General features: G+C 57.5%; 104 protein-coding genes and 2 pseudogenes. 57 read left to right on the forward strand and 49 right to left on the reverse strand.

Going from position 1 to position 115,343, the window contains the following annotated elements; translation table 11 throughout:
* Positions 1-790, forward strand: a 790-nt coding sequence (locus M0814_RS19775; RefSeq protein ID WP_247868522.1) for a hypothetical protein, incomplete at its 5' end; no start/stop codon positions are given.
* Between the two features lie 128 nt (positions 791-918).
* On the opposite strand, the gene M0814_RS19780 is transcribed toward M0814_RS19775, so the two are convergent.
* From M0814_RS19780 to M0814_RS19790, 3 genes are all read right to left on the reverse strand, one after another.
* Positions 919-1,278: a DUF6124 family protein gene (locus M0814_RS19780; protein ID WP_112997846.1), complete on the reverse strand. Its 360-nt coding sequence runs from the start codon at positions 1,276-1,278 to the stop codon at positions 919-921.
* A gap of 139 nt (positions 1,279-1,417) precedes the next feature.
* Complete coding sequence (locus M0814_RS19785) at positions 1,418-1,792, reverse strand: hypothetical protein (protein WP_112997847.1); 375 nt, start codon at positions 1,790-1,792, stop codon at positions 1,418-1,420.
* Positions 1,793-2,815: 1,023 nt separating this feature from the next.
* Positions 2,816-11,422 (reverse strand): retention module-containing protein, encoded by an 8,607-nt coding sequence (locus M0814_RS19790; RefSeq protein WP_112997848.1) that lies wholly within the window; start codon positions 11,420-11,422, stop codon positions 2,816-2,818.
* Between the two features lie 531 nt (positions 11,423-11,953).
* Between M0814_RS19790 and M0814_RS19795 the strand changes: the two genes are divergently transcribed.
* From M0814_RS19795 to M0814_RS19805, 3 genes are all read left to right on the forward strand, one after another.
* On the forward strand, positions 11,954-13,318 hold the full coding sequence (locus tag M0814_RS19795) for a TolC family outer membrane protein (protein ID WP_103486549.1): 1,365 nt from the start codon (positions 11,954-11,956) through the stop codon (positions 13,316-13,318).
* Positions 13,319-13,475: 157 nt separating this feature from the next.
* Positions 13,476-15,638 (forward strand): type I secretion system permease/ATPase, encoded by a 2,163-nt coding sequence (locus M0814_RS19800; protein WP_103486550.1) that lies wholly within the window; start codon positions 13,476-13,478, stop codon positions 15,636-15,638.
* A gap of 195 nt (positions 15,639-15,833) precedes the next feature.
* The gene (locus tag M0814_RS19805) at positions 15,834-17,195 is read left to right on the forward strand and encodes an HlyD family type I secretion periplasmic adaptor subunit (RefSeq protein ID WP_103486551.1); all 1,362 of its coding nucleotides are present in this window, start codon (positions 15,834-15,836) and stop codon (positions 17,193-17,195) included.
* 120 nt (positions 17,196-17,315) lie between these two features.
* Here the strand turns inward: M0814_RS19805 and M0814_RS19810 are convergent, their stop codons facing one another.
* Both M0814_RS19810 and M0814_RS19815 read right to left on the reverse strand, forming a co-directional pair.
* Positions 17,316-17,909, reverse strand: coding sequence for a DTW domain-containing protein (locus M0814_RS19810; protein ID WP_103486552.1), 594 nt, complete (start codon positions 17,907-17,909; stop codon positions 17,316-17,318).
* 5 nt (positions 17,910-17,914) lie between these two features.
* Positions 17,915-18,808: a LysR family transcriptional regulator gene (locus tag M0814_RS19815; RefSeq protein ID WP_007956593.1), complete on the reverse strand. Its 894-nt coding sequence runs from the start codon at positions 18,806-18,808 to the stop codon at positions 17,915-17,917.
* A gap of 340 nt (positions 18,809-19,148) precedes the next feature.
* Here M0814_RS19815 and speB point away from each other — a divergent pair, with 340 nt between their 5' ends.
* The 6 genes from speB to M0814_RS19845 all read left to right on the forward strand — a co-directional run bounded on the left by speB (position 19,149) and on the right by M0814_RS19845 (position 24,733).
* Positions 19,149-20,099 carry an agmatinase gene (speB, locus tag M0814_RS19820; RefSeq protein ID WP_003222717.1) on the forward strand — a complete coding sequence of 317 codons (951 nt, stop codon included), beginning with the start codon at positions 19,149-19,151 and terminating at the stop codon, positions 20,097-20,099.
* A 10-nt stretch (positions 20,100-20,109) separates the two neighbouring features.
* Positions 20,110-20,532, forward strand: a complete 423-nt coding sequence (locus M0814_RS19825) for a nuclear transport factor 2 family protein (RefSeq protein ID WP_003222716.1) — start codon at positions 20,110-20,112, stop codon at positions 20,530-20,532.
* A 55-nt stretch (positions 20,533-20,587) separates the two neighbouring features.
* A complete protein-coding gene (locus M0814_RS19830) occupies positions 20,588-22,096 on the forward strand; it encodes a cytosine permease (RefSeq protein ID WP_103486553.1) in 1,509 nt (502 codons plus the stop codon).
* Between the two features lie 154 nt (positions 22,097-22,250).
* The gene (locus tag M0814_RS19835; protein WP_003222714.1) at positions 22,251-23,630 is read left to right on the forward strand and encodes a sodium:solute symporter; all 1,380 of its coding nucleotides are present in this window, start codon (positions 22,251-22,253) and stop codon (positions 23,628-23,630) included.
* Between the two features lie 86 nt (positions 23,631-23,716).
* Positions 23,717-24,442 (forward strand): MBL fold metallo-hydrolase, encoded by a 726-nt coding sequence (locus M0814_RS19840; protein ID WP_103486554.1) that lies wholly within the window; start codon positions 23,717-23,719, stop codon positions 24,440-24,442.
* Positions 24,443-24,484: 42 nt separating this feature from the next.
* Positions 24,485-24,733: a phosphopantetheine-containing protein gene (locus M0814_RS19845; RefSeq protein WP_103486555.1), complete on the forward strand. Its 249-nt coding sequence runs from the start codon at positions 24,485-24,487 to the stop codon at positions 24,731-24,733.
* Positions 24,734-24,935: 202 nt separating this feature from the next.
* Here M0814_RS19845 and M0814_RS29105 read toward each other — a convergent pair whose 3' ends face one another.
* Both M0814_RS29105 and M0814_RS19850 read right to left on the reverse strand, forming a co-directional pair.
* Positions 24,936-25,064: a PA1414 family protein gene (locus M0814_RS29105; RefSeq protein WP_003184145.1), complete on the reverse strand. Its 129-nt coding sequence runs from the start codon at positions 25,062-25,064 to the stop codon at positions 24,936-24,938.
* 142 nt (positions 25,065-25,206) lie between these two features.
* Entirely contained in the window at positions 25,207-26,100 is an 894-nt protein-coding gene (locus M0814_RS19850) for a LysR family transcriptional regulator (protein WP_027614570.1), read from the reverse strand.
* A gap of 104 nt (positions 26,101-26,204) precedes the next feature.
* Between M0814_RS19850 and M0814_RS19855 the strand changes: the two genes are divergently transcribed.
* The gene (locus tag M0814_RS19855) at positions 26,205-27,386 is read left to right on the forward strand and encodes an MFS transporter (RefSeq protein ID WP_103486556.1); all 1,182 of its coding nucleotides are present in this window, start codon (positions 26,205-26,207) and stop codon (positions 27,384-27,386) included.
* Here the strand turns inward: M0814_RS19855 and M0814_RS19860 are convergent.
* The 3 genes from M0814_RS19860 to M0814_RS19870 form a co-directional block, all read right to left on the reverse strand.
* Positions 27,331-28,263 (reverse strand): DMT family transporter, encoded by a 933-nt coding sequence (locus M0814_RS19860; protein ID WP_103486557.1) that lies wholly within the window; start codon positions 28,261-28,263, stop codon positions 27,331-27,333. The genes M0814_RS19855 and M0814_RS19860 overlap by 56 nt on opposite strands.
* 241 nt (positions 28,264-28,504) lie before the next feature.
* Positions 28,505-28,909: a DUF2177 family protein gene (locus tag M0814_RS19865; RefSeq protein WP_103486558.1), complete on the reverse strand. Its 405-nt coding sequence runs from the start codon at positions 28,907-28,909 to the stop codon at positions 28,505-28,507.
* A gap of 45 nt (positions 28,910-28,954) precedes the next feature.
* Positions 28,955-29,791 carry a S1-like domain-containing RNA-binding protein gene (locus M0814_RS19870; RefSeq protein WP_003222709.1) on the reverse strand — a complete coding sequence of 279 codons (837 nt, stop codon included), beginning with the start codon at positions 29,789-29,791 and terminating at the stop codon, positions 28,955-28,957.
* 350 nt (positions 29,792-30,141) lie between these two features.
* On the opposite strand from M0814_RS19870, the gene M0814_RS19875 reads away from it, so the two are divergent.
* From M0814_RS19875 to M0814_RS19885, 3 genes are all read left to right on the forward strand, one after another.
* Positions 30,142-30,330 (forward strand): hypothetical protein, encoded by a 189-nt coding sequence (locus M0814_RS19875; RefSeq protein WP_016985943.1) that lies wholly within the window; start codon positions 30,142-30,144, stop codon positions 30,328-30,330.
* Positions 30,331-30,538: 208 nt separating this feature from the next.
* Positions 30,539-31,258, forward strand: a complete 720-nt coding sequence (locus M0814_RS19880) for a TorF family putative porin (protein WP_103486559.1) — start codon at positions 30,539-30,541, stop codon at positions 31,256-31,258.
* A gap of 71 nt (positions 31,259-31,329) precedes the next feature.
* A complete protein-coding gene (locus M0814_RS19885; RefSeq protein ID WP_103486560.1) occupies positions 31,330-32,199 on the forward strand; it encodes a DUF6279 family lipoprotein in 870 nt (289 codons plus the stop codon).
* Between the two features lie 114 nt (positions 32,200-32,313).
* Here M0814_RS19885 and M0814_RS19890 read toward each other — a convergent pair whose 3' ends face one another.
* Positions 32,314-32,706 (reverse strand): hypothetical protein, encoded by a 393-nt coding sequence (locus tag M0814_RS19890; protein WP_003222699.1) that lies wholly within the window; start codon positions 32,704-32,706, stop codon positions 32,314-32,316.
* 175 nt (positions 32,707-32,881) lie between these two features.
* Between M0814_RS19890 and M0814_RS19895 the strand changes: the two genes are divergently transcribed.
* A complete protein-coding gene (locus M0814_RS19895; RefSeq protein ID WP_103486561.1) occupies positions 32,882-33,616 on the forward strand; it encodes a thioredoxin family protein in 735 nt (244 codons plus the stop codon).
* An 81-nt stretch (positions 33,617-33,697) separates the two neighbouring features.
* Here M0814_RS19895 and M0814_RS19900 read toward each other — a convergent pair whose 3' ends face one another.
* Together M0814_RS19900 and M0814_RS19905 are read right to left on the reverse strand one after the other, a co-directional pair.
* The gene (locus M0814_RS19900) at positions 33,698-34,000 is read right to left on the reverse strand and encodes a hypothetical protein (RefSeq protein WP_103522422.1); all 303 of its coding nucleotides are present in this window, start codon (positions 33,998-34,000) and stop codon (positions 33,698-33,700) included.
* A 177-nt stretch (positions 34,001-34,177) separates the two neighbouring features.
* Positions 34,178-34,450 (reverse strand): hypothetical protein, encoded by a 273-nt coding sequence (locus M0814_RS19905; RefSeq protein ID WP_103484448.1) that lies wholly within the window; start codon positions 34,448-34,450, stop codon positions 34,178-34,180.
* A gap of 177 nt (positions 34,451-34,627) precedes the next feature.
* Between M0814_RS19905 and M0814_RS19910 the strand changes: the two genes are divergently transcribed.
* From M0814_RS19910 to M0814_RS19920, 3 genes are all read left to right on the forward strand, one after another.
* Complete coding sequence (locus tag M0814_RS19910; protein WP_103484447.1) at positions 34,628-34,903, forward strand: hypothetical protein; 276 nt, start codon at positions 34,628-34,630, stop codon at positions 34,901-34,903.
* A 261-nt stretch (positions 34,904-35,164) separates the two neighbouring features.
* Positions 35,165-35,749: a papain-like cysteine protease family protein gene (locus M0814_RS19915; protein ID WP_103484446.1), complete on the forward strand. Its 585-nt coding sequence runs from the start codon at positions 35,165-35,167 to the stop codon at positions 35,747-35,749.
* Positions 35,750-35,761: 12 nt separating this feature from the next.
* The gene (locus M0814_RS19920) at positions 35,762-36,361 is read left to right on the forward strand and encodes a hypothetical protein (RefSeq protein WP_103484445.1); all 600 of its coding nucleotides are present in this window, start codon (positions 35,762-35,764) and stop codon (positions 36,359-36,361) included.
* Positions 36,362-36,423: 62 nt separating this feature from the next.
* Here the strand turns inward: M0814_RS19920 and M0814_RS19925 are convergent, their stop codons facing one another.
* Complete coding sequence (locus M0814_RS19925; RefSeq protein WP_103484444.1) at positions 36,424-37,764, reverse strand: DEAD/DEAH box helicase; 1,341 nt, start codon at positions 37,762-37,764, stop codon at positions 36,424-36,426.
* Positions 37,765-37,955: 191 nt separating this feature from the next.
* Here M0814_RS19925 and M0814_RS19930 point away from each other — a divergent pair, with 191 nt between their 5' ends.
* The gene (locus tag M0814_RS19930; protein ID WP_003222682.1) at positions 37,956-39,254 is read left to right on the forward strand and encodes a mechanosensitive ion channel family protein; all 1,299 of its coding nucleotides are present in this window, start codon (positions 37,956-37,958) and stop codon (positions 39,252-39,254) included.
* Positions 39,255-39,364: 110 nt separating this feature from the next.
* Here M0814_RS19930 and M0814_RS19935 read toward each other — a convergent pair whose 3' ends face one another.
* The 3 genes from M0814_RS19935 to M0814_RS19945 form a co-directional block, all read right to left on the reverse strand.
* Positions 39,365-40,231: a carboxylate/amino acid/amine transporter gene (locus tag M0814_RS19935; RefSeq protein WP_103484443.1), complete on the reverse strand. Its 867-nt coding sequence runs from the start codon at positions 40,229-40,231 to the stop codon at positions 39,365-39,367.
* 346 nt (positions 40,232-40,577) lie between these two features.
* Entirely contained in the window at positions 40,578-41,177 is a 600-nt protein-coding gene (locus tag M0814_RS19940) for an FMN-dependent NADH-azoreductase (RefSeq protein WP_103484442.1), read from the reverse strand.
* Positions 41,178-41,409: 232 nt separating this feature from the next.
* Entirely contained in the window at positions 41,410-41,724 is a 315-nt protein-coding gene (locus M0814_RS19945) for a 3-phosphoglycerate kinase (protein ID WP_103484441.1), read from the reverse strand.
* A gap of 49 nt (positions 41,725-41,773) precedes the next feature.
* Here M0814_RS19945 and M0814_RS19950 point away from each other — a divergent pair, with 49 nt between their 5' ends.
* The 5 genes from M0814_RS19950 (at position 41,774) to aqpZ (ending at position 47,042) form a co-directional block, all read left to right on the forward strand.
* Positions 41,774-42,697 (forward strand): LysR family transcriptional regulator, encoded by a 924-nt coding sequence (locus M0814_RS19950; protein ID WP_025110609.1) that lies wholly within the window; start codon positions 41,774-41,776, stop codon positions 42,695-42,697.
* Between the two features lie 14 nt (positions 42,698-42,711).
* The gene (locus tag M0814_RS19955; protein ID WP_103484440.1) at positions 42,712-43,515 is read left to right on the forward strand and encodes an alpha/beta hydrolase; all 804 of its coding nucleotides are present in this window, start codon (positions 42,712-42,714) and stop codon (positions 43,513-43,515) included.
* Positions 43,516-43,518: 3 nt separating this feature from the next.
* Positions 43,519-44,076, forward strand: a complete 558-nt coding sequence (locus M0814_RS19960) for a peptidylprolyl isomerase (RefSeq protein ID WP_103484439.1) — start codon at positions 43,519-43,521, stop codon at positions 44,074-44,076.
* 88 nt (positions 44,077-44,164) lie between these two features.
* The gene (locus tag M0814_RS19965; protein ID WP_003222671.1) at positions 44,165-45,997 is read left to right on the forward strand and encodes an ABC transporter ATP-binding protein; all 1,833 of its coding nucleotides are present in this window, start codon (positions 44,165-44,167) and stop codon (positions 45,995-45,997) included.
* 349 nt (positions 45,998-46,346) lie between these two features.
* The gene (gene aqpZ / locus M0814_RS19970; protein ID WP_003222670.1) at positions 46,347-47,042 is read left to right on the forward strand and encodes an aquaporin Z; all 696 of its coding nucleotides are present in this window, start codon (positions 46,347-46,349) and stop codon (positions 47,040-47,042) included.
* 158 nt (positions 47,043-47,200) lie between these two features.
* On the opposite strand, the gene M0814_RS19975 is transcribed toward aqpZ, so the two are convergent.
* Positions 47,201-48,325 carry a GNAT family N-acetyltransferase gene (locus tag M0814_RS19975; RefSeq protein WP_103484438.1) on the reverse strand — a complete coding sequence of 375 codons (1,125 nt, stop codon included), beginning with the start codon at positions 48,323-48,325 and terminating at the stop codon, positions 47,201-47,203.
* A 279-nt stretch (positions 48,326-48,604) separates the two neighbouring features.
* Here M0814_RS19975 and M0814_RS19980 point away from each other — a divergent pair, with 279 nt between their 5' ends.
* Positions 48,605-49,936: a putative porin gene (locus M0814_RS19980; protein ID WP_103484437.1), complete on the forward strand. Its 1,332-nt coding sequence runs from the start codon at positions 48,605-48,607 to the stop codon at positions 49,934-49,936.
* A 202-nt stretch (positions 49,937-50,138) separates the two neighbouring features.
* Here the strand turns inward: M0814_RS19980 and M0814_RS19985 are convergent, their stop codons facing one another.
* The 5 genes from M0814_RS19985 to aceK all read right to left on the reverse strand — a co-directional run bounded on the left by M0814_RS19985 (position 50,139) and on the right by aceK (position 58,471).
* Complete coding sequence (locus tag M0814_RS19985; protein ID WP_003222664.1) at positions 50,139-50,378, reverse strand: zf-HC2 domain-containing protein; 240 nt, start codon at positions 50,376-50,378, stop codon at positions 50,139-50,141.
* The gene (locus M0814_RS19990) at positions 50,372-50,986 is read right to left on the reverse strand and encodes an RNA polymerase sigma factor (RefSeq protein WP_003222662.1); all 615 of its coding nucleotides are present in this window, start codon (positions 50,984-50,986) and stop codon (positions 50,372-50,374) included. The genes M0814_RS19985 and M0814_RS19990 overlap by 7 nt, the downstream gene beginning before the upstream one ends.
* Before the next feature lie 191 nt (positions 50,987-51,177).
* Complete coding sequence (locus M0814_RS19995; RefSeq protein ID WP_007969627.1) at positions 51,178-52,299, reverse strand: beta-ketoacyl-ACP synthase III; 1,122 nt, start codon at positions 52,297-52,299, stop codon at positions 51,178-51,180.
* A gap of 325 nt (positions 52,300-52,624) precedes the next feature.
* Complete coding sequence (hrpA, locus tag M0814_RS20000) at positions 52,625-56,536, reverse strand: ATP-dependent RNA helicase HrpA (RefSeq protein ID WP_103484436.1); 3,912 nt, start codon at positions 56,534-56,536, stop codon at positions 52,625-52,627.
* Between the two features lie 213 nt (positions 56,537-56,749).
* A complete protein-coding gene (gene aceK, locus M0814_RS20005; protein ID WP_103484435.1) occupies positions 56,750-58,471 on the reverse strand; it encodes a bifunctional isocitrate dehydrogenase kinase/phosphatase in 1,722 nt (573 codons plus the stop codon).
* A gap of 400 nt (positions 58,472-58,871) precedes the next feature.
* Between aceK and M0814_RS20010 the strand changes: the two genes are divergently transcribed.
* Both M0814_RS20010 and M0814_RS20015 read left to right on the forward strand, forming a co-directional pair.
* Complete coding sequence (locus M0814_RS20010) at positions 58,872-60,497, forward strand: methyl-accepting chemotaxis protein (protein ID WP_103484434.1); 1,626 nt, start codon at positions 58,872-58,874, stop codon at positions 60,495-60,497.
* Between the two features lie 86 nt (positions 60,498-60,583).
* On the forward strand, positions 60,584-61,492 hold the full coding sequence (locus M0814_RS20015; protein ID WP_103484433.1) for a DMT family transporter: 909 nt from the start codon (positions 60,584-60,586) through the stop codon (positions 61,490-61,492).
* 135 nt (positions 61,493-61,627) lie between these two features.
* On the opposite strand, the gene M0814_RS20020 is transcribed toward M0814_RS20015, so the two are convergent.
* Positions 61,628-62,491 (reverse strand): DMT family transporter, encoded by an 864-nt coding sequence (locus M0814_RS20020; RefSeq protein ID WP_103484432.1) that lies wholly within the window; start codon positions 62,489-62,491, stop codon positions 61,628-61,630.
* Positions 62,492-62,941: 450 nt separating this feature from the next.
* Between M0814_RS20020 and M0814_RS20025 the strand changes: the two genes are divergently transcribed.
* Together M0814_RS20025 and M0814_RS20030 are read left to right on the forward strand one after the other, a co-directional pair.
* The gene (locus tag M0814_RS20025; RefSeq protein WP_103484431.1) at positions 62,942-63,469 is read left to right on the forward strand and encodes a hypothetical protein; all 528 of its coding nucleotides are present in this window, start codon (positions 62,942-62,944) and stop codon (positions 63,467-63,469) included.
* Positions 63,470-63,504: 35 nt separating this feature from the next.
* A complete protein-coding gene (locus tag M0814_RS20030; RefSeq protein ID WP_167734099.1) occupies positions 63,505-63,663 on the forward strand; it encodes a hypothetical protein in 159 nt (52 codons plus the stop codon).
* 58 nt (positions 63,664-63,721) lie between these two features.
* Here the strand turns inward: M0814_RS20030 and M0814_RS20035 are convergent, their stop codons facing one another.
* Together M0814_RS20035 and cysK are read right to left on the reverse strand one after the other, a co-directional pair.
* Positions 63,722-64,660, reverse strand: coding sequence for an aspartyl/asparaginyl beta-hydroxylase domain-containing protein (locus M0814_RS20035; RefSeq protein WP_103484430.1), 939 nt, complete (start codon positions 64,658-64,660; stop codon positions 63,722-63,724).
* 184 nt (positions 64,661-64,844) lie between these two features.
* The gene (gene cysK / locus M0814_RS20040; RefSeq protein ID WP_003222645.1) at positions 64,845-65,819 is read right to left on the reverse strand and encodes a cysteine synthase A; all 975 of its coding nucleotides are present in this window, start codon (positions 65,817-65,819) and stop codon (positions 64,845-64,847) included.
* Positions 65,820-65,946: 127 nt separating this feature from the next.
* Here cysK and M0814_RS20045 point away from each other — a divergent pair, with 127 nt between their 5' ends.
* Positions 65,947-67,023 (forward strand): DUF748 domain-containing protein, encoded by a 1,077-nt coding sequence (locus M0814_RS20045; protein WP_003222643.1) that lies wholly within the window; start codon positions 65,947-65,949, stop codon positions 67,021-67,023.
* Here the strand turns inward: M0814_RS20045 and M0814_RS20050 are convergent.
* Positions 67,004-67,222: a DUF2442 domain-containing protein gene (locus M0814_RS20050; protein WP_247868523.1), complete on the reverse strand. Its 219-nt coding sequence runs from the start codon at positions 67,220-67,222 to the stop codon at positions 67,004-67,006. The genes M0814_RS20045 and M0814_RS20050 overlap by 20 nt on opposite strands.
* Positions 67,223-67,479: 257 nt before the next feature.
* On the opposite strand from M0814_RS20050, the gene M0814_RS20055 reads away from it, so the two are divergent.
* Complete coding sequence (locus tag M0814_RS20055; RefSeq protein ID WP_003222636.1) at positions 67,480-68,325, forward strand: MoxR family ATPase; 846 nt, start codon at positions 67,480-67,482, stop codon at positions 68,323-68,325.
* Positions 68,326-68,335: 10 nt separating this feature from the next.
* On the forward strand, positions 68,336-69,514 hold the full coding sequence (locus M0814_RS20060) for a VWA domain-containing protein (RefSeq protein ID WP_003222635.1): 1,179 nt from the start codon (positions 68,336-68,338) through the stop codon (positions 69,512-69,514).
* A 92-nt stretch (positions 69,515-69,606) separates the two neighbouring features.
* Here the strand turns inward: M0814_RS20060 and M0814_RS20065 are convergent, their stop codons facing one another.
* From M0814_RS20065 to M0814_RS20080, 4 genes are all read right to left on the reverse strand, one after another.
* The gene (locus M0814_RS20065) at positions 69,607-70,530 is read right to left on the reverse strand and encodes a biotin-dependent carboxyltransferase family protein (RefSeq protein WP_103484428.1); all 924 of its coding nucleotides are present in this window, start codon (positions 70,528-70,530) and stop codon (positions 69,607-69,609) included.
* Entirely contained in the window at positions 70,527-71,231 is a 705-nt protein-coding gene (gene pxpB, locus M0814_RS20070) for a 5-oxoprolinase subunit PxpB (RefSeq protein ID WP_103484427.1), read from the reverse strand. Before pxpB ends, M0814_RS20065 begins: the two co-directional genes overlap by 4 nt.
* Positions 71,228-71,980: a 5-oxoprolinase subunit PxpA gene (locus tag M0814_RS20075; protein WP_103484450.1), complete on the reverse strand. Its 753-nt coding sequence runs from the start codon at positions 71,978-71,980 to the stop codon at positions 71,228-71,230. The genes pxpB and M0814_RS20075 overlap by 4 nt, the downstream gene beginning before the upstream one ends.
* 63 nt (positions 71,981-72,043) lie before the next feature.
* Entirely contained in the window at positions 72,044-73,330 is a 1,287-nt protein-coding gene (locus M0814_RS20080; protein ID WP_103484426.1) for an MFS transporter, read from the reverse strand.
* A 158-nt stretch (positions 73,331-73,488) separates the two neighbouring features.
* Between M0814_RS20080 and M0814_RS20085 the strand changes: the two genes are divergently transcribed.
* Positions 73,489-74,403 (forward strand): LysR family transcriptional regulator, encoded by a 915-nt coding sequence (locus M0814_RS20085; protein WP_103484425.1) that lies wholly within the window; start codon positions 73,489-73,491, stop codon positions 74,401-74,403.
* A 152-nt stretch (positions 74,404-74,555) separates the two neighbouring features.
* Here the strand turns inward: M0814_RS20085 and M0814_RS20090 are convergent, their stop codons facing one another.
* From M0814_RS20090 to M0814_RS20100, 3 genes are read right to left on the reverse strand one after another with little or no spacing between them, the layout of a single operon-like run.
* On the reverse strand, positions 74,556-75,098 hold the full coding sequence (locus tag M0814_RS20090; RefSeq protein ID WP_103484424.1) for a DUF2937 family protein: 543 nt from the start codon (positions 75,096-75,098) through the stop codon (positions 74,556-74,558).
* A gap of 14 nt (positions 75,099-75,112) precedes the next feature.
* Complete coding sequence (locus M0814_RS20095; RefSeq protein WP_003222625.1) at positions 75,113-75,889, reverse strand: class II glutamine amidotransferase; 777 nt, start codon at positions 75,887-75,889, stop codon at positions 75,113-75,115.
* A gap of 16 nt (positions 75,890-75,905) precedes the next feature.
* The gene (locus tag M0814_RS20100) at positions 75,906-76,403 is read right to left on the reverse strand and encodes a hypothetical protein (RefSeq protein WP_007969598.1); all 498 of its coding nucleotides are present in this window, start codon (positions 76,401-76,403) and stop codon (positions 75,906-75,908) included.
* A gap of 237 nt (positions 76,404-76,640) precedes the next feature.
* Between M0814_RS20100 and M0814_RS20105 the strand changes: the two genes are divergently transcribed.
* Positions 76,641-78,695: a S9 family peptidase gene (locus M0814_RS20105; RefSeq protein ID WP_103484423.1), complete on the forward strand. Its 2,055-nt coding sequence runs from the start codon at positions 76,641-76,643 to the stop codon at positions 78,693-78,695.
* Positions 78,696-78,893: 198 nt separating this feature from the next.
* The gene (locus tag M0814_RS20110; protein WP_103484422.1) at positions 78,894-79,367 is read left to right on the forward strand and encodes a cyclic nucleotide-binding domain-containing protein; all 474 of its coding nucleotides are present in this window, start codon (positions 78,894-78,896) and stop codon (positions 79,365-79,367) included.
* Here the strand turns inward: M0814_RS20110 and M0814_RS20115 are convergent.
* Positions 79,364-79,648 (reverse strand): hypothetical protein, encoded by a 285-nt coding sequence (locus M0814_RS20115; protein WP_103484421.1) that lies wholly within the window; start codon positions 79,646-79,648, stop codon positions 79,364-79,366. The two genes, M0814_RS20110 and M0814_RS20115, sit on opposite strands and share 4 nt — an antisense overlap.
* Positions 79,649-79,728: 80 nt before the next feature.
* Between M0814_RS20115 and M0814_RS20120 the strand changes: the two genes are divergently transcribed.
* The 7 genes and pseudogenes from M0814_RS20120 (at position 79,729) to M0814_RS20150 (ending at position 86,966) form a co-directional block, all read left to right on the forward strand.
* On the forward strand, positions 79,729-80,415 hold the full coding sequence (locus M0814_RS20120) for a spermidine synthase (RefSeq protein ID WP_003222615.1): 687 nt from the start codon (positions 79,729-79,731) through the stop codon (positions 80,413-80,415).
* Between the two features lie 50 nt (positions 80,416-80,465).
* A pseudogene (locus M0814_RS20125) lies at positions 80,466-80,699 on the forward strand (YajD family HNH nuclease); the annotation flags it as partial.
* 149 nt (positions 80,700-80,848) lie between these two features.
* Positions 80,849-81,214, forward strand: coding sequence for a YajD family HNH nuclease (locus tag M0814_RS20130; protein ID WP_081794187.1), 366 nt, complete (start codon positions 80,849-80,851; stop codon positions 81,212-81,214).
* Positions 81,215-81,755: 541 nt separating this feature from the next.
* Entirely contained in the window at positions 81,756-82,118 is a 363-nt protein-coding gene (locus M0814_RS20135) for a hypothetical protein (RefSeq protein ID WP_103484420.1), read from the forward strand.
* A 259-nt stretch (positions 82,119-82,377) separates the two neighbouring features.
* Positions 82,378-84,111: an ATP-binding protein gene (locus M0814_RS20140; protein ID WP_103484419.1), complete on the forward strand. Its 1,734-nt coding sequence runs from the start codon at positions 82,378-82,380 to the stop codon at positions 84,109-84,111.
* Positions 84,101-85,519: a UvrD-helicase domain-containing protein gene (locus tag M0814_RS20145; protein ID WP_081794186.1), complete on the forward strand. Its 1,419-nt coding sequence runs from the start codon at positions 84,101-84,103 to the stop codon at positions 85,517-85,519. The genes M0814_RS20140 and M0814_RS20145 overlap by 11 nt, the downstream gene beginning before the upstream one ends.
* 454 nt (positions 85,520-85,973) lie before the next feature.
* Positions 85,974-86,966: a hypothetical protein gene (locus M0814_RS20150; protein ID WP_047598147.1), complete on the forward strand. Its 993-nt coding sequence runs from the start codon at positions 85,974-85,976 to the stop codon at positions 86,964-86,966.
* Between the two features lie 422 nt (positions 86,967-87,388).
* On the opposite strand, the gene M0814_RS20155 is transcribed toward M0814_RS20150, so the two are convergent.
* Positions 87,389-87,628, reverse strand: a complete 240-nt coding sequence (locus M0814_RS20155) for a hypothetical protein (protein WP_047598146.1) — start codon at positions 87,626-87,628, stop codon at positions 87,389-87,391.
* A 269-nt stretch (positions 87,629-87,897) separates the two neighbouring features.
* Between M0814_RS20155 and M0814_RS20160 the strand changes: the two genes are divergently transcribed.
* A complete protein-coding gene (locus M0814_RS20160) occupies positions 87,898-89,214 on the forward strand; it encodes a Shedu immune nuclease family protein (protein ID WP_218565923.1) in 1,317 nt (438 codons plus the stop codon).
* Between the two features lie 406 nt (positions 89,215-89,620).
* Positions 89,621-90,598 (forward strand): toll/interleukin-1 receptor domain-containing protein, encoded by a 978-nt coding sequence (locus M0814_RS20165; RefSeq protein WP_047598144.1) that lies wholly within the window; start codon positions 89,621-89,623, stop codon positions 90,596-90,598.
* A gap of 64 nt (positions 90,599-90,662) precedes the next feature.
* On the opposite strand, the gene M0814_RS20170 is transcribed toward M0814_RS20165, so the two are convergent.
* From M0814_RS20170 to M0814_RS20200, 7 genes are read right to left on the reverse strand one after another with little or no spacing between them, the layout of a single operon-like run.
* Positions 90,663-91,736, reverse strand: a complete 1,074-nt coding sequence (locus M0814_RS20170) for an ArsO family NAD(P)H-dependent flavin-containing monooxygenase (RefSeq protein WP_047598143.1) — start codon at positions 91,734-91,736, stop codon at positions 90,663-90,665.
* 30 nt (positions 91,737-91,766) lie between these two features.
* A complete protein-coding gene (locus M0814_RS20175; RefSeq protein ID WP_103484417.1) occupies positions 91,767-92,255 on the reverse strand; it encodes a cyclin-dependent kinase inhibitor 3 family protein in 489 nt (162 codons plus the stop codon).
* A gap of 10 nt (positions 92,256-92,265) precedes the next feature.
* Positions 92,266-92,979, reverse strand: coding sequence for an arsenical resistance protein ArsH (gene arsH / locus M0814_RS20180; RefSeq protein WP_103484416.1), 714 nt, complete (start codon positions 92,977-92,979; stop codon positions 92,266-92,268).
* A 29-nt stretch (positions 92,980-93,008) separates the two neighbouring features.
* Positions 93,009-93,479 (reverse strand): arsenate reductase ArsC, encoded by a 471-nt coding sequence (locus M0814_RS20185; RefSeq protein ID WP_103484415.1) that lies wholly within the window; start codon positions 93,477-93,479, stop codon positions 93,009-93,011.
* Between the two features lie 15 nt (positions 93,480-93,494).
* Positions 93,495-94,778, reverse strand: a complete 1,284-nt coding sequence (locus M0814_RS20190; RefSeq protein ID WP_103484414.1) for an arsenic transporter — start codon at positions 94,776-94,778, stop codon at positions 93,495-93,497.
* Between the two features lie 27 nt (positions 94,779-94,805).
* On the reverse strand, positions 94,806-95,162 hold the full coding sequence (locus tag M0814_RS20195; protein WP_047598137.1) for a metalloregulator ArsR/SmtB family transcription factor: 357 nt from the start codon (positions 95,160-95,162) through the stop codon (positions 94,806-94,808).
* The gene (locus M0814_RS20200; RefSeq protein ID WP_103484413.1) at positions 95,159-95,581 is read right to left on the reverse strand and encodes an arsenate reductase ArsC; all 423 of its coding nucleotides are present in this window, start codon (positions 95,579-95,581) and stop codon (positions 95,159-95,161) included. The genes M0814_RS20195 and M0814_RS20200 overlap by 4 nt, the downstream gene beginning before the upstream one ends.
* Before the next feature lie 217 nt (positions 95,582-95,798).
* On the opposite strand from M0814_RS20200, the gene M0814_RS20205 reads away from it, so the two are divergent.
* Positions 95,799-96,746, forward strand: a complete 948-nt coding sequence (locus M0814_RS20205) for a hypothetical protein (RefSeq protein ID WP_047598135.1) — start codon at positions 95,799-95,801, stop codon at positions 96,744-96,746.
* On the forward strand, positions 96,743-97,615 hold the full coding sequence (locus M0814_RS20210) for a hypothetical protein (RefSeq protein ID WP_047598133.1): 873 nt from the start codon (positions 96,743-96,745) through the stop codon (positions 97,613-97,615). Before M0814_RS20205 ends, M0814_RS20210 begins: the two co-directional genes overlap by 4 nt.
* Positions 97,616-97,968: 353 nt before the next feature.
* Here M0814_RS20210 and M0814_RS20215 read toward each other — a convergent pair whose 3' ends face one another.
* Positions 97,969-98,466, reverse strand: a complete 498-nt coding sequence (locus M0814_RS20215; protein WP_047598132.1) for a MarR family transcriptional regulator — start codon at positions 98,464-98,466, stop codon at positions 97,969-97,971.
* A gap of 197 nt (positions 98,467-98,663) precedes the next feature.
* Here M0814_RS20215 and arsQ point away from each other — a divergent pair, with 197 nt between their 5' ends.
* The 6 genes from arsQ (at position 98,664) to M0814_RS20245 (ending at position 104,641) form a co-directional block, all read left to right on the forward strand.
* A complete protein-coding gene (gene arsQ, locus M0814_RS20220) occupies positions 98,664-99,869 on the forward strand; it encodes an arsinothricin export permease ArsQ (protein WP_103484412.1) in 1,206 nt (401 codons plus the stop codon).
* Positions 99,870-99,941: 72 nt separating this feature from the next.
* The gene (gene arsL, locus M0814_RS20225) at positions 99,942-101,216 is read left to right on the forward strand and encodes an arsinothricin biosynthesis radical SAM protein ArsL (RefSeq protein WP_047598130.1); all 1,275 of its coding nucleotides are present in this window, start codon (positions 99,942-99,944) and stop codon (positions 101,214-101,216) included.
* A gap of 11 nt (positions 101,217-101,227) precedes the next feature.
* Positions 101,228-102,109 (forward strand): hypothetical protein, encoded by an 882-nt coding sequence (locus M0814_RS20230; protein ID WP_047598129.1) that lies wholly within the window; start codon positions 101,228-101,230, stop codon positions 102,107-102,109.
* Between the two features lie 16 nt (positions 102,110-102,125).
* Positions 102,126-103,175, forward strand: coding sequence for an arsinothricin biosynthesis methyltransferase ArsM (arsM, locus tag M0814_RS20235; protein ID WP_047598128.1), 1,050 nt, complete (start codon positions 102,126-102,128; stop codon positions 103,173-103,175).
* Positions 103,176-103,244: 69 nt separating this feature from the next.
* Positions 103,245-103,955 carry an aquaporin gene (locus M0814_RS20240; protein WP_103484411.1) on the forward strand — a complete coding sequence of 237 codons (711 nt, stop codon included), beginning with the start codon at positions 103,245-103,247 and terminating at the stop codon, positions 103,953-103,955.
* 140 nt (positions 103,956-104,095) lie between these two features.
* Positions 104,096-104,641: an arsinothricin resistance N-acetyltransferase ArsN1 family B gene (locus tag M0814_RS20245; protein ID WP_047598125.1), complete on the forward strand. Its 546-nt coding sequence runs from the start codon at positions 104,096-104,098 to the stop codon at positions 104,639-104,641.
* Positions 104,642-105,088: 447 nt separating this feature from the next.
* Here the strand turns inward: M0814_RS20245 and M0814_RS20250 are convergent, their stop codons facing one another.
* Positions 105,089-105,517: a hypothetical protein gene (locus tag M0814_RS20250; RefSeq protein ID WP_047598124.1), complete on the reverse strand. Its 429-nt coding sequence runs from the start codon at positions 105,515-105,517 to the stop codon at positions 105,089-105,091.
* A gap of 84 nt (positions 105,518-105,601) precedes the next feature.
* Between M0814_RS20250 and M0814_RS20255 the strand changes: the two genes are divergently transcribed.
* Together M0814_RS20255 and M0814_RS20260 are read left to right on the forward strand one after the other, a co-directional pair.
* Positions 105,602-105,898 carry a helix-turn-helix transcriptional regulator gene (locus M0814_RS20255; protein ID WP_047598226.1) on the forward strand — a complete coding sequence of 99 codons (297 nt, stop codon included), beginning with the start codon at positions 105,602-105,604 and terminating at the stop codon, positions 105,896-105,898.
* 94 nt (positions 105,899-105,992) lie between these two features.
* Positions 105,993-107,804, forward strand: a complete 1,812-nt coding sequence (locus M0814_RS20260) for a DUF4209 domain-containing protein (RefSeq protein WP_047598123.1) — start codon at positions 105,993-105,995, stop codon at positions 107,802-107,804.
* A 249-nt stretch (positions 107,805-108,053) separates the two neighbouring features.
* On the opposite strand, the gene M0814_RS20265 is transcribed toward M0814_RS20260, so the two are convergent.
* Genes M0814_RS20265 through M0814_RS20280 form a run of 4 tightly spaced genes read right to left on the reverse strand, consistent with a single transcriptional unit; the run spans position 108,054 to position 113,925 of the window.
* Positions 108,054-108,602, reverse strand: coding sequence for a hypothetical protein (locus M0814_RS20265; protein ID WP_146774715.1), 549 nt, complete (start codon positions 108,600-108,602; stop codon positions 108,054-108,056).
* Positions 108,577-110,610: a hypothetical protein gene (locus M0814_RS20270; protein WP_047598120.1), complete on the reverse strand. Its 2,034-nt coding sequence runs from the start codon at positions 110,608-110,610 to the stop codon at positions 108,577-108,579. Before M0814_RS20270 ends, M0814_RS20265 begins: the two co-directional genes overlap by 26 nt.
* A complete protein-coding gene (locus M0814_RS20275; protein ID WP_247868525.1) occupies positions 110,610-112,553 on the reverse strand; it encodes a hypothetical protein in 1,944 nt (647 codons plus the stop codon). Before M0814_RS20275 ends, M0814_RS20270 begins: the two co-directional genes overlap by 1 nt.
* 37 nt (positions 112,554-112,590) lie before the next feature.
* Positions 112,591-113,925, reverse strand: coding sequence for a hypothetical protein (locus tag M0814_RS20280; protein WP_146774717.1), 1,335 nt, complete (start codon positions 113,923-113,925; stop codon positions 112,591-112,593).
* 131 nt (positions 113,926-114,056) lie between these two features.
* On the opposite strand from M0814_RS20280, the pseudogene M0814_RS20285 reads away from it, so the two are divergent.
* From M0814_RS20285 to M0814_RS20295, 3 genes and pseudogenes are all read left to right on the forward strand, one after another.
* Positions 114,057-114,200: pseudogene (locus M0814_RS20285) on the forward strand (HNH nuclease family protein); the annotation flags it as partial.
* Positions 114,201-114,392: 192 nt separating this feature from the next.
* Positions 114,393-114,863 (forward strand): RNA methyltransferase, encoded by a 471-nt coding sequence (locus tag M0814_RS20290; protein WP_007911337.1) that lies wholly within the window; start codon positions 114,393-114,395, stop codon positions 114,861-114,863.
* Positions 114,864-114,945: 82 nt separating this feature from the next.
* Positions 114,946-115,323, forward strand: a complete 378-nt coding sequence (locus M0814_RS20295) for a DUF2892 domain-containing protein (RefSeq protein WP_103484410.1) — start codon at positions 114,946-114,948, stop codon at positions 115,321-115,323.
* Positions 115,324-115,343 lie beyond the last annotated feature (20 nt).

Genomic DNA, 115,343 nt, shown 5'->3' on the forward strand with positions numbered 1-115,343 from the left:
TATTGGCGAGCCTCAATCATCCAAGTTGCCGTGTGCCACTATCCAGGAAGCAAAAGGCGACCAGTTGAATCCGGACGACGTTACAACCGGCGCGACCGTTGTCATCGGCGCCTCGGCTAAACTCAAAACGGATGATGAAGTCGTGGTCACCGTTGAGATAGAAGGCGCCGCCCCCACTCTTCTTCCTTCTTATCTGGTGAAGCTTGAGGAAGAAGACCACGAACTGTCCTCGATCAAGGTGCCTCACAGTGTGATCAATGCCGCAGAAGGCAAGAGCATCGTGTTGACTTATACCGTCAAGCGAAAGGCTGGTGGCACGGATGGGCCGTCTGCTCCAAGCATTTACGATGTACGCAGGATAACTAGCCCGGTGCCTGATTTTGAAGGCTTTGATACTGCTCCGCTGGGTGAACTTCAGATTGGAGTTCCCTTGGTTCTTCCAACCATGATTATCAACAAGAGGGCGGGAAGTGTCTCAATAAGGGATACGGCACAGCCAAATATAAACATCCAGGGTAAATATATTTTCTTTGCGTCCGGTTCAAACTTCAGCATTGACTTACTGAAACCCATAAAGATATTTCGTTTTACAGCCGTGATTGGCAATGGATTGAGAATTGAATACTACGACGGAGCAACACTGCTGGAAAACAAGACTTACTCATACAATACAAACCCCTCGTTTGTTTATTCAGTACCACCCGACAGAGCCCTTACACGGCTACTGGTTTATGGCATGAGCACTAGCTATCTTGACAATATATTCTTTGATTTAGCGCTACCCCTTTAAATGAGCCAACTGCCGCAGGCCGCGATTTTTTGATTTTTTTGTCAAAGACAGGGCCAAAGATCGCAGCCTGCGGCAACTCCCGCCTAGAGGCCTTCGCCCGCTCGCGATTGGGCCAGAACTGCTGGCGCCTATTCCTTGGGCACCACGTTGTCCAGCGCCTGATTCACCGCCAACTCCCCCAGCATCACCACTTGGGCAATGCCCAGCGCGGTATTGCGGCTCGGCCCCTCCAGCATCCCGGCGAAGTCACCGAGCATGACCGTGGCCGAGGCCAGGGATTCGCAGGCGTTGGCCAGCAGGGATTCGGTGTCGGTTTGCGGGTTGACCATGAACATGCTGCTGGGGCTGTAAGGCGTCGCCATGATGTGCGCGGGCGCGAGGTAGTGATCGAGGGCGCGTTCGGCGGCTTCGTGGAGTTTTCGGGAGTTGAGGGTTTCGTAGGGTGACACCGGGTCTGTGGCCGGCGGATTGGGTGGGGTTTCGGGCATCAGCGGGAACTCCGATCGAGGTACTTTGAAAGGATTACTCACTGTAGGAGCTGCCGAAGGCTGCGATCTTTTGATGTTGGTTTTAAAAGCAAGATCAAAAGATCGCAGCCTTCGGCAGCTCCTACAGGGGGCCGCGTGATTAGTTCGGGATGCGGCGGCCGTCCAGCACTCGGTTGACCATCAGTTCACTGAGCATGATCACCTGATGCAGCATCAGCATGGCCCGGCGCTGTGGGTTGTCGACGACGTCGCCGATGTCGCGGGCCATGTCACTGGCGGCGGCTAATGATTCGCAGGCTTCGACGAGCAAGGTTTCTTCGTCCACGGTGGGGTCGATGAGGAAGATTCTGCTTGATTTGCCTGACGGTACTGAGGGGATGGAGATCTTCAGTGCGCCGGGGTTGAGGTAGAAGTTGATGGCGCGGTCGGTTGCCGCTTTTATCTTCTGTGGGTCGAGGGCCGGGTCGTATGGGATCGGGTCGACGTCCGGGGGGTTGGGTGTGGCTTTGAACATGGATGAAACTCCGTATCGAGAATAGGAGCCATCACCCTCGCTACCAAACGATGGGTGGCGGCCATGCGCGGGTTGGTAGACCGGTCGATACGGAACCCGGCGCTCACGAATGAGCCCCACGCATGTCCACCATATAAAGCTGAGCCGCAAAAGAGAGGCTGCATAAGGTGACGCCATACGACCGTACCGAAATGGGCTACCAAACCCGATCACTGTTTTCCAGTGACAGGGAAACGATAAGCCCGACGCATAGCCGTGTAAGCCGGCGGATTCTGGCGTACGCGTAGGTAACGGCGCAAGGCGTTGTAGCCGTTATGGCGTAACGGTTCGTGTACTTTAAACGTGGTTGCGGGGTGCGTTTATGTGCGGGGTCTGCTCTGTTGTTTTGATGTTGTCTGGCAGGCCGCTTTCGCGAGCAAGCCCGCTCCCACAGTTGGATTGAGTGCATTCAGTTGGGGATTGGTCGGCTCGTAGGCCGCCATCGCCAGCAGGCTGGCTCCCACAATTTGATCGAGTGCATTCAGTCAGGGATTGGTCGGCTCATAGGCCGCCATCGCCAGCAGTCTGGCTCCCACAATTGGATTGAGTGCATTCAGTTGGGGATTGGTCGGCTCGTAGGCCGCCATCGCTGGCAAGCCAGCTCCCACAATTTGATCGAAAGCATTCCGTCAGGGATTGGTCGGCTCATAGGCCGCCATCGCCAGCAGGCTGGCTCCCACAATTGGAATGAGTGCATTCAGTTGGGGATTGGTCGGCTCGTAGGCCGCCATCGCTGGCAAGCCAGCTCCCACAATTTGACCGAGAGTATTCAGTCAGGGATTGGTCGACTGGTAGGCCGCTTTCGCGAGCAGGCTCGCTCCCACGGGGGAGCTTTGTTGTTCACAAAATGGTGAGCAGCATGAATCCAATGTGGGAGCGAGCCTGCTCGCGAAGGCTGACTCACTGGCAACACCGTTCTCCAGACAGAAAAAACCCGCCGTCCCGACTGATCGGAACGGCGGGTTTTGTCGTTTCAGGCCTTGATCACACCGTGTCCACTTTCAGCGAATGATCATTGAGCATGCCGCTGATGATCGTCGCCGTGTCGTGTCCGCTGGCGATCACCCCGCCCGCCCCCGGCGTTACACCGTAGTGGCTGGCGAGGTTGACGCCGGCCAGGTCGATGGTCTGGTTCGGCGTCGCGCCGGCGATGGCACTGACATTGATGCTGGTCAGCACCGACGCGCCGCTGCCGGTGACGGTGAAGTGCAGGTAGTCGTCGAGCGATGCGGTGGTGCCGTTTTCACCTTGCAGCAGTTGCGACAGGTCGAGCTTGTCGGTGCCGGGTGTGAAGTCGGTGATGGTGTCGTGGCCACTGTTGCCCTTGAGGTACTGGAAGGTGTCGGCTCCCGGCCCGCCGGTCAGGGTGTTGTTGCCCATACCGCCGATCAGCAGGTCATCGCCACCGCCACCGTTGAGGATGTCGTTGCCCAGACCGCCGTTGATCACGTTGTTATTGTTGTCACCGGTGAGGGTGTCATTGAAGTTCGAACCGATGAGATTTTCGACGTTGGTAATGGTGTCGATGCCGGCGCCGATGGTGTTTTGCGGCACGAGCAGGCTCAGGTTGACCGTGACCCCGGCCGTCGCATGCGCATAGCTCACGGTGTCGATGCCGGTACCGCCATCAAGGATGTCGTTGCCCGGGCCGCTGTAGAGCAAGTCGTTGCCGGCGCCGCCGTGCATTTCGTTGTTGCCTGAACCGCCGCTGAGCACATCATTGCCGTCGCCACCGTTAAGGATGTTGTTGCCGGTGCCGGCCACCAGAATGTCATCCCCCGACGTACCGGTGAGCGTATGACCGTCCTGATAAGTGATGCTGACGTTGGCCGTGTCGCTGCCGCCATGGTTGTCGTTGGCGGTGTAGGTGCCGTTGAAGTCTGGCGTCACGTCGTGGGCGCCGGCGTAGTTGACCGTCATGGTCAGTTGGTAATTTTCCGCCGCCGTCGGGTTGCTGCCGCTGGTGTTGCTGATGTTGGTGACGTGAATCTGGTAGGTGCCGTCGGCGCTGGCGGTGATGGTGCCGCCGTCGGCGATGCTGACGAACGCGCCACCGTTGACCGAGTACTCCATGGTGACGTGGCCGGCCGCCAGGTTGTGATCCAGGTTCAGCGTTTCGCCCTGTTTCAGTTTGACGGTGATCAGGTCTTCATCGTTGGCATTGGCGGTGGTCACCGCACCGAGGTAACCGCTGACCACCAGCACGGCGGTCATCGCTGCGGTGTTGGCGGCGAACGCAGCGCGTACGTCGGCCAGGTTCTGGTTGGCAGAGGTGTTGCCGGTGCCGGCGAAGTTGATCGCGCCGGTGCCGGTGAAGTCCGCACCCTTGGCCGCCCAACCGGTGTTGAAGGTGGTTGGCGATGCAGTCAGCGGATCGCCGTCCGGGTCGCTGTCGTTGGCCAGCAACAACTCGCCCGGCACCGTGACCGTGCTCGACAGCACGTTGGTGATGACATGGTCGTCGACCGCCACGGGTGGCGAGTTGGGGATCACTTTCACGGTCAGCGTCGAGCTGGCGAGGTCGCCGTCGTTGTCGCTGAGGGTGAAACCGATGTTCTCGGTGATCACGGTGGTCGTGGTTTTCTGTGAGATGTAGGTGTAATCGCCAGTGTCGAGGTTGATCTGCAGCGTGCCGCTGTTGTTGGTGGCGATGCTCAGGGTGTTGGTCGTGGTGTCGAAGGTGCCGTGGTTGGTGCCACCGCTCGCGACCAACGAACCTTGGCCGCCGTTGGCTTTCGGGTCATAGGTGTACGTGGTGCCATCGACCACTATGGATTTGATGAAACCACCATCGGCGCCGAAGGTGCCCGTGTCACCCAGCAGAGAGCCGGTGACCGGCGCGCCAACTACGGTGCCCGACAACACCGAGTTGAGCTGATTGAGGTCGGTGACCACCACCGCATTGGTGTCGGTGTGGCTGATGCCGTCATAGGCCAATGGATCGAGGTTGGCGTTGCTCACGCCGCTGCCCAGGCCGATGGCGTAGTTCTTGATGTTGTTGGCATCGAGGAAGGCTTTGAGTGCGGTCTCGTCGGCGCTGCCGATTTCCTGGCCGGCGGTGGGTTTACCGTCGGAGAAGAAGTAACCGATGTTCTGCGCACCGTCCTGTTTGCCGGCGGTGTTGAACGCGGTCTGCATGGCCGCCACGGCGGCGTCGTAGTTGGTGCCGCCGCCGGCGGTGAGGCCGGCCAGCAGGGTTTTGGCGGTGGCCACATCGACCCACACCGAGGTGCGGTCAGTGGCGCTGCTGCTGAAGGTCACCAGCTGCACTTTCACATCGCCGAGGTCGTCATATTTGTCGAGCAAGGCGCTGATCGCCTGTTTGGCCAACGCCAGCCGTGACAGGCCCGGCACGCCGGACGCGTCGGCCATGCTGCCGGAAATGTCGAGGACGATGAGGATGTTGGAGTCGATCTCTACCGCCGCTACCGAGCGATCCGACGGCACGGCTTTGGGCACGTCATCGACGATGTTGACCACGATGGTGCTGGTGGTGCTGTTGCCCAGCGCATCGGTGGCTTTGTAGGTGAAACTTTCGCTGAGGGTGTTGGCCCCATCGTTGGCGCTTGGCGTGGTTTTCGGTGCCGAAGTCAGGGTGTAGGTGTACGTGCCGTCAGCGTTGAGCTGGATCTGCCCGTACTGGCCAGTCGAACTGCCGACCAACGTGTACGTGATCGCGCCACTGCCACCGGTGACCGCACCAACCAGTGTGCCGGTGGCGGTTTCGCCGGTGCTGGTCGGGTCGCTGCCGGTGACCGTGCCGGGGGCCAGGTCCTGGCCATCCTTGGTCAGGTCGAGGGCTTTTTCGTAGACCGTGACGTCCTGATCCACCGAGGCCACCAGTTTGCTGTCGGCAACGTTGATGGTGATGGTGGTGGTGCTTTCGTCACCGTCGCCATCGCGGATGGTGTAGGTGAACGTATCGGTGGCGCCCGGTGGGCTCACCGAGTTCGGGTTGCTGTGGTAAACGGCGTTGCCCGCCGCGTCCAGGGTCAGGTAGCCGTAGGTGCCATTGATGTTGCTGTTGAGGCCGCCGATCGCCGAGCTCGCGGTGTTGCTGCCGGCACGCACGCCCACCACAGCCCCACCCGCCGCTGCGCCGTCGGCACCGGTGACGTCGTTACCGAGCACGCTGATGTTGACCGTGCCGCCCTCCGTCATCGAGCCGGTATCGGCTTTGGCGGTCGGCAAGTCGTCGATGATGTTGACATTGATCTGCCCGGACGCCGTGCTGCCGTCGCCATCGGTGGCGACCACGTTGAAATTCTCGGTGAGGCTGTTGGCGCCGTTGCCGGTCGGGTGTGCGTCGTTATGCACCAGGGTATAGCTGTAGGTCACGACACCCGTGGTCGGGTTATAGCCGGAGATGGTCAGCGTACTGCCCAGCGGCGTGGTGATCGATTGCGGGAAACCTGCGGCCACACCATTGGTGACCACGGCAATACCGCCGACAGTCAGGGTTTGCAGACCGTCGAGCGCAGTCACGGTGAAAGTGCCGCTTTGGGTCAGTGCCGTGGCGTCCGGCGCACTGCCGTTGCCAAGGTTTTTTTCGTAGACAGTGAGTTCGCCGCCGTTGACGTCGAGACCGTTGAGGATCACCGGATCGTCGTTGTTGTGGATCTGCAGGACGAGGTTTGCGGTGCTGGTATCGCCGTCCGAATCGGTGATGGTGTAGGTGAAGGTTTCGGTGCCATTGCCGCCGCCGTGCAGGTTTTTGAAATCGGCGTCGGTTGGGTTGAGCGTGTAGGTGTAAGTACCGTCTGTGTGCAGTTCCAGGGTGCCGTAGGTTCCGGTGAAAGTACCGGCAGTCACTGGGCCGGTCGGAACACGGTCAGCACCCTGCACGTCATTGGTAAGGACGTTGCCGGTCAGCGTCAGGTTGGTTTCCGAAGCAGTGCCGGTGTTGCTGTCGTTCACTGCTTTTGGCAGGTCGTCGATGATATTCACATCGAGGGTGGCGTTGGCAGTGGTGCCGTTGTCGTCGACGACGGTGACGGCGAATTGCTCGGGCAGGTTGTTCGCACCGTTGCCGGTTGGATGGGCATCGTTGTGATCCAACGTGTAGCTGTAACTGACCACGCCGGTCGTTGCGTTGAAACCGGTGATGGTCAGCGTGCTGCCGAGCGGTGTGGTGACGGATTGCGGGAAGCCGGCCGCTACGCCGTTGGTGACCACGGCGATGCCGCCGACGGTCAGCGTCGTCACGCCATCGAGTGCGGTGATGGTGAACGTGCCGCTCTGGGTCAGCGCGTTGGCATCGGGCGCGCTACCGGTGCTGAGGTTTTTTTCGTAAACCGTCAGCTCGCCGCCGTTCACATCCAGGCCGCTGATGACCACCGGATCGTCGTTGTTGTGGATCTGCAGGACGAGGTTTGCGGTGCTGGTATCGCCGTCAGAGTCGGTGATGGTGTAGGTGAAGGTCTCCGTGCCATTGCCGCCGCCGTGCAGGTTTTTGAAGTCGGCGTCGGTGGGATTGAGCGTGTAGGTGTAAGTGCCGTCTGTGTGCAGTTCGAGCGAACCGTAAGTGCCGGTGAAGGTGCCAGCGGTGACGGGGCCGGTAGGTACGCGGTCGGCGCCTTGTACGTCGTTGGTCAGCACGTTGCCGGTCAGCGTCAGATTGGTTTCCGAAGCGGTGCCGGTGTTGGCATCGTTCACCGCTTTGGGCACGTCGTCGATCACGTTGACGTCGAGGGTCGCGTTGGCGGTGGTGCCGTTGTCGTCCACCACGGTGACGGCGAACTGCTCAGGCAAGGTATTCGCACCATTGCCGGTTGGATGGGCGTCGTTGTGGTCGAGGGTGTAGCTGTAGCTGACCACGCCGGTCGTTGCGTTGAAACCGGTGATGGTGAGCGTGCTGCCCAATGGCGTGGTGACTGATTGCGGGAAGCCTGCGGCCACGCCGTTGGTGACCACGGCGATACCACCGACGGTCAGCGTGGTGACGCCGTCCAGAGCGGTAATGGTGAAGGTGCCGCTTTGGGTCAGCGCGTTGGCGTCAGGAGCGCTGCCGGTGCTGAGGTTTTTTTCGTAAACGGTGAGTTCGCCGCCGTTTACGTCGAGGCCGGTGATAACCACGGGATCGTCGTTGTTGTGGATCTGCAGGACGAGGTTTGCGGTGCTGGTATCGCCATCGGAGTCGGTGATGGTGTAGGTGAACGTTTCAGTACCATTGCCGCCGCCGTGCAGGTTTTTGAAGTCGGCGTCGGTCGGGTTGAGCGTGTAGGTGTAGGTGCCGTCAGTGTGCAGTTCCAGGGTGCCGTAAGTGCCGTTGAAAGTCCCGGCAGTCACGGGGCCGGTGGGTACGCGGTCGGCGCCCTGCACGTCGTTAGTCAGCACATTGCCGGTCAGCGTGAGGTTGGTTTCCGAGGCGGTGCCGGTATTGCTGTCGTTCACCGCTTTCGGCAGGTCGTCGATGATGTTGACGTCGAGGGTTGCGTTGGCGGTGGTGCCGTTGTCATCGACCACGGTGACGGCGAACTGCTCGGGCAGGTTGTTCGCGCCGTTGGCGGTTGGGTGCGCGTCGTTGTGGTCGAGGGTGTAGCTGTAGCTGACAACACCGGTGGCCGCGTTGAAACCGGTGATGGTCAGCGTGCTGCCCAGCGGTGTGGTGACGGATTGCGGGAAGCCTGCGGCTACGCCATTGGTGACCACGGCAATGCCGCCGACGGTGAGCGTTGTCACGCCGTCCAAAGCGGTGATGGTGAAGGTGCCGCTTTGGGTCAGCGCGTTGGCATCAGGAGCACTACCGGTGCTTAGGTTTTTTTCGTAAACCGTCAGCTCGCCGCCGTTTACGTCGAGGCCGCTGATGACCACCGGATCGTCGTTGTTGTGGATCTGCAGGACGAGGTTTGCGGTGCTGGTATCGCCGTCGGAATCGGTGATGGTGTAGGTGAAGGTTTCGGTGCCATTGCCTCCGCCGTGCAGGTTTTTGAAGTCGGCGTCGGTTGGGTTGAGCGTGTAGGTGTAAGTGCCGTCTGTGTGCAGTTCCAGGGTGCCGTAGGTTCCGGTGAAAGTACCGGCAGTCACTGGGCCGGTCGGAACACGGTCAGCACCCTGCACGTCGTTGGTCAGGACATTTCCGGTCAGGGTCAGATTGGTTTCCGAAGCGGTGCCGGTGTTGGCATCGTTCACCGCTTTGGGCACGTCGTCGATCACGTTGACGTCGAGGGTGGCGTTGGCGGTGGTGCCGTTGTCGTCCACCACCGTGACGGCGAACTGTTCCGGCAGGTTGTTTGCGCCATTGCCGGTTGGATGGGCGTCGTTGTGGTCGAGGGTGTAGCTGTAGCTGACAACACCGGTGGCCGCGTTGAAACCAGTGATGGTCAGCGTGCTGCCCAATGGCGTGGTGACCGATTGCGGGAAGCCTGCGGCCACACCGTTGGTGACCACCGCGATGCCGCCGACAGTGAGCGTTGTCACGCCGTCCAAAGCGGTGATCGTGAAGGTGCCGCTCTGGGTCAGCGCATTGGCATCAGGAGAGCTGCCGGTACTTAGGTTTTTTTCGTAAACGGTGAGTTCGCCGCCGTTCACATCCAGGCCGCTGATGACCACCGGATCGTCGTTGTTGTGGATCTGCAGGACGAGGTTCGCAGTGCTGGTATCACCGTCCGAATCGGTGATGGTGTAGGTGAACGTTTCAGTACCATTGCCGCCGCCATGCAGGTTTTTGAAATCGGCATCGGTCGGGTTCAGCGTGTAGGTGTAAGTGCCATCGGAGTGCAGTTCAAGCGAGCCGTAAGTGCCAGTGAAGGTGCCAGCAGTGACGGGGCCGGTGGGTACACGGTCAGCACCCTGCACGTCGTTGGTCAGCACGTTGCCGGTCAGGGTCAGGTTGGTTTCCGAGGCAGTACCAGTGTTGCTGTCATCGACGGCTTTGGGCACGTCGTCAATGATGTTCGCGCTGATGGTGGTATTGGCGGTGCTGCCATTGTCGTCCGTCACCGTCACGGCAAACTGTTCGGGCAATGTGTTGGCGCCATTGCCGGTCGGGTGCGCGTCGTTGTGGTTGAGGGTGTAGCTGTAGGTGAGAACGCCGGTCGCCGCGTTGAATCCGGTGACGGTCAGCGTGCTGCCCAAAGGCGTGGTGATCGATTGCGGGAAGCCTGCGGCCACGCCATTTGTGACCACGGCGATACCGCCCACCATCAGCGTGGTGACGCCGTCCGGCGCGGTGATGGTGAGGCTGCCGTTTTGCGTCAACGCCGCTGCATCGGGCGCACTGCCGCTGCCGAGATTGGCCTCATTCACGGTCAGCACGCCGCCATTGATACCGTTATTGATCGTCACCGGATCATCGTTGTTGTGGATCTGCAGCACCAGATTCGCGGTGCTGCTGTCACCGTCGGAATCGGTGATGGTGTAGGCGAACGTTTCAGTACCGTTGCCACCACCGTGCAGGTTTTTGAAATCGGCGTCGCTGGTGTTCAGGGTGTAGGTGTAAGTGCCATCGGCGTGCAGCACCAAAGTGCCGTAGGTTCCCGTGAAAGTACCGGGGGTGACCGGCCCGCCAGCGACGCGGTCAGCACCTTGTACGTCATTGGTCAGCACGTTGCCGATCAGCGTCAGATTGGTTTCCGACGCGGTGCCGGTGTTGCTGTCATTCACCGCTCGGGGCACGTCGTCGATGATGTTGACGTCGAGCGAGCCGGTGGCGCTGTCGCCATTGCTGTCACCCGCCGTCACGGTGAAATGCTCGCTCAGGCTGTTGGCACCGCCACCGGCCGGATGGGCGTCATTGCCATTGAGGGTGTAGCTGTAGCTGACCACGCCGGTGCTCGCGTTGTAACCGGTGATGGTCAGGGTGTTGCCCAACTGGGTGGTGATCGACTGCGGAAAACCGACGGCCACGCCACCGCTGATCACGTTGATGCCGCCGATGTTCAGGCTGCTCAGACCGTCCGGGGCGCTCACGGTAAAGCTGCCGGTTTGAATCAGCGCAGCGGGGTTGGCGGCAGAGCCGTCGGGCAGATTGGCTTCGTTGACGGTCAGTTCACCGCCCGGCACCGACAGGCCACTGAGCGTCACCGGATTATTCACCGCTGGCGGCACCACTGGCGCCGGAGTGTTGTCGCCGTTGTTATCGACGATGTAGTGCCGTTCCAGGGGAAACTCGGGAATCCCGTTGAAACCGGCGGTGGGGAAACCAATTCGCGGATCGACGCGTCCGCCGACTTCCGTCAGCAACACAAAACTGTGGCCACCACCCAGTTCCCCCGGTACACCCGTTGGCGCATTCGGCCCGGCAGCAGTCGCTTCGGCGGCTTTGGTCGGGTCTTCACCGGCGGCGATGGCTTTCTGGATTTGCTCAACGTCGGTCAATTGCGCTTCGGTCGGGGTCAGCGCTTCTGGCGAATCGACATGCGGCGCCTGATTGGCCAACAACTGCCCGGTCATGGTCATGCTGCTGTCGCGACCCAGGGTCAACTCGTGGCCATTTTGCAGATGAACGGCGACGACACCTTCTGCCCCGGTGATCACTTGATCGCCGGCAAACAGGCGATCGCCCTCGACCAGGGCGCGGCGAGTGCCGTCGGTGCCCTGCGCAAAAACCTGACCAATGACTTTAGTGACGATCCCGATGAGCGTTGCCATGTGAATTTCCTCCGCTGCCGACCACCGTCGGCACTGGTTCGCGAAGCAGCCCATGGCTCAATCGGGTTGCCGGGGTGACGCTCACACCTCGGCAGTTCGTTTCGCAGGCAGCGCAAACAAGGAAACTTCAGTGCGATCAAGCACTTAAAACTCCTGATCAATGCAGCAAACCCACTAACGCTACGTAACGGTGGTGAATCACCCGAGTGACAAAAAAATGTCGCTCATCTGCCGCTACGCGTCCCTCCCCTTCAGCATTACTTCGCCGTATGTCGCAAAGTGAATGGAACTTTCCTCAAGCCTTTCCGTGCACCCTGATGCGCGGAAAACAAAGGCTTTCGTCCTGAACAATGTCCCGGATTTGTCGCAGCGCATAAGTTTTTTTTGGCATAACCCTTATGAAAATTTTTTCTTAGCTACGCTTCAGGATGTTCTTAGCTCTGTTGTTACAAGAGTGAAACGCTTAAACCTCAAAATATCGTCAAATATTTGGCGACAGTAACACACCATCAGGACCAGGGAGATGCACCCATGCGCGTTTTAACCCCCCTCTGCAGCGCGGTTTTGCTGGCCATGGCTTGCACTTCCGAAGCTCAGGCCATGAACCTGACCGACGCGATACAAAGCACCATCGCCACCCACCCTGAACTCGCCTCGCGCGTGGACGCCAAACTGTCTGCCGACGAGCAGGTGAAAGTGGCCAAGGGCGGCTTTTATCCGTCCGTGGATTTGAACGCTGCTTACGGTCGCGGCTACAGCGACAACACCAATACGCGGGCCTTGACTCCCAGCGGTCACAACACCGAAATCCTCAACTACACCCAGTCCGAATTACGCTTGCGGCAGATGCTGTTCGACGGTTTCAACACCGCCAACGAGGTCGAGCGCACCAAGGGCGTGTCCAACTCGCGCGCCTATTACGCGCAAGGCACCGCCCAGGATCTGGCCCTGCGCACCATTGAGGTCTACCTCGAAGTGCTCAAGCGCCGCGAACTGGTGACCTTGGCCAAGAACAACCTGCAAGCGCACTTGCGGGTCAACGATCAGATCGGCCTGCGCACCCAGCGCGGTATCGGCAGCACCGCAGACTCCGATCAGTCGGTCGCCCGTAAAGCGTTGGCGGAGAACAACCTCGACACCGCCGAAGTCGATCTGGCCGACGCCGAATCGAACTTCTACGCCGTGGTCGGGCGCATGCCCGATGAACTGGAAACGCCGCCCTCGACCCGCGGTGAAATCCCCACCAGCCTGCCGGAAGCCCAGCAGAGCATGGTCGAGAACAACCCGTATCTGAAATCCGCCCAGGCTGACGTGCAGTCGGCCGAGAGCCAGTACGAAGTCGCCAAGTCGCCGTTCTATCCACGTTTCGATGCAGAGGCGGCGGTGGGCGCGAACAACAACGTGCAAGGTGATGAAGGCCACGACAACGAATGGCGCGTGGGCGTGATCATGAACTACAACCTGTTCCGTGGCGGCAGCGACAAGGCCCGGCTGGCGTCCGATGCACACCAGATCAATCAGGCAATGGACATTCGCAACAACGCCCTGCGGCAGTTGAACGAGAACATCCACCTGGCGTGGAACGCCATGGTCAACGCGAAGAAACAGACCCCGACCGCCCGTGAATACGCCGAAACCACCAAGCGTGTGCGCGCGGCGTATCAGGATCAGTTCGGTCTGGGCCAACGTACCCTGCTCGACTTGCTCGACAGTGAAAACGAGCTCTACAACGCCAACCGTCGCTACACCGAAATCCGCTACACCGAGGAATATTCGATGTACCGCGTACTGGCGAACATGGGCCAGTTGCTGAGCAAGCAACGGGTGGTGCTGCCGGCCGATGCGATAGCCGCAACCGATGTGAAGAATGAAGCACGCCTGCCCGAACTGAAGTAAGTCCCACGATCCATTGTGGCGAGGGAGCTTGCTCCCGCTGGGTTGCGCAGCGACCCCAAAAACGTTCAACGATGAAGATTTTGTGAGTGCTGCGCACTCAAGCGGGAGCAAGCTCCCTCGCCACAAGGTTGGACCAGTCATTACAGGGGCGATCAATATGACCAGCATGGCCGAAGGCGGACACTCCGGGATCGATCCGCGGCTGAGCTTCGATGACCCGTTACTCGACGGTCTGTTGATCCTCTGCAAACTGCATGGCGCGACGGTGAGTCGCGCCAGTCTGAGTGCCGGGCTGCCCCTGAACAAGCAACGCCTGAGCCTGGATCTGCTGCCCCGCGCAGCGGCCCGGGCCGGTTTGCAGGCGCGCTTGTTGCGCCGCGAGCTAAAGGATATTTCTGCGCTGAATCTGCCGATCCTGTTGCTGCTCAAGGATGGGCGCACCGCCGTATTGCGGCGTTTTGGCGATGACGGCAAAGCGCTGATCCTGCCCAGCGAAGCCGATGGCGGCGAGCAATGGGTCGAGCGCGAAGAACTCGCCGAACACTACAGCGGCCAGGCCTTGTTCGCCCGTCCGCGCCACGAACTCGAAGACTTGCGCTCACCGCTGGTGCCACGGGTCCACGCCTGGTTTCGCGACACCCTCAAGCTGTCGAAATGGCTGTACAGCGATGCGATCCTCGCCAGTTTTCTGATCAACCTTTTAGGCCTGATGGTGCCGCTGTTCGTGATGCAGACCTACGACCGCGTGGTGCCGAATCAGGCCACCTCGACCCTGTGGGTATTGGCGATCGGCCTGCTGATCGGTACCGGCTTCGAGCTGGTGCTGCGGGTGGTGCGCGCGCACCTGCTGGACACCGCCGGCAAGAAAACCGATGTGATCCTTTCCGCGACTTTATTCGAGCGCATCACCGGCATGTCGATGAAAGCACGGCCGGCGACCATCGGCGGTTTCGCCCAGAGCATTCATGACTTTCAGGGCTTGCGCGAATTCCTCACCGCCGTGACCCTGACCAGCCTGATCGACCTGCCCTTCGTGGTGTTGATGCTGGTGGTGATCGGTCTGCTCGGTGGCTGGCTGGTGGTGATTCCGCTGCTGGCGTTTCCGATCACGATCATCTTCGCCATGGTGATTCAGGCGCGCCTGCGCGACACCGTGCAAAAGAGTCTGAGCCTGGGTGCGGAACGGCAGGCGCTGCTGATCGAAACCCTCGGTGGTCTGGAAACCCTCAAGGCCTGCGGCGCCGAAAGCGAGCGCCAGCACAAATGGGAAAGCACCCACGGTGCCCTCACCCGCCTCGACAGCCACGCACGCAACCTCTCGGCATTGGCCACCAACGGCACGCTGTTCATCCAACAGTTTTCCGGGATGGCGACGATTGTTGCCGGGGTCTACAGCATCATCGCCGGCAACCTCAGCGTCGGCGCGCTGGTGGCCAGCTACATGCTCGGCAGCCGCGTACTCGCGCCGCTGGGGCAGATCGCCGGGCTGATCACCCGCTACCAGCAAGCGCAACTGACCATGAAAAGCACCGACGCGCTGATGGGCCTGCCGCAGGAGCGCGACGGCAAGCAGCGGCCACTGGAACGCACGCAACTGCAAGGTGCGCTGGACGTCAGCGGCGTGACCTTTCACTACAACGGCCAGAACGCGCCGGCGCTGAGCAACGTCAGCTTCAGCATGAAACCCGGCGAGCGGATCGGCATCATCGGCCGCAGCGGCTCGGGCAAAAGCACCCTGGCGCGGCTGGTGATGGGCTTCTATGAACCCGAGGAAGGCCAGTTGCTGCTCGACGGCCTCGACCTGCGGCAACTGGATGTCGCCGACCTGCGCCAGCAGATCGGTTATGTCGCCCACGACCTGCCGCTTTTGGCCGGCAGCCTGCGCGACAACCTGACCCTCGGCGCCCGCTACATCAGCGACTCACGCATGCTCGAAGTCGCCGAGCTGACAGGCGTCACCGAACTGGCCCGCCAGCATCCACAAGGGTTCGACCGGCCAGTGGGCGAGCGCGGCCAGCTACTTTCCGGCGGCCAGCGTCAGGCCGTTTTACTCGCTCGGGCATTGCTGCTCGACCCACCGATCATGCTGCTCGACGAACCCACCAGCGCCATGGACAACAGCAGCGAAGACCTGCTGCGCCAGAAGCTCCACGGCTGGGTTCAAGGCAAAACACTGCTGCTGGTCACCCACCGCACCTCGATGCTGAGCCTGGTGGACCGGTTGCTGGTGCTGGACAACGGCCGGGTCGTCGCCGACGGCCCGAAAGAAGCGGTCATCGATGCACTGCGCAAGGGCCGCGTCGGCTCGGCGGCGGTTTAGATGCGTGCACATAATTTATGGCTCTCACAAAACCTGTGGCGAGGGGATTTATCCCCGATGGGCTGCGCAGCAGCCCCAAAGACTCTGAGGGCGCTTCGCACCCTATCGGGGATAAATCCCCTCACCACAAGTGAGTGTTCCGGGCGACGCATGGGTTGTGCGGTTTGATGTTTCTTAACTGAGGGGTATCGCCCCATGTCTGCATCTTCAGATAGCAAATCACGCGGCTACTTCAACAGTTTCGGCAAAAGCGCCGAAGCCGAGTTCATGCCGGAAACCGCTGGCGCGGCGCTGCAGGATTCGCCGCGCTGGTCGCGGATCACCGTGTGGCTCGCGGCGGCGCTGCTGATCAGTGCGCTGGTCTGGGCCAAGTTCGCCGTGCTTGAAGAAGTGACCATGGGCGAAGGCAAGGCGATTCCGTCAAGCAAGGTCCAGGTGATCCAAAACCTGGAGGGCGGGATCGTCACCGAGATTTTCGTGCGTGAAGGGCAGATGGTGAACAAGGGCGACAAGCTGTTGCGCCTGGATGACACGCGTTTCCTGTCGAACAAAGGTGAGAGCGAGGCCGACCGTTACGCCCTGACCGCGCAAGTCGAGCGCCTCTCCGCCGAAGCCGAGGGCCGTCCGTTCAAACTGTCTGACGAGGTGATCGCCAAGGCGCCACAGGTCGCCGAAGACGAGCGCGCGCTGTACGACCAACGCCAGCGCCGCCTGGCCAGCGAACAACGCACCCTCACCGAACAGCTGCGGCAGAAGACCCAGGAACTGGCGGAGTTTCGCTCCAAGCAAGGTCAGTACAGTTCCAGCCTGGCGCTATTGCAGCAAGAGATGAACATGTCGGCGCCGCTGGTCGGCACCGGTGCGGTGTCACCGGTGGAGATCCTGCGACTCAAGCGCAGCGCGGTGGAGATTCGCGGTTCGCTGAATGCGACGACCCTGGCGATTCCACGGGCGGAATCGGCAATCAACGAGATCAAGAGCAAGATCGACGAATCGGAACAGACTTTCCGTTCCGACGCCGCCAAGGACCTCAATCAGAAACGCACCGACCTGTCGAAAATCACTGCGTCGAGCATCGCCATCGACGACCGGGTCAGCCGCACCACCGTGACTTCGCCAGTACACGGGGTGATCAAGCAACTCAAAGTCAACACCATCGGCGGCGTGGTGCAACCGGGCAGCGACATGGTGGAAATCGTACCGCTGGAAGACAACCTGTTGATCGAGGCCAAGGTGCGTCCGCAAGACGTCGCGTTCCTGCACCCGGGCCAGAAGGCCATGGTCAAGTTCAGCGCTTACGACTACACGATCTACGGCGGGCTGAGCGCGAAACTCGAACTGATCGGCGCCGACACCATCACCGATGACAAGGGCAACAGCTTCTACCTGATTCAGGTGCGCACCGATAAAAACCATTTGGGCGGGGATGTGAAACCGCTGCTGATCATCCCGGGGATGGTGGCGACGGTGGACATTATTACCGGGGAGAAAAGTGTGCTGGATTACCTGCTCAAACCGGTGCTCAAAGCCCGGACTGAGGCGATGCGTGAGCGGTAGGCATTGTTGAGAGTTGCGGTGATTGATCCAACGCCTTCGCGAGCAAGCCCGCTCCACAGTTGGAATGCATTCCCCCTGTGGGAGCGGGCTTGCTCGCGAAGAGGCCCGCACCAACACCCATTATTTTGAATGATTACGCTGAAAAACCTCCTCCCCCATCGCCGCAATCTGCCCCTCGATCAACGCCTCGAACGGTTTGAGCAACGGCGCAAACGTGGTCGGCGCTTCAAGGGTTTCCAGCGCCTGCACAATCGCCTCAATCGTCGACAACGCCCCCGGCCCCGGTGCCTTGCGCAACCGATAACGCGACACCCCGCCCGCGGCCAGCGTCACCCGTGGCAACGCCGCCAGCAACGGATTGAGGTGGAGCATCTTGCGCGCCTTGCGCCAGGTGCCATCCGGCACCACCAACAGCAGCGGTTGGTCAGACTCGCGATAAGCCTGCAACGGCTGCGCATCGTCGGCGGGAAACAGCAACCGCGCCTGATACCCCGGCCGGTTGAGCAGCGCGGGTAAATCCTCGAACACCTCACCGACAATCAGCTCGGCATTGGTCAAACCCAACGCCGCCAGTCGCGCGGTATTGAGCGCGTGATTGACCTCGCTCGGATGCTGCAACAGCAACACTCGGGTGCGGCTATCGAGGCTCGGGATCAGCGGGCACAGGCAATGGGTTTGTGGGCGCAGGCAGCGCGGGCATTGGGGTCTGGACATGGTCTTTACGCCTGATTCAACTGCGCTTTGAGCAGATCACGGAAGGTCTGGATCAGCGGTTCGCGGCTGCGGCCCCGGCGCATGATCATCGAGAACGGCGCCTGATAACCGAAGGTCGCCGGCAGCAACACGCGCAAGTCGCCCTTGTCGGCCCAGGCCTGAGCGTAGTGCTCCGGCAGGTAACCGATGTAGGCACCAGAGAGCACCAGAATCAGCTGCGCTTCCATACTTTCCACGGTCGCCGCGCTGTGCTTGAAACCATGGCGCGCCAGCTCCGCCTGACTCCAGTAACCACGACCGACCATGCGCTGCTGAGTGATGACCTGCTCGGGAATCCGCCGCTCGTTGAACAGCGGGTGCCGGCTGCTGCAATACAGCCAGTGCTGTTCGCGGTACAGAGGCATGTACACCAGACCGCTCATGCGCGTGGAGAACGCACCGATGGCCAGATCGAGGCGATTGTCCTGCACACCGAGTTGCAGTTCGTAGGGGCTCATCACCGACAGGTGCAAATGCACCGCCGGGTGTTCCTGACTGTAGGCGCCGATGGCTTCGGCGAACGGCAAGGCCTTGTCGCTGACAGTGGAGTCGATCACCCCGAGATTCAGCGTGCCACGCAGTTCGCCCTTGAGCGCGGCGGCGTATTGCTCAAAGCCTTCAAGCTCGGCCAGCAGGCGCAGGGTTTCCTGATGGAACAGCTCACCCTTGCTGGTCAGGCTGAACCCACCCCGCCCGCGATGGCACAGCACCAGACCGAGCGCGGCTTCGAGCTGGCTCATGTAGGTGCTGATCGCCGAGGTCGACAGGTTGAGTTCCTGTTGCGCATTGGCGAAGCCCTGATGCCGGACCACGCTGACGAAGATGCGCAATAGTTTCAGGTCGGGTAAAGCGTTGGCCATGTCTACTCCATCACAAGAAGCATTCGGTGCGTCCGAAGAGACACAGTCCCTGTGGGAGCGGGCTTGCTCGCGAAGGCGTCGTATCAGTTGGCATCCATGTTGCTGACACACCGCATTCGCGAGCAAGCCCGCTCCCACACAGGCGTCATGTTCACCCCGGCGAACAGCGACGAGTCTATCTCCAGCCTCAGCATTAGTTTAGAAAAATCTGAACTAAGTTTTTGCCCGTAGCGATTCTTCCCCCGCACTACATTTCGCAGAATCGGCCCCACAGCGGCGTCCGAACCTGTGTTCATCGGTGCGCCGACATAAATAAAACAAAGACGATGAGGCCCTACCCGTGGACAAGATTCTTCACCAACCACTGGGCGGCAACGAAATGCCGCGCTTCGGCGGCATCGCCACCATGCTCCGACTCCCCCATGTACCGACCGCTGCCGGCCTGGACGCTGCCTTCGTTGGCGTGCCCCTGGACATCGGTACTTCGCTGCGCCCCGGCACTCGCTTCGGGCCGCGCGACATCCGCACCGAATCGGTGATGATCCGCCCGTACAACATGGCCACCGGCGCCGCGCCGTTCGACTCGCTGTCGGTCGCCGACATCGGTGACGTGGCGATCAACACCTTCAACCTGCTCGACGCCGTGCGCATCATCGAAGAAGCCTACGACAACATCCTCGAGCACAACGTGATCCCGATGACCCTGGGTGGCGACCACACCATCACCCTGCCGATCCTGCGGGCGATTCACAAGAAGCACGGCAAGGTCGGTCTGGTGCACATCGATGCCCACGCTGACGTCAACGATCACATGTTCGGCGAGAAAATCGCCCACGGCACAACCTTCCGTCGCGCCGTCGAAGAAGGTCTGCTGGACTGCGACCGCGTGGTGCAGATTGGTCTGCGCGCACAGGGCTACACCGCTGACGACTTCAACTGGAGCCGCGATCAGGGTTTCCGCGTAGTGCAGGCCGAAGAGTGCTGGCACAAGTCGCTGGCACCGCTGATGGCTGAAGTGCGCGAGAAAGTCGGCGGCGGTCCGGTGTACCTGAGCTTCGACATCGATGGTATCGACCCGGCCTGGGCGCCTGGCACCGGCACCCCGGAAATCGGGGGTCTGACGACCATTCAGGCGATTGAAATCGTTCGCGGCTGTCAGGGCCTCGACCTGATCGGCTGCGATCTGGTAGAAGTCTCGCCCGCTTACGACACCACCGGCAACACCTCGCTGCTGGCCGCCAACCTGCTGTACGAAATGCTCTGCGTACTGCCGGGCGTGGTCCACCGCTGAGGGTTCGGCCATGAACGAACGTGATCAGGTGTTGAAAGCGGCTGCCGATCTGGTGTCCGCCTTCGCTCGCAACGATCGCGAAGCTTATTTCGGCGCGTTCAGCGCCGATGCAAGTTTCGTGTTTTACACCCTCGAACAGCCGCTGCTGTCGCGCGATGCCTATCAGGCGTTGTGGGATAGCTGGCGCGCCGAGGATGGCTTCGAAGTGTTGTCGTGCACTTCGAGCAACGCTTTCGTCAGCCTGCAAGGTGACGTGGCGGTGTTTGTCCATGACGTGGCCACCGAGCTGCGCATGCAAGGGGAGCAACATTTCAGCCAGGAGCGCGAGACGATTGTTTTCAAGAAACAAGCGTCGAGCCTAGAACAACAAGGCCATTGGCTGGCCTGCCATGAACATTTGTCCGCAATGCCGGAAGGGCTGCCACCCCCTTAGCCAAAACAGGTGACGCTCACGCACGATGAGCGCGCCTTTATGATCGGAGCTGATCATGAATAACAACAACAAAGCCAACGACCAAAGCCTTACGCAAATTGAAACCCACGGGGTCGAACAGATCCCGGACCACGAACGTACCGCAGGCCCGACGGACTTGTTCCGGATGATCTTCGGTGGTTCGAACACCTTTGCCACCGCCGTGCTCGGCAGTTTCCCGGTGCTGTTCGGTCTGTCGTTTCAGGCCGGCGTCTGGGCGATTGTGGCGGGCGTGCTGCTCGGCTCGCTGATCCTCGCACCGATGGGCCTGTTCGGCCCGATCAACGGCACCAACAATGCCGTGTCCTCCGGGGCGCACTTCGGCGTGCACGGGCGGATCGTCGGTTCGTTCCTGTCGCTGTTGACCGCCATCGCGTTTTTCTCGCTCTCGGTGTGGAGTTCGGGGGATGCGTTGATCGGTGGGGCGAAACGCCTGATCGGTCTGCCGGAAACCGACCTGACCCTGGGCCTGGCCTACGGTCTGTTCGCGATTCTGGTGCTGACCGTGTGCATCTACGGCTTCCGCTTTTTGCTGTGGGTGAACAAGATCGCAGTGTGGAGCGCCAGCCTGTTGTTCCTGCTGGGCATCTTCGCCTTCGCCGGTCCTTTCGATGTGAACTACGCCGGCACGGTGAACCTCGGGCAACCGGGTTTCTGGGCGGCGTTTATCGGCGCAGCGCTGGTCGCGATGAGCAACCCGATCTCGTTCGGGGCGTTCCTCGGCGACTGGTCGCGCTACATCCCGCGTGACACCTCCAAGCAACGGATCATGGCCGCTGTGGTGCTGTCGCAGATCGCCACGTTCATCCCGTTCCTGTTCGGCCTGAGCACCGCGACCATCGTCGCGATCAAGGCGCCGGACTACATCGCGGCGAACAACTATGTCGGTGGTTTGCTGGCGGTGTCGCCGAGCTGGTTCTTCCTGCCGGTGTGCCTGATTGCGGTGATCGGCGGCATGTCCACCGGCACCACCTCGCTGTATGGCACCGGGCTGGACATGTCCAGCGTATTCCCGCGGGTGCTGTCACGAGTGAAAGCGACGCTGCTGATCGGCGTGCTGTCGATTGCCTTCATCTTCATCGGCCGCTTCGCGGCGAATCTGGTGCAGAGCGTGTCGACCTTCGCCGTGCTGATCATCACCTGCACTACCCCGTGGATGGTGATCATGATCATCGGCCTGCTGGTGCGTCGGGGCTTTTACTGCCCGGATGACCTGCAGGTGTTCACTCGCGGCGAGCAAGGCGGACGCTACTGGTTCAACCACGGCTGGAACTGGCGTGGTCTGGGCGCGTGGATCCCGAGCGCGGCGGTCGGCCTGTGCTTCGTCAACCTGCCGGGGCAGTTCGTTGGTCCGCTGGGCGAGATGGCCGGCGGCATCGACGTCAGCCTGCCGGTGACCCTGGGGCTGGCCTCGGTGGTGTACCTGACGCTGCTGAGCCTGTTCCCGGAACCGCGCGAAGTGTTCGGGCCCACGGATGCCCGTAGCCAAGGCGTAGCAAAACCTGAACTGCGTCAGGCCGCCTGACGCAAAACCCCTGTGGGAGCGGGCTTGCTCGCGAAAGCGTCGGCACATTCAACAGTGATGTGACTGACAGATCGCATTCGCGAGCAAGCCCGCTCCCACAAGGGCAAATCGAATTCAGCCTCACCATAAAAAAGACAATCGGAGACACGCCATCATGGCTTTGGATTTATTCGTCGTCCTCATCTACGCCGCCGGCATGCTTTTGCTCGGCTACTACGGCATGCGCAAGGCCAAGACCAATGAGGATTTTCTGGTCGCCGGGCGTAACCTGGGCCCAAGCCTGTACATGGGCACCATGGCCGCGACCGTGCTCGGTGGTGCGTCCACCGTCGGCACCGTGCGTCTGGGCTACGTGCACGGCATCTCCGGTTTCTGGCTGTGCGCCGCACTGGGTTGCGGCATCGTCGCGCTGAACCTGTTCCTCGCCAAACCGCTGCTGAAACTGAAGATCTACACCGTTACCCAGGTTCTGGAAAAACGCTACAACCCGATGGCCCGCTCGGCGAGCGCGGTGATCATGCTGGCCTACGCGCTGATGATCGGCGTGACCTCGATCCTGGCGATCGGCACCGTGCTGCAAGTGCTGTTCGGCCTGCCATTCTGGATCTCGGTACTGCTCGGCGGTGGCGTGGTGGTGATCTACTCGGCGATCGGCGGCATGTGGTCGCTGACCCTGACCGACATCGTCCAGTTCATCATCAAGACCGTGGGCCTGATGTTCATCCTGTTGCCGATCTGCCTGTACCGCGTCGGCGGCTGGGACGAACTGGTGCTGAAGCTGCCGGCAGCGGCGTTCAACTTCACCACCATCGGCTGGGACACGATCATCACCTACTTCATGATCTACTTCTTCGGCATCCTGATCGGTCAGGACATCTGGCAACGGGTGTTCACCGTCAAGACCGCCAAAGTCGCCCAGTACGCCGGCAGCATCGCCGGTATCTACTGCATCCTCTACGGCCTGGCCTGCGCGCTGATCGGCATGGCCGCTCACGTACTGATCCCGGATCTGGACAACGTCAACAACGCCTTCGCCGCCATCGTCAAACTGTCGCTGCCGGACGGCATTCGTGGTCTGGTGATCGCTGCCGCACTGGCGGCGATGATGTCCACCGCCAGCGCCGGCCTGCTCGCGGCGGCCACCACCCTGACTGAAGACCTGCTGCCGAAACTGCGTGGCGGTAAACAGTCGAGCCTGGCGATCAACCGCCTGTTCACCCTGCTCACCGGTGTCGTGGTGCTCGGCATCGCTCTGGTAGTGAATGACGTGATCAGCGCCCTGACCCTTGCTTACAACCTGTTGGTCGGCGGCATGCTGATTCCGCTGATCGGTGCGATCTTCTGGAAACGCGCGACCACCGCCGGCGCCATCGCCAGCATGGGCCTGGGTTTCGCCACCGCGCTGCTGTTCATGTTCAAGGACGGTCTGGATGCGAACACGCCGATCTACTACAGCCTTGCGGTAGGTCTGGTGAGTTTTGTGGTGGTCAGCCTGGTCTCCCCTCGCCCGGCGACAGTGGCGAGTGCGATCTAAGCTCTGATGTAACGACTTGATGCTTTCTTCGACGGGTGTGGCGTCGGTTGCCACACCCGTTTTTTTACGTCTGGAGAAAATGGCTTATGAAGATCGTTTCGCGCGATCAGTGGTTTGAAGTGCAGAGTTTCGGTGATGGAGTTCGGCTGATTCATGAGCCGTATATTCGACCGTTCTACCGCTGCAACCTGTGGCATGTTCAGGGCCGCGACAAAGACTTGTTGCTGGATAGCGGTTCGGGATTGGTCAGCCTGCGCGAGCAATTGCCGTGGATCACCGAACGGCCGCTGGTGGCTGTTGCCAGTCACTGCCACTTCGACCACATCGCCGGGCATCACGAATTCGCCGAACGTCTGGTGCATCGCGCCGAGGCCGACATTCTTGCCGCGCCGGATGGTGAGAATGACTTGAGCCGCGCCTTCGTCGGTGACGACATGTTCGACGCGCATCCGGACTGTCCGCTGTGCTACGCCGAATACCGGGTCAAGGCTGCACCGGCCACCGGTTTTGTCGAGGATGGCGACGTGCTGGATCTGGGCAACCGCACCCTGCAAGTGCTGCACACGCCGGGGCATTCGCCGGGTGGGATCAGCCTGTATGAGGCGGCCACCGAAACGTTATTCAGCGGCGACATCATCTACGACGGGCCGTTGATCGAAGACGCCTACCACTCCGATCTGCAGGATTACGCCACCAGCCTGCGGCGCTTGCAGGCGCTGCCGATCCGCACGGTGCATGGCGGGCATTTCGGCAGTTTTTCCGGGGGGCATTTGCGTTCGATGATTGACGAATGGTTGCGTCGACACGCTTGAGGCCTGCTGTAATCAGTCAACACAATAACGAAACTGTCTGCCATGAGAAGAGCTGCCGTGCGTGCTGCCGTGCACCGATACATTAAGCGCCTGCTGGACTCCCGCGAATTCAACGACGACACCAGCCTGGTGCAATTAGGGCTGGAGAAGGCAGATATCGAGGATCTGATCTTTCATCTGGAAGATGAGTTCGGACTGACGGCGTTCACGGCCGAAGAGGATCACATGCTCAAGACCGCGAAGACCGCGAATGACCTGAGTCGATTTTTGCTAGAGATTGGAAGGCATTGAGAGGGTTTGCCAAATACAACCATCAGGCTGAGCTCAAACCCTGTGGCGAGGGAGCTTGCTCCCGCTGGGCTGCGAAGCAGCCCCAAAACCATTCAGCCCAGTTGTGCCAGACGGACCTTGTTCAGTGACCTTACGACTGCTGCGCAGCCGAGCGGGAGCAAGCTCCCTAGCCACAACAAGCGTCACTCACATGGAGCCGTACTTACCGCCGGCGAGGCTGACGCCGGCGCTGTTCGTCATCGGTGCGGATCGGAACGGGTTGCAGAGGCGGTTCGATCAAGCCGAGGGCAACACCCAAATCGTGCAGCCAGTTCTGAATTTTCTCTTTCATCGTCATGCCCCCTTCAGGGTAGTGCTGAGCGGCCGGAATTCTGAGGCCGCTTCGCACTGATAATAGTCCTAAGTCCTACGCAATGCTCGGCCAAATCCGCAATGATCTGTTACTGAATTGAACAGAACTCGGATCGATTGGTTCACGCCGTCTGCCGGGTTTCACTGGATGCCACGGGATAGAGCGCTTGCTGCTGTTCAATCCAGGCATTGAGGTTGGCCCCGACCATGCCCTTGCGCCACATGAGCCATGTTGTCGCACTGGCAAACGGCTCGGCCAACGGGTGCACCGCGACACTTTCGCGCCCGGGCAGACTGGCCAGCATCGACTCCGACATCAGCGCCACGCCGCTGCCGGCAATCACGCAGGCCAGCATGCCCTGATAGGACTCTATCTCCATCGCCCGGCCCATCGCCGCCTGATAGTGGACAAACCACGCCTCCAGTCGCGCGCGATAGGCGCAGCCATGGCGGAAGGTGAACACCGCCCTGCCCTCGACCTCTTTGGCGCTGCGGATTGGCGGGTGATCGGCTTCGCTGATCAGCACCAGACGCTCGTCGCACAGCGGTACGCCGTCGATCCCCGCCAATTGTGGCGGGCCGTCCACCAGCGCCGCATCGAGACGCCCGGAGACCAGGCCTTCAAGCAACTCACCGCTGGGCCCGGATTGCACTTGCAGATTCACCGCCGGGTATTGCTTGTGATAGCGCGCGAGCAACGCCGGCAAATGGATTGCCGCGGTGCTGTAAAGCGTACCGAGAACAAAATCCCCCGCCGGTTGCCCGCCCATCACCGCCGCACTGGCCTGATCGCGCAGGGCGAACAGTTTGCCGGTGTAGTCCAGCAGGACTTTTCCCGCAGGCGATAACTGCAAACGCTGACGCTCGCGGACGAAAAGTTCGACACCCAATTGCTCTTCCAGCTGCTTGAGCCGGGTCGACAGGTTGGACGGCACCCGGTGCAGACGCTCGGCGGCGCGGGTGATCGAACCTTCCTCGGCCACTGCCTGAAAGATCCGCAATTGGCTGAATTCCACAACCATTCTCCATTACAGAACAAGTTACTCACTATTATTCAATTTTAAAGAAAGTCAATCGGTTCTAGCCTGACGGTCATTGCTCCTCCAAAGGAATCCCGACCATGTCGCCACTGATTCGCTTATCCGCCTGTTTCGTCGCCCTGATGATGGCCATGGGCATCGGGCGTTTCGCCCTCACCCCGCAACTGCCGCACCTGCTCAGCGAAGGCCAGGTCGACCTGACGGCCGCTGGTCTGATCGCCGCGGCCAACTACCTCGGCTATCTGCTGGGCGCGGTGGATGCGATGTTCGCGCACCGTCCGCAGCAAGTGCAGCGCCGGTTGCATGGCGGGTTGTGGCTGTGCGTGCTGCTGACCCTGGCGTCGTTCTGGGCCAACGGCTTCTGGGCGCATTTACTGCTGCGCTTTGGCACCGGGGTGGCGAGTGCCTGGGTGCTGGTGATGATCACGGCGCTGAGTCAACCACTGGCAGCGGCGGCAGGCCGGCCACGGCTCGGTGCGCTGGTGTTCGCCGGTCCGGGGCTGGGGATTTTTCTCACAGGGTTGCTGGCACTGTTCTCACATCTGTTGAACCAGACGTCTGCCACGTTGTGGCTGATCTATGCCGCCGTGGCGCTGGTGATGTTGTTGGGAATCGTGCGGATCCTGCCGCAACCGGGCGTGCACACGCCGGTCGCCACCCTCAACGTCAGCCATGCGAATCGCGGTATCCCGCGACTGGCGGCGGTGTATGCGCTGTACGGCGTGGGTTACATCATTCCGGCGACGTTCCTCTCGCAGATGGCCAACGCGCAGTTTCATGGGCAATGGCAGGCCGATCTGTTCTGGCCGTGCTTCGGCCTCGGCGCCGCCATCGGTGTGTTGCTGGTGAGTCTGCGTCGCCACGACCCGAACACCACACGGCATTGGCTGACCGCAACGCTGTGGTTGCAGGCGCTCGGGGTCTTCGCCTGTCTGTTGGGCAGCGCTTATGGCCTGGCGCTGGGGGTGGTGTTGTGCGGCATGCCGTTCCTCGCTTGCATGCAACTGGTGATGCAACGTTCGCGAGAACTGGCGCCCCACACCACGCAGCGCAACGCCGGGCTGCTGACCGCGTGCTTCGCCGTCGGCCAGCTCAGCGGCCCGTTGCTCGCGGCGCTGAGCAGCCATTTCAGCGGTGGTCTGCAACCGGCGCTGATCATTGCCGGCAGCGGTCTGCTGATTGCCGGCGGGCTGGCGCTGCAATCGGTCAGTGCTGGCCGAGGGCTTTGCGCAAACGCCGACGCACCCACTGCTCAGCGCTGACAAAGGTGATGCCGAGCAACACCAGTACCGCGCCGATGACGAAGTTAATGCTCAATTCTTCGCCAAGCAGCACCACGCCAAAGGTAACGCCGAACAGCGGCGTCATGAACGAAAACACCGCCAGATTGGCCGCCAAATAGCGTCGCAGCAGCCAGAACCAGGTCAGGTAACTGAAGAACGACACCACCAGGCCCTGGAACAACACGCTGGCCACCGCCACGGTGGTCAGGCTGACGTGAGTGATCTGGCCGCTGAACAGCGCGATCAACAGCAGGCCGACGAAGCCGACGATCAATTGATAAAACAAGGTCAAGGTCACCGGCGCTTCCGATAGCCGCGAAGCGCGCACCACCACAGTGGTCGCGCCCCAGCAGGCACCGGCAATGACCCCGAACGCATCGCCCAGCAGCATGCGCCGGTCGAGGTTGTCCCACGACACGCCACCCGCGAAAGCAATCGCGATACCGATGAAAGCGAGCAGAATCCCCAGCCATTGCAGCGGTCGCAAGCGTTCGCTGGCCAACAGGAAATGCACACCCAATGCAGTGAAAATCGGTGCGGTGTAGAGGAACACCGACATGTGCGCGGCAGTGGTCAACTGCAGGCCTTCGGCGATGAAGAAGAACTCCAGACCGAACAACGCACCGGCCAGCAGTCCGCCGCGCCAGGTGTTGCCGACCTGATCCCAGCCTCCCTTCCAGCACAGCAGCAAACCCACCAGCAACGCGGAAATCCCCGAACGCCCGGCCGCCTGCATCACCGGCGCGATGTCCGGCGCGGCCCACTTGATCATCACTTGCTGCACGCCCCAGATCAGGCACAGGCCGATCATCACCTGCAAGGCAAAACCGTCGGCATTGCGCCGCTCGACACTCACCGCAACACCTCGAACACACACAACATGGCAGCCATCCGCTGGTCAAAAATCTGTGTCGGGGATTATCAATCACTCGGGCAAAAAAAGCCGTCTGAAAAAGACTTTGTCTGCGTCAGTAACGTCAGCGGTGAATGGCCGTCGGCTGCGCCGCCATTCGCGAGCAAGCCCGCTCCCACAGTAGAACGCATTCCCCCTGTGGGAGTGGGCTTGCTCGCGAAGGCGTCGGCCCAGACAACCAGGATTACGCAGCTGACCTCACAAATCGCTTCGCAGCCAGGAAACCGACCGTGCAGGCAACAGCCGTCGCAAACGCCCCCCACGCCCAATCCATCAAACTCACCTGCACCGACCACCCGCGCAATGTCGCCCAGTTGGTCAAGTCATAAGTGCCGTACGCCACTAGCCCCAGCAAAGCACCCCGCGTCGCGGCCCACTGCAAACTGACCGCCGGCAACACCACAAACTGCACACAGCCGAAAACATACAGGCAATAAAAAACCGCTGCCGGTAACAGCAGCGGTTTTTCGAGCATCAGCGAACCGAGCAGCTCGCGGTAGGTTGGCGCCATCAATACGCCGAGCCAGATGCCATCGAGCAACAGAAACGCCACCAGTGTGGTGCCATAGGCAATCAACGCTTTTTTCATTTAACCGACCTCAAGTGAGCCCATGCAACATGGGCTACGCGAGGCTCAGGTTAGTTCAATGCGATCGGCGTGAATGACGATCTTGCCTTCCTTGTACAGCGAACCGATGGCCTTCTTGAAGTTGCCCTTGCTGACCCCGAACATGCTGCTGATCAGCGCCGGATCGCTCTTGTCGCTGATGGCCAGCGTGCCGTTGCTTTCGCGCAACTTGGCGAGGATCTTCGAACTCAGGCTGCTGGCCGCTTCCTGACCCACCGGTTGCAGGCTGAGGCTGATCTTGCCGTCGGCGCGCACTTCCTTGATGTAACCCTTCTCGCGCATGCCGGAACGCATGAACTTGAAGATTTCATTCTTGTGGATCAAGCCCCAGTGCTTGTTGTTGATGATCGCCTTGAAGCCCATGTCGGTGGCTTCAGCCACCAGCAGATCAACTTCCTGCCCGGCGCTGTAGTTGGCCGGGGTCTTGTCGAGGTAGCGATCCAGACGTGCAGTCGCGGTGATGCGGCGGGTGTGTTTGTCGAGGTAGACGTGCACCACGCAATATTCACCAGCGGTCATCTGCCGCTTCTCTTCGGAATACGGCAGCAACAGGTCCTTCGGCAGGCCCCAATCGAGGAACACGCCGATGCTGTTGATTTCAACAACTTTCAGACTGGCAAATTCGCCGACCTGAACTTTTGGTTTTTCAGTGGTAGCGATAAGTTTGTCATCGCTGTCCAGATAAATAAAAACGTTGAGCCAGTCTTCATCTTCGCTGGGAATATCTTTAGGGATATAACGGTTGGGCAAAAGAATTTCGCCGTCGGCACCGCCGTCCAGATATAAACCGAAGTTAGTGTGTTTAACCACTTGCAAACTGTTGTAACGCCCGACTAAAGCCATTTTCCAAAACCCTCATTGCGTGGCGGCATTCTACCCGGTTTTGCCGGTTTCGTTCGCTGGCTGAGCAACCCGTTCGGGAAAATCCACGGGACACCTTGATTTTCCTGGGTCTCGCACGGTCGGGCTGCCACTCGTCAGACCAGCGCAGCACCGGCCGCGCCATTTCGCGCAGGATGTTTTCACTGATGGCAAATAAATGTTCTTATTTAAAACAGTGGCTTAGGTGGATATTTCGAATAATTAATCGAGAATAATCCACCCACGCGCTCAGTTATTCCCGGGGATATTTATCAAGCAATTGTCAAGTTATTCCTGTACGATGCCTGGCCGAGTTACTTTTCTACAGGTTAATGGCCGCCATGCGTGTAAAAGCATCCACCAGCAAAGCAAAGCCAGCTCCAGCCGTTGAAACCAGCGAATCGATCAACGATCAAATCGCAGCGTTCCTCAAGTCCGGCGGCGAAATCCAGCAAATTGCCAAAGGCGTCAGCGGCCAGACGTTCGGTCCGTCCAAGCAGATCAGCCTGGGCAAGAAGTAACACCCGGTAATACACCCGTCCTGAGGCGCTTTGAGTTTCGAAGCGTCTGGACTGGCACCCGCGCAATACCCTCCATTCTGTTTAACAAATCTTTTGAAAATCGACGAACGGCCATCATTGCCGAGTATTCGCCGGTATCCTTGCACGCGTCTGGATCAAGCGTTTCAGCAGGCTCAATGCCTTGCCCTCGCTGTTCATGGAGTGACGCATGCTCAAACCCACTTCCTGTTTATTGCTGGTAGGCCTGCTGGTCTGCTCGACTGCGCACGCGCAGATTTTCCAGCGCGAGCTCGGCGACTTCGACCTAAAACTCGGCACCACGCCTAGCCGCAGCATGGCCCAAGGCCTGGTCAAGCCGGCGGCAGTCGGCTCGTTCCACGGCGGCCTCGACCTCAGCCACGACAGCGGCCTGTATGTCGGCCAGTACGCACCGAGCATGGGCCTCACACCGGGCAAGAACCTCGAAATCGACTCCTACGTCGGCTTCAAACAACCTTTCGATCAGACCCTCGGCTATGAAGTCGGGTTGATCCACTACAGTTATCCCAAAGTAGACACCCTCGACAGCCAGGAGCTGTTCGGCGGCCTGACCCTGCTCGGCAGCCGCTTCGGCGTCGCCGTGAGCAACGACCCGGACAAACAGAACAACACGCTGTTCGCCGACCTCGGCGGCAATCAGCCGTTCGGCATCGGGATCAGCATGAAATACACCACCCACCAACTGAACACGCCCGTGTCGGTGGACGGTGGTTATGTCAGCAGTTTTACCGATTGGTCGGTGAAATTTTCCCGGCCGTTCATGGGCGTCGATCTCGACCTGATCTACAGCAATTCCAACCTCAGCGGCAGCGATTGCTCGGCTTACTCCGGGCAAAACAGCGAGTGCGACGGGCTGGTCACGCTCAAGGCCGAACGCGCGTTCTATTGATCGGCTGAACTGCCGGCAGCCTCCCGCGTTCACATAAGAATCAGACGCCAGGCTCTCGCAAGGATTCGCTCATGTCTCGCTGGTTCAAACACCTCGCCACCCTGCTGATCTTCACCCTCGCCCTCGGCGCCTGCAGTCGCGTCGGCCTGGCCTACCGCAATCTCGACGTGATCATTCCATGGACGCTTGGCGACTATCTGGACATGACCAGCGAGCAAAAAGACTGGTTCAACGATCGCCTCAAGGAGCACCTGAACTGGCACTGCACCACGCAATTGCCGGGCTACCTCGACTGGCTGGATCGCTTGCAAGCGATGGTCGAAACCAATCAGGTGACAGACGCGGCACTGCAAGCGCGAACCGTAGAAGCGAAAAAAGCCATCGCCGACACCGCACGCCAGATCACGCCATCGGCCATCGAACTGCTGCAAGGGCTGGACGATAAACAGGTCGCGGAAATGAACGACGCGTTCGCCAAGGACCTGCGCAAGCGTGAAAAGGAATACGTCAAACCACCGCTAGCGCAACAGATTGCCGAACGCGCTGCGCGCATGGACAAGCGCCTCACCGATTGGCTTGGTCCGTTGAGCGTCACTCAGGAACAACGGGTGATGGCCTGGTCAACCGCGCTAGGCGAGCAGAACACCCAATGGATCGCCAACCGCGCGCACTGGCAGCAACAGTTCAGCGCGGCCGTTGCCCAGCGTAAAAGCCCGGAATTCCCACAACAGATCGAGACACTTCTGGTCAATCGCGAGCGTTTATGGACAACGGATTACCAGAAAGCCTACGCCAACACCGAAGCACAGGCGCGCTCGCTGGCGGTTGATTTGATGGCGCAGAGCACGCCGCAGCAGCGTCAGCGGTTGCTCAAGAAAATCGAAGGGGTGCGTAAAGACTTCAATGACCTGAAGTGCCTCAAGGCTGCACAAAAACCTTAATAGGATGCCAATCCAATGTGGGAGCGGGCTTGCTCGCGAATGCGGTGGGTCATTCACCATTTATGTGTCTGATACAGCGCATTCGCGAGCAAGCCCGCTCCCACAAAAGGCCTGTCAGGCAATCTGCGCCTTTGAAGCCACCTCATCAAACGTCGCCTCATCCAGCGCATCTTCCTGCTCGTCCAGCACCTGCCGCGGATGATCATTGCCGGGAATGCTGCTGTCGATCAGGCTCAGCAGGCTTGATCCGCGTGGCGTCAGAATGAAATTGCTGCCGGTACTGCCCATATGATCCGGACGCGGTTCGATAAATCCACGATCGAGCAACAAGCCTTCATATTCGCAGGCCAGTGTTTTCAGGTGATCCAGATTCTCGATCGGCTCGCCTGCACTGGCTTTCTGCGCCGCATAGTCCTCGGCATATTTTCGCGGCGCGAAACTTTCGCCTGCACTGTTCTGCACTTCATGCAGCAAGCGTTCAATCAAATCCCAGTTATAAGTCGTCATCCTGATTCAACCTCCGGTGCGCGTGATTTGGGGCGCTGTCATAGGTTGTGACCGGTGCCTGTCGCCGCCGTTCAGCCGCATTTCACGCCGCGACCGACCGGCGGTCTGTCGAATTGTTCGAGGGTTAAACGACTAGTCTGACAAAGACGGTTTCAACCCCGCAGGAGAAATCATCATGAACGTCGAGAATCATCCGGTGGTATCGCGAGAAGAATGGCTCGCTGCGCGCAAACAACATCTGGCCGAAGAAAAGGCCTTCACCAAAGAACGCGACCGCCTCAGCGCCAAACGCCGCGCGTTGCCCTGGGTCAAAGTCGACAAGGACTACCGATTTCACGGCTCACACGGCGAGCTGAAACTGGCCGACCTGTTCGGCAAACACAGTCAACTGATCGTTTACCACTTCATGTTTGCCAAGGATTGGGAGGAAGGCTGTCAGGGCTGCTCGTTTCTGTCCGACCACATCGACGGCGCCAATCTGCACCTGGCCCACCACGACATCGCAATGGTCGCGGTTTCCCACGCACCGTTTGAACAGTTCCAGGCCTTCAAGCGGCGCATGGGCTGGAAATTCGACTGGGTCTCGTCAGACGGTTCCGATTTCAACTACGACTTTGGCGTGTGTGCCCGCGCTGAAGATGTCGCTGCAGGAAAGGCTACGTACAACTACGAAAAGACTGACAGTGCCGAGGAAGAAATACCCGGCCTCAGCGTGTTTTATCGTGATGCAAAGGGCGACATTTTCCACACCTACTCAACCTATGCCCGCGGTCTGGACATGCTGGTCGGTGCCTACAACTACCTCGACCTCACGCCCAAGGGCAGGAATGAGGACGAGATCATGGAGTGGGTGCGGCATCATGATCGGTATGAAAATGAAAAAGCCTCGAGTTGCTGCCACCAGAGATAATCAGCAAATCAAAGGAAAGGAAAGGCAGCGGCCGGCAATACCGCCCGCTGCATCCTGGATGCCTGGAGTACGCATCACCGTCTAATAGTTGAATTTTGTTTTGACCTGTTCGCCTTCGCGATAAGACAGGACAAAGGACTTCCACGGCTCGCCGCGCTTGTCTGCGTTAGCCTGTAACTCGCCTACCAGACGCAGAATTTTCGCGTCATTTATGTCGGTCTCGACGTTCCAGTCCTCCACGCCGTCTTTCTCAACGCCCAGTTCCGTCTCAATGTATCCCTCCCCCAACTCCACACCGTAGCTGAATGCATCGTAGCCGTGAACAATACCGGCTTCGACTTCCTGGAAAATTTCCTGAACAATTTTTATATCTTCAGTAACCACTAAATAATCTCCGGAATTTGATGGGGCTCGTTTTTAAAGACTACGGTTTTAGCCTTCCCATCAACTATGTAAGTAACTCTCATCGCGTCAGGACGGACTGAGCCTGGGTCTTCACGCACGAACCTGACGGTTGTTACACCCACTGTTTTTGATGGATCGTCGAGCGCTTCCTTCACTCTATTCTTTACCAGCCTCCGCCTGCCTGGAATCCCGATGCACTTTCTCTTTGGTCGGGGTGAACGTCGGCTCTTCTAACATACCGGCCCGATCCAGCGAAGTGTTCGGGTTGGCTACGACAATGCCGTCGGCCTGCGCCCACATCGGTTGCCAGAACATCACGTTCGCCAATAGAAACGCCAGCCCGCGCTTGGGCATGCCCCAGAAATGCTCACGGGTTTTCACGGCAGCAGAAGGCTGACGAGCGAGGAAGGCGTATTGGCGAACGTCCATGTTTGAGCTCTCGTTGCGACAGGCGAGCGGCTTTTCCTCAAGAAGGCTACTTTTCAGGGGGGATCGCAACCGTTCGGTCACTTCAAATGGGCTGGTAAAAACACTGTCACTGAACTTTTCACCGCCCAAACCCCTCCACCGATTAACCCGCCTTACCCGGAACGGAGGCCCGCCCCCATGAAAACCCTGATCAAGCTCACCCTCGCCACCACCCTCGCCTGCGCCCTGCCCGTCTGGGCCTGCACGCCCGAAGAAGCCGCCGCCAAGCGCGAACAACTGGCCAAGGAAGTCGCCAAGCTCACCGCGCAGAACCCCACCAAGGCCAAGGAGATCAACGCCGAGTTGCAGAAAATGGACTTGGGCACGGCCAGTGCGGATTTACCGGACAAATGCCAGTTGATTGATCAGCGCTTGAAAGAGCTGGATTCGGCCGAGAAAAAAACCGAAAGCTAAAGCAAGATCTAAAGATCGCAGCCTGCGGCAGCTCCTGCACCGAACCCTGTAGGAGCTGCCGCAGGCTGCGATCTTTTACCCTTGAAAATGCATTTGTGCATTTATTTTCTTGCACAAACGCATATCCAGACTAAGGTTACATCGAGCAAGGAGATCGGCACCGTTCATCGCAGATGAAAACCGTTAACTACCGATCGCTCGGCAATACTGCAACACAATCACAAGCTGGACGCTTGTTTTCATTCATGGAGGACTGAAAAAATGTTAACCACTCAAGCAACATCGTTCACCGGCGAGAGCCTGCCAAGGTGCCTCGTCGACCACCTGCTCGACCCGCAACTGGTCGAGGTTGAAGCCACTGCGCAAACTGCGGCACTGGCCGCTGCCAATCTCAACTTCACCATGCAGAAACAGACGCAGACCAACTGGTGCTGGGCCGCCGTTTCCGCCTCGGTTGGCAACTACTACGGCACCGGGAACTGGACACAGTGCGGGGTCGCGAGCACCCAACTGGATCGCAACTGCTGCAACCAGCCAGGTCCGTGCAACGTCTACGGCTATCTGGATTCGGCCCTGCAAACCACCCGCAGCTACAACGGGATGAATCAGGGTTCGCTGCAGATGTCGGCCATTCAGAACCAGATCAACATGGGTCGCCCGGTCGGCCTGCGTTGCGCCTGGTACGGTGGTGGCGCGCACTTCCTGGCGATCTACGGCACCAACGGCAACTACGTGCTGGTCGCCGACTCGATCTACGGTTACTCGACTCGCGCGCTGAACGCGTTCCCCGGTTCGTACAACGGCGGCGGCAACTGGACTCACACTTACTTCACCGCGAAAAACTAGGAGGGCGACATCATGCAACTGACTTATCCAAAGGCGCCTTCCAACGGCGTACAGACTTTGCGTCCGGTGCTGCAAGCCGCGCTGCAAAACCAGGGCTTCGGTATCAACCGCCAGTTCGCCAATGCGACACCGGCCAAAGTCAGCCTCAGCGAAGCCTATCGCGGCTACTCGCTGACGCTGGACGATCTGAGCCATGGCAAGGGTCTGAAAGACGCACGCATCGGTGACTGGCATTACCTGGTTTTTGCCGACGGCGTGAGCATTGCCGATGCGCAACTGGCCGAGGTGCGTGGCCATGTCGAGTTCGCTTCGCTGAACCACGGCACCCGGGCTGCCGACACCGTGGGCGCGCTGAAACTGGCGGAACAGGCGCCGCAATTGCAGGGCAAAACCGTTGAACTACGGGTGCTGTTTGTCTCTGCGCTGCACGTCGTGGCGATCTGGCTGCACGCTGACGGTGAGGATGTACTGATCCCGATCGAGCCGACGCCGAAAGAGCTGGGCGACTCGCGGTTGTACAGCGAAGCCGCGCTGCTCGGCTTGCTTAAACCGGCGGCAGATCGCGCCAAACAGCGCTTTGACGCGGATACCAGCGGACAGTTGGGGAACTGATAAACCCTGCGCATAAAAAAACCCGGACACTGTCCGGGTTTTTTATTGCCTGCGAAAACGCCTTACTCAGCCGCTGGCTCAGCCGGCTTGCGACGCTTGAGCGGGGCCATGCCGTCGCTGCTCACCAGCGAATCCGGCTTCGGACGGTTGGCGCTCTTGCGCTTGGTCGGGGTCTTGGCGGCGGTTTTCTTCTTGTCGCCCTTGGCGTCGGTCTTTTTCTTCTTCACGCCGACGGCTTTGCCCGAGGCCTTGACCTTTTTCGGCCCGCCGTAGGTGCCTTTGACTTCCTTGATGGTTCGGCGCTCGAAGCTCTGCTTCAGGTAGCGCTCGATGCTCGACATCAGGTTCCAGTCGCCGTGGCAGATCAGCGAGATCGCCAGACCGTCGTTACCGGCGCGGCCGGTACGACCGATGCGGTGCACGTATTCGTCGCCGCTGCGCGGCATGTCGAAGTTGATCACCAGATCCAGGCCATCAACGTCCAGACCACGGGCCGCGACGTCGGTCGCTACCAGGATCTTCACACCGCCCTGCTTCAGACGATCGATCGCCAGTTTGCGATCCTTCTGGTCTTTCTCGCCGTGCAGCACGAACGCCTTGTATTCCTGAGCCACCAGACGGCCGTAGATGCGGTCGGCCATGGCACGGGTGTTGGTGAAGACGATGGCTTTCTGGTAAGTCTCGTTGGCCAGCAGCCAGTTGACGATCTGTTCTTTGTGCTGGTTGTGGTCGGCGGTGATGATCTGCTGACGGGTGGTCGAGTTCAGTTGGCTGACCGCGTTGAGCTGCAGGTGCTCAGGGTTGTTCAGCACCTTGGCGACCATTTCACGCAGACCGGAACCGCCGGTGGTGGCGGAGAACAGCATGGTCTGCTGACGGTTCGGGCATTCGTCGACCAGACGCTGCACGTCTTCGGCGAAACCCATGTCGAGCATGCGGTCGGCTTCGTCGAGCACCAGCACTTCGACTTCCTTGAGGTCGAGGTTGCCGGCGTTGAGTTGCTCGATCATCCGGCCCGGGGTACCGATCAGGATGTCCGGCACCTTGCGCAGCATCGCCGCTTGCACCTTGAAGTCTTCACCGCCGGTGATCAGGCCGGACTTGATGAAGGTGAACTGCGAGAAGCGTTCAACTTCTTTAAGGGTCTGTTGGGCCAGTTCGCGGGTCGGCAGCAGGATCAGGGTCTTGATGCTGACGCGAATCTTGGCCGGGCCGATCAGGCGGTTGAGGATCGGCAGGACAAAAGCGGCGGTCTTGCCGCTACCGGTTTGCGCCGTCACCCGCAGGTCACGCCCCTGGAGCGCCAGCGGAATGGCCGCTGCTTGCACAGGCGTTGGCTCGACAAATTTCAGCTCGGCCACGGCTTTGAGCAGGCGTTCGTGCAGGGCGAATTGGGAAAACACGGGTGCTACCTCGAAGATATGCAAAAAAACAGCTGCATAGGTTACCGGTTTCGAGCGCTCAGGCCGAGTTTCTTTATACAAACGGGCGTAATCAGTGGCTTTTTTGTTGCTCGATTTGTCTCCAACGGTAATACACAGCGTCTTAAATGCTCTAATCGCCTATCGCGTCTTACAGAAGAATCGTTGCTCACATGGATTTCAAACAGCTCTGGCTCAACGCCCAAGACCTCTGGGGTGCCCTCGAACAGCACCCGTTCCTGCAATCCGGCCTGGCGCTGATGCTGCTGTTGGTGATCGCGCTGGTCCTCGGACGAGTGGCGCGCTATCTGATCCTGCATGCCAGCCGCATGCTCGGCCGTCAGCCGGCCTTGCACTGGATCAACGATTTTCGCCACAACAAGGTGTTTCAGCGTCTGGCGCAGATGACGCCGTCGCTGGTGATCCAGTTCGGCCTGCACCTGGTACCGGAACTGAGCAAAACCGCGATGACCTTCCTCGGCAACGTGGCGCTGTCCTTCACCATCCTGTTCCTGCTGCTGTCGGTCAGCGCCCTGCTCAATGCGTTGCTGGACATCTACGCGCGCACCGAACACGCCCGCACCCGCTCGATCAAGGGCTATGTGCAACTGGCGAAAATGGTCTTGTACGTGTTCGGTGCGATCATCATCGTCGCCACGCTGATCGACCGTTCGCCGCTGTTGCTGCTCTCCGGTCTGGGTGCGATGTCGGCGGTGATTCTATTGGTCTACAAGGACACCCTGCTGTCGTTCGTCGCCAGCGTGCAACTGACCAGCAACGACATGCTGCGGGTCGGCGACTGGATCGAAATGCCGCAAGTCGGCGCCGATGGCGACGTGGTCGATATCACCTTGCACACGGTCAAGGTGCAGAACTTCGACAAGACCATCGTCTCGATCCCGACCTGGCGCCTGATGTCCGAATCGTTCCGCAACTGGCGCGGCATGCAGCAGTCCGGCGGCCGACGGATCAAGCGCAGCCTGTTCATCGACGCCAGCGGCGTGCGCTTCATCCGTGACGATGAAGAAGAAAAACTCTCCCAGGTGCACCTGCTGACCGGTTACATGGCCCGCAAGAAAGCCGAGCTCAAGGCGTGGAACGAGGCGCAGGGCAATGTGGCGGCAATGTCGGCCAACCGCCGGCGCATGACCAACATCGGCACCTTCCGCGCTTACGCATTGGCCTATCTGAAGAGCCACCCGGAAATCCAGCCGAACATGACCTGCATGGTCCGCCAGATGCAGACCACGGCGCAGGGCATTCCGCTGGAAATCTACTGCTTCACCACCACCACGGTGTGGGCCGACTACGAGCGGATTCAGGGGGATATTTTCGATTATCTGCTGGCGGTGCTGCCGGAGTTTGGCTTGAGCCTGTATCAGCAGCCGAGTGGCGGGGATTTGCGGACGGGGTTGTTGCCGGCGGTGTTGGGTTCAGCGCACATTCCAGAACCGCAAAAACACCTCATGTAACCCCACCGATCAAAACTGTGGGAGCGGGCTTGCTCGCGAAGGCGTCAGGTCAGTCAACATAATCGTTGAATGACGCACCGCTTTCGCGAGCAAGCCCGCTCCCACAGAGGTTATGCGGTGGCTTGGGAATTGCGGATGCCCAACCGGCTGATCCATACGGCCGCCAGAATCACACTGCCGCCCAGCAACAACCTTCCCAGTTCCTCATGCTGATTCCAGATCAGCAGATTCAGCAGCAAGCCCACCGGCACATGCAGGTTGTTCATCACCGCCAGCGTGCCGCCGTTGACCATGCACGCGCCCTTGTTCCACCAGTACATCCCCAGCGCCGTCGAGACCAGTCCGAGGAACAGCAACACGCCCCACTGCAAGGGTGCTTCGGGCAGGAAGTTGGCTTTGCCGAACAGCAGAAACGCCGGCAACACCACCGCCAGCGCGCCGAGGTAGAAGAAGCCGAAACGTCGGTAGTGCGGCAGATCGCTCGGGTGTTTCGCCACCAGATGCTTGTACAGCACCTGCCCGGCGGCGTAGGTGAAGTTGGCCAGTTGCAGCAGCAGGAAACCCATGAAGAAGTCCGGGTTGATGCTGTCGAAACGAATCACCGCCGCGCCGCCCACCGCCACCAGTGCGGCGACCAGCGCCCAAGGGTTGAAGCGTCGGTTCAGCGCATCTTCGATCAACGTCACGTGCAGTGGTGTGAGGATGGTGAACAGCAACACTTCCGGCACCGTCAGCACGCGGAAGCTCAGGTACAGGCAGACGTAGGTGATGCCGAACTGCAACGCGCCGATCAGCAGCATGCCGCGCATGAACGCCGGTTCTACCGAGCGCCAGCGGGTCAGCGGAATGAACACCAGCCCGGCCAGCACCACGCGCACCAGCACCGCAAAGTAGCTGTCGACGTGCCCCGCCAGGTACTCGCCGATCAGACTGAAGGAAAACGCCTGAATCAGCGTGACAAAAAGTAGATAGCCCATGGTCGCCTCTGTTTCGAATGGCGGCGACGATAGCGGTTTTCTGGTCTCACTGCGAATAGCCCGAAACACAAAATTCCCCTGTGGGAGCGAGCCTGCTCGCGAAGGCAGAGTGTCAGACGACAGATACTTGTCTGATACACCGCTTTCGCGAGCAGGCTCGCTCCCACAAGGAGTTTTGTGTCGTTCAAAAAACACAGGCAAAAAAAAGCCCGATCTCGCTAAAGCGTTCAATCGGGCTACAGCACTCAGGAGCAACAAGTGCAAAGGGAGGTTCGATGCGCGTAGGGCCTTGAAGGGGTTGCGCCGGGTCACTAGAACAATCGGCGATTATCTGGGGATTAACCTGTCAAGCGACCTGGGACAGTTTGGCGTTGGCCTGATTCAGGCCCTTCTCCTGGAAGTCGCCGCCCAGGTTCATGCCTTCGGCGTGAATGAACGTCACGTCGTGGATGCCGATGAAGCCCATGACCTGACGCAGGTACGGTTCCTGATGGTCGGCCGGGCCGCCGGCATAGATGCCGCCGCGAGCGGTGAGCACATAGGCACGCTTGCCGCTGAGCAGGCCTTGCGGGCCGGTTTCGGTGTACTTGAAGGTCACGCCGGCACGCAGCACGTGGTCGAGCCAGGCCTTGAGAGTGCTCGGGATCGCGAAGTTGTACATCGGCGCGGCCATCACCAGTACGTCGGCGGCGAGCAATTCATCGGTCAATTCGTTGGATCGATCCAGCGACGATTGTTCGTTGGCGTTGCGCTGCTCGGCGGGCTTCATCCAGCCGCCCAGCAGGTTGATGTCCAGGTGTGGAACGGGGTTCACGGCGAGGTCACGCACGGTGATCTGATCGTTGGGGTGCGCGGATTTCCACTGGCTGATGAAGGTCTGGGTCAGTTGACGGGAAACCGAGTCTTGCTGGCGGGCACTGCTTTCGATGATCAGAACGCGGGACATGGTGTGTAGCCTCCATCCGAGAATGTTGTAGGTCGATGGAATGGAGGTTAAACAGGGATGGATCGATGAAAAAGCGCAAATAATTGCTGCAAAGCATCGAATAATTCGTTTAGATGCTGACACGTACCCTTGTAGGAGTGAGCCTGCTCCCGATAGCGGTGTGTCAATTGACGCATTCTCTGACTGATACACCGCTATCGCGAGCAGGCTCGCTCCTACAAGGAATCGACCGTTATTTCGGGCTGCAGCTCAGGTCGATGCGCAGCCTGATGATCTCGCGGGAGAACTTGGCCGTGGCGTTCGTATGTTTGCGGGCCGGGATTTCGATGTTGCGCGTACGGGGTGCTTCCGGACCATTGTTGAATACGACTTTGCAGGTAGCGTCCACGTCGCCGTAGTTGGCGACCCGAATCGAGCCGATGTCCTTATCGGTGTCGTAGGTTTCGTAGTCGATCTTCAAGCCATTGAGGTTTTTCTGCACGTCGATCGAGTAAGCAAACGCCGTCAGCGGCAGCAGCGCCAGCAACACACAACAGAATTTTTTCATTCGCCAGTCTCCATGAGGGACGGCCAGCTTAGGACAAGAGGAGCTATTGATGAAAGCGCCCCGCGTGACCCTTGATCAATGGCGAACATTGCAAGCCGTGGTCGACCACGGCGGCTTCGCCCAGGCCGCCGAGGCCTTGCACCGTTCGCAATCGTCGGTGAGTTACACCGTTGCCCGCATGCAGGACCAGCTCGGTGTGCCGTTGTTGCGCATCGACGGACGTAAAGCGGTGCTCACCGAGGCTGGCGGCGTGCTGCTGCGCCGCTCGCGCCAACTGGTGAAACAGGCCAGCCAGCTGGAAGACCTCGCCCACCACATGGAACAGGGCTGGGAAGCCGAAGTGCGGCTGGTGGTCGATGCCGCCTACCCGAGCGCACGCATCGTCCGCGCGCTGACCGCGTTCATGCCGCAGAGTCGCGGCTGCCGCGTGCGGCTGCGCGAAGAGGTGTTGTCGGGGGTCGAAGAGGTCTTGCTCGAAGGGGTCGCCGATCTGGCGATCACCGGCCTGAGCATTCCCGGCTACCTCGGTGCGGAATTGAGCGACGTCGAGTTTGTCGCGGTCGCCCACCCGGATCACGCGCTGCATCGGCTCAATCGCGAACTGAGCTTCCAGGATCTGGAAACCCAGATGCAGGTGGTGATTCGCGACTCCGGTCGCCAGCAGCCGCGCGACGTCGGCTGGCTTGGCGCCGAACAGCGCTGGACAGTCGGCAGCCTCGCCACCGCTGCCACGTTCGTCAGCAGCGGTCTGGGCTTCGCCTGGCTGCCGCGGCACATGATCGAACGGGAATTGAAGGAAGGCACGCTCAAGCTGCTACCGTTGGATCAGGGCGGCAGCCGCAACCCGAGCTTCTATCTGTATTCGAACAAGGACAAGCCGCTGGGCCCGGCGACACAGATCCTCATCGAACTGCTGCGCACCTTCGACACCTTGCCGCTGGACGCACCGTTCGCCGCCCCTGAACAAGCCTGACACGGAGTTCACCGATGGCCTATTTCGAGCACGAAGGTTGCAACCTGCACTACGAGGAATATGGCCACGGTTCGCCGTTGCTGCTGGTTCACGGGCTCGGTTCGAGCACCCTGGACTGGGAAATGCAGATCCCGGCGCTGTCGGCGCACTACCGGGTGATCGTACCGGACATTCGCGGTCACGGTCGCTCGGACAAACCCCGCGAGCGCTACAGCATCGCCGGTTTCAGCGCAGACCTGCTGGCACTGATCGAACACTTGAACCTCGGCCCGGTGCACTATATCGGGCTGTCGATGGGCGGGATGATCGGCTTTCAGTTCGGCGTCGATCAGCCGCGGATGCTGAAAAGCCTGACCATCGTCAACAGCGCTCCCGAAGTCAAAATCCGCAGTCGCGACGACTATTGGCAGTGGTTCAAGCGCTGGAGTCTGATGCGCGTACTCAGCCTTGCGACCATCGGCAAGGCCTTGGGCAGCAAACTTTTTCCCAAGCCTGAGCAGGCCGAACTGCGGCAAAAAATGTCCGAGCGCTGGGCAAAAAACGACAAACGTGCTTATCTCGCCAGCTTCGACGCGATTGTTGGCTGGGGCGTTCAGGAACGACTTTCGAGAATTTCCTGTCCAACCCTCATCGTCAGCGCCGACCGTGACTACACACCCGTCGCGCTGAAAGAAACCTATGTAAAACTGCTGCCGAATGCGCGGCTGGTGGTGATCGCCGATTCGCGCCACGCCACCCCGCTCGATCAACCCGAACGCTTCAATCAAACGCTGCTGGAGTTTTTCGCCGCAGCCGACACTCAATCTCAGGATCACTGACCCATGCTGAAAAAACTCGCCCTCGCCGCTGGTACTGTGCTGTTTGCCGCCAACCTGATGGCTGCCACGCCTGCCAAAGCACAGCACGTGCTGCTGGACACCACCAACGGTCAGATCGAAATCGAACTGGATTCGGTCAAGGCGCCGATCAGTACCAAGAACTTTCTGGATTACGTCAACAGCGGCTTTTACACCAATACCATTTTCCACCGCGTGATCCCGGGTTTCATGGCTCAGGGCGGCGGTTTCACTCCACAGATGCAGCAGAAAGACACCAAAGCGCCGATCAAGAACGAACACAAAAACGGTCTGGCCAACGTCCGTGGCACCTTGTCCATGGCGCGCACCTCCGCACCTGATTCGGCGACCAGCCAATTCTTCATCAACGTCAAGGACAACGATTTCCTCGACCAGGGTGATGGCTACGCCGTATTCGGCAAAGTGGTCAAAGGCATGGACGTGGTCGACATAATCGTCAACTCGCCAACCACCACCAAACAGGGCATGCAAAACGTGCCTGTCGACCCTGTGATCATCAAGTCGGCCAAAGTCATCGACTAAGCTGTACAGGGCGTATCGAGCGGCGCTGGCCTGACGCCACGCCGCTCACACCGATAAAAGGAGAGCCCGGCTTCCGGGCGGTTATCTGATGCTCTATCGCCGTTTTGAACAACTGATCGACATATTCCGCGACGCTCCGACGGCGTCCCCTCCAGATCGTGTCTGGCCCTTCTACACCTACTACCTGAGACAAGTCTGGCCGAGCTTCGCTGCTCTGCTGGTGGTCGGCCTGTTTGCCGCGTTGATCGAAGTGGCGCTGTTCAGTTACCTGAGCCGCATCATCGACCTCGCCCAGGGCACGCCCAACCCGAATTTCTTCAGCGACCACGCCCTCGAACTGACGTGGATGGTGGTGGTTGCGCTGGTGCTGCGGCCGATCTTTTTCGGCCTGCACGACCTGCTGGTGCATCAGACCCTGAGCCCGGGGATGACCAGCATGATCCGCTGGCAGAACCACAGTTACGTGCTCAAACAGAGCCTGAATTTCTTCCAGAACGACTTCGCCGGGCGTATCGCCCAGCGCATCATGCAGACCGGCAACTCGCTGCGCGATTCGGCGGTGCAAGCGGTGGATGCGCTGTGGCATGTGGTGATCTACGCGATCAGTTCGCTGGTGCTGTTCGCCGAAGCCGACTGGCGCCTGATGATCCCGCTGCTGACGTGGATCGCTGCCTACATCGGCGCGTTGTACTACTTCGTGCCGCGGGTGAAAGAGCGTTCGGTGGAAGCTTCCGACGCACGCTCGAAACTGATGGGGCGGATTGTCGACGGCTACACCAACATCGCCACCCTGAAGCTGTTCGCCCACACCAATTTCGAACAGCACTACGCCAAGGAAGCCATCGAAGAACAGACGGTCAAGGCGCAGATGGCCGGCCGCGTGGTGACCAGCATGGACGTGGCGATCACCACCATGAACGGCCTGCTGATCGTCGGCACCACCGCGCTGGCGCTGTGGCTGTGGACGCAGTCGCTGATCACCGTTGGTGCTATTGCTCTCGCGACCGGTCTGGTGATTCGTATCGTCAATATGTCCGGCTGGATCATGTGGGTAGTCACCGGCATCTTCGAAAACATCGGCATGGTCCAGGACGGTCTGCAGACCATCTCGCAACCGGTCAGCGTCACTGATCGCGAACAGGCCAAACCCCTGGCCGTGGCCCGTGGCGAAGTGCGTTTCGAGCACGTGGATTTTCACTACGGCAAGAAGAAAGGCATCATCGGCGACCTCAACCTGACCATCAAACCGGGGGAGAAAATCGGTTTGATCGGGCCGTCCGGCGCCGGCAAATCGACCTTGGTCAACCTGCTGCTGCGCCTCTACGACGTCGAGGGCGGACGTATTCTGATCGATGGGCAGAACATCGCCGAAGTCGGCCAGGAAAGCCTGCGCGCACGCATCGGCATGATCACGCAGGACACCTCCCTGCTGCACCGCTCGATCCGCGACAACTTGCTGTATGGCAAGCCTGACGCCACCGACGCCGAGCTCTGGGACGCGGTGCACAAGGCCCGCGCCGACGAGTTCATTCCGTTACTGTCGGACGCTGAAGGTCGCACTGGTTTCGATGCGCACGTCGGCGAGCGCGGGGTGAAGCTGTCCGGCGGTCAGCGCCAGCGCATCGCGATTGCCCGGGTGTTGCTCAAGGACGCGCCGATCCTGATCATGGACGAAGCGACCTCGGCACTCGACTCGGAAGTGGAAGCGGCGATCCAGGAAAGCCTGGAAACCCTGATGCAAGGCAAAACCGTGATTGCCATTGCTCACCGCCTCTCGACCATCGCCCGTATGGATCGGCTGGTGGTGCTGGAAAACGGCAAGATCGCCGAGAGCGGCACCCACGCCGAACTGCTGGCGCATCGCGGCCTGTATGCGCGGTTGTGGGCGCACCAGACCGGAGGGTTTGTCGGAATCGATTGATCACAAAAAACCCGATTCTGTGAGCTTTTGTGGCGAGGGAGCTTGCTCCCGCTCGGCTGCGCAGCAGGCGCAAAGCTCGCCAACCGTGAAAGTCTGACACTACCGTGCAGATAGTTTTGGGACAGCTTCGCTGTCCAGCGGGAGCAAGCTCCCTCGCCACACAATGTTTGTCCGCCAGAAAACCGCCCCAGCCCGCCAACCACGGGCTCTGGCGGTTTTTTCATGCCTGCTGGAAATCCATCCAAAGCCTGCTGTACTCAGCCAAGGCTCCAGCACGGAACCTGTCGTAAATCTGCAGGGAAGCACAACGCAATACAGTCTCGATAGCATGGCTATCAAGGACTCTCTCATGTCTCTGTTCAAACGTTCAGTCACGGAGTTGTTGGGTACGTTCTGGCTGGTTCTGGGAGGATGCGGCAGCGCGGTCATTGCAGCGTCTTCGCCGTTGGGCATTGGAGTGCTGGGGGTGGCCCTGGCGTTTGGTCTGACGGTGCTGACCATGGCGTTCGCCATCGGTCACATCAGTGGCTGTCACCTCAATCCTGCGGTGTCGGTCGGGTTGGTGGTCGGCGGGCGGTTTCCGGCGAGGGAGCTGCCGGCCTACATCATCGCCCAGGTAGTGGGCGGGATACTCGCCGCTGCCCTGCTCTACTACATCGCCAGTGGCAAGGAGGGTTTTGACATCGCCGCCGGCCTGGCCTCCAACGGTTACGGTGAGCACTCACCGGGCAAATACTCGATGGCGGCCGGGTTTGTCACCGAACTGGTGATGACCGGAATGTTCGTGATCATCATCCTCGGCGCCACCGACAAACGCGCCCCGGCGGGCCTCGCACCGATCGCCATCGGTTTGGGCCTGACGCTGATTCACCTGATCTCGATTCCGGTCACCAACACCTCGGTCAACCCGGCGCGCAGCACCGGCCCGGCGCTGATGGTCGGCGGCTGGGCGATCGCGCAGTTGTGGATGTTCTGGGTCGCGCCGCTGCTGGGCGCAGTGGTGGGCGGGACGATTTATCGCTGGCTGGGTAAAGAGGACACCTGACACCACTGGAGATCCCCTGTGGGAGGGGGCTTGCTCCCGAATGCGCCGTGTCAGTCATATTTACTGCACTGACACACCGCATTCGGGAGCAAGCCCCCTCCCACATCAGGAAATCAGCCACGCTCAAGAATGAATGTCGGCGCCGATTAAAGGCGAACTCAGGTTTGGCGATACGGCAAGGCTGTTCTGGCTTCCTCAGCGTAAGCAAGGACGCCAGCGCGCTCTTGCTGCAGGAAATCCTTCACCGCCGCTTTCAATCCGGGATGACGCAGGTAGTGCCACGAATGGGTGATCACCGGTTCAAAGCCGCGAATCAGCTTGTGCTCGCCCTGCGCACCGGCATCAAAACGCTGATATCTGTGGGCAATCGCATAATCCATGCCCTGATAGAAACACGTCTCGAAATGCAGCCGGTCAAACTCGGCCAGACACCCCCAGTAGCGCCCATAGAAGCTGTCGCCCCCGACCAGACTGAAGGCCATCGCCACCGGCCGTGAACCCTGTCTGGCGAAGACCACCCGAATCGCCTCCGGCATCCGCGCGGCCAGCAGGCTGAAGAACTCGCGCGTCAGATAGGGCGCCTGGCGGCGCACGGCGTAAGTGTTGGCATAGCAGGCGTAGACAAAATCCCATTGCGACTCGTCCAGCTCGCGCCCCGTCAACCATTCGAACTCGAAGCCCTGCCCCGCCACCTGTTCGCGTTCCTTGCGCATCTGCTTGCGCTTGCGCGAACTGAGCACGTCGAGAAAGTCCTGGAAGTCGCGGTAACCGCGATTCTGCCAGTGATACTGACAGCCGATGCGCTGCAGCCAGCCCGGCTGCTCGGCCATGGCGGCGTCGGTGAAGGGGTCGGTGAAATTGATGTGCGCGCTGGAAAGATCTTCGATTTCCAGATAGCCCGGCAGGCTCTTGAGCAGTTCGAATCCATCCTCGACATTCGCCGCCAACAGTCTCGGGCCGCTGACCGGACTGAACGGCACCGCCGTCAGCAGTTTGGGGTAGTAATCGATGCCGGCCCGGGCGCAGGCATCGGCCCAGCCGTGATCGAACACGTACTCACCGTAGGAATGCCACTTGCGGTAACTGGGTAACGCGGCGATCAACCGACCGCCTTCAACGTGCAGCAGATGCTCGGCTTGCCAACCCGTGTGCGGGCCAACGCTGCCGCTGTCTTCAAGGGCCGAGAGAAAGGCATGGCGCAGAAACGGCTGGGTCTCGGGCACCAGTGCATCCCAGGTCGCCGGGGCGATTTCTGACAGGCTTTGCAGGCGTTGCAACGGCATCAACTGACTCTCCACTTCCGGGCATCAAAGCCCCGCGAGTATCGCTTATCGCTGCCCTTTGCACACGAGCATTCGGACGACAGCGCTCTAGATCAATAGTTCAGGACATCTTTGTATCGTCATCGACATGACATCACTTAGCCACTGCTCTGTCATAAACCATCGCGATACTCGCTCCTGTTTTTAGAGCGCCGGGTTCTACCCGGACACTGTTTTCCGACGTGCGCGTCGGTGTGCCCAGGATGGTTCAGCCATCCCCTCTCATCTTCGGAGATTGCTATGCGTCTTGCTTCCACAAAAACTGCGGCGGCCTTGTGCGGTGGCCTGTTGCTGGCCATGAGTGTTCCGGCCAGTGCCGCAGTCGACGCCAAACTGCTCGACATGCTCAAGGCCAACGGTTCCATTTCCCAGGCGCAGTACATCGAACTGCAAACTGAACTGGCCAAGGATCAGAAGGCTCAGCAAATCGCGCAGCAGGCGCAGCAAGAGACCAACGAGCAAATCGCGGCGACCGCGAAGAAAACCAACGAACTGAGCTCTTTCGACCAGAAACTTGCCTGGGCCGCCAAGACCCAGTTCAAGGGCGACGTGCGTTTCCGTCAGGAGACCGTCAAGAACGATGGCGTGCCGAACAGCAAGGACCAGGACCGTCAGCGCATTCGTGCTCGTCTGGGTGCCTACACCGAAATCAACCCACAGGTGGACACCGGTATCCGTATCGCCACCGGCAGCAGCGACGACGCCCGCTCCACCAACCAGGACCTGAACAACTACTTCGACAAGAAGCAGATCTGGCTCGACCAGGGTTACGTCGACTACCACCCTGACGCCATCAAGAACCTGCACCTGATCGCCGGTAAAATGAACCAGCCGTGGGTCAGCATGGGCGACATCATCTGGGACAGCGACATCAACCCGGAAGGTCTGGCCGTCACCTACAAGTACCCGCTGAACGGCAGCACCGAGCTGTTCGGTAGCGCTGGCCACTACACCCTCAAGGACAACGTCGACGGCGAAGGCGTGCAGTTCAAGCACGACCTGCGTCTGTACGCTGGCCAGTTGGGCGGTCGCTTCGCACTGACCGACAGCCTGAAACTGACCCTGGGCGGCAGCCTCTATTCCTACGACAATGACAAGGACAGCGCCTGCCCGACCACCGGCACCGTCACTGCGCCATGTGCCTTGGCCGTCAACGGCAACAGCCCGAACGAAACCTTCAAACTGTACGAAGGTTTTGGTCAACTGGACATCGCCAACCTGCCGGTACCGCTGTCGATCTACGGTCAGTACGTCAACAACAAAGACGCCAGCAACGACCAGGACACTGGCTGGCTGGCCGGCGTCAAGACCAAGGTTTATGGCTTCGGGATCGACTACAACTACCGCGACGTACAGCGTAACGCGGTGGTCGGTGCCTTCACCGACTCCGACTTCGCCAACGGCTACACCGGTTCGCGCGGCAGCAAGCTGAAAGTCAGCTACGAGCTGGACAAGAACTTCACCCTGGGTGCCACCTACTTCATGGCCAACTCGGACTACACCAACGCCAGCCTGAAGAAGACCGACTCCGACATCAATACGCTGCAACTGGATGCCGAAGCCAAGTTCTAAAACGCGTCACCCTCTAGCCTGACGCGGGCGGGACGATCCCCATCATCCGTTCGTTTCGTCCCGCGCCGGGCTATTTTTATCTGACCTGTGGCGAGGGAGCTTGCTCCCTCTGGATTGCAAAGCAGTCCTCTGCTTCTAAGTAAAGCGGGGGCCGCTTCGCGACCCAGCGGGAGCAAGCTCCCTCGCCACAATGGTTCAGCGTCTACAGAAGACTATCTTTTCGGCGCTGCTCGGCCAGACGTTCGGCCAGCGCGTCCACACCCTCTTGCGGTTTCTCCGGCAGCGCCTTCAGGGTCGCTTGCATCAAACGCATCTGACGAATGAACCGCCGACAGTTCGGGCAGAACATCAGGTGATGGCGTACCAGCAGTTTCTCGCGAAAGCTCAATTGGCCATCGAGATAATCGCTGGAGCGCGCTACTTGTTCCTTGCAGGTCAGCATTCGCCGGTCTCCTCAAAATGCTCCACCGTGGCGAAGACTTTCAGCCGCGCACGATGCAGCAGCACACGGACATTGGAGAGCGAGATCTCCAGAAGATTACAGATCTCTTCCAGTTCCAGACCCTGACGCTCGCGCAGCAGCAACACGCTGCTTTGCAGTTCCGACAGGCTGAGCAAGGTGTGCTCCAGGCAATCACGCAGTTCGCTTTCGGTGAGCAAGGCTTCCGGAGTGTCCTGATGCCAGGCGAATGGCGCCACCAGCCAATGGCCGTCACCGGGAGAAAAGCGATCGTCGTCGATGGTGCCGTGGGGTGACGGCAGATCGTCCATCAACACTTCGCGGCGGTTTTGTTTGTAACGGCTTTTGGCGGAATTGGCGGTGATGGTCAGCAGCCAGGTCTTGAGACTGGAACGACCCTCGAAGCTGCCGATATGGCGCACCACCGAAAGCCAGGCGTCCTGCACCACTTCTTCGACATGGCGCTGGCCGACAATCGCGTAAGCCACGGCGCGCATGGCGCTCTGGTAGGTGCTGACCAGTTCCTTGAAAGCCTTTTGCTCACCCGCGAGCAGACGTTCGAGCAGTTGGGTGTCGTCGGTTGCGGCCATGCACGCCTCGTTTGCAAATACCGATTAACGTTAACGCACTCGACCCTGTGGCGAGCGAGCTTGCTCGCGCTCGGCTGCGCAGCAGTCGCAAAACCGGCGATTGCGGTTCTTCAGCAAGACCGCAATCGCCGGTTTTGGCAGCGCTACGCACTCCAGCGGGAGCAAGCTCCCTCGCCACGAGGGCTGGTGACTCAGCGTTTGCGCAGAATCACGCTACCGATCGAGTAACCGGCGCCGAACGAGCTCAATACCGCCAGCGAACCGCTGGCCAGATCGTCCTGATATTTGTGGAAGGCAATCACCGACCCGGCAGAGCTGGTGTTGGCGTAGGTGTCGAGAATCACCGGCGCTTCTTCTTCGGTGGCTTCACGGCCCAGCAGCTTGCGCACGATCAGGTGGTTCATGCTCAGGTTGGCCTGGTGCAGCCAGAAGCGCTTGACGTCGCCGACGTTGAGTTTGTTCTCCTCCAGGTGCTCACCGATCAGTTCGGCGACCATCGGGCAGACGTCCTTGAACACCTTGCGGCCTTCCTGCACGAACAGCTTGTCGCGGGCGCCGATGCCCTCTTCCGCCGCGCGGTTGAGGAAGCCGAAGTTGTTGCGGATGTTGTTGGAGAACTTGGTCAGCAGTTTGGTGCTGACCACGTCGAACTGGTACTTGGACGTCGCCAGGTCAGCGCGTTCGATGATTACCGCCGTCGCGGCGTCACCGAAGATGAAGTGGCTGTCGCGGTCACGGAAGTTCAGGTGACCGGTGCAGACTTCCGGGTTGACCATCAGGATCGCCCGGGCCTGGCCCAGTTGCACGCTGTTGGCCGCGGCCTGGATGCCGAAGGTCGCCGAGGAGCAGGCCACGTTCATGTCGAAACCGAAACCCTGAATGCCCAGTGCTTCCTGGACTTCGATGGCGATGGCCGGATAAGCGCGTTGCAGATTGGAGCAGGCGACGATCACGCCGTCGATGTCGGCAGCGGTCTTGCCGGCACGTTGCAGCGCCTGTTCGGCGGCGCCGATAGCCATCTGGCACAGGACCGACCATTCGTCGTTGGAACGCTCCGGCAGGCGCGGGGCCATGCGCGCAGGATCAAGGATGCCGTCCTTGTCCATGACAAAGCGGCTCTTGATGCCCGAGGCTTTTTCGATGAATGCAGCACTGGATTCGGTCAGCGCCTGGACTTCACCGCTGGCGATGGCGTCGGCGTTGTCGGCGTTGAACTGCGCAACATAGGTATTGAAAGACTGCACCAGCTCTTCGTTGGAGATGCTGTTGGCCGGGGTGTACAGGCCGGTGCCGCTGATGACGACGTTATGCATGGTCGTTTCTCTAATCTGTTCAGGCAGAAAGCGCTGGCACCGACGTACCAACACACAAAGGGTCTATTTCCGTCCGGGGACGCTGACCTGGCATCTTTTAGTCCGATCCGCGAACTCGCCAAAGGCTCTGGGTCGCGAAAACGGCATTTATGGTCGCGAAGTTTGCCATAAACCCAAGGTTTTGGCGCCTTTCTCAAGCACTACCCAGATCCAATGTGGGAGCGAGCCTGCTCGCGAAGGCAGTGTGTCAGTCACGAGGATGGTGTCTGATATACCGCTTTCGCGAGCAGGCTCGCTCCCACACGGGTTCGCGTACGGCTCAAGATCAGGCCTCGACCTGACTCCACTGCTTGCTCAGCCGTTTGTCCGAGATCGGCGCTTTCGTCCCCAACTGTTGGGCGAACAGCGACACCCGGTATTCCTCCAGCCACCAGCGGTAGAGCTCCAGCTGTGGATCGCGTTTGCCTTCCTGCGCATGTTTGGCGGCGCGGGTCTGGTATTGCGTCCAGAGCCCGGCCAGTTCGCCGCTCCAGACTCGATCCTTCTGCACCTGCGCACCGAGTTTCTCGAAACGCTGCTCGACCGCCTTCAGGTAGCGCGGCAACTCCTTGAGCCATTGCATCGGCGTCTCCCGGACGAACCCCGGATACACCAGATGGCTGATTTGCTGCTTGATGTCATTCAGCGCCACAGCCTGAGCCAGATCGATCTTGCCCTTGAAGCGCTTTTGCAGACCGTGCCACAGCTTGAGGATCTCCAGCGTCAGCCGCGCCACGCGCTCGGCGTGTTCGGTCCAGCTGCCGCGCTTGCGTTCGGCCAATGCCGCCAGCCCGGCGCCGTCACGGGGCAACGGGTCTTCGCCTTCCAGGATGCAGCTGTCGAGGCTGGCCAGCAAAATGTCTTCGACCAGCGCATCGACCCGGCCCAGCTCGCGATAGAGCAGGCCCAGCTCAGTGATGCCCGGCAATTTGCTGCGCAGGAACTTCGCCGGTTCCGCCAGTTGCTGCAGCAGCAGCCGCTGCAAGGCGCGGCGATGCTGGAACTCGGCTTCGGCCGGGGTCGAGAAGCGCCCTTCCTTGACTGTGCCGCCCTCTTCCACCAGCGCCGGATAGACCGTCATCGACAGTCCGGCAATCTTCTGCTGGGTCTTTTCCGCCACCGGGGCGAAGACCTTGGCCTCCACCGGTTGCTGACTTTTCGCACTCTGCGGCACCGCCAAAGCCGCCTGACTGGCTTCGGCGAAACGCGCGGTGAGCTCGGCCAGATCGCGGCCCTCGCCAAGGAACTTGCCTTGGCCGTCGACGATTTCCAGGTTCATCCGCAGATGGCTTTCGACCTGCTGCGCGGCTTCCGCCCACGCCTCATCGCTGACCCGCGCGCCAGTCATGCGCAACAGTTCGCGACCCAGCGCTTGCGGCAATGAACCTTCAGCGAAGGTCATGCGCTGCAACGCCGCCTTGATGAAGTCCGGCACCGGCACGAAGTTCTTGCGCAAGGCTTTCGGCAGGTTGCGTACCAGGGCAATGCACTTGGCCTCGATCAGCCCCGGCACCAGCCATTCCAGGCGTTCCGGCGGCAGCATCGGCAGCAGCGGTGCCGGCACGCGCAGGGTCACGCCGTCGCGCGGGTGATTGGGTTCGAAGTGGTAGCTGAGCGCCAGTTCCAGATCGCCAATGTGCAGCGTGTCCGGGTAGTCGCGCGCGGTGACTTCACTGGCCTCGCGGGCCAGCACGTCTTCTTCGCGCATGATCAGCAGTTGCGGGTCTTTCTGGCTGTTGACCCGATACCAGCTGTCGAAGGTCGCGGTCTGGTGAATCTCCGCCGGCAAACGCGCATCGTAGAACGCGTAGAGGGTTTCTTCGTCAGCGAGAATGTCGCGGCGACGGGCCTTGGCTTCCAGTTCGTCGAGCTGTTCGAGCAACTGCTTGTTGGCGGTCAGGCACTTGGCTTTCGACTGAATCTCGCCACGCACCAGACCTTCGCGGATAAACAGCTCGCGCGAAACCACCGGGTCCACCGGGCCGTAATGCACCGGGCGGCGACCGACCACGATCAGCCCGAACAGGGTGATCTGCTCGTAGGCCACGACCTGGCCGCGCTTCTTCTCCCAGTGCGGTTCGAAGTGGTTTTTCTTGATCAGGTGCCCGGCCAGCGGCTCGATCCAGTCGGCGTCGATCTTGGCGACCATGCGCGCGTAGAGCTTGGTGGTCTCTACCAGTTCGGCGGTCATCAGCCACTGCGGACGCTTCTTGCCGATGCCCGACGACGGGTGAATCCAGAAGCGCCGCTGACGGGCGCCGAGGTAATCGCCGTCCTCGGTTTTCTGGCCGATCTGGCTGAGCAGGCCGACCAGCACCGCTTTGTGCAGTTTCGGGTAATCCGCTGGTTCCTTGTTGAGGCTCAGTTGCATGTCACGGCAGATCAGGCTCAACTGGCGATGGGAATCACGCCACTCGCGCAGGCGCAGGTAATTGAGGAAATTCTTCCGGCACCAGTTGCGCAGAGGGCTGGCGGTCAGCGCCTGGCGCTGCTCTTCAAAACCACGCCACAGATTGACCAGTCCGGCGAAGTCCGAATCGGGATCTTTCCATTGTGCGTGGGCCTGATCGGCCGCTTGCTGACGCTCCGGCGGACGCTCGCGCGGGTCCTGAATCGACATGGCACTGGCGACGATCAGCACTTCCTGCAGGCTGCCGAGCTTGGCCGCTTCGAGCAGCATGCGGCCCATGCGCGGGTCCACCGGCAGGCGCGCCAACTGGCGACCGAGCGGGGTCAGCTGACTGTTGCGATCCACCGCCGAAAGCTCTTGCAGCAGATTGAAACCGTCGCTGATCGCCTTACCGTCCGGCGGTTCGATGAACGGGAACGCGGTGATCTCGCCGAGGCGCAGGTGCAGCATCTGCAAGATAACGGCGGCGAGGTTGGTACGCAGAATTTCCGGATCGGTGAACTCCGGGCGACCGAGGAAATCCTCTTCGCTGTACAGGCGCACACAGATCCCCGGTTCGACCCGGCCGCAGCGACCTTTACGCTGGTTGGCGCTTGCCTGGGAAATCGCTTCGATCGGCAGGCGCTGAACCTTGGCGCGATAGCTGTAGCGACTGATACGCGCGGTGCCGCTGTCGATCACGTAACGGATGCCCGGCACGGTCAACGAAGTCTCGGCAACGTTGGTTGCCAGCACCACGCGCCGCCCCGGATGCGACTGGAAAATCCGCTGCTGCTCCGCCGGCGACAGACGCGCGTACAGCGGCAGGATTTCGGTGTGCTTGAGTTGGGCCTTGCGCAGCATGTCGGCGGCGTCGCGAATCTCGCGCTCGCCGGGCAGGAACACCAGCACATCGCCGGGGCTGCGGCGCTCGCTGCGCTCATAGGCGGCGATTTCGTCGAGGGTGGCGAGGATCGCCTGATCCACGGTCAGGTCGTCCTCGACGCGGTTGCCCTCTTCGTCCTGCTCCAAGGTCAGCGGGCGATACCAGGTTTCCACCGGGAAAGTCCGCCCGGACACCTCGACAATCGGCGCATCATCGAAATGCCTGGAGAAGCGCTCCAGATCGATGGTTGCCGAGGTGATGATGACCTTCAGATCCGGGCGCCGCGGCAGCAGGGTTTTCAGGTAACCGAGCAGGAAGTCGATGTTCAGGCTGCGTTCGTGGGCTTCGTCGACGATGATCGTGTCGTAGCGTTCGAGGTAGCGGTCGTTCTGGGTTTCCGCCAGCAGGATGCCGTCGGTCATCAGTTTGATCAGGGTGTTGGAATCGCTTTGATCTTCGAAGCGAACCTGATAGCCAACCAGCGAACCGAGCGGCGTGCCGAGTTCTTCGGCCACCCGGCTGGCGACGCTGCGCGCAGCGATTCGGCGCGGTTGGGTGTGGCCGATCAAACCATGCTGACCGCGACCGATTTCCAGGCAGATTTTCGGCAACTGGGTGGTTTTGCCCGAACCGGTTTCGCCAGCGATGATCAGGACCTGATGCTTCTCCAGCGCCGCCTTGATCTCATCGCGCTTGGCGGCAATCGGCAGGCTGTCGTCGTAACGAATCGCCGGCAGGCTGGCACGGCGCGCCAGCACCTGATCGCAGGACGCCTGCATGCGCGCCACCCACTGGGCCAGCTTGGCCTCGTCGGGTTTCTTGCGCAGCTCGAGCAACTGCCGCCGCAGCCGGTGACGGTCGGCGAGCATGGCGTGATCGAGGTTTTTCAGCAGTTTGTCGATGGAGGGCGATTCGTCGGTCATCGGGTACGCAATTCGGTCGTCTGTTTATGCAGGGGGGCGATTGTCGCAGATTTGCCCCCTACTGTGGCGAGGGAGCTTGCTCCCGCTCGGTTGCGCAGCAACCGTAATCCGGTTGTCGGGATGTCACTGACAGGACGCGGTGGATGGTTTCAGGGCCGCTTCGCAGCCCGGCGGGAGCAAGCTCCCTCGCCACAAGTTAGTCATGCTCCGGGATTATTCGTTATCCAATCCTTTGCGGCGGTAGGGGAAGACGTCGATGACTTTCCCCGCCCGAATCGCCTCCTGCAAACCCTTCCAGTAATCCGCGTTATACAACTCGCCATGCAACTGATCGAACAGTTTGCGCTGCGCGGCATCGGCGAACAAGAACGGCGGAAACTCTTCCGGGAACACATCCAGCGGCCCGATCGAGTACCACGGTTCCGAGGCCATTTCGTCTTCAGGTGTGCGCGGCGCCGGGATGTGACGGAAATTGGCTTCGGTCAGGAAACAGATTTCGTCGTAATCGTAGAACACCACCCGGCCGTGACGAGTGACGCCGAAGTTCTTCAGCAGCATGTCGCCGGGAAAGATGTTGGCCGCCGCCAGTTGCTTGATCGCCAGCCCGTAATCCTCCAGTGCCTCGCGCACCTGAGCTTCGTTGGCGTTGTCCAGGTAAAGGTTGAGCGGGGTCATGCGGCGCTCGGTCCAGCAGTGGCGGATCAGCACCGTGTCGCCTTCAACCGAGACCGTCGACGGCGCGACCTCGAGCAGTTCTTCCAGGCAGGCCGGATCAAACTTGCTCAGCGGAAAACGGAAATCGGCGAACTCCTGGGTATCGGCCATGCGCCCGACGCGGTCGACGCTTTTCACCAGTCGGTACTTCTCGATCACCGTCGCCCGGTCGACGTTTTTCGACGGCGAGAAACGGTCCTTGATGATCTTGAACACGGTGTTGAAGCCCGGCAGGGTAAACACGCTCATGACCATCCCGCGCACGCCGGGGGCCATGATGAACTGGTCGTCGGTGTTGGCCAGATGATTGATCAGCGCCCGGTAGAACTCGGATTTGCCGTGCTTGTAGAAGCCGATCGAGGTGTACAGCTCGGCGATGTGCTTGCCCGGCAGAATGCGCCGCAGGAAGCCGATGAACTCCGCCGGCACCGGCACATCGACCATGAAATAGGAACGGGTGAAAGAGAAAATGATCGACACATCGGCTTCGTCGGTGATCAGCGCGTCGATCTGAATCCCCCGACCCTCGCGGTGCAGCAATGGAATCACCAGCGGCCACTGCTCGTCGCGGGTGTAGATGCGCCCGACCAGGTACGCGCCCTTGTTGCGGTACAGCACCGAGGAGAACAGTTCGACGCTCAACTCCGGATCCTTGCACACCCAGTCCGGCAGATTCTCGCGCAACTGTGCTTCGAGGCGCTGCAGGTCGCCGGGCAGATCGGCGTAATCCTCGCTGAAGCGATAGTCGGCAAAAATGCTGGCGAGCATCGACGACAGCTGCCCTTGCGGCTTGTAGGTGCGGGTTTGCGCAGCGCGGGCGCGGCGCAGGCTCGGCCGGGTGGTGTGGATGAACATACAGCCGTCGCTGATCAGGTCATGGCTGAACAGCCCGCAGAAGATCGAGTTGTACCAGGTCTCGGACAGCTCATCGTCGAAGCGCAGGTCGATAAGGCTGATGTAGGCGCTTTTCACCAGCGGCCAACTGCTGACATTCATCAGCGTCTCATCGTCGAAATGCTCGCGCAGGCGGGCGATGGTTTCGCCGACCTTTTCTTCGTAGAGGTTGATCCGCGCCGCCGACGCGGTCTGCGCCTCCTGCCAGCGTGCCTGCTCGAAGCGCTCGCGGGCGCCGTCGGTAATCCGCCGGAAGTGCTCGCGGTAATCGTCAAAGCCATCGAGGATCATGCGGGCGATGTAGGCGGCTGGCCATTGCTGCGGCATAGATGAGACCTCTGCGTGCATGTGGAAATCTGTGCCTGAGCTTAGCCACGGATGCACGCGCAGGAGAAGTGCAATTTCTGCCAAATGCGCGTCAGCGTTGTACAGCGACACAGTTTTTATCAAAGTTTTTTCAGATGACCGTTCGGTCAATTAATCACTCGTTCGGTCTGCTCGGCATTCCCGCGCCAGACCGCGAATTCTCTGGCTTTCGGATCCAATCACAAGGACAGGCCTCTGGCTTGCGGCTTTACCCCTGTTGGCAATTGCGGGGCAGGAGAGCGTACCGATTGGTCTTACCAAAATAGTGGCACTTTGATATACAGCCCGCCAGCACCCGCCCCACAACAAGATCCTCGGCCCACGAGGACGACCTCTCCCCCATAGATCAAGGAGCACTTTGATGTCTATCCGCAATCTGCGCATCGGTTTGCGCGCTGGTTTGAGTTTTGCCGTGCTGGCCGGTCTGCTGGTGATCGTTGGCCTGTTCGGCCTGGGTCAAATGAAAACCCTGCGTGAAAGCGCCGCGGTCATCGAAGAATCGTGGATGCCGAGTATCGAAAGCATTCATGACGCCGCAGCGAATATCGCCAGCATCCGCCTCGAATCTCTGCGCCTGATCACCAGCACCCAGCCGGCCGTGCGTGAGCGCAGTAAAGGTCTGATCCAGGTGCAGCGCGAAGAATTGCTCAAGCGCCTGAAAAGCCATGAAGCCTTACTCGCCAGCGAGCAGGAACGCGTGATGCTCGACGGTTTGAACGCCGACATCACCCGGTACCTGAGCATCCTCGACCAGATCATCAGCCAGATTGACGCCGGGCAAAACGAACAGGCCTACAACCGCCTGAACAATGATCTGGCCCCGCAGGGCAAAGTGCTCGACAAGACTCTGGAGCAGATGATCAGCCTTAACCAGCAAGGCGCCGAAGCCGCCGCCCGGGCCGCGGCTGCGATGTACCAGCGAGCGCTGTGGATTGTCGCGACGATCATCGTTGTCGCCCTGATCGCCACCCTGCTGCTCGCCTGGCTGCTGACCCGCAGCATCACTACACCGATCAATCAGGCGCTGAACGTCGCGCAAAAAATTGCCGCCGGCGATCTCAGCGGCCAGATCGCCGACAACGGTCGCGATGAGGCGGCGCAGTTGCTCTCGGCCCTCGCCGAGATGCAAGGCAATCTGCGCTCGACCATCCGGGGCATCAGCGAATCGGCGCAACAACTGGCCTCCGCCGCCGAGGAAATGAGTTCGGTGATGGAACAGAGCACCCGTGGCCTGCAACAGCAAAACGACCAGATCGAGCAGGCCGCCACGGCCGTCACCGAGATGAGCACGGCAGTGGATGAAGTCGCCGCCAACGCGGTGTCCAGTGCCGAGGCGTCCGAAGCCTCGAACGAGGACAGCAAGCACGGACATGTGCAGGTCAGCGAGACCATCAGCTCGATTCAGGAACTGGTTGGCGCGGTACTCGGCGCCTCCGAGCAAGCCGAAGGCCTGGCCACGCAGGCCCAGGACATCAGCAAGGTGCTGGAGGTGATTCGCGGCATCGCCGGGCAGACCAACCTGCTGGCGCTCAACGCTGCGATCGAAGCGGCGCGCGCCGGTGAAGCCGGACGCGGCTTTGCGGTGGTCGCCGATGAAGTGCGCTCGCTGGCACAACGCACGCAGAACTCCACCGAAGAAATCGAGTTGATGATCAGCAGTATCCAACAAGGCACCGGTGCCACCGTCGGAGCGCTGCAAAGCAGTGCCGAGCAAGCCAGCCACACACTCCGTCGGGCCAACAGCGCCGGTCAGGCACTGGAGAAAATCACCGCGTCGATTTCGCAGATCAACCAGCGCAACCTGGTAATCGCCAGTGCCGCCGAACAACAGGCGCTGGTGGCGCGTGAGGTTGACCAGAATCTGGTGACCATCCGCGACCTCTCGACCCAGACCGCCGCCGGCGCCACCCAGACCTCTGCCGCCAGTCAGGAACTGTCACGGCTGGCGATCGACCTCAATGGTCTGGTGACGCGTTTCGTGCTCTGAGTGCGAAATTAAATGCCCGATTAGCGGTTGCCATCGTCGGGGCGCTCGGCAACACTCTCGTCCCCATCAAGGAAGGAGTGCCCACCGTGAGCCCTGTCGATATCTTTCGTTTGTTGTCGCTGGCAGCGATCTGGGGGGCGAGCTTTCTGTTCATGCGCATCATCGCCCCGGTAATCGGCACCATTCCCACCGCGTTCTTTCGCGTGTCGATTGCGGCAGTGGGGCTGCTGGTGATTCTCGGCCTGATGCGCATCAGCTGGGATTTCAAGGGCAAGCTGAAAACGGTGATGCTGCTGGGGGTGATCAACTCGGGGATTCCGGCGACGCTGTACTCGGTCGCGGCCCAAGTGTTGCCGGCCGGTTACTCGGCCATCTTCAACGCCACCACGCCATTGATGGGTGTGTTGATTGGCGCGTTGTTTTTCAGTGAAAAGCTCACCGCGGCCAAATTTGGCGGCGTATTCCTCGGTCTGTTCGGCGTCGGCGTATTGACCCGCGCCGGTCCCGTGGCATTCGATCTGCAACTGCTGATGGGCGCCCTCGCCTGCCTGCTCGCCACCACCTGCTACGGCTTTGCCGGGTTCCTGACGCGACGCTGGCTGGATCATGCCGGTGGCCTCGACAGCCGGCTTTCGGCCGTGGGCAGCATGCTCGGCGCGACGTTGTTCCTGTTGCCGTTGTTCGGCTACAGCGTGATCACGCAGCCCCCGGCGAGCTGGGGTGGCTGGAGTGTCTGGCTGTCGCTGCTGGGCCTGGGCCTGGGTTGCACCGCGTTCGCCTACATCATTTATTTCCGCCTGATGAGTTCGATCGGCCCGGTGAAGTCGATGACCGTGACCTTCATGATCCCGCCGTTCGGCGTGTTGTGGGGGGCGCTGTTGCTGGATGAGCCATTGTCGATGGCGCATGTTTATGGCGGGGTGTTGATTGCGCTGGCGTTGTGGTTGGTGTTGAAGCCTGCGGTGGTGAAGCCCGCTGCCGTAACCGTCCGCTGATTTGCGGGGTTAACAAGTCAGTCTTCGCGAGCAAGCCCGCTCCCACAGGAGGAATGCATTCCAATGGTGGGAGCGGGCTTGCTCGTGAAGAGGCCGGCCCAGACACTGAAAATGCCCGGGGCAGCCTTGTGGTTTTCAAGCGGATTTACGGAACACAAACGCCAGCCCGACAATGATCAACAGCATCCCCAGCACACTCAATGCCGCCAGACGATTACCGAAAATCAGGTAGTCCATCACCGCCGTCACCGCTGGCACCAGATAGAACAGACTGGTGACATTCACCAGATTGCCGCGGGCGATCAGGCGATACAGCAACAGCGTCGCCAGCACCGACACCACCAGCCCCATCCACAACACCGGCACGATGAAGCCTGCGTTGTGTTCAAAGTGGAACGGCTGAAACGGCACAAAGATCCCGCACAACAACAGCCCGGCCAGGTACTGCACCGGCAGCGTACCGAGGGGATTGTCGGTGATGCGTTTCTGCATGATCGAGCCGAGGGTCATGCTCGCCAGCGCCAGCAGGCCGAACAGCATCCCTGCCCAGGACATCCCCGCCAGTCCGATCCCCTGATAAACCACCATGATCAGCCCGGCCAGCCCCAGCGCCAGGCCGAACATCCGGCTCGCCGAGCGCTGGCGCTCCATCAACACCACGGTGAGGATCGGCTGTACGCCCATGAGGGTCGCCATCACCCCCGGCGTGACTTTGGTGTTGAGCGCCAGCAGATAGAAAATCTGATACGCCCCCAACAACACTACGCCCGTAGCCAGCGCAAACAGCATCGGCCGACCGCCCTTGGGCAGCTTCAACTTGAGCAGCGGCGCCAACAGCAGCAACCCACACAGGGCGATCACAAAGCGAATCAGCAGAAAGGCAAAGGGCGAAGCGTGGGCCAGCCCCCATTTGGAGAAGATCGCCCCGCTGCTCCACAGCAGAACGAACAGGCTCGTGGACGTCGCCGCAAGCGCGGATTTTTTCGAAAGGACAAACATGAATACCACCTGTAGTCAGGCCAATAGCCAACTCAGCCGAAGCTGAAATTCAGTAGTTGTTCTGGCGGGCGCAGGGGTCAGCAAAGATTGCCGATCAGCCCGAAACGCCAACGCCCGGCGGTGATACGACGGCGCACACCGGCGTGCTACTGACAGGTGGAGGGTAATGACTGATCTGCCCTGGCTGCTGATTCCCGCACGGCACGACGCCAGCGTTGACCGCTGAATCGACTACCGCGTTGATGAGGGATGCAGGCATTGGGGCTGATCTTTTTTGAAGGGTGTGAAACGTGAATCAGCTGATTCACGAGCGCCGACTATAACTAGCGCGGGACATGGATTGCAACGATTTGGACAAAGGGCCAGCAGGGACAGTTGGCCGCGAGGTGAATAGGCTGAAGAGCAACGGATAGGCCCATTGATGGGGAGACAGGGAATGCTCGAAATCACATGCCAAGGGAACGGACGAATTTGCGGTATCAGTTGCACAGGTCGCAGGCCAGGAAACAGGCAAGCATCGCCAAAGCTCTATTGCAGCTACCAGCGCGGCAAGACTTGTCGAAAGTACGCTTCGAACCCATCGACGCCATAGCACTGAGCGCGTTCGAGCTCTGGGAGAATCCACTTTTTTGCTGGCGAGAGGTTGCCGCATGGAAATCACGAGAACCCCTGTCGCTGGATATCGCAATCTGGTTCGAAGAACAGCTCTGCGGACTGTGTTTCGTCAATCCGAACAAAAGCCGCCAACGTATTCGAATCGTACGATTGGAAGGGCGACCCGGAGATTCTCACCCGCTGAAAAATCGTATCGGAACCTTGGCAATGATGGTCATCGATGAGTTCGCCCAAATAATCGGCAGCAAGTTCATTGAAGTCCAGGAGCCGATGCAGGGGGCAATTCCTATTTATACAAAGCTCGGCTTCAAATTTGATTTGGAAGGTCGTCTTGTCCTCGCAGTGGAGATTAAAGTATCGTGAAAACAGCTCAAGTAATGATCAATGAGGGAGGGAGCATGCGCAAATCAGTCAAGAAATCCCCCGCTAAGAAAAGATCAATCAAAACAGAAGAAAAGATTGTGTCATCCGGGCTATCAGCCAATCAGCAGCGCTTTCTGCAGCTACTGATTACAGGCATTGAAGACGAACCCAACGTTCTCGCCGGGCGCCGCTGACTCACAGATAATAAAAAACCGCTCACAAGGAGCGGTTTTTTCATTTCAACATGCGGCTTCAACCAAACAGCCAATACCCCAGCAACGTCAACACCACCACTGCCAGCACCGGGCGCAGGACGCGGTAGGCCTTGGGATTGCGGCGCTTCCACTGTTTGACCACGCCGCTGAACCGGTCGCTGAAGTTCTTGCTCCAGGCGTAAGCCTGGTTGATCCCACCGACACGTTCGTCATCAAGGTTCTGCGGGGCGGTGGCACGTCCCAGCCAGGCGCTGATGGCGCGGTTGATGCGAGTCATCAGGCGGTTGCTCAGTGGTCGTTCGACGTCACAGAACAGGATGACGCGGGTCTGATCGGTTTCGTTCTTGACCCAGTGCACGTAGGTCTCGTCGAACATCACGTCTTCACCGTCGCGCCAGGCGTAGACCTGACCGTCAACGAAGATCCGGCAGTCGTCGGAGTTCGGCGTCGACAGGCCCAGGTGATAGCGCAGGGAACCGGCAAACGGATCGCGGTGCGGATTCAGGTGGCTGCCACCCGGCAACAGCGCGAACATCGCGCCTTTGACGTTAGGGATCGCACTGACCAGCGCCACGGTTTTCGGGCACAGGGTCTCGGCCGATGGCAGCGGTTTGTCGTACCACTTGAGGTAGAAACGCTTCCAGCCCTTCTTGAAGAACGAGCCGAAACCGGCGTCATTGTTCTTTTCGGCAGCGCGGATATAGCCCTCGTCGAACAGGTGCATGGCCTCGTCGCGAATGGTTTCCCAGTTATCGCGCAGCACGTCAAGTTCCGGGAACTTGCTGCGATCCAGATAGGGTTTGGACGGAACGCCGGAGAACAGGTACATCAAGGCGTTGTACGGAGCGAACAGCGCCGAGTGATTGACGAACTGACGCAGTACCGGCAAACGCGCCTTGCCGCGCAAATGCACATAGAGGATGCTGCCCGCAAACAGCAGCAACACCAACACCTTGGCGGCTAACGAAAAGGTCATCAACGACTCCTTGAATAAAGACAACGCTGCGCATGGCCCTTCATCAGGCATGGCAGCCGGCAATGATAAACACTACCGGCGTGGGGCAACACCCGCCGAACCAAAGATTCAGTGTTAAGAATTGCGCAACAAAGCATTTATTAGCATAAGGTTCCTGAATCCCGACTGATCTGCATCAATTCGATTACTGCTGATTCTCCTGCTCCGTGAACAGATCGCTGAACAGCATGCTCGACAGATAACGCTCACCGGAGTCCGGCAGAATCACCACGATGGTCTTGCCCTGCATTTCCGGGGTCTCCGCCAGACGCACTGCTACGGCCATGGCCGCGCCGCAAGAGATACCGCACAAAATCCCCTCTTCCTGCATCAGGCGCAGTGCCATGGCCTTGGATTCTTCGTCGGTGACCTGCTCCACCCGGTCGACCATCGACAGGTCAAGGTTCTTCGGCACGAAACCGGCGCCAATCCCCTGAATCTTGTGCGGGCTCGGTTTGATCTCCTGACCCGCCAGTGCCTGGCTGATCACCGGCGAAGACACCGGCTCCACCGCCACCGACAGAATCGGTTTGCCCTGGGTATTCTTGATATACCGCGAAACGCCAGTGATGGTTCCGCCGGTCCCGACCCCGGCCACCAGCACATCAACGGCGCCGTCGGTGTCGTTCCAGATTTCCGGGCCGGTGGTTTTTTCATGGATCGCCGGGTTGGCCGGGTTATCGAACTGCGATGGCATGAAGTATTTGCCAGTGTCGCTGGCAACGATTTCGGCGGCCTTCTCGATCGCGCCTTTCATGCCCTTGGCCGGTTCAGTGAGAACCAGTTCTGCGCCAAGTGCCTTGAGCACCTTGCGCCGCTCGATGCTCATCGAGGCCGGCATGGTCAGCATCAATTTGTAACCACGGGCGGCGGCAACGAAGGCCAGACCGATGCCGGTATTGCCCGATGTCGGCTCGACAATGGTCATGCCCGGCTTGAGTTTGCCGTTGCTTTCGGCGTCCCAGATCATGTTCGCGCCGATCCGGCACTTGACCGAATAACCGGGGTTGCGCCCCTCGATCTTGGCCAGGATGGTCACGCCGCGCGGCGCGATGCGGTTGATCTGCACCAGCGGCGTATTGCCGATGGAATGGGCGTTGTCAGCGAAAATACGGCTCATGGCTGGGTCCTTATGCAGCGTTGAATTCAGCCTTTCAAGGTATGCCTGTTGCCGGGCACAGTCCAGTCGGGTCGAACGTCTGCGCCGCGCTACAGTCAATCGCTTACATCGTTCGGGAATTGTTGCCATGAAGCGTCGCTACAGCTGGCCATTAGGGATTTTTGCCGTCGTCGTTGTGCTGCTGATCGTCCTGCACATCGCCCTGCCCTACGTGGTGCGCGATTACTTGAACGACAAACTGGCCGACATGGGCGATTACCGTGGCCAGGTCACCGACGTCGATCTGGCCCTGTGGCGTGGCGCCTACCGGATCAACGGCCTGAAAATCGTCAAGGTCGACGGCAAGGTACCGGTGCCGTTCGTCAACGCGCCCGTGATCGATCTGGCGGTCAGTTGGCACTCGCTGTGGTACGACCATGCCGTGGTAGCGCAGGTGCAGTTCTTCAATCCCGAGATCAACTTCGTCGATGGCGGCCCCAACAAACAGAATTCACAGACCGGTAAAGGCACTGACTGGCGGGCACAACTGGGCAAGCTGCTGCCGATCACCCTCGACGAAGTGCAGATCCACGACGGCAAGATCAGTTTCCGCAATTTCAATTCCAAACCGCCGGTCAACATGAACGCCAGCAATGTCGAAGCGAGCATTTACAACCTGACCAACGTGGTCGACAAACAGGGCAAGCGCGACGCCCGTTTCGAAGGCAAGGCCAAACTGCTCGGCCAGGCACCGCTGGAAACCACGGCGACTTTCGATCCGCTGAGCAATTTCGAGGACTTCCAGTTCCGCCTGCGTGCCCGCGACATCGAACTCAAGCGCTTGAACGACTTCGCCTCGGCCTACGGCAAGTTCGACTTCAACGCCGGGCATGGTGACGTGGTCATCGAAGCCCAGGCGAAAAAAGCCCAGGTCACTGGCTACATCAAGCCGCTGCTGCGCGACGTCGAAGTCTTCAACTGGCAGCAAGACGTGGAGAACAAGGACAAGAGCATCTTCCGCTCAGTCTGGGAGGCCATCGTCGGCGGCACGGAAACCGTGCTGAAGAACCAGGCCAAAAACCAGTTCGCCACCAAGGTCGAACTCAGTGGCAACGTGCACCAGCAAAACATCAGCGCGTTCGAAGCGTTTTTGCAGATTTTGCGCAATGGTTTCATTCAGGCATTCAATGCGCGGTATGAGCGGCCTAAGCCGGATGCGGGCTAGAGCGCTGCGCCAGCATTTCCAAATAGAGTGTATCTGCGCCGATCTGAATATCCGGTTCCGGCCATTCCACACTCCAGCCGTGATCGCCCAGGATTACAGAGGCGAATATCTCAGGGTCCAGCAATGGCTGGAGTCCTGGACCTTCTTGAAGATCCTGACTCAAATCGACCACCCATCGCTGATCATCGATAAAGGTCAATGGGCTGCTTCGCAGCCCAGCGGGAGCGAGCTCCCTCGCCACAGATTTAGTGGGCATCCTGGAGGCTATCGCTAAATCAGCAAGCCCTGAATGCTGGCTATCAGCCGAAACTGAGTCAACATGTGACGCTCCATTCAGAGACTGAATAAGCCGTCTGCGTTCACAGTCGACCGGGCTGCGCGTTATAGTCGGGGCATCCGATTTTTTCGCCCCCGCCCTGCCCGTGCAGGTCGGCGTTACCGTTCGAGGATTAGCAGATGAAGTTCGAAGGCACCCAGGCCTACGTCGCCACCGATGACCTGAAGCTGGCGGTCAACGCCGCCATCACCCTGGAGCGACCACTGCTGGTCAAGGGCGAACCGGGCACCGGCAAGACCATGCTCGCCGAGCAACTGGCCGAATCGTTCGGCGCCAAGCTGATCACCTGGCACATCAAATCCACCACCAAGGCCCATCAGGGCCTGTACGAGTACGATGCGGTCAGCCGTCTGCGCGACTCGCAATTGGGCAACGAAAAAGTCCACGACGTGCGCAACTACCTGAAGAAGGGCAAGCTCTGGGAGGCTTTCGAGTCCGAAGAGCGGGTCATCCTGCTGATCGACGAGATCGACAAGGCCGACATCGAGTTCCCCAATGACCTGCTGCAAGAACTCGACAAGATGGAGTTCTACGTTTACGAAATCGACGAGACCATCAAGGCCAAGAAGCGCCCGATCATCATCATTACCTCGAACAACGAGAAAGAGCTGCCGGACGCCTTCCTGCGCCGCTGCTTCTTCCATTACATCGCCTTCCCGGACCGCAGCACCCTGCAGAAAATCGTCGATGTGCACTACCCGGATATCAAGAAGGATCTGGTCAGCGAAGCGCTGGACGTGTTCTTCGACGTGCGCAAGGTGCCGGGGCTGAAGAAGAAGCCGTCGACTTCCGAACTGGTGGACTGGCTGAAGCTGCTGATGGCCGACAACATCGGCGAAGCGGTGCTGCGCGAACGCGATCCGACCAAGGCCATTCCGCCACTTGCCGGCGCCCTGGTGAAGAACGAACAGGACGTGCAGTTGCTTGAGCGCCTGGCATTCATGAGCCGTCGCGGCTCTCGATAAGGGCATCGTCATGCTGCTCAACCTGTTCAATGAAATGCGTGCAGCCAAGGTGCCGGTGTCGGTGCGCGAGCTGCTCGACCTGATCAACGCGCTGAAACAGCGCGTGACTTTCGCCGACATGGACGAGTTCTACTACTTGTCGCGGGCGATTCTGGTCAAGGACGAACGGCATTTCGACAAGTTCGACCGTGCGTTCGGCGCCTACTTCAATGGTCTGGAAAAGCTCGACGATCACTTGCAGGCGCTGATTCCCGAAGACTGGCTGCGCAAGGAATTCGAGCGTTCGCTGACTGACGAGGAACGCGCGGCGATCCAGTCCCTCGGCGGCCTGGACAAGCTGATCGAAGAGTTCAAGAAACGTCTGGAAGAACAGAAGGAACGTCACGCCGGCGGCAACAAATGGATCGGCACCGGCGGCACCAGCCCATTCGGTTCCGGCGGCTTCAACCCGGAAGGTATTCGGGTCGGCGACGCCGGCAAGCGTCAGGGCAAAGCGGTCAAGGTCTGGGATCAGCGCGAGTACAAGAACCTCGACGATTCGGTGGAGCTGGGCACGCGCAACATCAAGGTCGCCCTGCGTCGCTTGCGCAAGTTCGCCCGTCAGGGTGCGGCGGAAGAGCTGGATATCGACGGCACCATCGACCACACCGCCAAGGACGCCGGCCTGCTGAATATCCAGATGCGCCCCGAACGGCGCAACACGGTAAAGCTGTTGCTGCTGTTCGACATCGGCGGCTCGATGGATGCACACGTGAAGATCTGCGAGGAATTGTTCTCGGCCTGCAAGACCGAGTTCAAGCATCTGGAGTACTTCTACTTCCACAACTTCATTTATGAGTCGGTGTGGAAGAACAACATGCGCCGCACGTCCGAGCGTTTCTCGACGCAGGATCTGCTGCACAAGTACGGCGCCGACTACAAAGTGATCTTCATCGGTGACGCCGCCATGGCGCCCTACGAAATCACCCAGGCCGGCGGCAGCGTCGAGCACTGGAACGAAGAGCCGGGCTACGTGTGGATGCAGCGCTTCATGGAAAAGTACAAGAAGCTCATCTGGATCAACCCGTATCCGAAGGACACCTGGGGCTATACCTCGTCGACCAATATCGTGCGCGATTTGATCGAGGATCAGATGTATCCGCTGACCCTGCGCGGGCTTGAGGAAGGGATGCGGTTTCTGTCCAAGTAATCTTTGTTGTCAGTGATGCCCTCTTCGCGAGCAGGCTCGCTCCCACAGGTGAAATGCATTCCAATGTGGGAGCGAGCCTGCTCGCGAAGCCCTTAGCTAATTATGAAACGCTGCAAATACTCGACATGCTCCCGGTGCGCCACTTCCTGCACCACCGGCCTCAACCGCACCTGCGCGCCCGGCAGACACTGCGCCAATCGCGCCAGCGCCAACGGCGTCAACGCCCCCAAACGTGGATAGCCACCAATCGTCTGCCGATCATTGAGCAAGACAATCGGCTGCCCATCCGGCGGCACCTGCACCGCGCCCAGCGGAATGCCCTCGGAGATCATCGGCCGGCCCTGATACTGCAACGCCTTGCCCAACAAGCGAATGCCCATGCGGTCGGCGCGACTGTCGAGCGTCCACGGACTGTTGAACACATCAAACAGACTCTGCCCGCTGAACTGACCAATCTGTGCGCCGAGCACCAGATCCAGCGGCGCATTGAGCCGCAGATCAGGTCGATGCGCCTGCGGCACTTCACGCACCTGCAGGACCGCACCGCGATAACTCAGTGTCGCGCCCTTGGCCAACGGCAACCCCATGCCATCCAGACCACCGAGCTCTTCGCGCACCACCGTGGCACTGCTGCCCAGCACCTGCGGCGCGTCGAAACCGCCGGGCGCCGCCAGATACGCCCGGGCGCCGAGCAGCGGTTGGCTGAACTTCAAGGTTTGCCCTTTGCCCAGTTTGAAACTGCGCCACGGCGCCAGCGCCTGCCCGTCAATCTGCGCGCCGAGATCCGCCCCGGCCAGCGCCAGCAGGCAATCTTCCTGCGCCACCACGGCAAACCCGCCGAGAGTGATTTCGATCACCGGTAGATCCAGCGCGTTACCCAGCAACCAGTTGGCCCAGCTCATCGAACACCCGTCCGCGGCACCGCCCTGGGTCACGCCCAAATGGCGCACGCCAAAACGCCCGGCGTCCTGCAACAAACACAGCGGCGTGCTGGCCTCAATCGTCAGTCGGCTCATGCCAGCGCCTCCAGTGGCGTGTCATCACCGCCCAGGTTGATGAACTCGGCGTGGCTCACCGCTTCGAAACGCACGGTGTCGCCGGGTTGCATCAGGCTGTAGCCGTCGCGATGACGATCGAACAGTTTCGCCGGAGTGCGGCCGATCAGGTTCCAGCCACCGGGTGACACCACTGGATAAGCCGCGGTCTGCCGCTCGGCGATCCCGACGCTGCCGGCCGCGACTTTCTTGCGTGGGGTGTCCAGGCGTGGCGCCGCGAGGATTTCTTCCACCAGCCCCATGAAGGCGAATCCCGGTGCGAAGCCGAGGGCGAACACCTGATATTCGCGAGCGCTGTGCCGCCGAATCACCTCCTCCACCGCCAACCCGCTGCGCTGCGCCAGCAGGCTCAGTTCGGGGCCGACACTCAGGTCGTACCAGACCGGCAACACATGGCACTGGCCGCTGGTTCGAGCGTTCGGCGACAGGTCGATCAACGCTTCAGCGATCAATTCACGGGCCTGACTCGGGCTCAGTGCGGTCAGATCGTAATGCACCATCAACGTGGTGTAGGACGGCACCAGATCAATCAACTGCGCGCCAAATACCGTGCGCAGGCGCTCGCTGGCAGCGAGCATCCACGGCATGTTGGCTTCGGCGATTTCATCGAACAGGCGCAGCATCAGGCAATCCACGGCCACTACTTCAATCCGTGGGTTCATGGCGCGCTCTGCTGATTCAGGGCCTCGCGAATGCGCTGCACGGCAGCCACCGAACTGGCGTTGTCGCCATGCACGCATAAGGTGTTGGCCTGCAGGTGCAGCGCGCTGCCGTCGCTGGCGACGAGTTCACCGCCACGGGCAATGGTCAGGGCCTGTTCGATGATTTTTTCTGGCTCGTGATGCACCGCGCCCGGCAGTTGCCGCGAAACCAGTCGACCTGCGCTGTCGTAGGCGCGGTCGGCGAAGGCTTCGAACCACAGGGTCACGCCGTATTCGTCACCGAGCTGCTGCGCCGCCGCGTTATCGCGGGTGGCCATCAGCATAAGCGGCAGGCTGCGATCATAGGCGGCCACGGCCTGAATCACTGCACGCAACTGCGCCGGGTTAGCCATCATGTCGTTGTACATCGCGCCGTGGGGTTTGACGTAGCTGACCCGCCCGCCCTGCGCGCGGCAAATGCCATCGAGCGCGCCGATCTGGTAATGCAGGATGTCTTGCAGCTCTTGCGCGGAATAGGCCATGGAACGTCGGCCGAAACCGACCAGATCCTGATAGGCCGGGTGCGCGCCGATCTGCACGCCGTGACTCAGGGCCAGGCTGACAGTCTTGCGCATGATGCTCGGGTCACCGGCATGGAAGCCGCAGGCCACGTTGGCGCAGTCGATGTAGGGCATGACCTCGGCGTCCAGACCCATGGTCCAGCTGCCGAAACTCTCGCCGATGTCGCAATTCAATAGCAGGCGGCTCACGGTGAACACTCCTGTAGCTTCTTGTCTTTTTGTCTGTAGGACGCTTGCTCAGCAGGTTATCAGTTACTGCGCATCCAGTTGCTTGCCACGGGTTTCCGGCAGGCTCAACGCTGCGAGAATCACCACGCCGTACGACACCGCCGCGAACGCACCGATACCCACGCTCAACGGCACTGTCTGGCTGAGCAGACCGATCAGCAGCGGAAACAAAGCCGCCAGTGCCCGGCCGATGTTGTAGCAGAAGCCCTGCCCCGAACCGCGAATCCGCGTCGGAAACAGCTCGGTGAGAAACGCGCCCATACCGCTGAAAATCCCCGAGGCGAAGAAGCCCAGCGGAAAGCCCAGCCACAGCATCACCCCGTTGCTCACCGGCATTTGCGTGTACAGCAGAACGATGGTGAACGAGCCGACCGCGAACAGGATGAAATTCTTTTTACGCCCGAGCAGATCGGTCAGATAAGCGCTGATCACATAGCCGACGTAGGACCCGACAATCACCATCGCCAGATACCCGCCAGTGCCGAGCACGCTTAAACCGCGTTCGTTCTTGAGGAAGGTTGGCAGCCACGAGGTGATCGCGTAGTAACCGCCGAGTGCACCGGTGGTCAGCAGCGACGCACGGAACGTGGTGAACAGCATGCCGGGGGCGAAGATCTCGTAGAACTTCGCCGGATTCTGCGGAGTTTGCGCAGCCTTGGCTTCGCGATAGATCTCCGGGTCCTTCACCAGACGCCGCACGAAGATCACGAAAATGGCCGGGACGATGCCGAGAATGAACAGCGCTCGCCAGGCATCTTCCGGCGGCAACACCGAGAACAGCAGCGCATACAGAATCGCCGTCAGCCCCCACCCCAGCGCCCAACCGGATTGCACCATGCCCACCGCTTTGCCGCGATCCTTGGCGCGGATCACTTCACCGATCAGCACCGCGCCGGCAGTCCATTCGCCGCCGAAGCCGAAGCCCATCAAGGTCCGGGCGATCAGCAACTGTTCGTAGTTCTGCGCGAAACCGCAAAGGAACGTGAAGAAGGCAAACCACAGCACCGTCAGTTGCAGGGTGCGCACGCGGCCAATACGGTCGGAGAGAATCCCCGCGACCCAGCCACCAATGGCCGAGGCGATCAGGGTGCTGGTGTGAATCAGCCCGGCCTGCCCGGTGGTGATGCCCCACATGGCGATCAGGGTCGGTACCACGAAGCTGAGCATTTGCGTGTCCATGCCGTCGAGGCCATAGCCGATCTTGCAGCTCCAGAAGGTACGACGTTCCTGCTGATTGATGTTGCGATACCAGTCGAACGGTCCGGGGCGGGCCGTGTTTTTGGGGATGTCGAGGGTGTCGGGCGCACGCATGGCAAGTCTCCGCAGGCTTTTATTGGTCTTGTTCGAAGTTCCGACGACGCCTATCGTGGGAACCGGATGCGCCGATTTTTCGTCGCCCGGCCCTGCTGCGTCCAACGAATAAAAACCCGCCTTAGGCATAAGAAAAATTTGTCACCCGAGCCGTTGCCATGAACCTGAAGTTTCTCGAGACCTTTGTCTGGGTCGCCCGGCTGAAGAGTTTTCGCCTGACCGCCGACAAGCTGTTCACCACCCAGGCGTCGATTTCCAGCCGCATCGCGGTGCTCGAAGGCGAGCTGGGGGTGAAGCTGTTTCTGCGTGATTCACGCGGCGTCAGCCTGACGCCCGAAGGCCTGAAAGTGCTGGATTATGCCGAGCAGATGCTCGATACGATGTCAGCCCTGAAGCAATCGATCGAGACCCGCTCGAGCAAGGTCGGCCGGGTGCGCATCGGCGTGATGGACACGGTGATCCACACCTGGCTCAGCCCGTTGGTGGCGCAGATGACCGATTTGTATCCACGGGTGGAAATCGAGCTGGTGGCGGATACCTCGCTGAACCTCTGCGATCAGCTGCAAAAAGGCTTTCTCGACATCGTTCTGCAAACTGATCTGGTACGTCACGAAAGCGTGCGCAGTCTGGAGCTGGCCAGCCATCCACTGGGCTGGATCGTTGCGAGCAATTCGATCTACAACCGCGAGTACGCCGACCTCGGCGAACTGGCGCAGGAACGGCTCATCACCTACTCGAAAAACTCCCGGCCGCATCAGGATCTGCTGGCGCTGATGCAGGCCAACGGTGTGCTGGCGCCGCGGCTGAACTGCGTGAACTCGGTGTCGGCGATTACCCGGCTGCTGCGTGATGGATTTGGCATCGGTGTACTGCCGCCGGTGCTGGTGGCCGAGGAACTGGCGCGGGGTGAACTGACCTTGCTCGACATCGACCAGCGACCACCGAATCTGCAAGTGGTGGTGTCGTGGCGAGTGGGCGTGGAGTGGGTCGAGGAGATGGTGACGTTGTGTCAGCAGGTGCTGGAGGGGTATGCGCGCAAGGTTGGTGAAAACTACATCGTCTTGAGTGCCTGACACCCTGTGGCGAGGGAGCTTGCTCCCGCTGGACTGCGAAGCAGGCCCAAAACCAGACACCCTAATCATCCAGGACAATTGAGCTCATAGGTTTACGACTGCTGCGCAGCCGGGCGGGAGCAAGCTCCCTCGCCACAGTGATCGCGCAGTCCTTAAAGACCACGCACGTCGCGGTCTTCAATCGGCCGGCTCTGGCGCAAACGCCGGCCACCGAGCACCACCCAGTCAATCAGACGAATCAGGCACTCGATGCCGAACGACAGCAGCAACGCGCCGCTCATGCCCCAGATCATCGCTTCCGGAGTCAGCAGGATCTGGTAGCTGTAGCCGTTCCAGGTTTCCTTGCGAATGTCCGGGTCGGCGGCCAGCACCACTTGCAGGAAGCGGATGTACCACGGGCCCTGCATCGCCTGGAACTGTTTATCCAGCGCCAACTGCCGGTCGAGCAAAGTGCTCAGGCTGTCGGCATCGCTGCGAAACACCGGATCGTCACTGGCGCGGTAATGTGCAACCAGCGCCTGCAAGTCGCCCTTGAAGAACTGCTCGGCGGTACCCTGAAAACCGCGCAAACCGGTCTGCGTTTCGATCAGATGGGCTTCGACACGTTTGGCGTAATCGTTGATGAACCCCGGCACCTGGACACCGATCAACAGGCCCGCCGCAAACAACACCAGCCGTAGATAACTGAGCAACATCGAGGAGAGATCCTTTATTCGGTCGTGCCCTGGCTGACGCATTCGCCGCGTCGCCACAGGCTCCATTGGCCCGGTTCGTAACGGGTCCAGGTTTCGTTTTCGGTCAAAGGCTCGGTGGCGATCACCGTGACCACATCGTTGGGCGTGGTTTCTGCCTGGAAATCGACGATCACATCGACATCCTTGAGCCGCGCCGGACCGAACGGTGCGCGCCGGGTGATCTGTGCCAGTTTGGTCGAGCAATAGCAGAACAGCCAGTCGCCATCGCTGAGCAGGCAGTTGAACACGCCTTTGCTACGGTATTCGGCGCAGGCGGCGACCAGATCCGGCAGCAGCACTTCTATATCGACCGGTTCCGGGAATGCGGCACGCACGCGGTTGAGCAAATCACAGAAGGCCGCTTCGCTGTCGGTGTCGCCCACCGGGCGGTAGAAACTCTTGATCGGGGTGAAGTCGGCGAGCTGGCCGTTGTGCGCGAAACACCAATTACGCCCCCACAGTTCGCGGACGAACGGGTGGGTGTTGGACAGGCAGACCTTGCCGACGTTGGCCTGGCGAATGTGGCCGATGACCACTTCGCTCTTGATCGGATAGCGCTGCACCAGGTTGGCGACTTCCGACTCGCAACTCGCCGCCGGGTCCTGAAACAGGCGCAAGCCGCGCCCTTCATAGAAGGCGATGCCCCAGCCGTCGCGGTGCGGGCCGGTACGCCCGCCGCGCTGCATCAGGCCGGTGAAGCTGAACACGATATCGGTCGGCACGTTGGCACTCATGCCCAGTAGTTCACACATGTGCTGACTCTCGTGATTACAGACGCGGCTCGACGCGCATGCGTTGCGGATTGTTCGGCAACGGCGGGCGACCGTAACGGTCGTCTCCGGCACCACCGAACGGCTGATCGTCGTCGCGATCATCGGCACGGGCCGCGGCCTTGGCGGCTTCGGCCTGTTCGCGGCGCGCTCGGGAAGCACGCTCGATCGGGAAGCGGATCAGCACGAAAATCAGGTAGATGCCGAACGCAATCATGCCGTACATGAACAGATCGGAAATCGCCCGCCAGGCGTTGTTGCCGACCTTGAAGGCCAGATCCAGCGCGGTGATGGCGATCGACGGTGCAACCTTGGCTTTCACCGGGTCAATGATGGTCGGGCTGAACAGCAACACCGCCATCAGCACCCGCAGCGGCTCGCGCAGCCAGCGCCACATCCAGCGGGTCAGGCGCATCCATACCAACAGGCAGCCCACAGCGGCAAAGGCGTAGAGGCCCCAGGCGATCAGATAGTCGTTCTCGGTCATGGTGTCCATGGCAAGGCAGGCAAAGAGGCGCTTATAGTAACGACTTTTCGCCCGTCAGGCTTGTCCCAATGCCAGACGGCCAACAGCAAACCCTGTGGGAGCGAGCTTGCTCGCGAAAGCGTTGGGTCAGTGAAACAAATGTCATCTGACAGGACGCCTTCGCGAGCAAGCTCGCTCCCACAGGGAAGTGCGATGGTTTCAAGAGCTGCGAAAACCTTTATTCCGAACATTGCCCGAGAGCCTTCCATGCCCGAATCCGCCCACGTCATCCGCGCCCCGATCGCCCACAAGGCTGCCGGTGCCGACCCGTATGCCTGGCTGCAGGAACGCGACACCGACGCGGTGCTCGACTACCTCAAGGCTGAAAACGCCTATCAGGAAGCACAGACCGCCGATCAGGCCGCTCTGCGCGAAAGCCTGTTCGAAGAGATCAAGGGCCGGATCCTCGAGACCGACCTGTCCCTGCCCTCGCCCTGGGGCCCGTACCTGTATTACACCCGCACCACGGCGGGTGACGAGTACGCCCGGCATTACCGTTGCCCGCGTCCGGCTGACGACAGCCTGACCCTCGATGAAAGCCGCGAACAACTGCTGCTCGACCCGAACGTGCTGGCCAATGGCGGTTTCTTCTCGCTCGGCGCGTTCAGCATCAGCCCCGACCACCAGCGCCTGGCCTACAGCGTCGATGCCTCGGGCGACGAGATCTACACGCTGTTCGTCAAGGAATTGGCCAACGACAAGGTCAGCGAGCTGGAATTCGAAGACTGCGACGGCAGCATGACCTGGGCCAACGACAGCCTGACGCTGTTCTTTGGCGTGCTCGACGACACTCACCGCCCGCACAAACTGTATCGCTATCGCCTCGACGGCACGGCCGCCGAAGAGGTGTTCCATGAGCCGGACGGGCGCTTCTTCCTGCATTGCTACCGCTCCAGTTCCGAGCAGCAATTGCTGCTGACCCTGGGCAGCAAGACCACCAGCGAAGTCTGGGCACTGGATGCGCATCAGCCGCATCTGCCCTTCACCTGCCTGGCACCACGGGTCGAGGATCATGAATACGACGTCGACCACGGTGTGCTGGATGGCGTGTGGACCTGGTTCATCCGCACCAACCGCGATGGCATCAACTTCGCCCTGTATCAGGCGCCGGACACTGGTGCGGTACCGAGCGAAGCCGACTGGCAGAACCTGATCCCGCACAGCGACACGGTGATGCTCGACGGCGTGACGCTGAACACCGCGGCCATGACCCTGAGCCTGCGCGAAGGCGGTTTGCCGATCATCGAAGTTCACCCGCAAGGGCAGACGCCGTATCGCGTACAACTGCCGGACGCGGCCTACAGCCTCTATGTGCAGAACAGTCTGGAGTTCGAGAGCGACCGCATTCGTCTGCGTTACGAGGCGTTGAACCGTCCGGCGCAGGTTCGGCAGTTGCTGCTGGCCAGCGGCGAGCAAACTGTTCTGAAAGAAACCCCGGTGCTCGGCCCGTTCGACGCCGACGCCTACATCAGCCAACGCCTGTGGGCTACCGCACCGGACGGCACGCAGGTGCCGATCAGTCTGGTGATGAAGCGCGAAATGCTCGGCAAACCGGTGCCGCTGTATCTGTACGGTTATGGCGCCTACGGTTCCAGCCTCGATCCGTGGTTCTCCCACGCACGCCTGAGCCTGCTGGACCGCGGCATGGCCTTCGCCATCGCCCATGTGCGTGGCGGCGGTGAGCTGGGCGAAGCCTGGTATCGCGCCGGCAAGCAGGAACACAAGCACAACACCTTCAGCGACTTCATTGCCTGCGCCGAATTCCTGATCCTCAACGGCATCACCACCGCTGAAAAACTGGCGATCAGCGGCGGCAGCGCTGGCGGCTTGTTGATTGGCGCGGTGCTGAACCAGCGTCCAGACCTGTTCGGCGTGGCGATTGCCGAAGTGCCGTTCGTCGACGTGCTCAACACCATGCTCGACCCGGACTTGCCACTGACCGTCACCGAATACGACGAATGGGGCAACCCGGAAGAGCCGGACGTCTACGAGCGGATCAAGGCCTATGCGCCGTACGAAAACGTCACTGCGCAGGATTATCCGGCAACCCTGGTGATCGCCGGCTACAACGACAGTCGGGTGCAGTACTGGGAAGCGGCCAAGTGGGTGGCGAAATTGCGCGCGACCAAGACCGACGACAACCTGCTGCTGCTCAAGACCGAACTCGGTGCCGGGCATGGCGGAATGAGCGGGCGTTATCAGGGATTACGTGACGTAGCGCTCGAATATGCATTTGTGTTCAAGGTTTTGGGCCTGGCCTGAGGAACTCCGTCGGTCACTTGGGTCTTAACTCCAGACCCAGGGGGCCGATACCTATGACCCCCTGTAGGAGCTGCCGCAGGCTGCGATCTTTTGATCTTGTCTTTCAAAAATTAAAATCAAAAGATCGCAGCCTGCGGCAGCTCCTACAGGGGACGGTGTAAGCCTGGAATCAGTGAAAACAATAAAGACCGCAATGACATGTCAGAACCCACCCTGCTGAACAACGAAATTCGCGACTGGCTGATGGACTGTGGCCTGTTCGATCAATTGCAACTGGCGGACTTTGCCGCAGCCTCGGGCTACTTCAGCATCAGCACCGTGGCGGAGGGCGAAGCGATTTTCCGTGAGGGCGATGCCGGCAGTTTCATGTGCATCCTCCACACCGGTCAGGTCGCCGTGCAGAAGACTGGCCCCGACGGCCAGGTCATCACCATGGCCACCCTGCGCAGCGGGCGGGCGTTCGGTGAAATGGCCGTGCTGGATGGTGAGCGCCGTTCGGCGACCTGCGTCGCGGCGAGCAACTGTCAGTTGCTCAACCTGGGCAAGGACTCGCTGGAAAAGATGCTCAACGACGCACCGAAGATCGCCGCCAAGATCATCCGCGCCCTTGCCGTGTCCCTCTCCAAACGCCTGCGCATGGCTGACGGCCAACTCGCGGCGCAACAGATTTAACCGCCCGGGGATTTGACCTTGGTGCCGCTCGGTTCGATGCCCGGCACCGCTTGATCCTTGCTCGGCGGGCTGGGCATTTCGATCGGCACCAGCGGCGGGCTGCCACTGCCGGCACCGGCCTTCGGTGCGCTGATCGGGGTGATTTGCGGATACGGCGTCGGCGTGGCGGTGCCAGGTGAGCCGGGTTGCGGCGTCGGGCTGACCGGAATGGTCTGCTGCGCCTGCACTGCAGTAATCGAGAGCGCGGCCAGGGCAATGACCGTTAGAATGGTGCGCTTCATCAAGGGCTCCGTTTGGCCTTTAGTCTGCGCTCAGGCTACTCCCAACGGGCCTGCTTGCCTTCCCCTTTGTAGAGATTTCCATGAAACGTTTCGTTCTGCTCGACACCACGCCGATCCCAGATAACGGTGGCGCTCTGTGCCTGTTCGAGTATGGCGAGGATTTTGTCATCAAGATTCAGGGCGGCGACGGCGGGCAATTGATGAACACGCGCATGCACGGTTCGGAAGATGCACTGGCCGAGATCCCTTGCCGCAAGGTCGCCGGCCGGCCGAATTCGCGAGTGTTGATCGGCGGTTTGGGCATGGGTTTCACCCTCGCCTCGGCGCTCAAACATCTGGGCAAGGGTGCCGAAGTGGTGGTCGCCGAACTGGTGCCCGGCGTGGTCGAGTGGAACCGTGGGCCGCTCGGTGAAAAGTCCGGGCGACCGTTGCTCGATCCGCGCACAGTGATCCGTCAGGACGACGTGGCCAAGGTCCTGCAAAGCGAGCCGAACGGCTTCGACGCGATCATGCTCGACGTCGACAACGGCCCCGAAGGCCTGACGCAGAAGGCCAACAGCTGGCTGTACTCCGCCGCCGGCCTGAACGCCTGCGCCAAAGCCCTGCGGCCCAAGGGCGTGCTGGCGGTGTGGTCGGCCAGCGCCGACCGGCAGTTTTCCGACAAATTGAAGAAGGCCGGTTTCAAGGCCGAGGAAGTGCAGGTCTTCGCCCACGGCAACAAGGGCACCCGCCACACGATCTGGATTGCCGAGAAGCTCAAGGGCTGAGCTAAACTCTGCACATAACCGTCATTAGTCTTTTTTACAAAGGTGAACCCATGAGTTCGTCCACCCCGACCAACACGTCGAAGCTCGATCGCATCCTTGCCGACAACCAGCGCGACAAGGAAATGGGCTACCGCGACAAGGCCCTGAAGATGTATCCGCACGTCTGCGGCCGCTGCGCTCGTGAGTTTTCCGGCAAGCGTCTGAGCGAACTGACCGTGCACCACCGCGATCACAACCACGACAACAACCCGCAGGATGGCTCGAACTGGGAACTGTTGTGTGTGGATCTACCAGAAAAATGGTATCCGACTATGAATAGTCATAGGCCCCAACGATACATACCATTTTTTTCCGGTATGTGAGCCCTGACTTATCGCTTACAGAGCGTCTCGATACGGTTTATCCTTCCTAAGCACTCATCCCGGACACTCAAATGAACAACAAAACCACACCTAGCCTTTCTAAACTGGATCGAATCCTCGCAGATGCGAAGCGCGATAAGGAATCAGGTTATCGGGATAAAGCACTCAAGATGTATCCACATGTTTGCGGCCGATGCGCTCGTGAGTTTTCTGGCAAGCGCCTGAGCGAGCTAACCGTGCACCACCGTGACCACAACCACGACAACAACCCTCAGGATGGATCTAACTGGGAGCTTCTCTGCTTGTTCTGTCATGACAATGAACACTCACGCTACACTGATCAGCAATATTTCTCCGAATCTTCTTTGAGTTCGCCAAAACAAGCATCCGCAACTCACAACCCATTTGCAGCGTTGGCTGAACTTATGAAAAAGTGACTCCGCACAATGTAAAAAAAACAGCCAATAACACCCTTGCAAGTTTATTAGAAAACAAGCAATGCAAGATGCATCCTACCTCTTCTCGAGAGAAAACCATTATTTCTCAGCCGCTAGGAAAATATTCAATATCAGTACAAGTTGGTTACGCTCCCGAATGTGCGCACTGTATACCTTCGCAACAACAGCAAGCATTTAGCCCAAAACCCAAATAACTATAATCATGAGAACCAACGGACAACCACGGCGATATTAGGTAAAGAATTTTTTTGATACTCTTGAATACTGCACGTATCGAGTTTACTCTTTTCGCTAAAGCAAAAACGAGACGACACTGACAAACAAGATGATACTGAATAAAGCAATGGAAGCGTATATAGCACCGCCTTGCGGGCTCTTCCAGGAAAACATGCACTAATGTGTTCTATGTCTCCAAAGCGGAAACGAACCCCTTATCCGCGTTCTTGATACTTGCTGCTTGAGGAATATTGGCTAGAGTCAAAGAAGTTACTGGAATCCTCTACAACTTCAAGGATCGAACATGCGAAACCTTCAGCTCTTTGCTCCTGAAGCTTTCCCCACGGCTCATTCGGAAGTTCGTGCTTACACCATTGCGGCTTTTCGGGTTGCCCAAGCTAGTGATCAACTCTCATTGATCTCCATGTCAAAACCGCTTCTGGAATTTTTGGTGAAAAAACGTGCCTTGGGTTACTGGCTCTCAAGGGGCAGGCTAATCCAAGAAGTCCACGGCTATAGGCTTACGGAGCGGAGACTTGTCGATTGCCAGTCCGCGCTGGCGTTGCAACTGCCTACACATAATACAACTGCCAGCCAAGTGGCGTTCTGGGTGAATGAGTTCTGCTCAAATGCTGAGCTAAAGCGTACTGCAACCTTTGAGATTTGATATTTTTGCAGTTGGCTCAAGATATCTGGTCGCGGCAATTTTTTGGGCTGGGAGTGTATCGGTCACCGCCTAGGAAACGCAGATACCCCTTTGCGGAAAGTCTCTTGACTGCTCCGATGCCAGTTTAGTCAGTCGGCATCCGGACGGCCAATAGTGCCATTCCGAACTATCATCCTCTGCACCGTCTTAAGCTGCGCCTTTTTGAGCTACTCATGAAGCAGCGGCGAAAAGGTAAAAAAGGAATCTCAGGAGAGAATGTATGGTTCGGATTCGGAAGCTGGATATTCATAATTTCAGATCCATACGATCTCTGTCTTGGTTGCCCTCTGCTGGTATGAACTGCCTCATTGGACCTGGCGACAGCGGTAAAAGCACGATCCTCGATGCAATTGATCTATGCATGGGCGCTCGCCGCAACGCCTCATTTGCCGATACGGACTTTTTCAATCTCGACGTTTCACAACCTGTCCAAATCACCCTGATCATTGGTTCTCTGCCTGATGCTTTGATGAACTTCGATGCGTATGGTCAGTACCTTCAGGCATTCGACCGCACCTCCGGGGTCGTTTATGACGAGCCGTTTGAGGGACTTGAAACGGTCCTCTCATTGCGATTAACCGTTGATAGCGAACTTGAACCGAATTGGACGCTCGTCTCGCTGCGCGCTCAAGCATCGGGGCTCGAACGAAACATTGCTTGGAAAGATCGGCTGCTACTAGCGCCGGCTCGGCTCGGTGCCTATGCCAGCTCTAATCTTTCTTGGACGCGCGGCTCTGTACTCAACCGCCTGACTGAAGAGCGTCCCGAATTGGGCGCTCAATTGGCGAGCGCTTCTCGCGGAGCGCGTGAGGCGTTCGGAAACCAAGCCGGCGCACAGTTGGCCTCAACGTTGCAAATTGTTTATGAACAGGCGGTCTCCCTGGGAGTACCTGTTGGTGCCCGAACGCAAGCCCTGCTGGATGCTCATGCAGTGTCTATTGGAGATGGCGCAATAGCGTTGCACGATGAGCAAGGCGTACCGTTGCGTTCGTTGGGTACAGGATCGTCCAGGTTGCTCGTTTCAGGCTTGCAACGAGCGGCTGCACAGCGTGCATCCATCGCATTGGTGGATGAGGTGGAATATGGTCTTGAACCACACCGGCTAATCCGGCTACTCGACTCCTTGGGGGCAAAGGAAAGCATTAATCCCCTTCAAGCGTTCCTCACCACACATTCTCCAGTTGCAGTGAGAGAGCTTCGGGGCGACCAAATTTTCGTTGTGCGCAAGGGACAAGATGGCGCACACATAGTCAGCATGGTTGGCACCGCCGACGACGTGCAAAGCACAATCCGTATGGATCCTGAAGCCTTTCTGGCGCGCAGCGTTATTGTTTGTGAAGGAGCGAGTGAAGTTGGTTTGATTCGTGGCCTAGATCAATACTGGACAGCATTAAACTACCGTTCACTACTCGCCGCGGGCACGGCCTATGTAAATGTCGGTGGGGGCGATCCGGATCGCTGTTTTGTGCGGGGCTTAGCGCTGCTCCGATTGGGGTATCGGGTTATGGTTCTGGTTGATGCCGACAAACCACCGACTCCAGCTGTAGTGGCAGCTTACCGGGAGGCTGGAGGTCAGTTCATCACATGGAGGGAAGGCCGGGCTTTGGAGGATGAACTCTTTCTGAGTCTTCCTGATGTTGCCGTAGATTTGTTGTTGCAGCGTGCAACAGAATTCCTTGATGTAGAGTTGATCACCGCCCACATCAGTTCGCAGTCTCAGGGGGCGGCTACCCTCGAAGGTATATATCTGCAGCGTCAGCAACAGATTCCTTTTTCTCCAGATATACGTCAGCTTCTAGCTCTCACATCCCGAAACAGAAAACATGGCTGGTACAAATCGCTCACGAAATTCGAGATCTTGGCGCGCGACGTTATCGGCCCTAACTTAGGGGGGTGTGAGCAGGGCTTCATCGATCTAATAAACAATCTGTTTGGGTGGGCACATGCCGCCTGAGTACGATCTTCTAGCGCATTCACTCGGCGCCATCACAGCGCCCGCTGGGTGTGGCAAAACGCAGCTAATTGCGGACACGCTCGCTCAGCACGCGGGCTCGAAACCGGTGCTTGTTCTGACTCATACAAACGCCGGAGTGACAACGTTGCGCCTACGCATGCAGCGTGGCAACGTCCCGCCCGCTGCTTATCGAATCGCAACCCTCGATGGGTTCGCTATGCGTTTAGTTGGCACTTTCCCCACACGTAGTGGCATACCTACCGACACGCTGAGTTTGCTGAACCCCAACGCGGACTATCCAGCAATCCGTTTGGCTGCAGTTCACTTGATCCAGGCTGGCCACATTGCTGCAACTATGACCGCGTCTTATTCCCATCTAATCGTAGATGAATACCAAGACTGCAATATGGTGCAGCATGCGTTTGTAACTGCACTTTCTTCGGTGCTGCCAACCTCTGTGCTTGGCGATCCAATGCAAGCCATTTTCAATTTTCGTGGTAATCAACTAGTCGATTGGCATGCACATGTACTGCAGCAGTTTCCACCAATAGGTGAGCTGACCCACCCGTGGCGGTGGATAAATGCGGGTAAATCTGGATTTGGTGAATGGCTACTCAATTGTCGGCATACATTGCAGGCCGGTCACAGCATTGATCTGACCCAAGCGCCGGCGGAAGTCACTTGGGTACAACTGCATCCCGCCACTGCCGACAGGCAGCGTATTGCTGCCGCCTTGACCCCTCCAGTATCCCCTAACGGACAGGTGCTTGTGATCGGAGACAGTCGGAGTACTGAAAGTCGAAGGAGAATGGCCAGCCAAACGCCAGGGGCCAGTACTGTAGAGCCCGTGGACCTGGCTGATTTGACAACCTTCGGCCGCTCATTCGATCTACAACATCCCGACTCTGTAACAGTGCTAGTTAATTTTGCTGCTGAAGTGATGACCCAAGTCGGTGCCGCAGGACTATTGCAGCGACTTGTTTCTCTCTCTGGAGGACGGGCTCGTACGCCTCCATCGTCAGCAGAATCGGCGCTGCTGGCGTACTTGGTTGCACCGTCATTTTCTCTCGCCGAAGCCGCCCTCAGATCGTTAATGCAACAACCCAATGCACGTGTATACCGACCGGACGTGCTCTATGGATGTCTTAGAGCATTACAGGCGGCATCGCGAGGGCAGTGTTCTTTAGCTGATGCCACGGTACGAGAACGTGAGCGTAATCGGCATGAAGCACGACAGATAGCTCGGCGTGCTATTGGAAGTACGTTGTTATTGAAGGGGCTTGAGTCGGAGGTTGCCGTGATTACAGCGCCGGAGACCATGAATGCTCAGCATTTGTACGTCGCTATAACGCGGGGATCGGCTCGACTGGTTATCTGCTCTGCTACACCTCAGTTGGCTCCCCGATAGAGATCGCACCGATTGAGTGGTGGGTTATGTCATCGCCCTCCACCAGCACGCTTCATGACCACGATAAGCAAAGAACTACCCATTGCGGTCGGTGGGGAAAAGCAGAAGTCGGCCAACAGCAGCTCGGACTATTCAGGTCATCGATTTCTTAGATCCCGCATCGATAGTGCTCATGTTCGGGTTGAAGTCATCCAGTTGACGCGCAGTTCAACCGACCTCAAGGTCGATGGGGCCAGGACTCGAGCAATGAAAAATCAAGCTATACTGTATCGATTAACAGTGATTCTGCTAGTGAGCATGGATTTTTATAGATCAACTGGGCGAATAACGCCGAAGCGTACTCCGGCTCCAATCAGCACTTAATGGCGTTACAAAATCTAGTCATGAAGACGACACTGCCCCGCAGTCGACTGATGCCTAGCTCTAGAATCTTGATATTTGAGTACAAGTCCGCATGCACGAGACACTCGATAGAAACGTTGAGATCCGCACATTCAATACCATTTCTGAGATTGAGGCGCTCCCTGGTTTCAAAAAAGAAAACCCTGTATCGCCGAAAAACTATAAGCATTTGCTTGGAGATTACTTTCTAAGTGATGAAGTTAGGTGTTGTCTTCTGAAAGACAATGACAAGCTATGCAATGAGGGCCATAAATGGGGCTTTGTTGCCGTGCTTTCCGACAATAGCATTACTCTTGTTGGCAACGAATGCGCCAAAACAAAATTTAACGGTGAGTCAAGGCTTAGCGCTGATAGAACTAAGTATCTGAATCAGAAAAAACATGAAGAAAGCCTTGAGCGTCTTCGAGCGCTAGTTGAGCAAAAAGACTCTGCACTAAAAGAAATCCTGCAAGTGAAATCAGATTTGGCTACAGTCCAAAATCGTGTTCATGCAATGCGGGAAAAGCTCGGCCCCCAGACCATGAGACATCTTGAGTCGATCGCTCGCACCGGCGCGTACACGCTGTCAGTAACTGGCGTGACGATAAAGGAATACACAGACAAGAAAGGGAAGAAGAAAACTGATCGTCGTACCCAGCGCATGACACTGGGTACGATAGCCAGCACCTCCTTCCTTCTTGAGGAGAGATACCGCGACGTTTTGCACAGCCTCTCTGACGTCAAAAAAGCCTATGATGAAGCTGAGAAATTAGAGCAGAACGTCACCACGCTGAAACTTAATGCTCTCACAAAAAAAATGGATACCATTGAACAAGCAAAAACAAACGCGCTTCAACTTATCGAACAAGAGCGTAGATTCGCGACAAGTGATTTAAGTCTACTGTGCTACATAACTTCCGACAAAGTAGAACGATACAAGTCGGCAAAATATGCGCTAGAACAAGCAAATCAAGATTCCGGAAAAGAAAAAGCAAAGGAATGGTTTGCCGAGCAAGACCGTATTTTCCGCGATAAGTTGAACGTTACGAAAATCGAAGTCTTATAATTCATGATAGGGCGCAGACTGCGCCCTCCTCTGCATCGCAATAAAGTAAAACAAACCATTTGAGTGGTAAATTCCTCCATTGCCGTCGATGGAATATCAGAATGGCATGTCTCTAAGGACCCTCCACTTGAGAGCGATGACCTAGGTAATATTTCGGGATCGATTCGCCCCATCGACCAAGGGAGAACTTGTGTCTCTCAACCCATCCTAGTTCCCCAAAGGCCTCAACTTTGGGGAACTAGGAGTGAGGTCCTTTCCCCTAACGTCGCAATGATCGGGCGATAATTACCTGGCGGAAATGCGGAGAGCAGAACGCCTAAACGAGTACATTAAATACGGTGGCAAGAAGGTAAGACTGGCCCCCACCTTTCTGAAAGGGGAGGCCTGCGCCCATCATACATCCACCTATAGGCACTGAACCGTCACGCCTGCTCAGCCTCCTGTAGCACCAATTCGAACTGGGTCCACTCGCCAGGGGGATCGTCGCGGGTGAGGGTCAGGTGCTCACGCTTTCCCCTAGGCTTGCCGTTGTAGTGGAAGACTTCGCCGTCCATATAGCCCACCTCCCAAGTTCCCTCAAAATAACGTCCTTTTCGCAGCTCGCCCACCTTGCGCCCTTGATAATTCACATCGTAATTGGCATGCGGATCGTAGTGATTCACGGGTACTGCTCCTTGTTATGTTGGTTGGGAGAGTGTAGCCAGCTTAAGGACCTATCTTGAGAATGGGACGATCAGTTGTGTATTTCCGCTCGCCTGCAGCCATTGCCTCTAACTTCAGCGTCTAGCATTATACTTCCCTCCTTAAATCAAAATCAGCTGCCGGTACAGCAAGGAGAAGTACGCTTATGTACGATGGAGAAGCGGTTTTCAATCCAAGCTTTCGCCTTATTCCCGGACTGCCGAATCAAGAGCCATGTAGAGACCTTTACATGGAAACATTCTTCACTCTAGAGGATCCCGACGATCCAGATGCCTGGTACCCTCACGCAGTGGACCGCTGGCATCTGCTCGCCAGTATTTTTTCCAATCGCATCGTCACATATCCCGTATTCACCAATCCGCATGCAAAACGCTACCTCTCCCGTAGGCATGGGCGAATCAAGACTGTTATTTACGAGATGAAGTATGAACAGGCACTTCCGGAATCCTCGGATGCCGCTTTGACTTTGATCGATTTATATCTAACTTCTCGATCATGGAACAGCTGTAATTTTGGGCTAGGATTGATCAAAGATCTTGAGCCCCTATGCGCTGGCCTGATGCGAGTGGCTGAGCTAGATACCTTGGTGGTAACGCACGATGATCACATAAAAATTGACCGTAACTGCGCGCGTATTCCCGAGCGGCAGATTGAGGATTTGAGGCGGACATTTTATAAAGCGGATCGCAGACAAAAGGAGCGCATTCGGGCTGCGAAGCACTGGCACGTTCGCAATGCAATAATGGCGAAGCTCGCACCTGATAAATTTCCAGCGCTGCTGCAAGTGACTAGCACAGGGGAAATGATCGAGTACCGAATGGCCAGCACGAGGCGGTCGCAGGCCATGGAGAAGCAGCAACAACAGGCATCAGTAAGAACCGTTAGGCAGAATGCCAAACAGATTGCAAAGAACGCGCCGCACGAGCTGCTGCGTCTACATGCGGAAATTGAACGAGTAACGCTGGCAAACATGATCGAGCTTTTTGAAAAAAAGCTTAATCAGCAGCTCTCCGAATCTCACTGGCAGCGTTTTTTTGAGGACAACATATTCATCTTGTCCATGCTGTTTGCTCGGCCAGTCCAGCTACTTCATACCCAATTTCATGCTCAAGCAGCCAGCATCAATGGGGCTGGCGCGCAAATAGGCGACTTTCTTTTCCGGGAGTTGGGGCAGCCATTAGCTATCGTTGAAATAAAAAAGCCATCCAGTCCGCTTATGCTATCGAGTGCCTATCGCAACAACAAAGTCTTCGGGCCGCACCAAGAGCTCAGTGGCGCAATGACTCAGGTTCTCTACCAACAAACCTCATTGCGTAGTAACTGGTTGGTTCATCGAGCCGACTTACCAGGATCACAACCCGATGCCATCAAGTGCATAATCATCTGTGGCACCACTCCCACTGAACCCGAGCCGCGGCGCTGCTTCGATATTTTTCGGCACGCCTGCAAGGACGTGGAGGTCGTCACATTTGACGAGCTTCTAGACAAACTGAAGCTGCTGCTTTACCACCTAAACAGTTCAGAGCGAAACGAGGACGCCACCTGAATTCGGACCAAAACCATCAAACCCGACACGCTGGACCTGGACTCTTGCCCAGCCTCAAAAGCAAAACTTCCACAGACAGAATGATGGTTAATTTTGTTGCACGGTCCAAGTGCGGCTCGCTACCCAACCCCTGATGCAAATTACTTGTGAGCAAGGGATAAAAATTGTCACAGTCACTCAGGGATTTCCCGGTTTCCAAGGGTGCTCAAAGAAACACATCGAAAATAAAGGCTGTCGGAAAATCGATACCCACAAAAAATGGAGCCCATTGCAATAAATAAAGGGGTTGTCACAGGCGAAAAGCAAGACCCGAAAATCTCAACGGTGCCCCATTGAAGGCCTGCCGGTAATGATACTTTAGCCGTAACAAACGAATGCTCATGACCGCGATTGAAAGCGAGCAGATATGACGGAAGCAGATAACCATGGCTCTATCTTCATCTCATACGCATGGGGCGAAAGCTTCGAAAACAAGGAATGGATACGTCGACACATAGTTTCCTATTTGGATTGGAACCATGACGTCTTCTGGGATCGAGACAACATCGGCTACGGCGAGCTACCCGACGTTGTCATATCCAAACAGTTGGCCAAGCGACCACTGACGGTTTTGTGCCTCTGTGATCTGGACTATCTGCAATCGGCGAAGAAAGAAGGCTCCGGACTGTCTCGTGAGCTACAGATGCTGGCCGAAATAATTGATCAGCCTGGTGTCAGGGTTATACCGCTGATCCTTGAGTCTGGATGCGCTGGTCACCTACCTGATCCATTGATCAATCGCATTTACCTAAACCTTCAGCCCTTAATGCAGCGGAAGATAGATATCGGGATGACGCTAGCGGATCTGGCGGAAGGTTGCAGCCAGGCAGTGGTGCAATCCGGTATCAATAAGACGCTGGCCGCATTCAAGCTACGAGAGCGTGCCAATACTTATCTCAGGAAGAACCCAATAACGTTATGGGGCAACCCTCAAAATCATGAAGTCACTGTCTATTCTGAGGAAGCTGCACCCTACCTGCTAAAGCCTCCTAAGTGGATGTGGGAAAGCGATCGTTGGAATTACATGCTCAATGATGACGGCCCGACCTTTTGCCCCACCAAAGGAATCTGGCATTGGGAATATTGCGCTATCTCTCTGGAGATACGCCCATTGAGTACAGCGGCGGTATCGACATTTTTTCCGCAGCTCACCAGTGAGGACGAACAGGGGTTATTGAATGCGGCAGGCATACTGCTGGCATCCAAACTGTTCAATACCTTTAAAATTAATGAGATCTTCACGTTCAGTGCTGAGGATCTGACGACCTACCTGATCAACAGCGAAGAAGGATTTCATATTCTTGAGCGACTGCTGGACGCAGCCGAAGCCCTTTCCCCTGCCTGACCCCGCTCACGCCGTCGCGTTGGACTCAATACGTGGAAAGGGCCTCAAGGCCTAGCGGCACGCTTCAGACGAGTTCTTGTTTGAGATAGTGATTTACCTCCTTCACGATATTACGAGCGGTGCGTGTCACCCCGATCAACGTCGCGGAAGCCAAGCCAGTCCAGTCGCCATAGCCAACTAGCCAAAGCCGAGGTTCGATTGAAGAACGGTTGTCGTGAACGTCGACCCGCCCCTGTGAGTTGACCACGCCGAGCCCCCGCAGGTGGTTCAAAGAGGGAGCGAAACCAGTGCACCAGATAATGGCATCAACCGTGGTCTCATCTCCATTTTTCCAGACAACGCCGTCTGGCGTAAAAAACTCAAATGGTCGTACAGCTTTCAAAACACCACGTTCACGCGCTTCTTTCACCGACGGCACCATGACGATGTCACCCAATCCGCCGGTTGGTTCGGGTATGTTACGTCCTTCCTGATGGGCTTTCAGACGCTCAGTGGCGCGCTCAAAAAGCACACGGCCATCTACGTCATCAGGCAAAAACATTGGCTCGTCCAGGGTCACCCAGGTAGCGTCCGCCACCTTGGATATCTCGGCGTAGATCTGGGCACCTGAGTTACCTCCGCCGATAACCAGTACCCGTTTGCCTTGGAACGACTCGGCGCAACGGTAGTGCGCTGAGTGAATCTGCGGACCTTGATAAAGCTCGCTCTTCGGGTAATGGGGAATGCGGGGATTGCTCCAAGTCCCGGTCGCGCTGATTACGATTTTGGCATCCCAATGCTGAGTTTCTGAGTGGACCCGCAGACCGAAACTCTGAGGCTCAACGCTCGTGACCTCTACGGGACGTACGATAGGAAACCCGTACCTGCTTTCGTACTGTGCCAGGTAATCAACAACATGATCTCGACCGGGATTGCCATCATTCACCGGTGGCATCGGCCACCCTGCGATGGAACTCCAGGCAGACGGTGAGAACAGCTGCAATGAATCCCATCCGTGACGCCACGCACCACCCGGGCCTTTTTCTGCATCTAACAGAACGAACGACAAGCCGGTGCGTTTGAGGAAGTAAGCCGTTGTCAGCGCAGCCTGACCTGCTCCGATGACCACCACATCCAGCAGTGTGTTTTGAGTGTCCATCAACTACTCCCTCTGGCTAAGACAAAGCTCTCAAAGGCGCTCGATGTAAGAGACGTGCGAAGGCTTTTGGATTGCTCGCGGCCGCAGTTGCTGTACCAACTCAACAGCACGGGCACGTGGCATCCCTCTGTCGATCATGAGTTTTGCGGCGACCAACCCAGTACGTCCCGACCCACCTTTGCAATGAATCGCAATGGCCCGGTTTGCGTCCAGAAGCTTCGACAACGCTGGGAGAGCCTTCTGCCACCGGGCCTCAAATTCAGCGTCAGGAGCCTCATCGTCCTCAATCGGTAGCTGGTACCAAGCGAGCTCTGCCGCCTGGACTTGCTGACCTAACTCACCAACACCGTTGTGAGTGAGTTCGGCGTCGGACATCAAACTGACGATGGCACTGGCGCCTGCGTTTTTCAGGGTGGCGAGCGCTTGTTGGAGCGACTCACCCTGAGTGCCCGGACACGGGGTGAAGATGAGAGTACCCGCACCGTCTGGCATTACTAGGATCGAGAAAGGGTGAGACATGATGAGATCCTTAGATGGAGCGCTGATTCACTCGTTTCGACAGCTCTTCAGCCGACTCCTTTCGTTCCGAGTAACGGTCTACCAGGTAATCCTGACGGTCACGCAATAGCAGGGTGAACTTCATCAGTTCCTCCATCACGTCGACCAGGCGATCGTAGTAGGACGAAGGCTTCATACGCCCATCCTCGTCGAATTCGGTAAACGCTTTGGGTACTGAGGACTGATTGGGGATTGTCACCATCCGCATCCAGCGACCCAGAACTCGCAACTGATTCACCACGTTAAAAGATTGAGAGCCGCCACAAACCTGCATGACGGCCAGAGTTTTACCTTGGGTTGGACGTACTGCGCCCATCGCCAAAGGCACCCAATCGATCTGAGCTTTAAAAACAGCGCTCATCGATCCATGACGCTCTGGAGAACACCACACTTGCCCTTCCGACCACTGCATTAGCTCGCGGAGTTCCGCGACTTTCGGATGGGTATCCGGAGCATCATCAGGCAGTGGTAAACCTGATGGGTCGAAGATTCGTGTTTCCGCACCGAAGTGCTCCAACAACCGCGCGGCTTCTTGGGTAACCAACCGGCTGAACGAACGCTCGCGCGTCGACCCGTAGATGAGAAGGATGCGCGGTTTATGCGTGGACGGCTCACGAGGAGTGAGTCGTTCCATGCTTGGGACGTCGATGAGGTCTGCTTCGATGTTTGGAAAATGGTCTTTCATAGTGACTCCTGGCCCCTGCGACGCTTGGCCTACAACGTGCCGATGCGGGCTAGCTCAGTTTTAAGGTCTTCTTTGCTCAACGTAGCGATAGGCAACGAAATGAAGGCGTTGACCCGCTCCTGGATTTTGCTCAGGGTTTGCTGGAATGCCGCCTCGATATGCGCTTCAGATCCCGTAGCTTCGGAGGGATCTGCCAGCCCCCAGTGAGCCTTGAGCGCCGGGCCGAAGAAAATCGGGCAGGCTTCGCCGGCAGCCCGATCGCAGACCGTGATCACGATGTCTGGTGGCGACCCTTCAAAGGCATCGGAGGCTTTACTGCTAAGGCCTTCAGTAGGGATACCAGCTGCTTTGAGCGTTTGAATCGCTCGCGTGTTTACCCGGCCACTTGGGAAGCTTCCGGAACTGACGGCTTCCATTCCTTCAGGAGCAAGGTGTTTGAACACCGCCTCGGACAAGATGCTCCGGCAGCTGTTGTGGGTGCACATGAATAGGACTTTCATCGTGATCTCCTGGAATCAAAAGCTGAGGCGCAAAGCCAAGGCGCTCAGGGTGGCAATGAGGATTGGAAGCGTGAGCACCACACCGGTCTTGAAGTAGTAACCCCAACTGATGGTGATGTCTTTTTTAGCCAGCACGTGTAGCCAGAGCAGTGTGGCTAGGCTACCGATAGGAGTGATTTTCGGACCAAGGTCGCAGCCAATGATGTTCGCGTAGACCATGGCTTGATGAACTACGCCAGTAGCTTCCGTTGCATGTATCGAGAGCGCTCCGATGAGTACTGTTGGCATGTTGTTCATGATCGAAGAAAGCACGGCGGTCAGGAGTCCTGTACCCAGCGATGCCCCCCAAATGCCATATCCAGCGAAGACATTGAGCAATTGAGCAATGTGGTCAGTCAGTCCGGCGTTCTTCAAGCCATACACCACCAGGTACATGCCCAGCGAGAAGATCACGACTTGCCACGGGGCGCCCTTGAGCACCTTGCTGGTGTTGATGGCGTGACCTTTGGCGGCGATGACGTAGAGCACCAATGCGCAGGCGGCGGCGATGGCACTGATGGGGATACCCAGTGGCTCGACAACGAAGAAGCCGACCAGTAACGCGAGCAGCACCCACCATCCTGCCACGAAGGTTGCGCGATCGCGTATCGCATCCTCTGGGGCATGGAGCTGTGTCAGGTCATAAGTCTTGGGTAAGTCTTTGCGGAAAAACCACAGGAGCATTCCCAGCGTTGCAGCGATGCTGACCAAGTTGACCGGCACCATAATTGCCGCGTACTCGCTGAAGCCAATGTTGAAGTAATCGGCCGAAACGATATTCACCAGGTTGGAAACCACCAACGGCAAACTCGCTGTATCAGCAATGAATCCTGCGGCCATCACAAACGCCAGAGTCGCTGCGGGTGAAAAGCGCAGGGCCAGCAACATGGCGATCACGATAGGAGTAAGGATCAGCGCCGCGCCGTCATTGGCGAACAGCGCTGACACAGCTGCTCCCAGCAAGATGATGAAGGCAAACAACTTGCGGCTGCTGCCACCTCCCCAGCGAGCGACATGCAGGGCTGCCCACTCGAAGAAACCGGCCTCGTCGAGCAGCAGACTGATGATGATCACGGCGATGAACGTCGCCGTGGCGTTCCAAACGATATTCCATACCACCGGGAAATCGCCAAGGCTGACCACGCCGCTCAACAACGCAAGCGCGGCACCCAATGAGGCACTCCAGCCGACACCCAACCCTTTGGGCTGCCAGATGACCAGAACGATGGTGACAATGAAAATAAGTAGAGCGATTAGCATGCGATCGGCTCGTTTCGAAAGGTTGGATCAGCCGCACACGGTCTGATTGACTGGACGATCGTTCATTTCACAGAGCCGCTTGGTTTCTGTGTCCAACCACTGCTGGTTGGCATCAACGACACCCTTAAGCACTTCGGTGACCCAAGTCGGCAGTTCGGGATGGAGTCGGTAGTAAACCCATTGTCCTTGGCGGCGATCCGCCAGTAACCCGGAGGATCTCAGCAGTGCGAGATGTCGAGATATTTTCGGTTGGCTCTGCTCAAGAGCGGCGGTCAGTTCGCATACACAGAGTTCTCCCTCGCGGGCGATGAGTAGCGTTATTTTGGTTCGAGTGTCATCTGCCAGGCTTTTGAACAAAACGGTAGGAGTGATTGGCTCGTTCATGAGGCCTCCAGGTGTTTGGTTTTAACCAATACAAATAATTTGATGCGTTCGTGGATATCGTGAAGGGCGTGTTTGAAGGCGTCCGGGTGAGTGCTGCTCACTGGATCCTCAAAGTCCCAGGCAAGCACTTCACCTGCCTTGGGCATCGCCAGACATTCACGCGCAGACTTGTCGCAGGGGGTAATTACGTAGTCGAAACGCTCGTCACGAAACTCTTCGACGGACTTGCTGCGTAGCCCTTTTGCATCAACGCCGACGTGTTCCAGTGCTGCAACGGTCCGTGAATCAACCTCAGTTGGTTCGGTACCAGCGCTGAACGCTTGAAAACGCGCGTCGCTGTTTCTCAGCAATGCTTCAGCCAGCTGAGATCGAGCGGAGTTAGCAACGCAGATAAAAAGCACTTTGATGGGGGCGCTCATGACCACACCTCACGCATATGGGAAATCGAATATACGATAATTCGAATATACGGTAAAGCGAATGTGTTTAGGAGAGCCTGCCTGATCCTTTCCGCGAGGTTAGGCGAAAACTGCTGATTAGGGATTTGTAAGCGTCTGGCGAGCTCACATTCCGAACTGTGCGCCTCCCCGTTGACGCTGATACGATGGCACTTTCGAATCGTCGGCAGGGAAGCGCATGTTCGATCTACTCAAGCTGCTCACAGACAACAGCCCTTCGCTCAACAGTGACATGCAGGCGTGGTTCAAGCAGTACCCGCCAGACGCCCCATGGAACATCTATTCCGACTACTGTGTAGGCAACACAGAGAAGGCCAATGACAGCTTTTCATTTGTCATTACTCTGAAGCACGAGACTGACAAGAATTTTTCAGAGTACATCGCGAACGTTGCGCCAAAAGACCTGAAGAAGACACGCCAGGCCTCGGAAGGTCTGATTTCCTACCTCAACTGCCCTGTGGCCTTCAGCGTCTCGTTCATCGTTGAGCGAGATTCGAAGCTCCTTCGAGATTTCATCACTGATGACAACATCCATGGATTCTGTGTAGGACTTCGTGAGCTGATCGGCGAATGGTCAGACGACCCAGGCGTCGATAGACCGTATTGGCAACGTATTGACAAAGCGCTTGGGGAATTCGCGGACGAAGTGAAGCGTAAGAAATTCAATGCGAAGCTGGCGAGGCAGGTATTGCTGACCTCTACGTTCGCAGCGTTTCTCTTCTTGACGCTTAACAAGCTAAAGGAGCCGGCATTTCTCAGATGGGTGACTGATAGAGATGCTACTTTTGAAAAGTACAATGAGGTGGCTTTTGACATCGCTTTCATGCTGTTTCTTATCGTTCGTCATCAGTCTGGAAATGTAAAAGATCCCAATAAGCCTCAATTTATATTCGCCTACCCATTCATGGATGGGAAAACTGACTATGCAGAGCATGTACGCCTTCCTGACTACCTTGCAGGACTCTGCGCTGACATAAAATTGCCCTCCATGGAGTTCACACACACCAAATTCGAGAAGATCTTTGGTACTGCCATAATCAACTCGACGAACAATGTCGTTCTCCAGATCCTGGGGAATCCAGAAAAAATTACTGCAAGGCGCCTCACATTTAGGGAAGAATCATGAGCGTAAACTTCAACGAAAAGCTCGTAGAACTTAGTTATCACGTACTCTATGAGAAACACTTCGCCAAACTTTATAAGAAACGGCAATATGAAATTTTCTCTCCAGGCAAGGAAGAGGTTCACGTAGGTTTTGACCTTGGATTTGCGGCGCCTGACCCTACGTGCAAATTTAGAAAAGGGGAGTTTTTTGAATGGATAAAGAAGCGCTTAATAGATACCAGTACTAACAACAGCGCATTTATTTTTGCATATTTCTATCAGTACAAACTAATAGCGCCTGTCAACTTAAAAAGACTGAGAGATGCCACTGTCAGAACTGGTCTTACCAATGCGGGCTACGATCCAAATGGCAGGCCTTATAGGGCAAAGCTTGACACGGTAAGGAAGATGTACGCGAAGGGCACTCGCCAACATCCTTTCAGCCAGCATGAAGCTCTATGTCGCTTGTCGCGAGTTAAAGACGCGGAAGTTTTTTACTGCACCCCAAAGTTTGATGAGCAAATGGGCATACCCAAGGAAAATAAGCGCTCCCTAAATGATTTAACTAGAACGCCGGTTACGATTAATACGCCTGATTTTGCTCGATCGACTCCCCATCATCTATTTTTCAAAGACGTTAATGGCAATAAACCGATGTGGTGCTCCGAACCAGTACCTGCAGAGTCGAGTGAGGAGATCCGCATCCCAAACCTTCTTACCCCCGAGCAACTTGTTAAGTTTATAAAAACGAATTACCTGCTCAATGAGGGGAGTGACAAAGTCGATTACAACGAAACGAGAATCACAGAAGAAGACCTAAGTAGAACCACCTTCCTAAAATACCTAGATGCGTTACCGAAGTGCGGAAAAATCGCAATTGTCTTTGACTAATGTCGCACCAGCTTCGCTGAAATAGGCCAGCGGATTAGATTCGTGCATCTGCCCATGCTTGCACTAACCTCCGGCCTATTTTCTGCTAGCAGCAGGTGACCGGCTTTCAGGCTTCAACATTGTTGATCTCTACACGAGATGCGCAGACCACATCTTGCTCCACAATCATTTCAAGCCCCTGAAACAAGTCTTGACTGACTCTATAATCACATAGACCTCCTCACGAGTGTTCGCAATTCTTGCGGTCGCACGCCCGTTGTCTTCCCGTACACAGAAGATCGGTGATTAGGCTCTGAAACGTTTTCGATGGAGAGTCAGTGAAAACGTCAGAGTGAGGAGCACGGCCTACTAATTCAGCAGCATTTGCTTGGCAGATACTCGTCACGGCTAAGTTCTTTCAGGCCGCAGCGTTGTTCGGTGGCTTTGGCGAAGCGACGTAGCATTTCGATCGCGCCATCACGTGCTTCTTTCGATAAGTCGCAAGCTAGATTACGAGCTTCTCCCACCAGGTCCGACCGAATGCTTTCGTAGATGGCCATGCCTTCGGGTGTCACGGTGATTGCCAGCGCACGGCCGTCACTTGCGTCCGGTACACGTTGAACCAAGCCCTGTTTGGCAAGCGAATCGACCAGCCGGCTGGCATTACTCTTGTCGAGAAAAAGCTCGCTGGCCAGCGATTGCACCCGAACAGGCCCAGCCTTGATCACATGCTCCAGCGCGTAGCATTGAGTGACGGACAGTCCTTCGCAGCAGCTGCGATCTCTGTCACGAAACTGGTACACGCGAACCAAATGACTCAACGCTTCATAGAGCTGTTCGGCATCCTGGTCGATCTGATCAATCTTTGGCATAGCACTCGGCTCGCAATTCCGGGGAAAACGCTAATACCACCTTAGCAGTCGTAGCGACACATTTTTTTGGGCATAAGGGCCGACGAAATTGTTCCAAGATATTAGTTGCGGCACGCAACGTATTTTGCGATTGTGAATTGGAGGTATGGCTTGCGGGCTTTTCAGAGGCGGCTGCGGTAACGCTTGGAGGTACAGGGATGTTGGTAGAAACGCTTAGGACGAAAACAGGCTCCCGGTTACGAAACCTATGGAGCAGTGTTTCCATTCCTCTACCTGTAGCGATGCTACTGGGCGCGATTCTGATCCCACTTCTTGCCGGCAGTAGCAGCGGGGACGTATTCCAGTCGCTGAGCAAAGGCTTCGGAAACAACCTCGGTTATTTCGCCATCGTCATCCTGAGCGCGTTTTTCATTGCCGGGTGGATCTCGGCGCAAGGAAGTGCGTCTTTCGGAAAATTCGGTATCTCTCTATCACCTCTGCTGGGAGCTGGGATGGTTTGTCCCGATACGGCCTACGCCTCTCTTGCTCCCATTGCGGGGCAACACAGGAAGTACATCGCGATCGGATGCTACTCAGGGTTCAAGCTTCTGATGCCCGCTGGCCCGCTGATCATCGGGATTGGGCTGGGAGCCAACACACATGACCCAAAGTTTCTGTATCTAGGATTGCTGCTCACAGTCGTCACGTGGATTACCGGAACGATCTGGACGTACTGGACGACTCGCACAGACTATTTATCTCCCAAGGATTCGACTGACCCGACCGTGCTTCAGGATTCGGTTATCAAAGTAATTCTGCCTCTGGCTGTATTTTTTGCACTCCTGATCGCCGGGTACACCATCACCAAGAACCAGCATTCCGTAATCGAGTTCTTCACTACTCCCGCCGGTGCGCTGATCGCTACATCGTTATTGATCGCGATTAGCTGCAAACCTGGCGAGGTTCAAGATCTGCTGTCCAAAGCAATGCGTAGAACCAGCTCGTTATTGTTCACCATAGGTTGTGCGTCTGCGTTGGGCCAAGCCCTCGGTATGGTGCTTCCCAAGGATCTGATTCAGCAGGCATTCAGCGCGTCGGGCAGCACCACGCATATTTTGGTTGGGGTGTTCCTGCTGGCAGCGGTATTCAAAACACTGAATGGTTCTTCGCTTGCGACCTTTGCTGCCATCCCACCTGTTCTCTCGCCAATCTTGGCGTCGAGCGGAATGGATTTGATGAGCGTCACGTTCGCCGTATGCCTGGGATCCTTCGTCGCCATTCTCCCTAACGACAGCTATTACTGGTTGGTCAAAACCGACGCCTTTCCCGAATACAGCACCGGCAGGTACATGCGCCTAGTGACCGCCGGCTCAGTTCTACAAGCATTGATAGGTTTGGCAGTCCTTCTGCTGATCTCGCTTTAACTTCGAATTCCTACAAAACCATCAGTGATTCCAGTCACCGAATCGTCGTGCCTGAGCTCAAGGAGAAAGAGAATGAAGTACCTGGTCGCCAGTACATTCGAAGGGGGGTATCAACCGCTCAACGCGATATCTGCAACCACAGCTCTACTCGATGCAGATATCGAAGCGCAGTTGATCGATATCTACGTCGAGGGACTTTCCCTGGAGAGATTCAGTGACGCAGATTTGGTCTTCATCTGCGTACCGCTTTTTGACTCTCTGACTGCCGGAACGCAGCTGGCCAAGCAGCTTAAAGAAGCGAAGCCTTCCCAGAAAATTTGCTTCTTCGGTCAATACGCGACCATCAATGCAAAAAGCCTGGCCTCTAAGTACGGTGACTACGCGATCGCAGGCGAGTGGGAAAAACCCATTGTCAGCTTGGCTAAACACCTCAGTGGCGAACAGGGGCAGGATCTGCGTGGAGTGATCGATCGTACTCGCGGCCTTTCCAGTGAGATCGTTGTGCCTCAGTTGATCCGTGACGGGTTCCGCCTGCCGCGCAGGGACCTGGCACCGCCTCTACACAAATATCCCCAACCTCAGCTTGAGAAGCTGCTCGGCGAAAAGAAAGTTGTGGGTGGGGTCGAAGGGTCGCGCGGATGTCACCATAAGTGTTCCTACTGTTCGGTGTATGCGGCCTATGACGGCAAGGTACTTTTGGTCTCCGACGATCTCGTTGAGCGCGACGTGGCGAACCTCGTCGCACAGGGAATGACTCACCTCACCTTCACGGATGCCGATTTTTTCAATGCCAAGAAGCACGGTTTGAAAATCATCCGGACTCTGCATTCGCAATTCCCCGACCTCACGTACGACTTCACCACTCGCGTGGATCATATTCTGGAGAACAAAGACGCCATCAAGGAAATGGGGCAGCTCGGGCTTGCTTTCATCACCACCGCGTTGGAGTTCCCCAAGCAGGAAGTTCTCGACCAAGTCTTCAAGGAAATGAACGTGCCCATGATCGAGGAGGCGTTGGCGTTTCTGAAGGAGGCCGGCGTCAAGGTTAACCCGACCTTCATCACGTTCAACCCTTGGGTGAGCCTTGAAGACATGGCCGAGCTGCACGATTTCATTGCTCGCAACGAGTTGGAGAACATCGTCGACCCCATCCAGTTTGAGACTCGGCTGCATCTCTATAAAGGCTCACCGCTGCTCAACAACGACACGGTGAAGGAGTTGCAGTTGGAGGAGCACGAGTTTCACTTCGACTGGCAGCATTCGGACTCCCGCCTGGACAAGCTCTTCATGGACTCGGTCACACCGCCAGAAGAAGGTGTGTTCAAACGTTGCTGCCTGAAATGCTAAGGAGATAACAGATGTCGTCACTTACTTTGTTGCAGGCAGCTCTCAGGCTGGCCAACCAAACTGATGGTCTCCAGGTGCCGGGCCATATTGCCTGGCGCGCGCATAACGAGGCATTGAACAGGTCGCTGAAGGATGGCAAAGACACTCTGTTCATCTGCTCCGCGAGCCGCTATGACGAACTCAGAGTCCAGTTGGGGCAGGCTGATGGCGTAGCGTTCAGTTCGAGTGCGAATGGAGCCGATCCCGCTGCGGCCGTGTTCGCGAACATTTACTGGGAAGGGTTCAATGCTGAGCCCGAATTTGGCCGAATCGCGCAATCGCTCTACGAGCGATTGCAACGTCATGGTCGACTGGTATTCCCGGCGATTCTGTCTGATGAGAAAGCCGTATCGCTCAGGGCCTTCACAGTTGAGGGGTTGGAGTGCCGCAACGTGCTCACAGAGTCTGCTATTGCTGAGCAGCTTTGCGAAGCGGGTTTTCATGGCATCACTTATGAGCTGGCATCCGAAGTGCCTGTCTCCATTCAGGATGGCATTGAGTTCCGACTGTTCACCGTGAGCGCATACAAAGGTAAGGCCGGCGTTTGCCTCGACCAGGGGCATGCCGTTATCTACAAAGGTCCCTGGAAGCATACGGTCGACGACGACGGCCATACCTACCAGCGTGGCGTCCGTACAGCGGTGTGTGAGAAAACCTTCAACCTGCTGATGTCAGCGCCTTACCAAGGCCAATTCATCCCCGTGCGTTGCTATGTCGAGCCAGCCTTGGAGAAGAGCGGCTTCTTCGACTGCAACACGCCTTCAATCCGGGATCCCAAGGTCACCAAAGGGCTTGTGCCCATCGCAGGCTCTGCCGAGGAATCGTGCTGCGCTGATGGTACTTCGTGCTGCTAAACGGGAGATGTGAGTAATGACTTCTGCAATTGAAAACACAATCATCGCGGACTACACCGAGGCGTTGAGCAACGGCAACGTTGTCCTTGAATCGCAGCTTACTGATAGCTGCTGCAGCGACGCCTATGGTGCCCAGTACCTGAAGAACATTCCAAAGCGGATCATCGAGGCCAACTTCGGGTGCGGTAACCCGACCAAGTATGTGCGTGAGGGTGATGTCGTCCTGGACTTAGGGTCAGGGGCTGGTCTGAATTGCTACGTCGCTGCCCAAATCGCTGGCAGTAAGGGCGCTGTCTTTGGTATCGACATCAACCCAAGCATGTTGCAGATCGCTCGTGAAGAAGCGAATGCGTTTCAGAAGGCAACAGATAGCGCACCTTTGCGTTTCTACAAGGCCTCCGCGAGCAACTTGAAAATCGATCAGGAGCTGGCCGAGGAACGCCTGCGTACGGAGCCTTGTGCTGATTGGGCATCGTGGAAAAACTTCGAGCAGTTCATCAGCGATAGCTCCCAGTCCAAGCCTCTTGTCGAAAGTCAGTCCGTCGATCTGGTGATCTCGAACTGCGTGATCAACCTGGTTGGCGAGACCGAAAAGCAGAACGTTTTTGCTGAGATTTTTCGGGTGCTTAAACCAGGTGGACGTTTCGCGATATCTGACAACATTTCAGATATCGCCATTCCTGACGAATTGAAACGAGACACCAAGCTGTGGTCGGCCTGCTACTCAGGCGTGCTTCAGGAGCAGGAGTTCTACAAGCAGCTTCAGGAGGTCGGTCTGACGGGAATAAAGATTGAGGCCAGGAACGACGCCTCAACCAAGAGAATTGGCTCTGTACGGTTCTACTCCGTCACTGTCACCGGTACCAAACCCGAAGTTCAGAATGGGACACCTGCGACGGTAATCTACCGAGGGCCCGGCCGCGAACTCACCGGAGATAGTGGCAGGGTTTACAAGCGCGGTGTACCCACTGAATTGGCCTCACAGGATGCCTACCTTTCCACAGACGATGCGCTGTATGTCGTGGAGGGAAGTCAGCCCGCTAAGCCCAAGTCCTGCTGCTCGTAACAGCGTCTGCGGCTACGAGCCAGCTCAGTAGCCGCTACCCCTAAAATCTCTCCTCATAGAGCCTATCCAATGAGTACTTCACGGAAGATCTTGGCTGAGTTTCTCGGTACAGCAGTTCTGCTGTGCACCGTAGTTGGTTCTGGAATCATGGGTCAGCGCCTAGCGAACGGTAACGATGCGCTAGCGCTTCTTGCCAATGCACTGGCAACTGGCGCGAGCTTGTATGTACTGATCGTGTGCTTCTCCACTTTTTCCGGTGCGCACTTCAACCCGGTGGTCTCTGTAATCGATTATTTACGCGGAGGACTGAGCAGTAAGCAACTGGGCCCCTACGTGGCGGCTCAAACAACGGGTGCAATCTTCGGAGTATTCGCTGCGCATTTCATGTTCGAGCTGCCTGTGGTCGAGTTCTCCCATCATGTTCGTACCGGGCCGTCGCAGTGGTTCAGTGAGTACCTGGCAACGTCGGGATTGGTGCTGACAATTCTGCTGTGCGATAAATATCACAAAGCAAAAGTGCCTCAGGTGGTTGCCGCGTATGTTGTCGCAGCCTACTGGTTCACGTCCTCTACGAGCTTTGCGAATCCGGCGGTGACGATTGCTCGCGGGTTCACCGATACGTTCTCGGGGATACGGATATCAGATGTAGCGCCGTTTATCATTGCGCAGTTGTTCGGTGGGCTAACGGCACTGTTCCTGGCGAAGGTTCTCGGTGGCAAAGACGTCGTCGTAGATATCCCGCAGCGTAGTCTCCACGAACAGAAGCTCCCAATTCAGTGAACGGTGCTTTCTGCGGTACGTGGATGCGGTGAGCCCGTTTGAAGGAAAGTTCACGGTTCTATCGCGACATTCTGAAGGGCTGGGCCTTGCATGGGTCAGCCCTTCAAACACAACTCTTCACAGGGGCAGCAAGAAAAGACATGAATTACAACGTGAGGGTTGCCACACCCGCTGATGCCTCCGCCATCCAGGCTATCTACGCGCCAATGGTTTTGGACACGGTCATCTCGTTCGAGCTGATACCACCGACTGTTGATGAGATGGCCGCACGAATAGCCGCAACACTGCCGACGTATCCCTATCTGGTAGCAGAGGTGGAAGACAAGGTCGTTGGATACGCTTATGCAAGTCAGCATCGAGCAAGGGAAGCTTATCGCTGGTCGGTAGACGTCACCGTCTATATCGACCCAGCCGTACACCGAAAAGGAATTGGTCGTGCACTTTATCAGCGACTTCTACCGCTCCTCGAGAAACAGGGGTTTCATGCAGCCTATGCCGGCATCGCCTTACCCAACCCGGGAAGCATAGGTATTCATGAAACGCTCGGTTTCACTCACATTGGCACTTACCCTGAGGTTGGGTTCAAACATGACCAATGGCATAGCGTGGGCTACTGGCGCAAACCGCTTTGTGCCGTCACGCCGCCTAACGAGATCATCCCGTTCAGCGAAGTAAAAGGCGAGTAGAAATAAAGATGGGAGATTCCCGACTCCTGTTTTCAGCGTATGCGTTGGGATGGATCGCTGGGATTTAAATCGGGCACACATAAAGAATTGCGGTCGCCTGATGCATGGAGGCGACCATAGCTTTGACAACCATTATTTATTGCAGGCATTACTCGAAAACCACCCTAAACAGTACCTTGTTAACCACTTTTTTTCATTGTTAACCACTGTGGTTTACAGCGAAAAAAAATGGTTAACAAGACGCGTAAAAGCCAAGCTCCATGCGGGGCCCGGCAAATTATCCTTCTAGAGCTTGGCTATTTCCTCTGCCACTTGGGTCGAGACAAAGTGAGTCGGAGTAGGCATCGAGCAAAAGCCTCCTTGTCTCTGTATGGTGCGAAATTTCCTACCTAACCAATAATCATTTATCCGTCAGAGGCTGCCATAAAGCTAACCACGATTCTTGCGTCACACTGCCGTGGCTAAGCGGTAAATCACTTTAAAATTGCCATCCCGTGTGATAGGAGCAACGTCTGGAAAATATAAGACCCTGCCATCCTTAAGGGAGAGTCTTGCAGATCCTTCCTCAGGATTTTGAGCTACCTCTAACAGAACATCCATTTCCCAGCACTGATGTCCATTCAGCCACGCAGGTGATACGAGCTGAAGCGACTCCAGCCGCGTCTCGTCTTGCCGCTGCGCCACCAAATGAATGAGTGTCGGCAATGAGTCGATAAAAACCACATGGCGGGTCTCGAAGCCTTCATCGCACCTGATCATGGTGGCGTGATACCAAGGCGAGATCTGCGGCTTCAACATGACGTGCCAAGCACGCTGACCTGGCTCAAGCAACGATGCGAGACCTTTGACTTCCGCCTTGCTATCGGAAATGAACATACAAAACGCCTCAAAATGAACAGTATACTGTGTAGCGATATACTATTCAAAACGGCTTCATCGTTCCTTTTGCGGATTGAGCAAATGGAACTGAAAAAGGCTTTCGGTAAAGTGTTCCGATGGTGCCGGACTAGAAACGCACTCAGCCAAGAGGATTTCTCCGACGTCAGTGGGCGTACCTACATCAGCACCTTGGAACGCGGAATTCATTCTCCAACGATCGAGAGACTAGAGGCCTTGGCGCCCATTTTGAACATCCATCCCATAACATTGCTGGTGTGCACATACGCAGAGCGGGATGGCGTCTCCCCAGACACGTTGTTGCAAAAAGTTCGCGAAGAGATCGAAATCATGGCTCCCCCTTGGTCTACCCCAAGATAAGGGACACGAGGGTATGCCCCATGAGACCCAAAGCGGCTCACCATGCCCTCTAACTACCGTAAATTTTTTCGACAGACTTACATGGAGACAACGCATGCCTTTAAATTGGCAACTCATCACGGAAGAGACCCTGTCATCTCTCGACTTGGACAGTCTGCTACAGGGCTTCACGGACTTAGACTGCCTCAGTTTTCAAAGCGTAATTTCCCGCCTGGAAAAGGAAGATGGTCGGTGGAGCCCTGCTCAACTGGAAGGATTGCGCTTCATTGGTGCCTCGCTGTCTATGATGCTTCACGCAGATCAGCCTTCTGAGCCTTTTGGCCCAATGTTTGTTATGGGCGGTCGTCGCAGCGCCATTCCGACAGATTTCCCAAAAGACAATCTACGAGAACTGTTAGCCTGGGCACTGACTCTTAAAGACCCCGAGATTCGAGCAAGATTGTTGGATCTGATATGGATTCAAGCTCGCTCATTTCCTGCCGCTCTGGGCGCTATAGACGCGTATCTTGAGTCGGCGTTAAGACTTGAAAGCCCAACTGATTGGTCGAAATGCCTTGAGCGCTTGGAGCGATCATTGCGCCTATCAGCAGGTCTGGGTAAAGGCGGAGCCGAGCTGCGGCTAAAAGTGCTAAACGAAATCGAGGCGATGCTGCATCGGCACAAAGGAAAGGATCCTCTTTATCTAACATTGCGCCTCACACGACTACTGCTGGAATTCAAACATGGTGAGCCGAGGCAGTACGCCGAGTACGCTCATGTGGCAGCAACTATCGCTGATGCAGAAAAAAATTACTGGCGCGCGAAAGACTATTATCAACTGGCAGCGGATTGCCTTCGCGCTGCAGGTGATGTGGAGGGAGAAAGTGCCGCACTCAGAGATTCAGCAGAGTCTTTAGTTAAAGAGTCTGACCTAGCGCGAATACAGACTGGACGTGGAGCTATGACCGCTGCGTCAATTTTGTCTGATGCAGTAGAAGCCATGCGCCAAGCCCCTGGTGGGCGTGAACGTGCAACAGAGTTGCATGATCATCTGCTGAAACTGCAGAAAGAGTCGTTGGATGATTTTAAGCCGATTTCGACCAGCATCGATCTTACCAAGATGGTTATAAATGCCAGGGCGGCGGTCCGTAATAAAAGCTTGCATGACGCTGTCATCACCTTGATTCGCATGGCACAGCCTCCATCAATTGAAAAACTGATCCGGGACGTCAAAGATCAGGCGCGCGTCTCAATATTGGGCAGTATGATTTCTAGCGAGATCGTTAACTCTCGCGGTCGAGTGGTCGCTCGTGCTCCTGGCCTTGATGACGCAGCTGATGATCCCAAGCATGACGGGCTTCGTTGGAGGATGTTTAGCACGGCCCGATTGGGGAGAGGTCTTACAGTACAGGGCGCCTTGGACCCCGCTCGAACTGAGATACTGGCTGCGCACTTTCCGGATCGGATCGATATATTAGGCTTGATTCAGCATAGTCCTTGGATCCCGCCAGGACATTTGGAAAGCGTTCTACGTGCTTTAGTGGCAGGTTTTCACGGGGATATGCTCGTTGCTTCGCATCTTGTGATACCACAACTCGAAGCAATCATTCGTCATGTTGTGGAGTCGATGGGCGGTGCCACCTCCATGCTAGAACCTGGTGGCGTGCAGCCAGAGAGGCCATTAGGTGTACTTCTAGAAACACCCCAAGCGCTTCAAGTCTTCGGCGCAGATGGCATATTCGAGCTTCAAGGTTTACTCGTTGATCCCCTCGGCACGAATTTACGTAACGAAGTAGCACATGGGCTGATTGATGATGAAGGCCTTTTTGGCACAGACGCCATATTCGCATGGTGGCTACTGCTGAGATATTGCGTGATGACATCGAAAATTGTGCAGCGAGAGTCTAGCGCCTCAGCTTCTACCTAAAAAAGATGAGGTAAATGGCATGCCACAAAGCTAGTGATATCAAATAGGAAAGGGCTACTTATTCTCCATCATGGACTTCAAGAATAGGATCTCTGACACTTTGAACGCTAAAAAGGCTGAGAGGCAGGGAAATGCGGAGGCGCGACCGCATTTCCAGCTATTAAAGAGATATTGGACGAGGTGTTGAGAATCACTCCTACGCCCCCAGAGCCGCTATAATTTTAGCGTATGCGCGACTCCCTATACCGCCTACTTCTGGTCAAGAGTCTTAACGGTACCTTTCCTGCATTCAGAAATTAACACTACTGCCTTATCAGACAACTGCACTCGCAGCATGAGCAACTCTTCTTCGAGCTGAGTTATTTTTAGCAGCGCCTCCTCCAACTTCGCATCTCGAGATACAATTTCAATGGCATAAATCTCGTTATAAGATCTAGCCAAATCAGTATACCTTTCTTTCCAATCATCAATTTTGCATGTAACCTTGCGCCGGACAGTCTTGGACCCTTTAACCAGCTGTTCCTCCAGTGTTTCTAGCCACTCTTTTAATATGACCCTACTGGTTAATTTATGAACTTCGCCCTGCAATGTAATCTTGTGTATTCCAGCGCGACGACAAACCTCTGCCATTGATAGCCTGCCCTTGTTGAAGGGGTAGATGCCATCATTACTTTCTAATTCAAGTTCAATAGTCGCCATAGCTTTATGGAGCTTTACGCTGACTGCATCTGAACGAGACTTAGCATGCGCAATTAAAGAACCATTGACGATATCATTTTTTGACTTGGATTTGACCATACGCCTCCACTAGCGGATGCGACCGCCATTTCTTCTCTACTTGTGGCCACCGATGGAGCCAATTTTTTAATTGGCCCGCCCACAGTGAAACAATCATGTCCTCCTCATCATCTATTGCCTTTTGCAAGTTCATAATAATTTCCGCAACAGCATCATCACACTTTTCTTGATGGGCGGCAGTTAGCAACTGGAATGGGCATCCGCTTTGGCAATATGCGGGATTAGTTCTTCCCTGACCCTTGGCACACAACCCACCGCTGCCAGTCGGCAGTGTGCAATACACTCCCGGGGAAACCATAATCCACGATCGCCCATCAAATGTTTCCCGCGCAGCAAATTCATAAGCATCCTGAGGCTCAAACTCCGATTTACCTAAGAGCTGTAAAAAGTTTGACTTCCGATTTCGTAGCTGTTCACCAACTGCACCACCTAAATTTTCCGAATCATTGATCACATCCACAGCCATCAGAATCACCAGTTCTTTCTGAACTTTTAATACCTCACGCGCAATCCCTTCATCACTGAGAATATAACTGCGAATAGTCATATCTAAATCCTCATGACCAAAGCAGTCCATAAGAATTATTGGCGAGTTGACCAATGATAGAGCAACGATACGTGCAAGAGTTTTTCGAAAACGGTGGACATGCACGCGACTTGAATTATCTAGGAATTGCCTGACATCAATCTTGGATGCGTAATCATCAATAAACCGGGTTAGCAGCAGATGCTTTTCCCCCATTAAACCGCGTCCAAACGTCCGAGTATGAACCCACAGATGATCTCCGCACACACCCGCTCGCTGTTTTACAAGCTGAGCAAGACGGATCTGCTGCAGCAGAGCGTCAACAACCAGCTCAGGCGCACAAAAATCTCTTTGTCGCCCTCCGAAATCGTTTACCAACTTATAAGTTTTCGCAACAATTCTATGCCCAATACCAGAAACTTCTTCAAGACAATTTACTGTAAACCCACATACCTCTGACGCCCTAGGACCACTTGCTAAGCATATCGGAAAAAGATGAGCACCTTGAAGTACGGATAATAAACCCCACGCGTCAGCAAAGGTTTTCGGGGGCCACGCCAGGTAAGGTAATTTTTCACTGAGAACCATACCTCTGTTTTTTGTTTCCTTCACCAAGAGATCCAACTCTAAAGACTCTATTGGTGAGCCATCTTTACTTAACCAACTCCAACCGGAAATCACCGCATCGCGTGCCTCTGCGATAGCAAGCTGCTGATTTCTCGGATGTAGATCTCCCCCATCCTGTCGTTTCCTGACGGGTACCAGCATCGCTTCCTCCAATGCCGCAAGCAAAGTAGGTCCTAACAATCGAATAATTCGAATTGATCTCCACCCGCATTCGCTTGTGAATTTATCAGGAAGCGGAAGCCAGGCTTCGCTCTTTTGGCATTTCTGGTCGGGCACAGCCTCGTTATAACGATTACGTTCTACCGCTCTTCCTTCAACCTGCGGTTCCTCCCGCAAACAGTCAGATATGTAGCCCCTTTCTTTAAACCTCCTAAGCGTATCAACAATGGAGTTCCCTATCGAACTCATATTGGAAAGCTCCCTACTGGCAGCGTTACTCCAAAACATCGTGGCGCTGTAGGGCTGTTCAACTATTTTTCTTGCAAGCCTAATCAGCAAGTGCAGCTCAGACATTATTGTGGAGGGCTTTGCGATGACCCGTGCGCCCGGCATAATGGATCTTACTATTCCGTAGCGGATGATTTCAGTCCATGCCTGCGATATTTTTAATTCGTCGACAGCCGAATCACTAGTTATTTGTTCGATCGAACAACTGCGCCGCGACAAACCTCGCAACTGTCCATCAGGCATAAATTCTGGAGGGAACTCCCACTTCCCCCACGAACCTCCAGCTCCGAGAGCATACTGAACGTCAAGCAGATCCCGAACTCCCATATTGAGAAGGTCATCAGCTTTCAATTTTTCATTGAGAGCGTCACGGCGGCTCTCGTATAAAGGCGAGACAAAGCCACCCATTAGTGCACTCCCGCTGCCGCAATCAATATCCGGTGCTCCCCAATATTAATCTTATGCCTCCACTGTGATACAGCCTGCGTCACCTCCGGTTCAGGCCACTGCTTCAGAGTAGCTTGAATCATTTCCATATCTATACTATCCGACGACTCATACCAGCGAACGTCTCCGACGTTACCTCTTTTCCACTCCAGTTCAGCCAGACACTTAGCCAAGTGAGATAAACTATCCTTAAACACTACTCCTCTAGGGCAACTAGCACACCTCTGACCTTGGGCGCAGACGGCTGTCCCGTCCCTTGGATGGAGCGGGTCTATCGACTCCGGAGGATTCAAAGGAGTTGTACAACCCATTCCGCTGTAAGTCCGGTTCTTTCGATATGCCGCTAATCTAGCAATTTGCTCTTCTGTTACATTTATACCGTCCACTGACGCCCGCAATAGAGCAAAGTCGATGACACGATGCACCTCAATCTGCTCAAATACCGTAGTAATTAGATTATTCAAATCTTTTTCCGACTCCTTACGCCAAGCTAGAGATCGAAGGTATCTTCTAGTGGTGTTAACACTTTTATGCCCCAGCGCTATCTGAGTTAGAAAAACAGAGTAACCACCTGTCCTATGAGCAACTTCAGCGAAAACATCCCGAAAATCAGACGGCCTAAACACAGGAAGTTTATCTATCGCATTTTTATTATAGGCACGAACAAGATCTGATAAAAACCCTCGCATACGACTCAAGTTCTCATCACTAAGAACCCTTATTGTCGTAGAATCATTAATTGACAACCAAGGAGACCTAACGGCTAATTCAGGGAATTTACTACGACCCGCATCAAACTTTAATCTTTCTCGAAGAGGCGCGGTTCGATGTAACAATTTCTGGATTATTTGAAAGCAGTGGGATGTACTTTTTACAGGAGAGATAGTATCTTGCCATTCTCTCCCTCGTGCTTTATAACTATGAATCCATACGTAGTCCTCACCATACTTACGAAACCACGTTTGTTCGCTTGAACAATCTAGAGCAAATACAGTAGTAGGATTCCACCCAGTTCTTGCCATAAACAACAATGCCAGGCAATAAATATCTTGCCCAGTGGGATATAGACCAGGCAACAAGTCATTTTCAACATTAATAGCTTGGCCTGCTCTTGGTTGGCCGAGCTGTTTTTTTGGCCACCAGCGTGGTAAAGTTTTGCCAAATCCCACTATCTTAGCAACTGTACTCATAACTGGCGCGGGCTCGCCACTAACTTTTATTACCTCCCTATACGTTGCGTGGATGTCAGCTTCGGTGACATTCCCGGCTATTAGTTCTTCCCTTGATAATCCTACAAGCGATTTTCCTTGCTCTGCCATTGAATCTGCATCATCCCACCTTTTCCAGATAGCATGTGCCTTCCGCGTTAATAGTTTGATCATCGTAACCCCCTCCGCTCTGGAGGGCGTATCAACACGACGTATCCTGTTAGGATTTTTAGCCGCAGGCCAATGTAAAGGCATCAGTCCTGCTGAGCGCCGGCTCATTTGAAGTATTAGAAGTACGGATCTATATTTTTCCGGTCGAACGGCGCACCAACTACCATCAGCAGGTCTCAACCACCGCAGTCCGTGGATTGTTTCAATCATAGCGATGCCATCGACTTTTCGGATACCATCTGCTTCCTTCAGATACCTTTCAAAAGCATCTAAAAAGCGCCAGAAAGATCGAAGTTCGTGGAGAAGGCCACTAATCGCCTGGGGACGCCTAGTTACAGCAATAACCTTAATTGCTGCAAATATATCTTCAGCCAGGCCTGGACGCCCGCTAAATCCCCCCGCCCAGTTCCCGTTTCTTTTAGATTTCGCACTTTCTCCCCCTAACCACAACTCTCCAAAATCAACGCACGCCGACGCCGAAACATAGTCTTTATGCTCACTTCTTATTAAAAAACGAGACTCCATAATCACCGCCTCGGCGAACTGCATCAATCAATAGAATTTACTCATCACATTCTTTTTGCCAAATTAGAACTGGATGAACAAATCTTGACAACAAGCGTTCGCGAGCTGCTGCCAGATAAATCATCGTAGTCTTTTCGTCTATATGGCCCAGCAGCGGGCTCAATATGATCTGAACTTGGCCCGCCATGAGCCCATGAAGCCATCCTGCGCTAGGAATTTCAGGAATTTTAGCGACATCAATAAGACTCTGCGTATAATCCACAATAGTGTTTACAGCAAATTCATGCCGAGCTCTGTGAGGGCTCCATTTCCACGGACCACATTCAACAGATGACCATGCCTGACGAACCCATCCTGCGGTAAGCGGGCGTCCGCGCTTACCTATCCAGAACTGATCGGTCCTAGCGATTTTTTTTCTGCGATCTCGATCTATCCGACTTTTTCCGCTAGTGATCCACCTCAATATTAGAGTCGCACGACCTTCTCTTTTGTAGTTATCCATCCGATCAGCAAGCTCAATCGGTATATATATCTGCCGAGATGTAACACTCTCTTGGCTTCCGCGGAAAACTTTGGGGCCTTTAATACCCATACAGATCGTGCACGGCACCTCACCAGCGGCGACCCAATCATCTCGCCATGAATTTTTATCTTCCCCAAAATTTTTCCCTGGCAGATCATTAGCTCTCAATCCAATACCTTCACTGATCCTTACACCAGTCTTAATGAGAAACTCAGCAAAAAGCGACATTACTTCGCCATGACGAATTTTTAAAAGTGTTTTCCACTTCGATAGTGCCTTCTCTGTCGGTAGGGATAATCTGCTTCTCTCTGGAGGAAGCGCCGCCACTCGCACAGATCCTAGATTATTTCGCCGCCGTAATTTTTGATTTTGACTTCCTCTTAGGCTGACGAGAGCATCAAAACTCTCTCTGTAGCCTCGCTCAGCCGCCCAAATTAGGAAGTAACAAGCCTCTGCAACTCTAGCGTTTACTGTTTCGTTGGAAAGCCGTTTTTGACTACGCGAAGCAGAGCCATCAAGCATCCCCACCTGCCACTTGTCTATCAAATCATCTTGGTAAGTAACTTCACGCCAAGCGTTGGAATTTTTTTGCTTATTGCACCACAGGAGAAACTCCATCAGCCGACGAGCCATCGCGTCAAGGCTATTAATCGTTAGGCTTCTGTTAAAACGAAAGCGCTCTTCCCCGTATCCAACTTTGGGCCTCCACTCAAGACAGGCCCTCTCTCTCAAGTAGCGATTCGCTTCAACTGGGTAACTTCCATCGTCAGCTATTAGAAAAGGCACATACGCAAGCTTTGGATACCCAAGCGTATGCATTCTGTCGGGGGCTGGAAAAATTACTCGCATGGAAAATCCTCCAGGGCACATCCTCAGAGGCTAGTTCACTCAGGTGACCTGTCAACGACAACCAGATCAGAGTTTAAAAGTGAAGATCAACAAAGACGGAGTCACATACCAAATATGTGCACTGCCAGAAATGCCTGTATTGCCACGACAATGAACACTCGCGCTACACCGACCAGCAATATTTCGGCGACGGCTCGCTGAGCACGCCAAAAATCGCCAAGGCCACGCATAACCCGTTTGCCGCCCTCGCCGGGCTGATGAAAAAAGAAGATTAAAGTTCTTCATTGGCCCGACTGGCCCCTTCGCGAGCAAGCTCGCTCCCACACTGGATCGGTGTCATACACAAAACCACTGTGGGAGCGAGCTTGCTCGCGAAGGCGGCCGTTCGGGCACCGGTAATCCTTGATCTGACCACAACTGCCCAATCCCCGTATAATCGCCCTCTTTTTCCCGAAGGCACCCCGCTCGTGGCAGACAAACGTTACAGCTGCATTGGTTTGTACAACCCCAAATCACCGGAGAACGTCGGTTCGGTGATGCGCGCCGCAGGCTGTTACGGCGTGGCGTCGGTGTTCTACACCGGCAAGCGTTATGAACGCGCCGCCGATTTCGTCACCGACACCAAGCGCGTGCACTACGACATCCCGCTAATCGGCATCGACGACCTGAAAAAAATCCTCCCGCTCAACTGCGTCCCGGTCGCCGTGGAATTGGTCGAGGGCGCCCGCCCGCTGCCGGAATACACCCATCCGGATCGTGCGCTGTACATCTTCGGCCCGGAAGACGGCTCGCTGGATAAAGAGATCCGCGACTGGTGCGAAGACGTGGTGTACATCCCGACCACCGGCTGCATGAATCTGGCGGCCACGGTCAACGTCGTGCTCTACGACCGCATGGCCAAGGGCCTGAATACTCGCTCCGGGCCGAAATTCCGCTGAAACGTCGCACATTCGATGGAACGAGCCGGCCGCTGCGGCAGTCAGCTTATCTATCTATTGCACATTGCCTGGGAGACAGATCATGACCGAACTCAAACGCCTCCAACGTATCGATTCCACCCCGTTCCAGAGCCCGACCGAGCAGAACGTACAGGGCTGGGAGCGCATCGGCTCGCTGGCCGGTGGCGTGATCATGGTCGGCAAGGGCCTGCGCCGTGGCGGCGTGTTCGGTCTGATTCAGGTGGCGATTGGCGGCGTGGCGATGGCCCGTGGCATCACCGGGCACAGCTCGATGAAAAGCCTGCTGGAAAAAAGCCGTGAGGACATGAACAACGTCCGGGCGAAGATCGAACGGGCCGGGGAAGAACTGAGCAAGCTCAAGGCCAATGCCGAGGCAGCGACCAGCACGGCCACGGTGACTGGCAATGATTCGGTGAAATCACCGAAAGCCGGGGTTTGATTCGAGATCTTCGTTGAGGC

This window comes from Pseudomonas sp. MWU12-2020, assembly GCF_023100605.1.
Classification (GTDB): Bacteria; Pseudomonadota; Gammaproteobacteria; order Pseudomonadales; family Pseudomonadaceae; genus Aquipseudomonas; species Aquipseudomonas fluorescens_H.

Excerpts from the sequence above, each read along its gene's own strand:
- M0814_RS19995 (WP_007969627.1), bottom strand. The coding sequence starts at position 52,299 with ATGCATAACGTCGTCATCAGCGGCACCGGCCTGTACACCCCGGCCAAC.
- M0814_RS20090 (WP_103484424.1), bottom strand. The coding sequence starts at position 75,098 with ATGTTGCTCAGTTATCTACGGCTGGTGTTGTTTGCGGCGGGCCTGTTG.
- M0814_RS20035 (WP_103484430.1), bottom strand. The coding sequence starts at position 64,660 with ATGACCTTTTCGTTAGCCGCCAAGGTGTTGGTGTTGCTGCTGTTTGCG.
- M0814_RS20240 (WP_103484411.1), top strand. The coding sequence starts at position 103,245 with ATGAGTACTTCACGGAAGATCTTGGCTGAGTTTCTCGGTACAGCAGTT.
- M0814_RS19865 (WP_103486558.1), bottom strand. The coding sequence starts at position 28,909 with ATGAAAAAAGCGTTGATTGCCTATGGCACCACACTGGTGGCGTTTCTG.
- M0814_RS20115 (WP_103484421.1), bottom strand. The coding sequence starts at position 79,648 with ATGAAGCGCACCATTCTAACGGTCATTGCCCTGGCCGCGCTCTCGATT.
- M0814_RS20200 (WP_103484413.1), bottom strand. The coding sequence starts at position 95,581 with ATGAGCGCCCCCATCAAAGTGCTTTTTATCTGCGTTGCTAACTCCGCT.
- M0814_RS19960 (WP_103484439.1), top strand. The coding sequence starts at position 43,519 with ATGCTGAAAAAACTCGCCCTCGCCGCTGGTACTGTGCTGTTTGCCGCC.
- M0814_RS19800 (WP_103486550.1), top strand. The coding sequence starts at position 13,476 with ATGACCAGCATGGCCGAAGGCGGACACTCCGGGATCGATCCGCGGCTG.
- M0814_RS19855 (WP_103486556.1), top strand. The coding sequence starts at position 26,205 with ATGTCGCCACTGATTCGCTTATCCGCCTGTTTCGTCGCCCTGATGATG.
- M0814_RS19835 (WP_003222714.1), top strand. The coding sequence starts at position 22,251 with ATGGCTTTGGATTTATTCGTCGTCCTCATCTACGCCGCCGGCATGCTT.
- M0814_RS19915 (WP_103484446.1), top strand. The coding sequence starts at position 35,165 with ATGTTAACCACTCAAGCAACATCGTTCACCGGCGAGAGCCTGCCAAGG.
- hrpA (WP_103484436.1), bottom strand. The coding sequence starts at position 56,536 with ATGACCGACGAATCGCCCTCCATCGACAAACTGCTGAAAAACCTCGAT.
- M0814_RS20280 (WP_146774717.1), bottom strand. The coding sequence starts at position 113,925 with ATGCGAGTAATTTTTCCAGCCCCCGACAGAATGCATACGCTTGGGTAT.
- M0814_RS20260 (WP_047598123.1), top strand. The coding sequence starts at position 105,993 with ATGCCTTTAAATTGGCAACTCATCACGGAAGAGACCCTGTCATCTCTC.
- M0814_RS19810 (WP_103486552.1), bottom strand. The coding sequence starts at position 17,909 with ATGTCCAGACCCCAATGCCCGCGCTGCCTGCGCCCACAAACCCATTGC.
- M0814_RS19840 (WP_103486554.1), top strand. The coding sequence starts at position 23,717 with ATGAAGATCGTTTCGCGCGATCAGTGGTTTGAAGTGCAGAGTTTCGGT.
- M0814_RS20185 (WP_103484415.1), bottom strand. The coding sequence starts at position 93,479 with ATGAAAGTCCTATTCATGTGCACCCACAACAGCTGCCGGAGCATCTTG.
- arsM (WP_047598128.1), top strand. The coding sequence starts at position 102,126 with ATGACTTCTGCAATTGAAAACACAATCATCGCGGACTACACCGAGGCG.
- M0814_RS20100 (WP_007969598.1), bottom strand. The coding sequence starts at position 76,403 with ATGGACACCATGACCGAGAACGACTATCTGATCGCCTGGGGCCTCTAC.
- M0814_RS19950 (WP_025110609.1), top strand. The coding sequence starts at position 41,774 with ATGAAAGCGCCCCGCGTGACCCTTGATCAATGGCGAACATTGCAAGCC.
- M0814_RS20065 (WP_103484428.1), bottom strand. The coding sequence starts at position 70,530 with ATGAGCCGACTGACGATTGAGGCCAGCACGCCGCTGTGTTTGTTGCAG.
- M0814_RS20275 (WP_247868525.1), bottom strand. The coding sequence starts at position 112,553 with ATGGAGTCTCGTTTTTTAATAAGAAGTGAGCATAAAGACTATGTTTCG.
- M0814_RS20025 (WP_103484431.1), top strand. The coding sequence starts at position 62,942 with ATGCCAAGGGAACGGACGAATTTGCGGTATCAGTTGCACAGGTCGCAG.
- M0814_RS19815 (WP_007956593.1), bottom strand. The coding sequence starts at position 18,808 with ATGGCCAACGCTTTACCCGACCTGAAACTATTGCGCATCTTCGTCAGC.
- M0814_RS19845 (WP_103486555.1), top strand. The coding sequence starts at position 24,485 with ATGAGAAGAGCTGCCGTGCGTGCTGCCGTGCACCGATACATTAAGCGC.
- M0814_RS20045 (WP_003222643.1), top strand. The coding sequence starts at position 65,947 with ATGAAGCGTCGCTACAGCTGGCCATTAGGGATTTTTGCCGTCGTCGTT.
- M0814_RS19945 (WP_103484441.1), bottom strand. The coding sequence starts at position 41,724 with ATGAAAAAATTCTGTTGTGTGTTGCTGGCGCTGCTGCCGCTGACGGCG.
- M0814_RS20020 (WP_103484432.1), bottom strand. The coding sequence starts at position 62,491 with ATGTTTGTCCTTTCGAAAAAATCCGCGCTTGCGGCGACGTCCACGAGC.
- M0814_RS19975 (WP_103484438.1), bottom strand. The coding sequence starts at position 48,325 with ATGCCGTTGCAACGCCTGCAAAGCCTGTCAGAAATCGCCCCGGCGACC.
- M0814_RS19870 (WP_003222709.1), bottom strand. The coding sequence starts at position 29,791 with ATGGCTTTAGTCGGGCGTTACAACAGTTTGCAAGTGGTTAAACACACT.
- M0814_RS19920 (WP_103484445.1), top strand. The coding sequence starts at position 35,762 with ATGCAACTGACTTATCCAAAGGCGCCTTCCAACGGCGTACAGACTTTG.
- M0814_RS19965 (WP_003222671.1), top strand. The coding sequence starts at position 44,165 with ATGCTCTATCGCCGTTTTGAACAACTGATCGACATATTCCGCGACGCT.
- M0814_RS20145 (WP_081794186.1), top strand. The coding sequence starts at position 84,101 with ATGCCGCCTGAGTACGATCTTCTAGCGCATTCACTCGGCGCCATCACA.
- M0814_RS20295 (WP_103484410.1), top strand. The coding sequence starts at position 114,946 with ATGACCGAACTCAAACGCCTCCAACGTATCGATTCCACCCCGTTCCAG.
- M0814_RS19930 (WP_003222682.1), top strand. The coding sequence starts at position 37,956 with ATGGATTTCAAACAGCTCTGGCTCAACGCCCAAGACCTCTGGGGTGCC.
- M0814_RS20055 (WP_003222636.1), top strand. The coding sequence starts at position 67,480 with ATGAAGTTCGAAGGCACCCAGGCCTACGTCGCCACCGATGACCTGAAG.
- aqpZ (WP_003222670.1), top strand. The coding sequence starts at position 46,347 with ATGTCTCTGTTCAAACGTTCAGTCACGGAGTTGTTGGGTACGTTCTGG.
- M0814_RS19825 (WP_003222716.1), top strand. The coding sequence starts at position 20,110 with ATGAACGAACGTGATCAGGTGTTGAAAGCGGCTGCCGATCTGGTGTCC.
- M0814_RS19790 (WP_112997848.1), bottom strand. The coding sequence starts at position 11,422 with ATGGCAACGCTCATCGGGATCGTCACTAAAGTCATTGGTCAGGTTTTT.
- M0814_RS20150 (WP_047598147.1), top strand. The coding sequence starts at position 85,974 with ATGCACGAGACACTCGATAGAAACGTTGAGATCCGCACATTCAATACC.
- M0814_RS20105 (WP_103484423.1), top strand. The coding sequence starts at position 76,641 with ATGCCCGAATCCGCCCACGTCATCCGCGCCCCGATCGCCCACAAGGCT.
- M0814_RS19990 (WP_003222662.1), bottom strand. The coding sequence starts at position 50,986 with ATGGCCGCAACCGACGACACCCAACTGCTCGAACGTCTGCTCGCGGGT.
- M0814_RS20095 (WP_003222625.1), bottom strand. The coding sequence starts at position 75,889 with ATGTGTGAACTACTGGGCATGAGTGCCAACGTGCCGACCGATATCGTG.
- M0814_RS20080 (WP_103484426.1), bottom strand. The coding sequence starts at position 73,330 with ATGCGTGCGCCCGACACCCTCGACATCCCCAAAAACACGGCCCGCCCC.
- M0814_RS19830 (WP_103486553.1), top strand. The coding sequence starts at position 20,588 with ATGAATAACAACAACAAAGCCAACGACCAAAGCCTTACGCAAATTGAA.
- M0814_RS20165 (WP_047598144.1), top strand. The coding sequence starts at position 89,621 with ATGACGGAAGCAGATAACCATGGCTCTATCTTCATCTCATACGCATGG.
- M0814_RS20215 (WP_047598132.1), bottom strand. The coding sequence starts at position 98,466 with ATGCCAAAGATTGATCAGATCGACCAGGATGCCGAACAGCTCTATGAA.
- M0814_RS19955 (WP_103484440.1), top strand. The coding sequence starts at position 42,712 with ATGGCCTATTTCGAGCACGAAGGTTGCAACCTGCACTACGAGGAATAT.
- M0814_RS20120 (WP_003222615.1), top strand. The coding sequence starts at position 79,729 with ATGAAACGTTTCGTTCTGCTCGACACCACGCCGATCCCAGATAACGGT.
- cysK (WP_003222645.1), bottom strand. The coding sequence starts at position 65,819 with ATGAGCCGTATTTTCGCTGACAACGCCCATTCCATCGGCAATACGCCG.
- M0814_RS20060 (WP_003222635.1), top strand. The coding sequence starts at position 68,336 with ATGCTGCTCAACCTGTTCAATGAAATGCGTGCAGCCAAGGTGCCGGTG.
- M0814_RS20205 (WP_047598135.1), top strand. The coding sequence starts at position 95,799 with ATGTTCGATCTACTCAAGCTGCTCACAGACAACAGCCCTTCGCTCAAC.
- M0814_RS29105 (WP_003184145.1), bottom strand. The coding sequence starts at position 25,064 with ATGAAAGAGAAAATTCAGAACTGGCTGCACGATTTGGGTGTTGCCCTC.
- M0814_RS19890 (WP_003222699.1), bottom strand. The coding sequence starts at position 32,706 with ATGACGACTTATAACTGGGATTTGATTGAACGCTTGCTGCATGAAGTG.
- M0814_RS19875 (WP_016985943.1), top strand. The coding sequence starts at position 30,142 with ATGGCCGCCATGCGTGTAAAAGCATCCACCAGCAAAGCAAAGCCAGCT.
- M0814_RS20030 (WP_167734099.1), top strand. The coding sequence starts at position 63,505 with ATGCGCAAATCAGTCAAGAAATCCCCCGCTAAGAAAAGATCAATCAAA.
- M0814_RS20140 (WP_103484419.1), top strand. The coding sequence starts at position 82,378 with ATGGTTCGGATTCGGAAGCTGGATATTCATAATTTCAGATCCATACGA.
- M0814_RS20010 (WP_103484434.1), top strand. The coding sequence starts at position 58,872 with ATGTCTATCCGCAATCTGCGCATCGGTTTGCGCGCTGGTTTGAGTTTT.
- M0814_RS19805 (WP_103486551.1), top strand. The coding sequence starts at position 15,834 with ATGTCTGCATCTTCAGATAGCAAATCACGCGGCTACTTCAACAGTTTC.
- M0814_RS20135 (WP_103484420.1), top strand. The coding sequence starts at position 81,756 with ATGCGAAACCTTCAGCTCTTTGCTCCTGAAGCTTTCCCCACGGCTCAT.
- M0814_RS19780 (WP_112997846.1), bottom strand. The coding sequence starts at position 1,278 with ATGCCCGAAACCCCACCCAATCCGCCGGCCACAGACCCGGTGTCACCC.
- M0814_RS20110 (WP_103484422.1), top strand. The coding sequence starts at position 78,894 with ATGTCAGAACCCACCCTGCTGAACAACGAAATTCGCGACTGGCTGATG.
- M0814_RS20085 (WP_103484425.1), top strand. The coding sequence starts at position 73,489 with ATGAACCTGAAGTTTCTCGAGACCTTTGTCTGGGTCGCCCGGCTGAAG.
- M0814_RS20175 (WP_103484417.1), bottom strand. The coding sequence starts at position 92,255 with ATGTCTCACCCTTTCTCGATCCTAGTAATGCCAGACGGTGCGGGTACT.
- M0814_RS20265 (WP_146774715.1), bottom strand. The coding sequence starts at position 108,602 with ATGGTCAAATCCAAGTCAAAAAATGATATCGTCAATGGTTCTTTAATT.
- M0814_RS19785 (WP_112997847.1), bottom strand. The coding sequence starts at position 1,792 with ATGTTCAAAGCCACACCCAACCCCCCGGACGTCGACCCGATCCCATAC.
- M0814_RS19910 (WP_103484447.1), top strand. The coding sequence starts at position 34,628 with ATGAAAACCCTGATCAAGCTCACCCTCGCCACCACCCTCGCCTGCGCC.
- M0814_RS20250 (WP_047598124.1), bottom strand. The coding sequence starts at position 105,517 with ATGTTCATTTCCGATAGCAAGGCGGAAGTCAAAGGTCTCGCATCGTTG.
- M0814_RS20255 (WP_047598226.1), top strand. The coding sequence starts at position 105,602 with ATGGAACTGAAAAAGGCTTTCGGTAAAGTGTTCCGATGGTGCCGGACT.
- M0814_RS20270 (WP_047598120.1), bottom strand. The coding sequence starts at position 110,610 with ATGGGTGGCTTTGTCTCGCCTTTATACGAGAGCCGCCGTGACGCTCTC.
- M0814_RS20210 (WP_047598133.1), top strand. The coding sequence starts at position 96,743 with ATGAGCGTAAACTTCAACGAAAAGCTCGTAGAACTTAGTTATCACGTA.
- M0814_RS19935 (WP_103484443.1), bottom strand. The coding sequence starts at position 40,231 with ATGGGCTATCTACTTTTTGTCACGCTGATTCAGGCGTTTTCCTTCAGT.
- M0814_RS19985 (WP_003222664.1), bottom strand. The coding sequence starts at position 50,378 with ATGCTGACCTGCAAGGAACAAGTAGCGCGCTCCAGCGATTATCTCGAT.
- M0814_RS19940 (WP_103484442.1), bottom strand. The coding sequence starts at position 41,177 with ATGTCCCGCGTTCTGATCATCGAAAGCAGTGCCCGCCAGCAAGACTCG.
- arsH (WP_103484416.1), bottom strand. The coding sequence starts at position 92,979 with ATGAAAGACCATTTTCCAAACATCGAAGCAGACCTCATCGACGTCCCA.
- M0814_RS20160 (WP_218565923.1), top strand. The coding sequence starts at position 87,898 with ATGGAAACATTCTTCACTCTAGAGGATCCCGACGATCCAGATGCCTGG.
- M0814_RS19795 (WP_103486549.1), top strand. The coding sequence starts at position 11,954 with ATGCGCGTTTTAACCCCCCTCTGCAGCGCGGTTTTGCTGGCCATGGCT.
- M0814_RS19905 (WP_103484448.1), bottom strand. The coding sequence starts at position 34,450 with ATGGACGTTCGCCAATACGCCTTCCTCGCTCGTCAGCCTTCTGCTGCC.
- arsQ (WP_103484412.1), top strand. The coding sequence starts at position 98,664 with ATGTTGGTAGAAACGCTTAGGACGAAAACAGGCTCCCGGTTACGAAAC.
- aceK (WP_103484435.1), bottom strand. The coding sequence starts at position 58,471 with ATGCCGCAGCAATGGCCAGCCGCCTACATCGCCCGCATGATCCTCGAT.
- M0814_RS20195 (WP_047598137.1), bottom strand. The coding sequence starts at position 95,162 with ATGAACGAGCCAATCACTCCTACCGTTTTGTTCAAAAGCCTGGCAGAT.
- pxpB (WP_103484427.1), bottom strand. The coding sequence starts at position 71,231 with ATGAACCCACGGATTGAAGTAGTGGCCGTGGATTGCCTGATGCTGCGC.
- M0814_RS19980 (WP_103484437.1), top strand. The coding sequence starts at position 48,605 with ATGCGTCTTGCTTCCACAAAAACTGCGGCGGCCTTGTGCGGTGGCCTG.
- M0814_RS20130 (WP_081794187.1), top strand. The coding sequence starts at position 80,849 with ATGAACAACAAAACCACACCTAGCCTTTCTAAACTGGATCGAATCCTC.
- arsL (WP_047598130.1), top strand. The coding sequence starts at position 99,942 with ATGAAGTACCTGGTCGCCAGTACATTCGAAGGGGGGTATCAACCGCTC.
- M0814_RS20170 (WP_047598143.1), bottom strand. The coding sequence starts at position 91,736 with ATGGACACTCAAAACACACTGCTGGATGTGGTGGTCATCGGAGCAGGT.
- M0814_RS20190 (WP_103484414.1), bottom strand. The coding sequence starts at position 94,778 with ATGCTAATCGCTCTACTTATTTTCATTGTCACCATCGTTCTGGTCATC.
- M0814_RS19880 (WP_103486559.1), top strand. The coding sequence starts at position 30,539 with ATGCTCAAACCCACTTCCTGTTTATTGCTGGTAGGCCTGCTGGTCTGC.
- M0814_RS20230 (WP_047598129.1), top strand. The coding sequence starts at position 101,228 with ATGTCGTCACTTACTTTGTTGCAGGCAGCTCTCAGGCTGGCCAACCAA.
- M0814_RS19895 (WP_103486561.1), top strand. The coding sequence starts at position 32,882 with ATGAACGTCGAGAATCATCCGGTGGTATCGCGAGAAGAATGGCTCGCT.
- M0814_RS19885 (WP_103486560.1), top strand. The coding sequence starts at position 31,330 with ATGTCTCGCTGGTTCAAACACCTCGCCACCCTGCTGATCTTCACCCTC.
- M0814_RS20245 (WP_047598125.1), top strand. The coding sequence starts at position 104,096 with ATGAATTACAACGTGAGGGTTGCCACACCCGCTGATGCCTCCGCCATC.